The organism is Microbulbifer sp. ABF4_107 (assembly GCF_056312215.1).
Window position 1 is genome coordinate 352,501 of sequence record NZ_CM149983.1, and the last position, 115,343, is coordinate 467,843.

A 115,343-nucleotide genomic window follows, 5' to 3' on the forward strand; every position below is an offset into this window, starting at 1 on the left:
AACCTGATTTCTTGTCAAACGATAAGAGTTCAGCTTTCTGATTTTTACATCAGATGTTCTTTAACAAGGTAAAACATTTTGTAGTAATACACTGCAAGGCGAGGTTGAGTACTAACAATACTCAACATCAATAGAAATGTGTGTCTCTCAAGCACACAAATCCGGAAACCTTATTGAATACCCTTCGATAAGGTTGTGCGAAGCCAAATTGTCTTAGGCAAGGCGCGCGACGAACGAAGAAGGGAGCGTACATTAGTATGTGACCGACTGAGTAAGGAGCAGCAACGCCGCATAAGGCGATTTGGGGAAGCACAAAGTCGTTAGTAGTCGTTTGTGTTGTATGGTCAAGCGACTAAGCGTATACGGTGGATGCCTTGGCAGCTGGAGGCGATGAAGGACGTAGGAGCCTGCGAAAAGTCTAGGGGAGCTGGCACACAAGCTTTGATCCTAGGATGTCCGAATGGGGAAACCCACTCCTTTTAGGAGTATCCCTAACTGAATACATAGGTTAGGGAGGCGAACCCGGGGAACTGAAACATCTAAGTACCCGGAGGAAAAGAAATCAACCGAGATTCCCTGAGTAGCGGCGAGCGAAAGGGGATTAGCCCTTAAGGTCTTTATGTCTTAGTGGAAGGATCTGGAAAGTTCCGCGATACAGGGTGATAGCCCCGTACACGAAAAGGCACATTGATTGAAATCGAGTAGGTCGGGACACGTGTTATCTTGACTGAACATGGGGGGACCATCCTCCAAGGCTAAATACTCCCAGCTGACCGATAGTGAACCAGTACCGTGAGGGAAAGGCGAAAAGAACCCCGGAGAGGGGAGTGAAATAGAACCTGAAACCGTATACGTACAAGCAGTAGGAGCCCTTCGGGGTGACTGCGTACCTTTTGTATAATGGGTCAGCGACTTATTGTCTGTAGCAAGGTTAACCGCATAGGGGAGCCGTAGAGAAATCGAGTCTTAATAGGGCGTTCAGTTGCAGGCAATAGACCCGAAACCCGGCGATCTATCCATGGGCAGGTTGAAGATTGAGTAACATCAATTGGAGGACCGAACTCACTAATGTTGAAAAATTAGGAGATGACCTGTGGATCGGAGTGAAAGGCTAATCAAGCCGGGAGATAGCTGGTTCTCCTCGAAAGCTATTTAGGTAGCGCCTCGCGTCTCACCCACGGGGGTAGAGCACTGTTTGGGCTAGGGGGTCATCCCGACTTACCAACCCCATGCAAACTCCGAATACCGTGGAGTGCAATCGCGGGAGACACACGGCGGGTGCTAACGTCCGTCGTGAAAAGGGAAACAACCCAGACCGCCAGCTAAGGTCCCAAATATCAGTTAAGTGGGAAACGATGTGGGAAGGCCCAGACAGCTAGGAGGTTGGCTTAGAAGCAGCCATCCTTTAAAGAAAGCGTAATAGCTCACTAGTCGAGTCGGCCCGCGCGGAAGATATACCGGGGCTCAAACTGATAACCGAAGCTGCGGATGCTCTTTGAGCATGGTAGAGGAGCGTTGTGTAAGCCGCTGAAGGTGAACTGTGAGGTTTGCTGGAGGTATCACAAGTGCGAATGCTGACATGAGTAACGACAAGGGGGGTGAAAAACCTCCCCGCCGGAAGACCAAGGGTTCCTGTCCAACGCTAATCGGGACAGGGTTAGTCGGCCCCTAAGGCGAGGGCGAAAGCCGTAGTCGATGGGAAACAGGTTAATATTCCTGTACTTGCAATTGCTGCGATGGAGTGACGGAGAAGGCTAGGCCAGCATGGCGATTGGTTGTCCATGTTTAAGGTTGTAGGCTGGGGACTTAGGCAAATCCGGGTCCCTAAGGCTGAGAATTGATGACGAAGCTTACCTCGGTAAGTGAAGTGGTTGATGCCCTGCTTCCAGGAAAAACTTCTAAGCTTCAGGCAATTGCGAACCGTACTCTAAACCGACACAGGTGGTCAGGTAGAGAATACCAAGGCGCTTGAGAGAACTCTGGTGAAGGAACTAGGCAAAATGGTACCGTAACTTCGGGAGAAGGTACGCCGGTTTTGGTGATGGGACTTGCTCCCTAAGCTGAGGCCGGTCGAAGTGACCAGGTGGCTGCGACTGTTTATTAAAAACATAGCACTCTGCAAACACGTAAGTGGACGTATAGGGTGTGACGCCTGCCCGGTGCCGGAAGGTTAATTGATGGGGTTAGCTTATGCGAAGCTCTTGATCGAAGCCCCGGTAAACGGCGGCCGTAACTATAACGGTCCTAAGGTAGCGAAATTCCTTGTCGGGTAAGTTCCGACCTGCACGAATGGCGTAACGATGGCCACGCTGTCTCCACCAGAGACTCAGTGAAATTGAAATCGCTGTTAAGATGCAGTGTACCCGCGGCTAGACGGAAAGACCCCGTGAACCTTTACTACAGCTTTGCACTGAACTTTGAGCCTATTTGTGTAGGATAGGTGGGAGGCTTTGAAACTGTGACGCCAGTTGCAGTGGAGCCATCCTTGAAATACCACCCTGGTATGTTTGAGGTTCTAACTCTGGTCCATTATCTGGATCGAGGACAGTGTATGGTGGGTAGTTTGACTGGGGCGGTCTCCTCCCAAAGAGTAACGGAGGAGTACGAAGGTGCACTCAGCATGGTCGGAAATCATGCAATGAGCATAATGGTATAAGTGCGCTTGACTGCGAGTCAGACATGACGAGCAGGTACGAAAGTAGGTCATAGTGATCCGGTGGTTCTGTATGGAAGGGCCATCGCTCAACGGATAAAAGGTACTCCGGGGATAACAGGCTGATACCGCCCAAGAGTTCACATCGACGGCGGTGTTTGGCACCTCGATGTCGGCTCATCACATCCTGGGGCTGAAGCCGGTCCCAAGGGTATGGCTGTTCGCCATTTAAAGTGGTACGCGAGCTGGGTTTAGAACGTCGTGAGACAGTTCGGTCCCTATCTGCCGTGGGCGTTGGAGATTTGAGAAGAGTTGCTCCTAGTACGAGAGGACCGGAGTGAACGAACCTCTGGTGTTCGGGTTGTCACGCCAGTGGCATTGCCCGGTAGCTATGTTCGGACGGGATAACCGCTGAAAGCATCTAAGCGGGAAGCCTCCTTCAAGATGAGATCTCCCTGACTCCTTGAGAGTCCTGAAGGGCCGTGGAAGACTACCACGTTGATAGGCTGGGTGTGGAAGCGTTGTGAGGCGTTGAGCTAACCAGTACTAATTGCCCGTGCGGCTTGACCATACAACAGAGATGGTTACTAACGAACGGATTGTGTTCGATCGAGAGACGCGCAAAGCTCGAAACGTTTAAAGCGTAGAGAGTATCGACTTGCGGTGTATTACTACAGAATGTTTTACCGACTTATTTGGGGTTATCGCCGATCACGAAACTGATCGAGGCAAACAGCGATAACAGGCAGCGCAGGACTAGAAGAAAGTCCATAAGACCAAGCCAACCCAAGCCAGTTTGCCTGACGACAATAGAGTTGTGGAACCACCTGATCCCTTGCCGAACTCAGAAGTGAAACGCAACATCGCCGATGGTAGTGTGGGGATTCCCCATGTGAGAGTAGGTCATCGTCAGGTTTTAATTCAAAAGGCCGTACAGGAAACTGTACGGCCTTTTTTCTTTCTTGCAGCGCGAAATTCTGCCTGAATTTGCTGAGTAATCAGTTATTTTCGTGAAACTTTGGTGACGTTTTTTTAGACGCTTTCCGAACCCCAGTAACCACGCCACTCACACCTAATATCCCACACTTACCCACAAGTCTGTCCAAGGTTTCTGTGCGTAACCGCCCTGTGCATAAGTTTTAATTTGTTCTCTAAATCAAATGGTAAGGATATGCACAGGTAATCCCGGTTTTCCTGTGCAACTTGAGCAGGCCTGTGAATTACCTTGCGCTGGTGGACGCGTACGATATATTCGGATGTTAAATTGACCGTAATATTTCAAGGAGTCAGCCCATGTCCGATATCTTCACTATCCCGGTTCAAACCAGTGAAGGGAAAAGGGGAACACTGGATGAGTTCAAAGGGAAGGTCCTGCTCGTGGTAAATACTGCGAGTAAGTGCGGGTTTACCCCGCAGTATCAGGGGTTGGAAGACCTGTACCGAAAGTACAAGGACCAGGGGCTGGTTGTACTGGGATTCCCCTGTAACCAGTTTGGTCAGCAGGAGCCTGGCAGCGATAGCGAAATTCAGGAGTTCTGCACACTTAACTACGGAGTGAGCTTCCCAATCTATGCAAAGGTGGACGTGAACGGATCTGATGCACACCCACTATTCTCACACCTGAAGAAACTGGCGCCTGGGATTCTCGGGACTGAAGGTATCAAATGGAATTTCACCAAATTCCTGGTGGGCCGTGAGGGCGATGTGGTGAAGCGGTATGCGCCGAAAGACAAGCCAGAACAGCTTGCGGCAGATATTGAGGCCTTACTGTAGATGCCCAGCCTGCTCGAACGGGGAATCTCGCCGGGGACTGGCAGCTGACACTTGCTCCGCTAAGTTGTTTTATCCTAATTTGTTTATATTGTTTGATCTATTTTTTGCTTTGGCTGCTATTTCTAACCGGTCAAATAGGATGAGTATTGATGTGTCGGGGGTGATCGGACTATAGTTTGCGACGCCAGTGCAGGGGCTAGCGTTGGACTCTGCTACTGGCGAGCAGTGAACTAATCAATCAGAAAACGGATACAGACATGAAACCCAGTCAATCCGCCGGCAAATGGTTGCCGGGTGTGCGGCGTCGGGTCTCCTGCGTTTTCGCGGAGACGTCATTTACCACCTATTCACGCTATCCCGCTGCGAGCTTCACTGCCCTCCTACTACTAGCACGCCTGCTACGACTGCCGCGCCGCGGCATATAATTTTACTCCCATACCTCTCTACAGAATTCCGTACTTAATTCGAGCAGTGCGTAGACAGCGGCGTTACCGCTGTTTAGCCTCGGGCCAGACTAGGAGAAGAGCCCTGATGAACGCTAAAAAAGATAAATTAGTCATTTTCGATACCACCTTGCGCGACGGCGAGCAAAGCCCCGGCGCTTCCATGACCAAGGACGAAAAAATCCGTATCGCCTCCATGCTGGAGCGCATGCGGGTCGACGTCATCGAGGCCGGCTTCGCTATTGCCAGTCAGGGCGATTTTGAAGCTGTGCAGGCGGTGGCAGAAACCGTAAAAGATTCCCGTGTATGTAGCCTTGCCCGTGCCGTCGGGCCCGATATTCTGCGTGCCGGCGAAGCGCTCAAAAAGGCCAATGCTTCCCGCATTCACACCTTTATTGCCACCTCACCCATCCATATGAAGTACAAGCTTCAGATGGAGCCGGAAGATGTGTTGCGTCAGGCGGTAGAGGCGGTAAAAACTGCGCGCCAGTTTACCGATGATGTCGAGTTTTCCCTGGAGGACGGCAGCCGCTCTGAACCGGAATTTATGTACCGGATTATCGAAGCGGTCATCAAGGCCGGTGCCGGCACCATCAATATCCCCGATACCGTCGGTTACGGTGAACCGGGAGAGTATGGTGCCATGTTCAAGCGGGTCATTGAGAATGTACCCAATTCCGACCTGGCGATTTTCTCTACTCACTGTCATAACGACTTGGGCCTGGCCGTGGCCAACTCCCTTTCTGCGGTGATGAATGGTGTTCGCCAAGTAGAGTGCACCATCAATGGTCTGGGCGAGCGTGCGGGTAATGCATCGCTGGAAGAAATCGTAATGGCCGTGCGTACCCGTCAGGATCTGTATCCGGTAGAGACCGGTATCGATGCCTCGCATATCGTGCCCACTTCGCGTCTGGTTTCCTCTATTACCGGCTTCCCGGTACAGCCAAACAAAGCGATCGTGGGGGCTAATGCCTTTGCGCACGAATCTGGTATTCACCAGGATGGCGTGCTCAAGCACCGCGAGACCTATGAAATCATGCGCGCAGAGGATGTCGGCTGGGGGCAGAACCGTCTGGTCCTTGGCAAGCACTCCGGTCGCGCGGCGGTAAAGGCGCGCTACGAGGAGCTGGGAGTTACCTTTGCCGACCCAGCGGAGTTCAATGTGCTGTTCCAGCGGTTCAAGGATCTCGCGGATAAAAAGCATGAGATCTTCGATGAAGACTTGCAGTCCCTGATCTCCGGTGCGGCAGACCCGGTGGAACACTATCAGCTGGCCGATCTCGAGGTGCGCAGCAAAAGTGGCAGCAATCCACAGGCGCAGCTGGAACTGGTGATCGATGGCGAGCGGAAAACCTGCAGTGCTGAGGGCAGTGGTCCGGTGGATGCAACTTTCAAGGCCATTGAGTCTGTGGTGGGAAGCCAGGCGGACCTGCAGCTTTATTCCGTCAACGCGGTTACACAGGGTACCGACTCCCAAGGCAGCGTAACGGTCCGACTGGAGCGCGACGGAAAACTGGTCAATGGCGTTGGGGCCGATACCGATATTCTTGTAGCGTCCGCAAAAGCCTATCTGGATGCGTTAAACTTGCTCGCCAGTAAAAGCAGCAAGCCAACCGGCGTCTGAGGCAAGACGCCAGCGGGGAACAGAGTGAACGAACTACAGCGGACGGAATACCTGGCGGCACTGGGCGTGACCAGTTATATGCCGAGATTCCGTCTGCCACTCGCTGCAGAACCTACCCAGGCGCTGCTGCCCCCGCCCACTCAGTCAACGCCAGCCGAGTCTGAAACACGACCTGCTTCAGCAGCTGCATTGATGCACTCGGTGGGTGCATCAGTGCCGGAGCCCGCGAACTCACCGCCTGCGCCTGCTGAGTCCCGGCCCGATACTCCGCTTGAGGTGGAGCGTGTTGTAGGCAGCCTGACGGCGGATGCGAAGGTTTCCATACCGGCCAAAGCAGTGCCGGTGGCAGCCCCGGAAAAACCGGTGCAGCCGTTTGTACTCAGTTGCTGGTGGTTGGGAGAAGAGCTGCTGGCGGTGGATAGTCGGGAGCCTGGAGCGGCGCTGCCGGTGGAGTCGCTGTTCGGCAATATCGTGCGTGCCCTTGACTGGCATCAGTTGCCAGCCGAGCGCGACAAGCTGAAATGGCCTCTGGCTGAAAACCCTTTCGCTACCGCTGCCGGCGCCAGTGATGCCCGGGAGACCTGTGGAAGCTGGCTGGAAGCCGCCTGCGGACGCAAATCGGTGAAGTCTATCTGGCTGATGGGCTCTCAGGCCCAGGAGTACTGCTCCCCGGTACCGCTGGAGTCTGCGGTCAGTGAGTGGCAGGGGATTCCAGTGCTGGCGATGCCAAGCCTGACCGAGTTATTGAATGATCCATCGCGCAAACGGGAAGTCTGGCAACTGCTTCGCAAGCACTATCCCGAACAAACTCGCAGTAAATAGTGCTACTGGATCTCTCACTATGGCCGATCAGGGAAGTCGCCCTTGAATCCACCGTCTTCACCCCCGCCTGCTTCAAATCCAACGTCCGCACAGTCTTCGCCGGACAAGCTGCGTTTTGAACGCGCCAATCTACTGGATTGCGATGAACTGGCAGCGCTCGCCCGCAGCGCCCACAGCCATCCGTGGAATGCGGGTCAGTACCGGGACAGCCTGACCACAGGTCACCACTGCTGGGTATTGCGCAACCCTCAATCGGATACCGGTACCCAGAATACGATCGTAGCCTGCTGCGTGGTCAGCCGTCTGTTCGACGAGATCGAAGTTCTGGATGTGGCCGTGGCGCCGGACTGGCGGAACCAGGGCCTCGGGGCTCAATTACTACAGCAGATTTTTGCTCAGTTCCCCGAAGATGTGGCGCGGGTGCTGCTGGAAGTGCGCGCATCCAACCGCCCGGCGCGGGCGCTCTACCACAAGCTCGGATTTTCCGAAGATGGGCGACGCAAGAATTACTACCCAAAATCCGACGGCAGTCGAGAAGACGCGCTGCTGATGAGTCTGATATTGTAAGCGGCCAATTTGCGCCCCATATATGGCCGCGCATCATCTAAGTCCGGAATCACCATGCCATCCCATCAATCACAACCTTCGCTGTTGGAAGGGTCTGTTGCCGCGCACTTGCAGCGGCTCGCACTGCCGATGGTGTGGGGTATTCTCGCCACCATGTCGTTCAATGTTGTGGATACCTATTTTGTATCCAAACTGGGCGACGGCCCGCTGGCGGCAATGAGCTTCACCTTTCCCGTAGTGATGGTGATCAACGCCCTGGCGATTGGGCTGGGCGCTGGGACTTCCTCGGCCGTAGCGCGAGCCTATGGCGCTGGTGATATGGGGCGGGTTCGCCGCCTGGTCACCGATGCCACTTTACTGGCAACACTGTTGGCTGTGATTGTCAGTGTGCTAGGGCTTGCTACGATCGAACCGCTGTTCCGCCTGCTCGGCGCAGAAGAGCGGCTGCTGCCAATGATTACCGAGTATATGGTGACCTGGTATTACGGTGCGGTATTTGCGGTGGTACCCATGGTTTCCCTGTCTGCCTTGCGGGCTATCGGGAATAGTGCCCTGACCGGGCGTATCATGATGGCGGTTGCCTTCTTCAATCTGATCCTGGATCCCTTGCTGATTTTCGGTTTGCTCGGTTTTCCCCGTCTTGAACTGCAGGGCGCGGCGCTGGCTACCGTGATTGCCCGCGGTATCAGTTTCTTTATCGCCCTGTATGTTCTGGCGTGGCGCGAGCAGCTGCTGTCTCTTCCTACCACAGACTGGGGTGCGCTTAGAGAGTCCTGGTCGAGCCTGTTAAAAGTAGGTCTCCCCGCCATCGCAACGAATGTGATTATTCCCATGTCTGGCGGCGTGGTGGTGGCGCTGGTTGCGGCGCACGGCGCCGATGCTGTGGCCGGTCTCGGTATTGCCCTGCGCATTGAGCCACTCGCGCTGATTGTGTTCTATGCGCTGTCTTCGGTAGTGGGGCCGTTTATGGGGCAGAACGCGGGCGCGGGCAAACTGCAGCGGCTCGATGAAACCATTTCCGTGCTCGGTCGCTTTTGTATTCTGTTTGGTATTGGTCTGGCTTTGTTGCTTTGGCTGGTCGGTGGATCCATAGCGGGGTTGTTCAGTGATTCCCCGCAGGTTCTCGATGTCGCGATCGCCTATTTGTGCCTGGTGCCATTCAGCTACGCGGGCTACGGCTTTGTGATGTCCGCCAATGCGGCGTTCAATGGCCTGGGGCACCCGTTACCAGCGACGATGATTTCTTTCTTGCGGGTGCTGGGGATTTATTTGCCTCTTGCCTGGCTGGGGAATCACTTCTGGGGCATTACCGGCCTGTTTCTGGCAACGTTGGTTTCGAATCTGTTGCTGGGGCTGTTGGCCTGGTGGTGGTTGCGCAAATATTTGAAAAAATACGCGAGCAAAGTTTCCGTTGCGGCGCCCGGTTAACGGGCGCCCTGCCATTCAGAAGCTGAGCCGCTATCGAGTGATTGGCGCAGTTGCTGCTTCGAGCCACGCGCGCGTAGATTCATTCACAAGAGGGCTCAGGGTTGCACAGACTTTTTCGTGATAACTATTGAGCCACTGCAATTCGGTATCGCTGAGTAGTTCTGGGTTGATCAGCGCGCGGTCGATGGGCGCCAGTGTCAGATCCTCAAACTCAAGAAAGCCAGCAAATTCCGTGCTTTCCCTTACGAAGATCAGGTTTTCAATTCGGATGCCGTATTCGCCTGTCAGGTAAAACCCTGGCTCGTTAGATACGATCATTCCGGCTTCCAGTGCCACATTGGTATTGGCCTTGCCGATACGCTGTGGCCCCTCATGCACGCTCAAAAAGCTACCCACGCCATGGCCGGTGCCGTGGGCATAATCCAGACCTGCATCCCAGAGTGATTTGCGCGCGAAGGCGTCGATCTGCTCGCCGCAGGTACCGGTGGGAAAGCGCAGGGTGGCGATGCCGATATGGCCTTTCAGGACACGGGTGAAATGATCCCGAGCTGCTTCGGGAATTTCGCCCAGTGCTACCGTGCGGGTCACGTCGGTGGTGCCGTCCGGATACTGGCCGCCAGAGTCGATCAGGTAAATCCCTTCCGCCCCCAAGGGCAGGCTGGATTCCGGGGTAACCCGGTAGTGCACGATGGCGCCATTCCCGCGATAGCCGGAGATGGAGTCAAAGCTGTCGTCGGTAAACCCCTCGCGCTGTTCCCGTTTGCTGCGCAGCAGTTTGACCGCTTCCAGTTCGCCAAAATTGTCGCCTTGCACCGCGCCCGGTAGCTCGGCCAGGAATTCACACAGAGCGGCCCCGTCGCGGATGTGCGCGGCGCGACTGCCCTCCAGCTCGGTGGCATTTTTGCGTGCCTTGGCGCTGGTGATCGGGTCCCTTTCCAGCAGTACCTGAATATCCCGGTCGCGCAGTTGCTGCAGGCTCCAGCAGTTGCTGAGCAACGGGTCTGCCCACACGCTCTGCACGTGCCGGCGCTCGGCAGCCTGGAAGAGTTCCGCTTTGTCGTGTACCAGCTCTACCTCCGGTCCCAGATGAGTGCGCAGGGCATCACTGGCGGCGTTTTCGGCCAAATACAGAGTGGCGCTGCCATCGGAGTACAGAAAACCCATGGATAGGGCGACAGGAAGATGGGGGATGTCGCTACCGCGGATATTGAACAGCCAGGCGCAGACCTCCGGGTTTGTCAGCAACAGCGCGTCCTGTTTTTTGCCGGCAATCAGCTGCGCGATTCGTCGGCGTTTGCTGGCGGACTCTTCGCCGGTAAACGTCTGCGGGTGGGGCCGAGCCGGACCATCGGGCGCCGCGGGGCGGTCCTGCCAGATACAATCGATGGGGTTGGCGTCCAGCGGCTGGAGCCGTATTCCCTGTTCTTCAAGTCGTTTCCGGAGCGGAGCCAGGCCAGGCTCCGTGTGCAGGCGCGGGTCGTAACCCAAAGTATCCCCTTCATTCAGGGCATCACCGAGCCATTCTGCGATTTCATTGGCTGTGAGGTTTTGTTGCTCGATGGCCTGATTGCCAATCTGCTGCTTGGCCTGAATGGTGTAGCGGCCATCAACGAACAGGGCAGTGCGACTGTGGGCGAGGGCAGCGAGGCCGGCGGAGCCGTCAAAGCCGGTGAGCCAGGCGAGACGCTCGTCACATGCGGGTACATACTCGTTCTGGTACTCGTCGCAACGAGGCACCAGAAAGCCCTGTACCCGTTGTGCCTGCAGAGCCTGTTGCAGCGCTTCCAAACGTTCCTGACTCATTATCCACCTCTATAACTAAAATACTTTTTGCAGTCTAACAGCCCCCAGAGAACTGCGCCGACGTGTATAATGCGCGCCTGTTTTTTATCCACCTCGATTGTTTGCACTATGGGTCAATCCTCCTCTCTGGCGGGCATCAACGGCCGCCGCACCTTTGCCATCATTTCCCACCCGGACGCCGGTAAAACCACGGTGACCGAGAAGTTGCTGCTGTTCGGAAATGCCATTCAGCTGGCGGGTTCGGTGAAGGGTAAAAAGGGGCCGCACGCGCGCTCTGACTGGATGACCATGGAGCAGGAACGGGGTATCTCGGTAACCTCCTCGGTAATGCAGTTCCCCTACAAACAGCGGGTTGTGAACCTGCTGGATACTCCGGGGCACGAAGACTTCTCCGAAGATACCTATCGGGTACTGACCGCGGTGGATTCCGCGCTGATGGTGATCGATGGCGCCAAGGGTGTCGAGGACCGCACCATCAAGCTGATGAACGTATGTCGTCTGCGTACCACGCCGATTCTGTCGTTTATCAACAAGCTAGACCGCGACATCCGCGACCCCATCGAGGTGATGGACGAGATTGAGGAGGTACTGAATATCCAGGCGGCGCCGATCAACTGGCCGCTGGGTTCGGGCAAGCTCTTCAAAGGGGTGTACAACCTCTACACCGACACCATCCACGTATTCAAGCAGGGCCAGGGCCACACGATTCCGGAAGATATCCAGATCAAAGGCCTGGATAGCGATGAGGCAACGGCCCTGTTGGGTGAGGATGCCGAGGAAATCCGCGAGGAAATCGATCTGGTGCGCGGCGCCACCCATGAGTTTGATCTGGAAGCCTATCGCGCCGGCAAGCTGACACCGGTGTTTTTTGGCACCGCGCTGGGCAACTTTGGTGTACGCGAAATGCTGGATGGCTTCGTGGAATGGGCACCGGGTCCGCAGTCGCGGGAGACCAATGAGCGGGAAGTGCAGCCGGGTGAAGACAAGTTCTCCGGTTTCGTCTTCAAGATCCAGGCAAATATGGATCCCAAGCACCGTGACCGTATTGCGTTTATGCGCGTCTGCTCCGGCACTTACAGCCGCGGCATGAAAATGAAACACGTGCGTATCGGCAAGGACGTGAAAATTGCCGATGCAGTGACTTTTATGGCCGGCGACCGCACCCACGTGGAAGAGGCAATTGCGGGCGATATTATCGGCCTGCACAACCACGGCACCATCCAGATTGGCGACACCTTCACCGAGGGAGAGAGCCTGAAATTTACCGGTATTCCCAACTTTGCCCCGGAGCTGTTCCGCCGGATTCGCCTGAAGGACCCGCTGAAGCTGAAGCAACTGCAAAAAGGACTGCAGCAGTTGTCCGAAGAGGGCTCCACGCAGGTGTTTTTCCCACTGGATAACAACGACATTATTGTCGGCGCGGTGGGGGTGCTGCAGTTTGAGGTGGTGGCGTACCGTCTGAAAGACGAGTACAAGGTGGAAGCCATTTACGAAAATGTGAATGTGAATACCGCGCGCTGGGTGGATAGCGAAAGCAATAAAGAGCTGGAGAACTTCAAGCGCAAGGCCAGTATCAATCTTGCGCTGGATGGCTCCGGGCACCTGACCTATCTGGCGCCGACGCGGGTCAATCTGCAGCTGGCGGAAGAGCGTTACCCGGATGTACGCTTCTATGCGACCCGTGAACACTGATTTGAATATTGCATTCGCGCAAACCTGACTCCGCAGAAAATTGAAGAGATTGTTGCAGTGACAGCCGTAAAAAACACAACGATTCCCGCACAACTGCCCGAAGAAATGCCGCGGACGGGCAACTGGCTTACCCAGCGTATCGGTCTGTTGATCGTGAAAGTATTGGGCTGGCGTTTTGACGGCGAGTTTCCCGCGGAGAAAAAATTGATGGTGGCGCTGGCTCCACACACTTCCAACTGGGATTTTGTGGTGGCAATGCCGTTTATTATGGCACTGAAGCTGAAAGCATCCTGGTTGATGAAAAAGGAGGCTTTCTTTTTTCCTTTCAAGGGGCTCTTCATGTGGTTGGGGGGTATCCCTACCGACCGGCGCGCCGCGGGTGGTATGGCCAAGCAGGTAGCGAGCCAGTTCAAAAACCACGAGAAAATGTGGGTGGCCATCACCCCGGAAGGCACCCGAAAAAAAGCAGCCAAGTGGAAAAACGGCTTTCTGCGCATCGCCCACGCGGCGAATGTGCCAGTACTGCTGGTTGCCTGGGACTTCCCCACCAAGCGAATCTGTATCGACTCGGTGTATAAAACCACCGGAAATTTCGATGAAGATATGCAGGAAATCCAACGCCGGTTTAGCAAGTACCGCGGGCGTAACCCTGAAAATCAGACCGACTTTGTGGATGCGGGGTAACTGTTGACGATCGTCATAACGCTAGTTGTTTCCTTTGCGGTGTTTGCCCTCATCATCTGGGGGCTGATGCATATGCGCACGCCGCGTTTTCGGATGGAGCGCGCGCAGTTTCAGCAGGGGCTGGAAGATGTGATTGCCGGGCAGGCGGATGACAATGAATGGCGTGTGCTGATTGGCTACCCCATGCGGCACGATCCGCCGCTGGAGGCGCTGCGCCTGGAATGCCTGCAAATCGAAGAAAACGAGTACACCGGCAAGATGCCTTACCTGTTTTCTGATACCGGGCTTGAGCAGCTGCGCGCAGTGCGAGAGCGATTACTCGCCCTTCCCGCCGAGGGCTGACCGATGTTCATGCCGGCAGCGTGTGCCGTTAATACCGAATTCTGACCAATAAAATAATTTCCACGAGTTGTAACTGGAGAAGCCAATGTTGAACCGAGTGTTGAAACCTCTTACTGCCATTACCGGAGGCTTTGCCGCTGCGCTACTGGTTGCTACCGCGCAAGCCGTACCACTGAAGCAGGAGGATTTGTCCGTGGCGGAAGTGCTGCGGGATCGCGCGCTGGAATCCTCCGACGCATACAGCCTGGTGGAATCTCTCACCGTGGAGGTCGGCCCCCGTCGCGCCGGTACCAAAGGTGACGAGCGCGCGGTGGCATGGGCGCAACAGAAAATGAAAGACCTCGGTTTCGACCGTGTGTACACCGAGCAGATCGACGTGAAGCGCTGGGCGCGCGGTCATGCACATGCGGAAGTTACCGCTCCTTTCCCGCAGCCACTGGTGGTTTCCTCTCTAGGCTACGGTGCGTCAACCCCAGAGGGCGGCCTCACCGCGGAGATCGTGGAGTTCGCGGATGTGGAAGCGCTGATGAAGGCGCCGGCGCGCAAGGTGAAAGGCAAGATCGCCTTCATTAACAAGCGCATGGAGCGCGCCCGCACCGGAGAGGGCTACGGCCCGGCAGTACAGGGGCGCAGCAAGGGGATGCGCGCCGCAGCGGAAAAAGGCGCTGCAGCAATGTTGCTGCGTTCAGTGGGCACCGACTCCGACCGCTTTGCACACACCGGTATGATGTCCATCGACGGTGTTGAAAACCCGGTACCGGCGCTGGCGTTGTCCGCTCCGGATGCGAACCTGCTGGAAGCCATGCTCGAGCGTGGTAAGCCGGTGGAAGTAAAACTGGATGTACATAACGAGCCACTGGCCGATGGCCCCTCCTTCAACGTGATCGGCGAAGTCGTTGGCCGCGAGAAGCCGGAAGAAGTGGTGCTGATCGGCGCACACCTGGACAGCTGGGACGAGGGCACCGGCGCCCTGGACGATGGGGCTGGCGTAGCCATCGTAATGGAAACCGCGCGACTGATCTCGGAGCTGCCCCAGCGCCCGCGCCGTACCCTGCGTGTTGTGCTGTTCGGTGCCGAGGAGATTGGCCTCGTGGGCGCCAAGCAGTATGTGGATGCCCACCAGAACGAACTGGACAAGATCATCATGGTGTCCGAATCGGATTTCGGCGCCGGTAAGGTCTGGCGATTTGATACCCGCATTCCGGAGAGCAAGTTCGCCATCGCGGATCAGATGATGCAACTGCTGGCGCCGCTGGGTATCGAGCGTGGTAACAATAAATCTTCCGGTGGCCCGGACAGCAGTGTATTCGTTGCCCGCGGCGTGCCGGCCATGGGGCTGTACCAGGATGGTAGCGATTACTTCGATTACCACCACACGCCCAACGACACCCTGGACAAGGTAGACCCGGAAAACCTCAAGCAGAATGTGGCGGCCTGGGTCGTGATGTCATTCCTGGCGGCGGAAATGGAAGGGGATTTCGGTCGCGTGCCGACCGAGCACTGATTCTCATGCTTTCCTAGGGCTCAAAGCCTTGCAAAAGCCCCGCATTTTGTGGGGCTTTTTTGTGTCCTGAAATTACCTGCCGCTTGATTGACATTGCTATAGGGCGTCGTCATGCTGCCTCCACTTTCAACAGGCAAGTCAAGGAATACGCACATGGCCAATATCACTCTGAAAGGAAACCCCATTACCACCGTTGGCGACCTCCCGGCAGTTGGCAGCCAGGCGCCGGCTTTCACCCTGGTGCAAGGTGATCTCTCCGAAATTACCCTGCAGGACCTCGCCGGAAAGCGTGTGGTACTGAATATTTTCCCATCCGTAGACACCCCGACCTGTGCCACTTCTGTGCGCACATTCAATGAAAAGGTATCTTCCCTGGAGAACACCGTGGTTGTGTGTGTGTCTGCAGATCTGCCTTTTGCCATGACCCGCTTCTGTGGCGCCGAGGGCCTCGACGATGTGAAACTGGGCTCTGCATTCCGTTCAGGCTTTGGTAGTGATTACGGGGTGGCATTCGAGACCGGCCCGCTGAAAGGTCTGCTGTCCCGCGCGGTGGTAGTGATCGATGAGAGCGGTAAAGTGATTTACACCGAGCAGGTTGCCGAAACCGCCGACGAGCCGAGCTACGAAGGTGCCATCGGCGCCCTGTAACCGTTACTCGACAATTGTTCGATTACCGTTTGGTCTTCGTAACAAACAAAAACGCCGCGGTCGTTGCCGCGGCGTTTTTGTTTGTATTGCGTAAACTTTTCGAGTCAGTGGGGTTATCGGGCCTCTCCACGCAAATCCAGAACCGTTTCCTGCAGTGCCTCCGCTTTCACTTCCGCCGCAGCCACCGGATTCCCCGCCACCACGCTGACGCGCGACCAGAAACGTCGCGGCAGGGTGCTGAATGCGCTGCCGTCCTTGTGGCTGAAGAAGCTGCCCCACAAACCGCGCAGTGCCATGGGAATGACCGGCACCGGTGTGCGTTGCAGGATCTTTTCAATCCCGGCTTTGAAGGGTTGCAGTTCGCCATCTTTGGTCAGCTGACCTTCGGGGAAGATACACAGCAGGTCGCCGTCTTTCAGTCCCTGCTCGATATCCGCAAACGCCTGGGCATAGCCCTCCGGATCCTGCTGTTTGGAGCAGATGGGAATGGCGCGGCTGGTTTTGAAAATAAAGTGCAGCACCGGGATCTGGTAGATCGGTTTGTACATAATAAAACGGATGGGGCGCCGCACAGCGCCTGCAAGTAGCAGCGCATCCACATAGCTCACATGGTTACAGGCGATAATGGCCGGCCCCTCGGCGGGAATACGCTCCAGGCCCTCGTGTTTTACCCGGTACATGGTGTGGGACAGCAGCCAGATCAACAGGCGCATGGCGAATTCCGGCACCTTGGTGAAAACAAAGATGGCCACCGCCGCGTTCATCAGCGCAATGATCAGGAAAAACTGCGGAATACTTGCGCCCAGCACATTCAGGAATACGATCCCCATTACCGCCGCGACCACCATAAACAGCGCGTTCATCACATTGTTGACCGCAATAATCCGCGCGCGAATGGTGGCCTCGGAGCGCTCCTGCATCATGGAATACAGCGGCACGATAAAGAATCCGCCGAAAATGCCGATCAGCGTCAGGTTTACCAGAATTCCCAGCGAGCCCTCATTGGCCCAGAAAGCGGCAACCGTTGCCTCCGCCGGCGGCTGATAACTGCCGGTTGCCGAGGCCAGTAATACACCGACCACGGTCAATCCTGCCGCACCGATGGGAACCAGGCCGAGTTCCACCCGCCCTCCGGACAGGCGCCCGCACAATAGCGAGCCGATGGCGACACCGATGGTGAAACAGCACAGTAGCAGGGTAACCAGCGACTCACTGCCGCCGAGCACGTTGCGGGTCAGGCTGGGAATCTGGGTGAGATAGGCCGCGCCCAAAAGCCAGAACCAGGAAATCCCGATAATCGCGTAAAACACCGCAGGTGTTTTCGCCGCTTCTTTCAAAATACGGCCGGTCTGGGTCACCGGGTTATAGTTGATCTTCAGATCCGGCGCCGGTGGCACCGCCTGGGGAATTGCCCGGCTCACCAGATAACCGGTAATCGCTGTCACCAGGATCACCGCGGAAATCCACAGCAGCCCCGATTGTCCCTCACCGGTAAAGCCCGCCAGCAGGCCGCCAACAATGGTGCCGGTCAGGATGGAAACAAACGTGCCCATTTCCACCAGCGCATTGCCGCCCACCAGCTCTGTTTTCTGCAAATGCTGCGGCAGGATCGCATACTTCACCGGCCCGAAGAAGGTGGACTGGGCGCCCAGTAAAAACAACACCATCAGGCACAGGTAATTATTGCCGCTGTACAGAGCGCCGATACCAAATAGCACAATGCCAATTTCCGCCAGCTTGATCCGGCGTATCAGAGTGCTCTTGTCGATCTTGTCTGCCACCTGACCGGCAGTAGCTGAAAACAGAAAAAACGGCAGGATAAACAGGCCCGCGGCCAGATTGATTAGAAAGTTCGCCTCATCCGTGGCCAGGCGAAACGCGATCATCACGATCAATGCATTCTTGAATACATTGTCATTGAAGGCGCCCAGAGACTGGGTGCAAAAGAAGGGTAGAAAGCGACGGCTGCCGAGCAGCTGGAACTGGTTCTTGTGGGCCATTTTGGTCTCCCCAAAGTCCTTTGAGAACTATGGTAAGCCATTCAACCGGAGAGGGGCAGGTCGTACCTAAAGAAAAAAGCCCCGCAAAGCGGGGCTTCGAAAGAGGCGAAGGTGGTACTGATTACCAGATAACCACACGCTCTTCTTCCGGCAGATACATACCGTCGCCTTCCTTCACGTCAAACGCGGAGTAGAAAGCTTCGATATTGGGCAGTACGCCCTGTACACGGTACTCGGCAGGGGAGTGCGGGTCGGTCTTCAGGCGCTCGCTCAGAGCCTCGTCGCGCATCTTGCTGCGCCACACCTGTGCCCAGCCCAGGAATACACGCTGATCACCTGTGAAACCGTCAATCTTCGGCGCTTCCTCGCCGTTCAGAGACATCTTGTAAGCCTTGTAGGCGATACCCAGGCCGGACAGGTCGCCGATGTTCTCACCCAGGGTCAGCTCACCGTTAACGTGCTCGCCTTCCAGCGGCTCAAAACCGTTGTACTGGGCAACCAGCTTGCCGGTCAATTGCTCAAAGTTCTCCAGGTCGGAATCGGTCCACCAGTTGTTCAGGTAGCCCTTGCCGTCAAACTTGGAGCCCTTGTCGTCGAAGCCGTGACCGATTTCGTGGCCGATCACACCGCCGATACCGCCGTAGTTCACTGCGTCGTCCGCGTTCATATTAAAGAACGGCGGCTGCAAGATGGCTGCGGGGAATACGATCTCGTTCATTGCCGGGTTGTAATAGGCATTGACGGTCTGTGGGCTCATGCCCCACTCACCGCGATCCAGTGGTTTGCCCAGCTTGTCGCGCTCGTGCAGGGTTTCAAACAGGGTCGCGGCGATGGCGTTGCCCACCAGGTCGTCCGCCTTCACCTGCAGCGCGCTGTAATCGCGCCAGGAATCGGGGTAGCCGATTTTGGTGGTGAAGTTGGCCAGCTTGGTCAGGGCTTCTTTCTTGGTGTCTTCGCTCATCCAGGTCAGGGACTCGATAGACTCTTTGTAAGCGGCCTTCAGGTTGTCCACCAGTTTGACCATGCGCGCCTTGGCTTCCGGCGGGAAGTATTTTTCCACATAGCGCTGGCCAACCAGTTCACCCACGGAGCCGTTTACAAACTGCACCGCGCGCTTCCAGCGGGGTTCCATCTGTTCAACACCGCGAATGGTGGTGCTGTAGAAATCGAAGTTGGTCTGGGCGATTTCGCTGTTCAGGTAGGGCGCGGCTGCGGAAAGCACTTTCAGTTTCAGGTAGCGCTTCCAGGTTTCCAGATCGGTGTCGGCAATGATCTGGTTCGCGGCTTTCAGATACTCCGGCTGGCCAACCATAAAGCTCTCGGCTTTTTCCAGGTGTGCCTTGCTCAGGTAGCTTTCCAGATCGACGGCCGGCATTAATGCCTGTAGTTCCGCAACACTCAACTTGTTGTAGTACTTGTCCGGATCACGGTTTTCCACTCGGGAGCGGTGGTGTTCTGCCAGGCTTTTTTCCAGTTGGAAAATGGCATCAGCACTCTGCTCCGGGTTGTCCAGACCGGCGATTTTCTGCATCTTGATCAGGTATTCGCGGTAGGCCTGCTGCAGCTTCTGACCTTTTTCAGACTCATCGAAGTAATAGTCGCGGTCGGGGAGGCCGAGGCCTGCCTGCCAGATGACAGTGATGTAGTTTTCAACCTGCTTCAGATCTTGCCAAATACCGGCGCCGAACGGGGTGTTGTAGCCAACGGTGTCCGCGTAGGCGAAAAAATCGCTCAGGTCTTTGCGAGACTGAATAGCGTCAACCTTGGCCAGCTCGCCCTCGATTGCACTCAGACCTTTTTCCTCAATCAGCTCTTCATTCATATAGCTGTTGTAGAGATCGCCAATCTGCTTGGCGCCGGCACTGCTGGCATGCTCACCGGCTTCCATGATCAGGGCTTTTACTTCTTCGGTGGCCTTGTCGCGCAGGATACTGAAACCGCCCCAGCGGGATTTGTCCGCGGGAATCTCGGTGTTCTTCATCCAGTTGCCGTTTACGTAGGCATAGAAGTCGTCCTGTGGGCGCACGGTGGTGTCCATTGCGCTGAGGTCGATACCGGAGCTGAGAGCGCCGGCGGTGCCTTGTTCGGCTACGGGCTTGGCGTCGACGCCCGCGCTGGAAGTGTTGTCAGATTTGGTGCAGCCGCCAGCGGCGGTGATGGCCGTGGCAATTGCCAGAGGTAAAAGCAGCTTTTTCATAGTTGGCCTTTTGGGCTTTTATTGGATGTGGTCCGGTTGATCGGCCGGACGAAGTTTGGGTGGCTCTCATAGTATGCGTGGGCGGGAGATGTCGGCAAGCACTGCTGCGGCGAGTGGTTGCTGCCGGGCGACGGAAATGCAGGCATAAAAAAGCCCCGCGGAGCGGGGCTTCTGGGTGAATCGGCTGCAGGTCAGTCCGGGAGGCGGAAGGTGATCGGTACCGAGAAGCGGTACTCTTCCATCTTCAGCTGTGCCGGAGTGGCGGGGTAGGGGCCCGCGCGATCCACGGCTTCAAGGGCTTCGCGGTTCAGGCTGGAGTAGCGGGACTCCTGCAATGTGCTGACGTTGGTAACATTGCCCCTGTTGTCGATGGTCACGTTCAGGCGAACACTGCCTTCCTGGCCGCGCTCCTGGGCGCGTTTCGGGTAGCGAATGTGCTTGAAGGTGTGCCGCAGAAGCATTGAGTGGTAGATCTGGCGTGCCAGGATCATGTCCGCGGTCAGTGGTGCCTCTTCCTCTTCTTCCAGCTCTTCCTCTTCTTCCATCGGCGGGCTTGTCGGGCGCGTGGTGGTTGGGTTCAGAGGTTTTGGCTGGGTAGACGGGGCGGTGGCTGCTACGGCCGGTTTGGGGTCGGCGCGCGAAGGCTCTGGTTTGTCTGCTGCGGGCTGTTCAGCATTTGCCGACGGCTTCTGAATCGCGGCAGTGCCAATGGCGGCCAGGGTAGGCGGCGGAATGTCTGCGGTCAGCTTCGGCTTGGCAGTTGCTACCTGTACCGGCTTGGCCGGTTCGGGTTTGGCCGCAGCTGCGGGCTCCTGTTCCGCTTCTTGCTCGTCCGCCATGGCGGCGACCTGTGCCACACGGTCTGCCCCCGGCTGCAGGGATTCGTAGGTGGCCAGCAGGCCGGAGTCGACCTGTCCTGCGGCGAGCAGGTTGTCACGGAATTCGGTTGACGGAGGGACCGGGCCCACCCAGGCGCGCAGCAGGGTATTGAAGAACTCGCGGTCTTCGATCATACCCAGCATGATGTCATTCAGAGAGACGGAGGTGATGCCGGTATCCGCGGCGTAATCAATTCGCAGATGGTCTCCAGCCATCAGGCGGCCTTTAAACAGGTTGGCGAAAGTCACCATGTTGTCGGCCTGCCCGGCGAGGGTGTCGCCGGCATTGTTGATCGCGATACCTTCCATCCACTGGTTGCGGAAACGGCGCGCCGAGAGGCGGTCAGCAATGACGCGAACCTGCATGCTGCGCGGCATATCACTATCCAGCAGTGTGCTGGCGCTGTCGGAAAGCTGTTCCGAATAAACGGCGACGATATAGCGGTCTTTATTGAATTGCTGCTCCAGGGCCAGCCCGTTCAGGAGTGGTGCCGCTTTGGCTGTCAGGGCCGAAGCGAACAGCAGCAGGGCAATGACGAGTTTTATCGATTTCATTTTTCGTTGGTATCTTCTTGTCGCCGGATGGGCAGAAACCGGCAGGTAAAGCGCTGAGTCCCCTTCCATATACCCCTGGGGATGATCAGTTGCTTCGGTCGCACCTTCCCCCCGAAAGGCGCGGCCCGGATAAAATACGCACTGGTGAGGGGCTGGAATTCGCACCAAAGACGCTGGTTAAAAATTCCCCATCAATAGCGTGTTTTTGATCCAGGGTCTGCTCAACTCTACTGCAACTGCAATGGAGTTCAACCCTGAAATGGGTAAAATGTCTCGTTTTTTCAATTTCTCGGATTCCCGGGGCAGACACCTGTCACTTTGCACATAGAATGCGTGATTGAATGGTGCACTAGAATGCCCATTGTGCGCAGGGGCGGTGCTGGAAAGCTCCCACCGCAGCCAGTTGAACGCCGACGCAACAGTCAAGATTTACATGGATTACAAGCTGCTCAGCGATTACCCGCGTGATGCCGTGGATCGCCTACTTAATGTCATTCACCTGTTTCGCGATATCCGTGCCACCAGCGAGTGGCAGTACGATGTATTGCTGAAGCGCTCGCGCCTGGTCTCCCTGAGCCCGGGCGAGGCATTGCTGCACGCGGGGGATGTGGACCAGTGGGTGTACTTTTTATTGCGCGGGGAACTGCAGGTACATGTGGATGACACCACGGCTTCCCGGGATGAGCGCCCACTGGCGGTAATCCGTCCGGGAGAAGTCTTTGGAGATCTCTCCATGTTATTGGCAGAGCCACGCAGCGCCACTATTGTGGCGGCGGCCGGTCAGGAAATACAGGTGCTCGCGGTAGACTGCACCCTGTTTGGCGACCTGGAAGACTTCTCGTTGCTGCACCTGCCCACGAAACTGGTGTTCTACCGGAATATGGTCCACTCCCTGCGCTGGAAGCTGGAGGTGTACCGCTCCAAATACCCTACGCACGACCTGGCAAACAGCCACCGCCGGCTGAAGCTCTATACCGGTCCAAAAAACTGTAAGGAAGAGCTGGTTGCTCTCGCCGACCAGGCTCGCGATCTTGCGCGGATCCTGCTGGACTGGAATGCCGAATTCGGTGCTGGTCAGCTGGCGACGGAGGAGTCGGATATGTCCGATTTCCTGGAGTCCATCCTCTCCTGATTTTCAGTACATTCGGTACTCTTGCCTGTTCTCTGTGAACCTTATCCCCTGGCCCGGCGTATAGCGTCGGGCTGCCTCCCCGCGATAGTTCGATCGAAGCTATTTCCATCTGCTTGCTCCGTTTTTCTCGGCCGCACATGCCGTCAATTGGCCTGAATTGACGAGGTGCCACGATTATTCCCTGTGGATTTCGTAATTCGGTAGCTTTGGGCACTGCAGGTGTCATCGATTGTGCATAAAATCCACACTCATCAATCTTAAACATTGCAGGCAGGAATGCGGGTATGAATTTTCTGTTGGGCCTCTGGCGGCAACGCAACTATCGCGCGGCGACCATAGTGGGTGGACTGGCAGCGATATGGCTGTTGAGTGGTCTTTTGGTTGAAGAGGAAAAGACGGAGGCCGAGCGCGAGCGCGCGCAGAGCGTTTCCGCGATGCCGGTCGAGCGGGCCAAAATCCGCGGTCAGTATATAGAAGCGCAGCCGTACACCACGCGCGTGGTGGTCAACAGCCGTACCGAGGCCAATCGCAGTGTGCAATTGCGAGCGGAGCTCGATGGGATGGTGGCCGGTCTACCGGTGGAGGAAGGGCAGACGGTAAGCAGGGGTGACGTTATCTGCGAGCTGGCTGCCGAAGACCGGCCGGAGAAGCTGGCGCGCGCGCGCGCAGCACTGCAAAAAGCCGAGCTCGACTTTGCCGGCGCGCAGAAATTGAAAGGGCGCGGCCTGCAGTCGGATTCTGCCATGGCGCAGCAGGCCGTGGCGCTGTCCAGTGCGCGGGCAGATCTGAAGCGCGCGGAGCTGGATGTCGAGAATCTCAAAATTCGTGCACCTTTCGATGGGGTGGTCAACAGCCGCGCGGTGGAACTGGGGGATTTTGTTCGCCGCGGGGAGGAGTGTGCGACCATTCTGGACCTGGATCCCATGCTGATTGTGGGAGAAGTTTCCGAGGCACAGGTGGGTAGCCTGTTGCCGGGCGCCTCCGCCAGTGCGCAATTGCAGCGGGGGGCCGTGATCGAGGGGGAGCTTCGCTACGTGAGCCAGCAGGCGCACCCGGTAACCCGTGCCTACCGGGTCGAGGTGGCCGTTTCCAACCGTGAAGGCAAACTGCGCAGCGGAGTGAGTGCGCGTATGGCCCTGCCTACCGGGGAGCTGATGGCGCACCGGATCAATTCTTCTCTGCTGACGCTGGATGACGCCGGCTTGTTGGGGGTGAAAATCCTCGACAGCGATCAGCGCGTGGTATTTCGCAATGTTCAGTTGGTTAGCGATGAAAACGAAGGGGTGTGGATTGCCGGGTTGCCGTCGCGGACTCTCCTGATCACCGTGGGGCAGGAATATGTCAGTGTCGGAGAGCGGGTCGAAGTGGAGCTGGAAGACTCAGCCGGTGATTTGCCTGCGCCACTCTCTGCGAGTGGCGCGGAAAAGGGCGGGCCCGTCCCGGTTTCTGTACAGGGCGACCCGCAAATTGGGGCTAGCGCCGGGGAGCCACAGCAATGAGGTTGTTGGAAGGCGCGGTCGACCGCTTCCGAAGCAGCATCAGTTTGATGTTGCTCATCGTCATTATGGGAATCGCCGCCCGTGGTGCCATGACGGTGGAATCCAGCCCGGAAGTGAATCCGCCGATTGTGATTGTGCAGGTAATGCATGAGGGGATATCCCCGGAAGATGGCGTGCGTCTGCTGATCCGCCCACTCGAGCAGGAAATTCGCGCGCTCGAAGGGGTTGAAGAGGTGATGGCCACTGCCCGGGAATCACTGGTTTATCTGGTAATCGAGTTCGATTCGGCCCTGGATATTGATGCGGCGGTGGATGAGGTGCGCAATGCGGTAGACCGGGCCAAGGCCGAGTTGCCGAGGGATGCTGAAGAGCCCATCGTGGAAGAGGCGTCCGCGCAACCCTTTCCCGCGATTGTGGTAACCCTTGCGGGTAACGGGGCGAGCGAACGGGAACTGTTGCGTAGTGCACAGACGCTCAAGCGCAAGATTGAAAATGTCAGCGAGGTGTTGAGTGCCGATATCAGTGGTAATCGGGAAGAGGTGGTCGAGGCAATAATCGACCCGGTACGTCTCGAGCACTACCAGATCACCAGCGGCGAACTGATCAACGCCGTGCTCGGTAACAATCTGTTGATTCCCGCCGGTGAAATGGATGTCAGCAAGGGTCGCTTCTCGGTAAAGGTACCCGGGTTGATCGAGTCTGCCGACGATGTGTACCAAATCCCGCTCAAGCAGTCCGATCACGGTGTTGTGACCCTTGGGCAGGTGACGGATATCCGCCGCACCTTCAAAGACGCCACAAGTTATACCAGCGTGAATGGCCGCCAGGGGTTGTCCATCAATGTGGAAAAGCGCACCGGCGCCAGCGCGGTAGATCTCGCCGATAAAGTGCGTGCGGTGGTCAATGCCGAGCGCGACTATCTCCCCCGCGGAGTGGACGTGGATTTTGTGTTTGACCAGTCCGACTGGGCGCGGGATATGGTCAGCGAGATGGAGGGCAATATTCTCACCGCCATGCTGCTGGTGATGATTATTGTGGTTTCTGCCCTCGGCTTTCGCTCCGGACTGCTGGTTGGGCTGGGTATTCCATTCTCTCTGCTGTTTGGTTCCATCATCACCTGGTTTCTCGGCTACTCGTTCAACTTCATGGTGATGTTCGGCATGCTGCTGGCGCTGGGGATGCTGATTGACGGTTCCATTGTGATTACCGAGTTTGCCGACCGCAAAATGGCAGAAGGCTTGAGTGCACGAGCGGCATACTCGATCGCGGTACGGCGGATGTTCTGGCCGGTGGTCGCCTCTACCGGCACCACACTTGCGGCTTTCCTGCCCATTATTTTCTGGCCCGGGGTCGTGGGTGACTTCATGCGCTACCTGCCGGTGACCGTGTTTGCGGTACTGGCGGGGTCACTGGTTTACGCATTGTTTTTCGCCCCGGTGCTGGGTTCGGTCTTCGGCAAAAGCGATATGGATTTGCCGACACAGCAGTACCTGAAGCAACTGGAGAATGGCAACCCCACCGAGTTGCGTGGGATTACCGGGTTTTATGCCCGCGCGCTGGCGCCGGTGGTGCGGCATCCTCTGATCTCGTTTGCCAGTACCATCGGGGTGTTGATCGCAATCTTTATTGCCTTCGGCAAGTTCAATCCGGGGGTCGAGTTCTTTACCGAAACGGAGGAGCAGTACGGCAACGTGGAAGTGCGCGCGCAGGGCAACCTTTCCCTGGAAGAAAAGCGCGCGCTGGTAACCCAGGTCGAAGCTACAGTGATGAATGTGCCTGAGGTGCGGGTGGTATATACCGCAATTGGCTCCGGTGGAATTTCCGGAAACCAGGAAAAGGCGCCGGACCAGATCGCCAACCTCCTGGTGGAACTGCACTCCACGGACATGCGTGAGCGAAAAAGCCGGGAAATCTTCGCCGATATTCGCGAGCGCACCGCCCACTTCCCCGGCATCAAGACCAGCGCCAAGGCATTCGAAGGGGGGCCCCCGGTCGGGAAAGATATCGTTCTGGAATTGCGCAGCCGGGATTACGACGCACTGCTGGCTGAAACCTGGCGACTGCACCGGGCGCTGGAGAGTGAGTTCGACGGTGTGCGGGATATCGTCAATACCGCGCCCCTGCCGGGTATCGAGTGGGAGGTGAAAGTGGATCGTGCCAAGGCGGCGCTCTACGGTGCGGATCTTACCGGCGTGGGCCGGGCGGTGCAGCTGGTCACCAACGGTGTGCTGATGGCGGAGTACCGCCCGGATGACTCTGATGAAGAGGTGGATATCCGGATTCGCTACCCGGATTACGCGCGCGGCATTACCGCTCTGGATGCACTGAAGGTAAATATCGCTGGTGGCGCGGTACCGGTGAGCAGCTTTGTGTCCACAGAGGCTGGCCCCAAAGTGGACAAGATTGAACGCATCGATGGTATTACCCGGATGCAAGTAAAGGCAGATGTGGAAGACGGTGTGCTGGCTGACGACAAAGTGCGAGAGATTCGCCAGTGGCTGGATGTACACCCGCTGAATGATCAGGTGGAGCTGCTATATCGCGGTGCGGATGAAGAGCAGAGTGAGTCCCTGGTGTTTTTACAGGTGGCCTTCTCGCTTTCTCTGTTCCTGATGTTCATTCTGCTGGTGACGCAGTTCAACAGCTTTTATCAGTCTGCGCTAATTCTGTCGTCGGTCATTATGTCTACCGCGGGCGTTATGCTCGGGCTGACGGTCACTCAGAGTACCTTTAGCGTCATCATGACCGGGGTTGGCATTGTGGCTTTGGCCGGGATTGTGGTGAACAACAACATCGTTCTGATCGACACCTACAACTATGTGCGCAAGTCCGAGCCCGAACTGAGCGCCGCGACTGCAGCGGTCAAAGCGGCCGCTCAGCGGCTGCGGCCGGTATTCCTGACGACCGCCACAACCATTCTGGGGCTCTTGCCGCTGGCACTGGGGGTAAGTGTGGATATGGTGGGGCGCGATGTCGTGGTGAATGGGGTGATCGCTTCTTTCTGGGTCAAACTGGCCAGCGCTATTGTGTACGGCCTCAGTTTCTCTACATTGCTGACCCTGATCGTCACTCCGGTAATGTTGGCATTGCCCTCGGCGCTCAGGGACCTGGTCAAGGGGCTGCTGGATGCCCCTCGATTGTCCTGGCTCAAGGGGTGGCGGAGTTAATCCGAGATTCCCTTAACCAAAAATGAAAAAACCCCGGCGAGCCGGGGTTTTTTCATTCTGTCTGCCAGGATTGGCCAAATCAGGATTTGGCTTTTGGCGGACGACCGCGGCGGGCGGGTGCTTTCTTGGCAGCGGCAGACTTGGCGGGACGGCCGGGCTTTTTCTTGGCCGCAGGCTTCTTGGCTGCGCTCTTGGCCGGACGGCCTGGCTTCTTGGCTGCAGGCTTTTTCGCTGCGCTTTTCGCTGGGCGACCGGGCTTCTTCTTGGTAGCAGCCTTGGTCTTGGCTTTCGCTTTTGCAGCAGCTTTCTTGGCTGCAGCGGAAGCTTTCTTCTTGGCAGCAGCGGCCTTTTTCTTCTCAGCAGCGGCTTTCTTCTTGGCGGCAGCGGCGGCTTTCTTCTTCGCAGCAGCGGCTTTCTTCTTGGCAGCGGCAGCAGCTTTCTTGGCAGCAGCGGCGGCTTTCTTCTTGTCTGCAGCGGCTTTCTTCTTCGCAGCAGCATCGGCTTTCTTCTTGGCGGCGGCAGCGGCTTTCTTCTCAACAGCAGCCAGCTTCTTGGTGATGGCTGACTCTTCTTTGGCTACAGCCTTGGCAACCTTGGTTGCCAGCTTGTTGTCGGCGGCGATGGTTGCCAGCTTGGCTTTCGCGTCGGTAGCAACGGCTTTGGCAGCGGTTGCGGCTTTCTTGGCCGTCGCGGCAGCGGCTTGAGCGCTCTTCAGTTGCTTTTGCTGGGCTGCAGACTTCTTCTTGGCACGTACTGCTTTTACCTTGGCGGCGGCAGCTTGTGCTTTTTTGGCAGCTTTGTCAGCTTCTTTGCTGGCTTTGTCAGCTTCTTTCTTTGCGTCAGCTTCCTGGCTGCTACGCGCCTTTTCCAGCTGAGCTTTCAAAGAAGCGAGTTCTGCTTCCAGTTTTGCTACCGCGCTTACCTTGGCAGCAGGAGCTTTTTTACGTCCGGCCATAAAATATCCCTGTGTCTAAATTTAGTATTTAGGTGTTATTTTGGATGAGTGGAATTCATCGCGCTAATTGCAGCTTATTTATATACTTGAATGCAAGTGTTTTCAGGGCGTTTTTACTCCGTAATGAATAAATTTAAGGCTTTTTTTACTTTTTTCGCCTTCACATGGCTAATGGTCTGCGGATTCGGCGCTTTAATTCCATTAATAGGAAGCGCCGCAACCACAGAAAAGATTGCCTGGCTGGGGGTGATTTTGAATGCGCTGGCGTTGCCCGCGTGGATGTTTTTGCGATTTTTTCGACCGCAGAAATTTCGCGGCGACCTCCGTGAGTCCGGTGCTTTTTTGGGGGTGCTGTTCGGGCTTGCCCTTACATTGCTTGCGGATACCCAGCGTGGATTGCCAATTTACCTGGTGCTCATCAACCTGTTTGTATTTCTGGTCTATCTATATCACCTGAGTGGTGTAGCGCATCCGCTTATGCCTGCGGTACATGATGATTTCCCGGAGCTGGTCGATAATGAGGGGCAAAAATGGAGCGTTGCTGATTGCTGCGCGGCCAAACGTTTGTCCGGAGCCTATGTGATCTTCCTGCGCGGCAGCTATTGTGCGGATAGTCGCGCTCAGTTGGATCAGTTGCGGCAACTGCGACCTGAGCTCGAGCGGAGGAACATCGGGGTGTTCCTGTGGAGTGCGCAGCCAACCTCGGTATGGCCCGAACGGCTTTTACAGCCGCTGTCAGACTCCCGTGTATTTACGCCTTCGGTGTTGCAGTTGTCTTCTCGCTCGCCATTTGTCGCCGGTCAGGCGGCGCCACTGCTGATTTACCCCTGGTTTGCTGATGCTGCGCGCCCGAGTGCCTGGTTGGTGGATGAATCGGGCACAATTCTCTGGCGCGAGCTGTCCGCAAACTATCGTACGCCAGCCGGGGCGGATTTATTGCGCGCGCAATGGTTTCGGTTGCTCGACTGACAGTGGTGGCCTGCTTGTATTGACCGTGTCAAAAAACAAAAAGGGCGTATCGATGAATTCGATATGCCCTTTTTTATGGGGAAAGTTTACAGGGAAAGTTTATAGGGACCGTCTGTTGTGGGATGGATCGCTAAAGCTTCTGGCTCTTTCGAGTCTCCCCTCAGGGTTTGCTCTGTCAGAGCGGACCATAGGGTAAATAGCGGTTATCGGAGTGCTCGCGTATCCACAGCAGTTGATCCCGGTTCAGTGGTGTCTTGCGCTGGCGCAATGATTTCGCCAGGGGAATAACCGGGGATTCGGCTCCGCCGGGCCAATCCAACCGGGACTCCGCCAGGGTGAAAAAGCGGATTAATCCCCAAATCTGTTCCGGCTGCCATTGCCGGGCTTCCTCCAGCCACTGGCTGGCGGGTAAGCCTGCGAGCCAGTGCGCCGGCTTCAGCGCTGGGGGTAATTCAGTCAGGTCGACAGATACCGGGCTTGTTGTGATTTGCGGCTCTGGTAATTCACCGGTAGTTGCTGCATTTGGGGTCGTCGCGCATCCCATTACTTCGAGAATCTGCACCAGCAGTGCGCGGTCAATTTCCTGGCGGGACTGATCATTGGAAGCCTGATTGGCAGGTTCCCAGGCGCCGACACTCATATTCACTCCTATATAAAAGCAGGCCCGGTCAAACGACCTCCGGGCAATTCAGGCGCGGATTATACATTGACTCGGCACCGCGGGCTGCGGGGTATCCCGAAGAGGTGACAGCAGGAGAATGGATGCAGGGCGGGGAATTCTGCATAATTCGGGTATCTGTTGCCTGCGCCCATCTCTGGAGATGGGGTGGCAGTTTATTTTGACCACTTCCTAGCTGAGAGCCACATGAACACAATCGACAAGCCGATCGCTGCGAAAAAGCGTATTGCGCTGGTTGCCCATGACAATCGCAAGCAGGGGTTGATCGCCTGGTGTGAGAGGCACAGGGCGATACTGGAGCAGCACCAGCTGCTGGGTACCGGCACCACCGGGACCCAGATTGAGGCCTCTACTGGCATGCCGGTAGAAAAGCTGTTCAGCGGCCCAATGGGAGGCGACCAGCAGCTGGGGGCCAAGATCTGCCAGGGGGATGTGGATATCCTGATTTTCTTCTGGGACCCTTTCGAGCCCATGCCCCACGACCCGGATGTCAAAGCCCTGCTGCGTATCGCCGCGGTGTGGAATATCCCGGTGGCGTGTAACGCGAGCAGCGCGGATATGATGATCCATTCCGCCCTGATGTCGCAGAGTTTTTCCCGAGAAGTACCTGACTATCAGGGCTATCTGGCAGTCAGAACCGGTGAAATAGCTGGTTAAATTGTAATCTTATTGTGCCTGGCATGTCTGTAAGTTATTGATTTATATAAGGTATGTGCCAGCAGGATAGGTTGCACTTGCATTGATGGCCATTTCCCGGCAATCTTCCCCACCTGATTAGACCGGTGAATCCGGCGAATTCGAATCAAAAACTGTACGGTGTTTTATGAGTAGACGACGCGGTAAGGCCGTAGAAGAAGAAAAAGCGGACATCGACCTGACGCCCATGTTGGACGTCGTGTTCATCATGTTGATCTTCTTCATCGTGACGGCATCCTTCGTAAAAGAGAAGGCGCTGGACGTGAATGTTCCGGATCCGGATCAGACCGAGCAGACTCCGCCGGATCCCGACAAGCAGAATATCCTGATCAGCGTCAACTCTGCTGACGAGATCTGGATGGGCCCCACCCGTGTAGACAGCCGCGCCGTACGTGCCCGTATCGCTCAGCTCTTCGCGGAGAACCCGCAGGCCATCGTGATCATTCGTGCGCACAACAAGTCCAGTGCCGACACTTATGTGACCATTGCCGATGCGGCGAAAGAGGTGAACCCGAATATTCAGGTTTCCCTCGTACCCTACGAAGATTAATCCCTGTCGGTGGATCTTCGTTGAGAGCGAGGCTCTCACAGGATGAAAAAAAGCCAGCTTATGCTGGCTTTTTTTATGTCTGTCATTTTCTCCCGGCCCATGGCCGTGACGCTGCGGTTTAGAATTCCGCGCGGATTGCCCACAGATCAGGGAATACCGGTTTGAACAGGGTGCTCTGCAGGTAACCGACGCCGCTGGAGCCACCGGTCCCCATCTTGCTGCCAATGGTGCGCTCCACCATCTTCACATGGCGGTAGCGCCACTGCTGCAGGGATGTATCGATATCCACCAGGGCTTCACAGATGTCGCTGACCAGAGGGTCGTTGCGGTATACATCAATCAGCACCTTCTGCACCGCGGTGGAGGGGGCTGCTACCAGGCTGAAGTCCCGCTTCAGCTCATTTTCCGGAATCTCGTGGCCCTCGTGGGCGAGAAACTGCAGAAAGGCATCCCACAGGGTCGGTGCCTCCAGTCGTTTCTGAAGACGCAGATAGTGATTGGATCCCGGTGCATAGTTGTCTAGCTTGCGCGCATCCTTGGCACCGTAAAGAAATTCCAGCTCGCGGAACTGGTAGGACTGGAAACCGCTGGCGGTCGACAGGCGATCGCGAAAAGAGTTGAACTCCAGAGGTGTCAGGGTTTCCAGGATGTCTACCTGCTGGATCAGGGTGCGGTAGATGGCGTCTACCCGTTTCAGGGTGTGCAGGGCCCGGTTGCGCTCCCCCGCATTGAACAGGCGCACCAGAAAGTCCAGCTCGTGTAGCAGCTGTTTGAACCACAGTTCATAGCTCTGGTGTATCACGATAAACAGAAGTTCGTCGTGTTCCGGACCTTCCGAAAGTGGCTGCTGGCATTCCAGCAATTCGTCGACTTTGAGGTAGGAGCTGTACGTCACCGTCATATCTGAAAATTCTCTCTCACCGAATCCCGCTCTTTACCGGTTCTTGCGCAATAAAATTAACGAGGTTTGGCTTATTGTAAGTGGATTGTTGCGCAATAGCGTTACATATTGGCCGTATTATAAGGTGGTGGGGCGTAATTGTGGAAAATTCCTATAGGGGTAATCGCTCTCACGCTCTCCTAAATTCAGAATCGGAATCGGTAACCCAAACTGGTCGAATTGGACCTCGTGCGCGGGCGTTGAGTGACTAAACTAGCGCTAATTGTCCAAATTCATAATGAAACCAGAATCATCGGAGCCAACAATGCCCAGCCCGTTCCAGAGCCCCTGTGCTGAAATCGATGCCCGCTTAACCGACCGGGTGTTGGAAATCACCATCAACCGCCCGGAGCGCAAAAACGCGCTGACCCGGGCCATGTATGCCGCCATGGCTGAGCTGTTGACGGCGGCCGCGACAGCCCCTGAGGTCCGGGTGGTGATTCTTACCGGAGCTGGTGGAGCTTTTACCAGTGGCAACGATCTGGCGGACTTTCTCGGTGGTTCCGCCAGCAGCGAAGATTCTCCCGTGTTCCAGTTTATGCTGGCGCTGTACCAGTTCCCGAAGCCGGTTGTCGCTGCGGTCAGCGGTGTAGCCGTGGGCATTGGCACTACGCTGTTGCTGCACTGCGATCTGTCCATTGCCGAGGACAATGCGATTTTTCAGATGCCATTTGTGAACCTGGGCCTCTGTCCGGAGTATGCGTCCAGCTTGTTGTTGCCAAGAATCATGGGGCAGGCCAAGGCCTCTGAGCTTTTGCTGTTGGGCAACAAGTTCGATGCTCAAACCGCGGCAGACGTGAATATCTGCAATGAGGTGGTGTATTCAGGGGAAGGGCTGAGTCGGGCCAGGAAGTATGCGGCGGACCTGGCTCAAAAAGCACCAGAGGCGGTACGCTTGAGTAAAAAATTACTGCGCCAGGGTACTTATGAGTCTGGACTCGCGGCAATACGCGAAGAGGCCGGGCACTTTCAGGAACGGCTGCAATCTGATGAGTTCCGCGAGGCTGCAACCGCTTTTATGGAAAAGCGCGCAGCGGATTTCTCCCGATTTGACTGATTTCACCACCCGCTGTGGTTTCCTGATCTCGAGATAAACTCCCGTGGTCACAGGCCCGCGGGAAATTATTGCTGGATCTATTTTGCTCTTGCGGCTGCCATTGGCGGCCATTTTTCTATCATTTGAATTTATTTTGGGTGCATGTTTCTGATTGCGCTTCTCGCCATGGCTCTTTCGAGTCAGCACCGTGGGGCTTCAGGGAGGTAATACCCGCTGTTCCGTATATTGCGCCGTGGATCCCCAAGTGATTCTCGCCTCCGGAGCCGGTAAACTCCGGCCCCAGATACGGCTCATTTCCGCGATTTTCGGTGAATATCGGCTGAGCCCTAATAAAACTCCTGTCCCGGTTTTTACAATAATGCACTCCGGGCATAGTAATCAGGCGCTTCATGACAGCCTCACAATTGTTCAATGCGGTATCTGAGCTGGTCCGTACCCAGTGGTTTAGCTGGCCGTGGCGGCGAGTGTTTTTGCTCGCCCTGCTCGCGCTGCTGACTGTATTCGGGAGTGCCGTGCGCGCGACAGAGGCCGTCACCGTAGGCACCACAGAACTTGGCACCCAGCGTACGGGACAGCAAGCGGTCTGGCACGACCCCTCTGGAGACGCCGGTTTGCCGGATGCTGTGCAGGCGTTGCGGACCGGTAAATTTGTGCCATTGGCGAGTGCTGGATCCACCGGATTGCAGAAGGGGAGTTACTGGTCGTATTTTGAGCTGCACAATTCCGCGCAGCAAGCGACAGCCCTGCGTCTGGAATACGTGGATCACCAGCTGATCCGACTGCGCGCATACACCCGTACGGCATTATCCGGGCCCTCGTTTCAGGAGATCGCAAATCAGGCGATGGGAGAGCCTTTTGCTCTTCGACCGGTATTCCACAACCGCTTCGTAGTACCCGTCGAGCTGGCCGCCGGAGAAACTGCCGGTTTTCTCGTGCGCTTTGACTCGGAGGAAGCGGGCTTTGTGTTTCCCTCCATGCGCATTTGGAGCCCCGATGCGCTGAGTAAATCCCATACCGGTGAAACGGCCGTACTGGCGTTTCTGTTTGGGGGGATTGCGCTGATCTCGCTGTTTTCACTGATTGTGGGGATCACCACAGGTGACTCCAGTTTTTATGCGTACTTTGTATACGGTATCTCCAAGATTATTGCCTGGGGTACCATTCTCGGTTTTACCCACCAGTACGTGGTGCAGAATCACTTCCACTGGAGCTACATGTCTGCGGCGGGTGCCATTAGTATTTTTTGCGGTGTAGTGTTCGACCGCCTGTTTTTACAAACTCGAAAGTACACGCCACGCCTCGATTACATTCTGATTCTCATGATGTGCAACGCCGGTGTTTTGCTGGCCAGCGCGCTGTTACAAATCAAGCCTGTTGCGCTAATCAGTATCACTCTGGCACTGCTTTTCTACCCGGTCATGACTTTTGTTGCGCTGGTTCGCTGGCGGCAGGGATCGAGTGAAGCGGCGGTATTCGCCATTGGCTGGAGCTTGTTGCTCACAGGACTTTTCTATCAGGCGTTGCGTGACCTGGGACTTGTGGAACATAACCTGCTGAACTATTACCTGCCGCCACTCAGTTCGTTTGTGGAGATGGTTACCATCATGGCAGCCATGGGGATCAAGCTGCGCCGGGTGCGTTTGCAGGGACTGGAATCGGAACGACAATACCGCCGGCACCTGGAACAGTCCAAAGTGAAACTGGAAGGCCTGGTGCGCGCCCGTACCGAAGAGTTGGAAAAAGCGAAACAACAGGCAGAGCTGGAAGCCCGTACAGATCCGCTCACCGGTATCCGCAATCGTCGCAGTTTCCTCGCCGAGGCCGAGCTGTGTATCAAGCGCGCCTATCGCAAAGGTGAGCCGGTCAGTCTATTGATGTTTGATATCGACCACTTTAAAGCCATCAACGACAACCACGGTCACGGTATTGGTGATGAAGCTCTGCGCCAGTTCAGTCATACCATTCAGGCCAAAATCCGTGAAACCGATATTTTTGGACGCCTGGGCGGCGAAGAGTTCGCTTTGCTGATCACCGAGACCAAGCCGGACTCCCTGCATACTGCCGAGCGGCTGCGGGACAATATCGCGGGAATTCGCCTCCCGTGCCCAGATGGATTTGTGCAATTCACCTCCAGTATTGGTGTCGCCTGTGCGCATCAGACGCAGACACTCGAGCAACTGATGCGTGAGGCGGATGAAGCCCTGTACAGTGCGAAACAGCGCGGCAGAGACCAGGTGGTGGATTACCTGGAACCTGCAACCGGCGAGCTTGCGGATACCTCAGTCACTGCGGCCAAGGAACTGGAGCCCGCCTGAGGGGGCTACCTTTCCTCGCGGCGTTCGATACGCTGCCGTACTGCCGACACCCTATCCGGGTGGTCAGTAAATACGCCATCGACCTTCACCGTCTCCAGGTAAAACGTCAAGAATGCCTCGAAGCTGTTAAATCCTTCCGGGAGCTGATCCGGGTCTGCGCGGAAGGTGTATGGGTGTACCGCCAACCCCAGGCGGTGCGCATCTGACACCAGTGTGTTCACCTTGCCATGGGCATCCAGCAGCATCGGGTGCCAGGGGCCGATGCCTTGAGCGTATTCAGCAATTTTTTTGAGCCCCTGTGGCGTGCGCATCCATGCATAGTCGTAAGGGACCCATTTGCCCGCGTGGGGCACCAGCTTTTCTTCCCAGTCTGATTCTGCAACCAGCTGCACCAGCGGAAGATCCATCTCCAGTTCTGGCATCAATGTGGCGTGAATCCTCTGCAGCTCTTCCGCATCAAACGCTTGCAAATATATTTTGCTCGCGCGGTCGGTATAGCCGTACCGCTTGAGGGTTTCGAGTACCATGCGAGAGATATCCTTACCTTCCCGCAAATGAAACCAGGGCTTCTTGATCTCCGGGTAAATTCCAACGTCATACCCCAGTGACTGGTTCAACCCCTGAATGAGTTCCAGTTCTTCCTCAAATGTGGCCAGTTCAAAGCGCGATTTCCAGAGCGGGAAGCGGCCTTTGTACTGAGGATATTCCTGGCCAAGAACGGCAGAAAATGGCCCGGCGACCTGCAATTGTTTCAGCTCTGACAGTGTGAAATCGATCGTGTAGAAGTGTCCGTCCGCCCGCGCTCGACGGGGGAAAACATCGCGAACGTCCGTGACATTATCCAGGTAGATATCGTGCATTACGATGAGATGGTCGTCCTTGCTCAGAACCAGGTCCTGCTCGATGTAGTCCGCTCGCATGCCGTACGCCAGGGCCTTGGCTTCCAGAGTATGTTCCGGCAAATAGCCTGAGGCACCTCTGTGGGCAATGACGATGGGGGAGGAGGCCTGGCTTGCAGACAGGTCCGATGACGCGAATAGCAGTTGCGCTAATAAGAAGAAAAGGATTGATCGCATGGCAAATTCTATGACGGGAAATTTGCCTAAACATAACCGGAAATGGAGTGGGTAAAAAATTTTCTTCCGGAAAAAAGAGAAATATGACAGTGACGTTTCAGTTCAGTGTCCGGAATCTGAATGAAAAGGTACCACTAATCGTTAGTGGTACCTCCGAATGATCAGAAATTACTGAACAATCTTGATCCATTCCCCGGCCTTTGGTTCACCCCTGGGGTAATACCCGTTCAGCAAGCGAAGCTGCTCCTCTGCGTACTCGCCAATCTCCATATGCCGTGCAAGTGAAGAAAAGGTCGTCTTGTCATTCGCCTGAACATAGCGGACGCGCTTGATGTCCGGTTTCACTACATCGGTCTTACGCAGTGGGCGGAAACTGCGGATGCTGGTCATAAACAAGTCATCGTATTCTGCAGCAGACTTTTCGTCCCCGGCAGCGGTGGTAATCTTGCCTTCGAGAATGTATTGGCGGCTACCATAGAACAGCACTGCTACGCGATCTGGTGATTCCGAGTTGCGTTCTGGTAGCTTGCCCGTATGGCCTTCGAGACGGTATTGGCTCAAGGCCTCATCCTGTTCCAGGCTGCGGACATCGTATACTCCGCGCAATGCCATATCGGCTGGCTGGTTGCCGTCCCGCTTCGCCACCTTGATGGTGATTGATGCGGAGTTGTCGGGCGCCGTTCCCACAATCGCGCTGCGTTGATTTTCGACATTCCAGCCCTCGGGGAAGAGCAGCGAAAACCCGAGGCTCTGGTGATTGAAGCGGTTTTTCTCGCTTTCTTGCGCATTTTGCCCGTACACAATCCCTTCGGTTTTCTCGCGGTAATACTCCACCTTGGTAATTTTCTTGTCCTCGGGCAATTTACCGGCGGCATCAACGACTTCGCGCAAGCGGATATCATTACGTGGGTGTGATGAGAAAACACCGTGGTAGGTCTGCTGCTTCTTGCCCTCTACCCGCGCGCGCCGCCGCGCAAAGGTCTCCTGGTCTTTCAGCAGTGCTATGACGTTGATCATTGACTGAGGGTCGTATCCCGCGTTGTACATGTACTGGGCACCGAAACGGTCTGCCTCTAGCTCCATATCGCGGCCGTAGCCTTTTACCGCTGCGGTACTCCAGAGATTTGCCACGTCTCCCACCACGCCGCTACCGGTCACCAGGACTGAGAGTACCGAGGCGACACCCGCGCCCGTGGCTGCCGTCTTCTGACGCACGGCATGCCGGGCCGTAATATGCCCAACCTCATGCGCCAGTACCGCTGCCATTTCTGCTTCCGACTGTAAATAGGTCAAAAGCCCGCGGTTAATGTACACATAGCCACCGGGCAGGGCGAATGCGTTGATATCCTGACTGTCGATAATAGTGAAGTAATAGGTAAGGTCGGGACGGTCACTGGCTTTGGCAACCTTTTGACCAACGTGCTCCACATAGGCATTCAGGATAGGGTCGTTGTACACCGGCGTGCTGGCGATCAGTTTTTCATGCATTTCGCGACCGATCTTGATTTCTTTTTCTTCCGACATCAATACCAGGTCGGGCCGGTTCGTGGCTGGGTTGAAGGCGCAGCCTGCAGCGGTTACCAATAAAATGGCCGCCATGATTTTGTTGAGCGTTTGCATGAGGGGCTCCTGTTTTATTCTCTCCAGTCGGTGTGATTGCCAGTCGATAACCCTCAGCGGCTGGCGGATTGCGGGGGTAACAAAAACTCTTTCAACTGTGCAGCCATTCCTTTGCAGGCATTATTCTGGACGCGCGCAATCAGGGGAATGGGAACAACGATGGCAGGCATATATGACGTACCCTGCGCATCGGCGCTGATTTTTCCCGATAGCTCTTGATCGCGGAAATCCCACACCGAGGCTTCGTAGTCGGACTCTTTGTCCCAGGTACCAAAACCAAAGCAGCCGGCACCGGCAGTGCCAATGGAGCATCCGATGGAACCCGCGCTGGAAGTCGTCTCGGTGGAGCCATCAATCCACACGATGTACTTGACCCCATACTGTTCCATGCGGTTGCGCACATCGGGAATATCCATCAGTTTGCTCAGGGACTTGATATGCATGGGTGCCTTGCGTGGCTCGAACCATGGATAGAGCGCATCGACAAACTGTTGCTCTGGAATGACGTTTACCCCGGACTCCGGACTATGCAGGGTATCCCCGACGCAATTGATCAAATCGGGTTCGGTCTCGTATTCACTGGAATGACGGCGGCCAAGAATGACCACCGAATCCCCGACGGCCAGCTCGCCAGTGCTGCGACGGTACTCGTCGATTACCACAGTAGTGCAGCCAGCGCTGCCCAGGGCGATGGCTGCCAGAGCCAGCGTAGAAACGTATGTGCTCAGTTTTTTCACCGAACCTTCCTCCTTGATTGGCGCGCTCAGATATCGGCGTAGCCGGAATCCTTAAACTTCAAGCCAGCCCGCCGTCGGCGAGACCTCACTCGTTTTCCCCGGTCGTTTTCATCGTCAGCGCACGCTGCTTGTTGGCGATAAATGCCTGTAGTTCCGGTACCCGATCGAAACCTGTGTACAGGGTTGCACCGGCATCGCGCAGTGCGACGTTGATTGCCTGCGCGAGAGCGGCCTCCTGGGACTTGAGAAACGCAGTGGGTGTTTTTCCATAGGCTGTGATCACCCACTCCGCGACCGAATCACCCTGCTGGTTGTAGGCGTGCATGTCGTACTTGATCCACACCTCAAAAATGTTCACCCGGGTTTCCCGAGGCATGGTGAATTGCAGTTCGCGCACCTCGGGCACAATGACCAGGTCAAGCCCCTGTGGCAGGTTGCTGGGATATTGGGCGAGGCTGATGGTTTCGCGGAACATGGAGCCCAGCACCGTTTCGAACAGGTTTTTCTGGGCTCGGCCGGTATTGATATTCCACTCGTCCCGGTCATCGCGATTCTCGCTGTAGGTAAACTTTCGGAAGTCGTCGCTGAGATAGACTCCCACCGTGAGTGGATGTTGATTACCGACAGGCTTGGGAAATTCGCCATCAACGGAAACCGTATGTGCGCAGGCGGTGAGCAGGGTAACGGCCGCCAGTGCGCCCATTTTCCCCAGTGACCGAAATCCATTTTGCCAGATACTCATGTTCTGCTCCCGGGCTTTCCCTGCCCCTCATAAAATCTCAATTCAAATGTTGTTCGCGAAATTGCTTAACTTGACCGCTTAGCGGAAGTCATTCAGTCCTACAAAGGTACCGCCGTTGCGGTAAGTCAGTTCTCGCATCAATGCCGCAAAGCGCAGCCCGGTGGTTTGCAGGTGTAACGGGCGCGAGAATTGAATCGGGAAGCCAATGGCATGAATGCGCACCATTCTCTGGTCTTCCCCGCGCTGTGCGTTCACCCGGTCCACCGCCATCATTACGTTGCGGATGGACTTTCCTGTGAATTCATCACCCAGCACGTAGATGCTGATCTTCTTGTTGGGATCGTAGAAGGTACGCACGGCCTTCTGGATACCCTCTACCGGGCTGGAGTTACTGAACGGGTTCCAGGAGCGCAGGCGGTCGAGAACCGCTTTGCGACGCCCGGGTGTATCCGGGATCCAGCGGTTGCGATAGTTGGAGAACATGTAGTCCCCCATGTCATTCATGACCTGGATACCCTTTACGTTGGGGTAAAGATTGAGGGTATTTACCATTTCACCGATCATGCGGTCCCAGCCGTAATTGAACATACTGCCGGAGGTATCAATGATGAACAGGATATACTCGCTGTCGACGGGGATGCCGCCAATCACGTTGTTCTTGCGCTGGTAGTTCTCGCCGAGCAGGCGTTTCATCTCGTCGGTCATGCTCTGCAGGGCGATGGTCAACTCACCCTTGAGCTTGCCCTCTTCTGACTCGCCCTCGGTCTTACGTGCAAACATTGCCTGCAGGGTATCCAGCTCGCCCTTCAGTTTTGCGATCCGTTTGGTTTCGATATCAAGCTGTTCTTTTTTTGCGTTCAGGTCGCGGTTGAGAATGGTCGTTTCCCCGCGAATTTCCGCCAGTTGTTCCTGCAGCTCCTGTACCTGGCCATCGAGATCCAGCTCTGCTTCTTCCAGCACAATCGGTTCCACGGTTTTGGCGATCATCAGCAGTAATACGATCGCGCCAAAGCCACAGCAGATCACATCCAGAAACGAAATGCTGAACTCTTCCTGTTGCCGTTTAGTTCGCTTGCTCATGGCCAATCCTTTGATGGTGCGAGGAAAGAACCCTGGGTCTCCATAGCCAGTTTCCAGAATTCACTGGCGGCAAAGGGATCGCCTTCCATAGGAGCCAGGACCACGTTGACCGGGATACTTTTTGGCAGAGCATCCACTGCTTTGCGGAATAGCTTGATACGCTCCTTGCCGGAAACGGTATTGCCGCGAGGGGCTTTCATGCCCTGAGTGGGCAGGCCGTCGGTAATCAGAATAATGTTGTCCGGTAACGGCGACATGCTGTTTACCGCATTGAAGATGCGCTCCAGGCTGGTACCGTTTTCGGGTACCACTTTGTTGAGGGCCTTCATTGCAACATCCATCTGGTCACGGTCATCCACATTCAGCCAGCGGTCCTCGGTGCCTACAATGGCAGCCTGAAAACCCGTGTTGAACGTGTAGATCTGGTACTGACTGTCCTGGGGAAACTGCGACACCAGCCAGCTCACGGTCTGCTTGGCGCGGCGCCACTTTTCGGTGTCGCGCTTCACTGAATCGGACATGTTGCGGGTTCGGATTACCTTGATCAGCTCATCCCCCAGCATGCTGGCAGAGGAATCCAGCAAGATCAGAATGCGATCTCCGCCGAGGCGCAGGCCGGTGAGATACTGGCGGTCGCCGTCACCGACAAATTTGCGCACGTTATTACCGAGTTTTTGGTTTTCCTCTTCGAGTTTCTTCTTGGCCTGCTCGAGCTTTTTCAGCTTTTCCTGCAGGCGGGCAATATCCATTTCGTCGGTACTGCTGTCGACCTCGGCGATATTGCCTTTCACTTCCTCGATCTGCTCCATGATACGTCGCGCCAGGCCCTGGGCCGTTGCCAGATCATCGCTGGTGGTATCCAGGGTATTGCGCGCCAGCACCATGTGCTCACGTCCGAATTGAACCTCTTCCTGCAGCAGGTTGACTTCCGCTTTCAGGTCCAGGTTTTCCGCCTCTATGTCGTGATCGGAGCCGTGCTTGATGATCAGAAAGATCAGAGCCACGGCGCCGAAGCCACAGGACATGATGTCCAGGAACGACAGGCTGAAAGTGGTAAACCGCCGGTTTTTACGCGCCATATTGCTCCACACTGATCGCAGTAATTACGCCATCGAAATCTGCCACGCCGATGCGGTCACCGGCAGTCAGATTCACCGGGGCAGAAATGGATTCGCCGTTCAACATCAGTTCTGCACCCGCGTCCACACGCAGTGCCAGGCGGCCGGCGTGGTTAGTGATTGTGGCTGCAGGGTGGGTGGGGGGCGTCGGTGTGACGTCCAGCTTGCCATTCAGCCAGCTCACAAACAGCGGCTGATGTGCAGCCAGTGCCCGGTGTCCATATAGCAGGTGCGTGGCGCCGGCCTCTGCGGCCGCATTCACTTGCACCGCGACTTCAGTGGCCGGCGCCGCGCTGAGTGATGTGATCAGGCGCAGGTTTCCATTTTCGCTGTGGATTTCCTGCCAGTGCTTTTCCACTGCCTGTGCCACGGCATTGTGTGGCAGCAGATGAATACGTTCCGCCAGCTGAGCACCGCCGGGAATTTCGGCCCAGCGATGGGACACAAAGACCACGCTGTTGGTATCGCTCAGGTTTTCAATCATGGCGCGCACCCGCGAGAGAATCGGTGTGCTGGCATCCTGAAGCTGGCGCAGGCTGACCTTGGCGGTACGGTCGTCGAGCTCCGCCATTACTTCGCCCTGTCGCATAGCGCGTGCGATCCACTGGGGGAGCAGGTCGTAGAGCTGCTGTTCCGCTTCTGCGGAATGGAAAGGGTCGAACCGGCACTGCATGATGAAGGCATCGGTAAAAATTCGCGCCCAGGCTTCCTGAAAGTGCTGCAGGCCTGCATCATTTACGGTTTCGGCGATATCCAGTTCTGTTTGTTCGTGCACGGCGACACGACTGACCAGCGTCTGGTGCCTGTGCAGTTCGACATGCAGATGTACGCCGCGCGGGGCACAGCTACTGATACTGGCACTGGCTGTGTCCACCAGTGCTACCGTGTTGAACGGGCTCTCCTTGACGACTCCCAGTAACAGCGCCAGTTGCTCATGGGTGAAATTTCCCGGAACGGCGAGGGCGACTTCATCGGGCAGGTCGCACAGCCCGGCAATTTCCTTGAGCTGGCAGAAGGCCAGGTCTGCGTGGTGACGGCAGCCGGGGTTGTCGGACTTTACCGACTCCAGACTGAGGCGACGCCAGAACTGGTGATTGACTTGTGTCGGGTGGCTGCGTGCGCGCATCAGTGCGGCGGTGCCTGTCACAATTTCCCGGCTGTTGATGATCGCCACTCCGGGACTTTCAATTATCTCATTGGTGCTGTCGAATACGCGCAGGCCGCAGTCGTTGATTTCCAGTACACCTTTGCTCATGGTCTTTCCTGTTTATTTCGAGGGTAACCCAGTCCCTGATTACCCGATGTTTTCGGATTAAATAGCTGATCAGGCCTTGCTCAACTCACTTTCAGGAAACGCAGCAACTTGTTGTCGCAGTAATTTTGCGCGTCCAGTACCAGCCGTTCCTGCATCAACTGCAGCTGGTGGGTGAAAAACATGATGACGATACTGATTACCAGTGCGACGAAGGTGGAGTTGAATGCCACACCCAGGCTCACGGTCACCCCGGCGATATCGCCTTCTACCGCGCGATGCGCCTGTGCAAGGGCTTCACCAATACCGCGCACCGTGCCTATAAACCCGATGGAGGGAATGGCCCAGGTGATGTAGCGCACCATGGCCAGTTCGCTGTCCAGTCGATCGCCTTCGGTTTCACACACTTCTTTTACCGAGTTGGATACCGCTGCCACATTGCGGGTGGAGCCAAATCGCTGCAGGGCAGTAAGCAGTGCACGTGGTAACAGGAAATTGCGTTCGTCTTCCGGAAGTGCCTGAATCGGCCGAGAAAGGTCACGTGCATCTTCTGGGAGAATGGGAGTACCTTCGCTGACGTTGAGCAGGGCCTGGTCCAGCAACTTGCGCTCGCGCATGGAGCGGCGCGCTTTGAGGCCCATGATCGCCATTGCCCACAGCATCAGTACGAAACAGGCTTCCTGCTCATAGTCACGCATTACGATGTAGAGGGATCGCTGCTGCGCGTAGGTTTCACCGGCTTCTTCCCGTGCCATCTGCTCCTGAATCAGTGCGTCTGCATTGGGCCGGATGATGGCCACGTATATCGCGTGAACCAGGATGATGGCGCCGAGTAGGGCGAACAGCTGGAACATAAAATCTGAAGACTTGAATTTCATGGGTTTTCCCGCTTTTTTGTGGGGCCATTCCGTTGGCTTCCGGCCCGGTATTACTATTGCTGCGTTTGGTGTTACGCGTTGGTCTTTCTAACGCTTAAATATCTACTGGATAGGAGACAGAGAGATCTTCGGAGATTTCCTCGGTTGCCTCATAGTTGTCGGCGCTTTGTGCACTCTGCGCTTTGATGCTGGGTGGTGATTTTTTCACGGGCCTGGCTGTGTCCTTCTCGACTGAAACGGGGGCGGCGCTTGCGGCTTCGCTTTCCGATTTCGATGCGTCTGCCTGTTTGCTTTGGGCGTCTTCCACGGAAGACTGCGCCTGCGTACTCAGCGCCTGGACACAGAGTGCTGCGGCAAAACCCAGGGACAGAGTGGCGATGACAAACCGGCGACCGAACAGGGGGGCAGCCGGTAACGCCTGCGCCTTTATCTCGCGTTGTGTGGGTGAATGTTGCTTTTGCATTTTCAGTTCCTCAGTTCACCCAGCGGGCGATGCGGAAGCCGATATCATCCCGCGGCTCTGCACCGTAATCCCGATAGGAAAGGCGCAGTTCGGTGAGACCCGCATGTTTCCAGCTGGAACCACGTACCACGTGATAATCCCCTTCCTGCGGCCCAACCGGGTTTTCCTCCCGTTTCAGGGACAAGCCGGTGCCGATGGTGTACAGATCGTGAATCCACTCGGAGACGTTGCCGCCCATGTCGTACAGGCCGAGATGATTGGCAGAGAAGCTGGCGACTGGCGCTGTGGCAGCGTAGCGGTCGTTGTATGTGCGCAGCACCGCGGGAACAATCTGGCCCGCACTGGTATCGGCGTAATTACCGGAGTTTTTGCCCACCGGCAGGGAGTCGCCCCAGGGGAATTTACGCATTGCGCCGCGTTCAAAGCGCGATGCCCAAGCCCATTCCGCTTCGGTGGGCATACGATAGCCGTTCGCACTGCCATCGAACCCGACCACGCGGCCGCGCTCGGTACGGTAGACCTCTTTCAGTCCATCGCGAGCACTAAGCCAGTTGCAGAAAAGAGCTGCGTCGTTCCAGCTGATGTTCACCACGGGCAGGCTATCGTTGTCCAGGCTGACACCGTTGGTATGGCTGGAGCTGTGCATACGCTGGTAGCGGCGGTACTCGCGATTGGTAACCTCTGTACTGCCGATGTAGAAGGGGCGATCGAGTGCAATCTTTCGCAGCACTTCGTTGGCGCGGCGACCCTGTTCGCGGCGGGAAGAGCCCATCGTGAATTCTGCATCTGGGCGCATCAGTAACATCTTGCCGCCGGCGCCATGGGTGATTTCCGCAGGTACGTTGCTCCAGCGGGCCTGCTCACCGGTTAACAGCACTGCGCGTACAGACTGTTTCAGCTTGCTGGAGGGAACAATGGTGGTCTGGTAATCCTCAAAGCCAGCCTTGCGTACCACGATACTGTGGCTACGGGTAGGCAGAGTGAAGGTCTGGCCTGCAGTGCCCGCAAGTTTGCCGTCGATAAATACCTGCGCATCGGCAGGGCTGCTGGTAATGGAGACTTTGCCGAACACCGGTGTGAGTTCCACGTTCATATCCCGCAGGTCACCGGCGCGAACGTCCACTGCGCGCTCCACGGTGCTGTAGCCGTCCAGAAAGAATCGTAGCTGGTGGCGACTGTTGGATGCCAGCTCCAAATCCATCGGTGTCTGGCCGCGGTATTCACCATCCACCGTGATACTGGCGCCAGGGGGATTGCTCACGACGCGCAATGTGCCGTCGGCGGCGGAGAGGTCAACGGTTTGTAATGTTTGATCGACGCCGGCGGTTACCGGGACCGGCACCTGCACGGTTTTGTACTGGGGCAGGGATATATCCACCAGGCGATCGCCCTGTACCAGTTCCGCGGTGAGCGGGGTGGTCCCGAGCACCTTGCCTTCCACGCTGACAGTCGCACCGGCGGGAGTACTGGTGATGTGCACGTTGGCCCATGCCGGGCGCAGGCTGGCTTTGAGTGTCTGGGTATTGTCCAGTCCCTCGATTTCCACTTCCTTGCTGAATGGCAGGTAGCGCTCGGTCAATACGGTAATCCGCTTGCGACCTGCGGGAATGGCGGGCGCGAGTCCGCCGTTGCTTTCAACCTCGGCACCGTTCACAAGAATGCGTACCGGTACATTTGGTTCAGTCACGACCTGCAGGTGCCCGGGCAGGCGCTGAAGATTTACCGCGTGGCGGCTGTTGCGGTCGCTGCTGACCTCCACCTCGCCACTTTGCGGCAGGTAGCCTGTGGCGCTCACGGTGTAGCTGTAGTGGCCGGGCAGTACCAGGTGGCCGTCACCCAGAGGCAGAGCCAGCCCGCTCACAGTAACTTTTGCATCACCGGGTTGGGTTTCGAAGATCAGCGAGCGCGCAACCAGCAGATAAACCAGCATCAGCGCGCCGATCAGCAGGCAGCTGACGACGGCAATCGCCTTGGGGGAGAGCAGCAGTTTCCTACCGCCGGAGGTCACCGGAGCGGGAGTGAAGCCTATTGGCTGAATAACGGATACATCTTCGTTGGCCGGCTCGCTGTCGCGTGCGGGTACCGCTTCCTTGGCTGTCATTAGTGATTCCCTGTTACTGCGCACTTATTGATTTTTCCGTCGCGGCGATCGTCGTTATATCCGCATTCAGGTCGGCGGGGTCATCCTTGGAGGAGAGATACAGAGCCGCGCATTTCAGCTTAGTCTGCTCTCGCCATTGCGGCCTGAGTCGCCGGATGATTGGCGCAGGTTTCCCTGTTTTGGCGATACTGAGGCGACAATTTTGTCCACGGCTCCCTACCGGCGAAAGGCGTAGGAAATTACGTCCAAAGGGTCAATTTCGTAAGGCAGGAGATACCGGCGAATCGGTTGTACAACATGAAAAATCTGTACATTTTGATCCGATCGCCGGGGGAGGGTTTCCGGTTTCAGGAATTATTGGCGCTGTTGATCTTCTCGGCGCACTGAATGGTAACCACCGGGGATTCTGACTGGGGTTCCACAACAAATTCGTGGCGCACATCCCGGTATCCCTGGCGGGTACCTACCGCGGTGTAGCGCCCGGGTTTCAGTGCGATCTGGCGCTGAGAGAAGTTGCCCAGCTTGCCCACGTGGTAGATGGTGACCTGGGTGCTGGCGTCGGACTGCAAAACGACGGTAACCGGAATCAGCGATTGGGTCAGCGCTGTTTCCAGGGCTTCGACCTGTCCGTTTAACCGGGGTGTGTCGGCCTTGAGCGCGCGCGCATCGGACAGCACCTTGCGCGCGTATTGATTGCGCTTGGCCTGGCTCAGTTTGAGCGGGTCGTCCAGTAGCTCCTGGAGTTGATCATCGAGCTTGGCGCGCGCCAGACTACGCGCCTGCCCGGTAACGGCTTCCACCAGACTGCTGTCGGTTTTGAGTAGCTCTGCGTATTGTTTTGCGGCTTTGTGCCACTGCTCAGCGCGTTCGTTTTCCGAGGCGCTGGCAAACAGCCGGTCTATGCGCCCTTGTGCCACACCGTTGGTGGCCTGGCGAAGGCCTGTATCCGGGTCGGCGGCATTGGGTTTGAGTTTCTTGGCGGTGCCAAAGTGAGACTTGGCCTTGTCGAAATCAGCGTTGGCGATGGCCGCGTAACCTGCTGACATTGCTTCGCTGTAGTCTCGCTCAAGAATTGCGGCAGTCACTTCAGTTAGCAGTGCTTTGGCTGGCTCCGTTTCCGTATCCAGCGACAGCGCCTGTTCCAGCTCCGCCTTTGCTTTGTCTAGGTCGTTTTCTGAAAATGCGTCTTTACCGGCGGTAACGTGAGGCCAAACCTCTGGTAATAAATCTGCGCGGGATTTTCCCTTTACTCCGCGAGGGTGGTCTTCAGAAATTGTCAGTACGAGATCAAACGCTTTTTGCGCTGCCTGATGATCGCCCAGGTTTAAAGCCGCATGACCTGCAGCGAGGTACGTCTCGATGCGCTCGGGAATACTGTCGCGCAGGGCCTGCATACCAGACAGAGCTTCGCGGTATTGTTCGAGCGCCTGCATAAATTTGCGCTGCCGATAGATGCCATCGGCACCTTCAGCGAGCGTGCGTGCGGCAAAGTACTCTTCCGCTGCCCAGGTTTCCACCCGTCTTTCCAGTAACTCTTCCTGTAATTGCAAAATGTCCTGCAGTACCTTTTGTACATCCCGGCGCTGCTGCATGATCTCCGCTTCGGTATACGGGGATTCCTCTACGCGGGGTTTGGTATTCTGTGCGCCTGAATCGGTCGTGGCCTTGCTGGCTATTACCGGTGGTGCCGGCGGTTCTACCATTTGAGGAAGCACCCAGAACACGCCGACAAGCGCACTGAGCATTCCGGTGCCGAGAACCAGGGGCATCCATTTAACTGGGGTTTTTCCACTGCGATCGGCGGTAGGCGATACCTGGCTTTTGGTGTGCGCTTCTGTATCGCCGGCACCATTTCCGTTTCCGAAAGTAAATTCGGCAGGCTGAATGAATGATGGATCTCTGGATTCTGAATCGCGGTGTTGCATGGTATTTCCGCTTTGCTCGCTGTTATTGTCTGGAGGCCGATACGCGAAAACATTTCCGGCAGCGGCCTTCCCTCTCTACCTCGGTTACCTCAGTGATCTGGCTTGGCTTCAGATATCCTGCAACCCGCCGGTTTCTGCCTGGTAGATTTCTTTTAGCAGTTCACGCCACTGTTGGTACTGGTTTTCTACTGAGCCAGACAAGGTGACTGTGCGATCTTCCAGCTCCACGATCTGTGGTTCCACCTCAGCTTCGATTGAATCACCCAGTTCCTGCAGTGCCTCTATGTGCATTTTGGCCTCTGAGCGACGGTCGAAACCACTTTTCACCAGATAACCGCCACCGGCTACGGCGACATTGGCGGCTTGACGTGCGGCACCGCCACCAGCCCCCGCGGTTGCGATACCACCGACGATGGCGGCCACACCCATGATGGTGTTATTCCGCGCTTTGCGTTTCATCTCTCGCATCTGCTTCACTTCTTCGTAACTCATGGCTCGCCATTCCTGGTAGGGCGTTTCCATGGTCTTGACGAAGGTGTCGTAGTAACCCTGCAGGGTGTCTACAAACAGATAATCACGCTCCCGAATCTGGCGGACGCGCATCAACATGGGGTCGTTGTCCGCGGGCAGGGACGTCAGTTGATAAAGTCCTTCCTCGTCCTGAACCAGGTAGCGCTCGAATGCACTGGGGGAGAAACTCTGGGCGAACTTTATTTCGGAAATAGTGCGCAGCTCCGCGATGTACTGGTCTGACAGACGCTGGCGGTACATTAACATGTCATTGGAAACACGATTGTAGATACCCTGGAACGCATCGCCTTCTGTGGGGTGTTTTCGGTCGTACGCGTAGTGAGAGGCCTGCTCGGTATACTCTTTGGTAAACCACAGCTGGCCACGGGAGTCGCGCACGGTTACGGAAACGGTTAGCGTTTCTCCGTCGGACTGCACAATGGTGCCGGTCACCGTCACATCGATATTGGTCCGCTCACTGGGAATAACCCGTACCGCACCCCAACCCTGGCTGGATTGCAGTGCATCGGCGAGGGTCACGGCGATGTAGCGGGACTCCGCGCGGCGCAGTTCCGGAAAGACCAGCTCGTCCTCTTCCAGCTCCTCTTCCTGATCAAGGCCCGCATTGAACTGAACAATACCCACATCCAGCAAACGGTTTTCCGCGATGGTTCTGTCTTCGACCGTAAGCGGTGTGTAGGCGGTGGTGCGCACCTCGGTGGTGGTACAGCCGGCAATGATCAAAAGACCTGATGCCAGGCTGGCCAGGGCGCTGCGTGCGTGCGAGAAAAACATATCAGTACTCTCTCCCTAGTGTCCGTATATTCCGTGATGAATATTCATCGTTATTTCTGTGATTTTTTATATTTCCGGTACTCTTCCCAGAGTCTTTCACGCAATTCCGGGTCCGACTCACGTGTGGCGGCCTCGCGAATCTGCCGCGCTACGACATCGTCATCGTCACCGGAGGGCACGTTGGCGGGCACCACTGTCGCACTGCCGCTGTGATCGAACTCGCCCTGGCGTCCTTTGGTGGGCAGCCCGGGACCGGTGGCCTGGCCGCTGGAATTGCTCTGCTCTGGCCCGGGGCCACCTTCACCCTGGCCCCCCGGTGGAGGTGGCGCGGGCAGTTCGGCCTCTGCGGACTGAATCAGGTCTTCGAGAGACTCCCCTGCAGGGACTTCGTCTTCCATGGCTTCCTGCTCTTCGGCGGAAGCCGGGCGGTTGCGGACGTAATCCCGTTCCCGCAGGATCATGCCGTCGTAGCTGGCCATGGTGGATTCAAACTGGCCCTCCAGTTCCGCAACGCGCTCTGCGCTACTCATCGGCGCTTCATTCGGTGCGCTGCTACCGCCTGCGGGGCCCCCGGCACTGGCGGTGGCGCTGGATTGCTGCCCACCACTTTGTCCGCTTTGGCCGCCACTCTGTGCACTGCTTTGCCCGCCATTCTGTGCGGAAGCGGGAGAGCTGCTGGACGCACTGCTCGGTGCGCCAGAGGCACTGGCGCTGGCACTTGCAGAGCTGCTGCTAGATGCGCTCGACGATGAACTGGAGGAAGCGCTGGCGGAAGAGCTCGACGAGGAGCTACTGGAAGAGCTGCTCGCGGTTTCCTGCTCTTCAGAAAAGTCGATTTCATCCGGTGGCTCGCTCTCGCTATTTTTTGAGGACGGATCCGGCGGCATGCGGGATTCGTCCGGGTGCTGGTCTGAGTCGCTATACACCGGTGTGGATGGATTGCGACTCGCCGTCGGGTCGGAATCGCTGCTGCTACGCGAGCGGGAACGCCGCTGCGACTCTTGTCCCTGGTCCGATGCGGTGGTTGCCTGTTCACTGGAGCGGTCGCCGGACTCGATACTCGGGAGCGAGGTATTTGGCTGCGCCTGGCTGCTCGATGTCGACACGCTCGGGCTGCTGCGGCTGCTACTGGGCGAGCTCGGCGAAGGCATACTGCTCGCTGTGGATGGGCTCGACTGTGAAGACTGGCTGCTCGACGAACTGGACGACTGCGATTGGGATTGTGATTGCGAGGAGCTGGATGAGCTCGACTGGGACTGTTGCGGCTGTGCGGGCGGCTGTTGTTGCGTCTGCTGGTTTTTACAGCCGCTCACTACGGCCGCGAGCACTACCACGGAGGCGAGTGCTTTCCAGTTGACACGGTGCAATTCATCGGTGGCCGGATTAAAACGGCGCGCAAACTTCCGTAACGTCATTGGCTATCTCCTGATGCGTTCACGGGCCGCAACGAAATCGTTGTGGCCCGCTGGTTCCCTATCTGTTCGACAGTTTTCCTTTCCGGGGGTTTTGGGATTCAGGCGTTATTCGCTGCCAGTTTTCATCCCGCTGCGCCCCTCAGGTCAACTTACCTCGATACATCAGTCGAACACTGCCTTAATCATAGGTGGCTTTAATCAAATACAAATCGTTGAACGATACCGGTGGTTTCCACCGGTTCGCCGTTCTCAAAGCGCGGGCGGAATTTTGCGCGTTTGAGTACGTTGCGCACTCGCGAGCGGATGCTCACTTTGTCTTCCGGTTGCGCGCTGATAATGCGGATATTACGCGCCTTGCCGAACGCGGTAACGTCGTAGGAAACAGTGACGTAAGAATTTGCCAGCGCTTCCCGGTCTTCGTCGAGCAGTGGCAGGCTGGGCAACGCTGCCGGGTGGCCGAAGATCTCATCGATTTCCTGGTTGGTGGCGCCGTTGTCCCAGAGCGCGCGGTAGGCTTCGCCATAAGTTTCCCGCGCGGAATGCCACTTGTTGAACAGCATGTACCAGTCGCCCAGCTCCACCTTCGCTTTTGCCGAAGCGGCCGGCGGTGATGCCGGGTTTTTCTGGTAAACATCCATGATCTTTGTGATCGCGGTTTTACCCGAACTGAAGCTGTTCATCCGGTAGTGATCCAGTTGCGCGCGTCGTTCGTTGGGCAAATTGCCACCGCCAAAACTGGTATTGATGACTACCGCTTCCTGGGGTTCACCAGAGTAGGTGGCCAGGTAATAGTTGGTGGCTTTCAGGCCACGCAGGGCCTCCACCAGGCGCAGGTCGTTGGCGCCAAAATTTTGCGAAATAATATCCACCGCCAGTGCGTAAAGATTGGTGGCATTGATCAGGTGCTCAAACAGTGTCGCACCTTTTTCATCGATGTAAGCCTGCAGATGCCAGCTGCTCAGCTGATCAATGATGGGCAGCATGCGCGGGTCTTTCTCACCGTAATTTTTTGCATGCAGCCAGAATAGATATTCGTGGTTATCGTTGGCATCTTCCCAGTCGTTGAGCGCAATTTGGCTCTCGATCATACGCTCGATCATCGGTACCTGGTTGAGGGAGTAGAGCCCCTCATTCACACGGTTGATCAACATGGCGCGGCGAAACTGGGAGATTGCCTCTTCGTGTGCACCACGTCGCTGCAATGCATGCCCGAGACCCAGAAGCTGCTCATCAATGCCGGCTCCGTAGGCGCCGTGCTCGGCTTCCATATCCTCGATACGCTGGCGATATTCGTCGATCGCCACGGATGGACGAAGCCGTCGTTTTGGCTTCTCCAGTGGTTTTGAGGCAGCTTCTATATACGCCGCCGGTGGAGCCTTGGCATTGTCGAGGGCGGATATCTCTTCCGCCGCAACAGAGCCACACAGCAGAGCTGAGGCTGTAAACATCAAGCCGATAGCAATTGCGTTGCTGGTTTCTGTCTGTGTCACGATTGAACCACTTCCATTTCATGTTTTGCGTGACCTGCCAAATTTCGTGATTCACGAATTTCGACAAGCTCGATGTCCGCGCGGCTACTTGTATTTGCTGCAGTTACACGGGTAGCTGCGGCTGCGTAGTTAGCGCGGGACCTCTCTCCCTGAAGTGTGGTTCGTTCAATTTCCTGCCGGTTGCCCGGTGTGTTGTCGATATCGACACTGGACTCTGGTGTCGCCGGAAAGTCTCTGGCCTCGAAATTGGCACTTGCTTCCCTTGCAATAGGCGTTCGCCGTCCATGTATTTTGAGTATAGCCAACGATATTTCGCGCTTTGCCTCCTCGCGTAGGGAGGCGCGCCACTGACTATCGGGGTACATCTGTTCAGTGCAGCTAAGCGCGGATTCCGGTTGAGATTGACGCGCTTTTACTTGAGGTGGTAGGGGCTTGCTCCCGGCTACCTGTGGGTCGTGGTTTGTGATGACTCTGCCCGCTGGGTTGTTCGTAATCGTGGTTTGCACTTTGGTTCCAACAGTCTGGCAGCCCGTGAAGCGGTGGGGGGGAACTCTCAATTATCCCGGTGCCAAAAAATGGCCCGAGAGACGGGATTCTGACGGCTCTGTACACCTCTGCTGCCGTCGGCGGACTAGCTTGTCGAAGTGGACTATCGGTAGGAGTCCGCGGTGAACTCCTGCATTCGGCCGTGTGCCTTGGGTAGTGCAGGGAACGGTTCATCCTAATAAAATGGCGTTTGATCTTTGTCTTTTGCTTGAATTTGTCACCTGTTGTTCTGTGGGTTTGGAAAAACGTTTCATTCCAGCCATAATTCGCTGGATTGACCGCATCAGATATCAGTGGGAGAGCTCTGTGACGATAAAAATACAACCGGAAGCCATCGCCAGCCTGCGCGGATTCGAGGTTCCCGAACGGCTGGGATTTGGCACCGTCATGGCTCCGGTCATGTTTCGTGCCCGCTATCAGGACGGTCGCTGGAGCGACGGAGAGCTGATGCCATACGGCCCGCTGGCGATGGATCCCGCGGCCAAAGTGCTGCACTACGCGCAATCCTGTTTTGAAGGCATGAAGGCCTACCGCTGCGGCAGTGGTGTGGGCCTGTTCCGCCCGGAGCGAAACGCTCAGCGCATGGAGCATTCCGCCCGCCGCCTGTGTATGCCCCCGGTACCGGAATCCCTGTTTCTGGATGCGGTGCGGACCGTGGTGGCGCACTGCGCCAACCTGATTCCTGGCAGCAGTGGTGAGTCCCTGTATATCCGCCCGTTTCTTATGGGTACCCAGCCAGACCTCGCGGTAACGGCGAGCAAGGCCTATGAGTTTTATGTAATTGCCAGCCCTTCCGAGGCCTATCACGCGGGCAATATGCGCCTGTGGGTAGAGCGCGAGGACAGCCGCGCCGCGGTCGGGGGGACCGGCGATGCGAAAGTCGGCGGAAATTATGCTGCGTCGCTGCTCAGTATTGCGCAGCTCAAGGAGCGCGGGTACGACCAGTCTCTGTGGTTGAATCCCGGAAACCGCCGCACTGTGGATGAACTGTCTGGCATGAACTTCTTTGCGGTTATGGATGGGGCCCTGCATACCCCGGCTCTGAATGGCTCGATTCTCGAGGGCATTACACGAGACTCCATGCTCGCCCTGGCGCGGGATCAGGGCATTGAAGTGCATGAGCGGGAAATCGATATCGATGATTTGCTGGCCCTGGTGGCTTCAGGCACCTGTAGCGAAGCGTTTGCCTGCGGTACTGCGGCCATCGTTAGCCCGATCAGCGAGCTCGGTGACGGCGCGCAGCGTTACCGCCTCGCGAAAGCTCCTGGTCCGGTGGCCGAGAAATTGCGCGCAGCGTTACTTGATATACAGGAGGGCCGTGCGGAAGACCGGTTTGGTTGGATGCATATGGTGCAAGTTGCGAATACCTGACGGTTTTACACTCTTTTCCGGATTTTTGTTGGCGCAATTTTTTGCGGCTGCGCCTGGATAAGTGCCGAGAAAGCGCCGAAAAAGAGAGTTGGCCAATTTTCGAGTGCTTCCGTAGCACTCCTGTGAATGCGGTTGTTTCCTGGGGAAACGACCGCATTTTTATTTCCGCCAATTGATCCACCCACGTTGACTTGCATGACGAAGGTGTTACAAATCTAGGGTGTCCCACACTTTCGGGCACAGGCAATCCATCGAGAGCCTCCCCAACCGGGAAGGCGCTAGATGAGACACATAAGAAACTGGAACTTTTGGGAAAAGCCTTTGGCGGTATCCCTCACTTTGACAAGTCGTATCCAGATCAAATTGAGACAGAAGAGTCGATTTACGGCTGTGGCTCATTAAAAGGTTTTCCCCGCGGTTACAAGCCGTGTGGTTCCTCGCGAGTGAGGAGAACGGGAATGCTGAATCATCTCTACGGCCTGATGGTACAACCGCGCAGGCAGTGGCAGGAAATTGCCGGTTTGTCGGAAAAGGGCGTAAACCGTCAGATCCCCTACGTTATCATCCTGGCGCTGGTGCCGGCGCTGTGTTGGTATTTCGGCACTACAGAGATCGGTTGGAATATCGGTCGGGGAGGCCAGGTCCGCACGCTGACCAACAACAGTGCGCTCTCTCTGGTAGCGGTGTTCTATGTCACCATGATTCTCGCGGTGGTCGCGGTGGGTTACTTTATTCACTGGATGGCAAAAACCTACGGTGCGAAAACCCATCCGATGAAAGGCATCGTGATTGCCGGGTTTACCGCAACCCCCATCTTTATTGCCGGAGCTGCCGGACTTTACCCCATCTTATGGCTGGATATCCTGCTCGCGACTGTTGCAGTCGCCTACGCGGTATACCTGCTGTATGTGGGAATTCCCATAGTGATGAATGTTTCTGAGGAGCGAGGCTTTCTGTTTGCCAGTGCCGTGGTCACGGTGTGCCTGGTAATGGCTGTGGTGGTCATGGTGGGCACGGTCCTGTTCTGGAGCTTTGTCGCCGGGCCGGTTTTCCAGCACTAGACCTCACCGCTCGCTCTTGTTGTATGGTATCCCGAGCCCGCCGTGGCGCGGGATACTACTGTCCGCTTAATCTCCTGCCTCACCTGCAGCCTCGTTGTGAGGTTCGAGCCCCGCTTGCACTCTTCTTCTCTGGTCTATTTGACTCCTCGGTCGGCCCGTATCTGGTTAAATTGAGTAAAAGTTCCATCTGATGAATTGATCAGGCTCCGACGAGGGGATAGTATCCGACCACTGGCAGTCACGTATTTTGCCCGCCCTAATTGGTACATGCGTACCAGTTAAGAATGGGCGGGCAACTCTGGTCACGACCTGGGGCCTTTCGGACCGGAAGCGCTGCCGCGAAAGTGTGGATATCACCTCAAATACCAATAAGAAATTTGGAGACAAAATGAAGACATCGGCTAAATTGGGCGCGCTCCTGCTGGCAGCACTGGCCACAGCCTGTTCTCAGAAAGAAGAAGCCACTACCGCAAACAGCGCCGGTAGTGCTGAAACCGCGGAGTTCCAGAAGCAGTTACTCAAGCAGCTGATCCAGGCGCAACCGGGCGATGTCATTGAAATTCCGGAAGGCCGTTTCCAGCTCAACCGCAGTCTGTCCCTCAACGTCGATGGCGTAACCATCCGCGGTGCGGGAATGGATAAGACCATTCTCTCCTTCAAGGACCAGATTCAGGGGGCTGAAGGTTTGTTGGTAAATGCCAGCGACTTCACCATCGAAGATCTGGCCATTGAAGACACGATTGGTGACGCACTCAAAGTCAACGAAGGTAAAAACATCGTCATTCGCGATATCCGCGTTGAGTGGACTAATGGCCCGGCGACCGAGAACGGCGCCTACGGTATCTACCCGGTACAGACCGAAAACACCCTGGTGGAAGGTACTGTTGCCATCGGCGCATCCGATGCCGGTATCTATGTGGGGCAGTCGCGCAACGTCATCGTGCGCAACAACCGCGCCGAGTTTAATGTTGCCGGTATCGAAATCGAAAATACCATCGGCGCCGACGTATACGACAACGTTGCCACCAATAACACCGGCGGTATTCTGGTTTTCAATATGCCGAACCTGCCGCAGCCGGGTCACAGCACTCGCGTGTACAACAACAAGGTGTTTAAAAACAATTACGAGAACTTTGGTCACGAAGGCACCCCGGTAGCTGCAGTACCTGCAGGTTCTGGTGTGGTGATCAACTCCAACGATTTTGTCGAAATTTTCAATAACGAAATTTCCGATAACGACACCGCCAATGTCATCGTGAGCAGCTATTTCGCCGCGGGTTACTACAGTGACAAGTCCACCCAGGAGAACTTCGACCCCTACCCGGAAGGTATTTACATTTACGACAACACCTTCACTGGTGGTGGCGAGTCCCCAGACGACCTGGAACTCAAGGCACTGAAGATTGCCAAATTCGGCCTTACCGGTAGCCTGCCAGACGTACTGTGGGATGGTGCGGTCGACAAGGAAAAAATGGTTGATGGCAAGCTGCCGGAAAACCTGAAGTTGTGTATTCAGAACGAAGGTGTGGGCATCATCAATGTCGACCTTCAAGGTGGTTACAAGAACATCACTACCGATATCACGGAGCACAGCTGCAACCTGAAAAAGCTGCCGCAAGTGGTTCTCGATTTCGACAGCAAACAGGAAAAACCTCAGGAAGAGCAACACGCAATCAATGAGGTAACCGATGCGTAAGCTTGCTTCAGCCAGATGGTTCGGGGGCGCGGTACTGGCCCTGCTGCTCGCCGGGTGCGAAGCACCCCGTGAGCAGGTGACGGTACACGAGCGTAGTGCTGTCCCGGACAATCTGAGTCAATGGCACGTGGTCGAAGCCATTGACGGAAAACTGTCACTGAATGATCGGGTGGTACCGTTTGACTTGAATACCGCACTGTTCACCGACTATGCGCACAAGTTGCGCACAGTCTGGATGCCGGATGGTGCCAGTGCGGCTTACGGTGAGTCTGATTTTGAATACCCGGAGGGTACTATCATCAGCAAAACCTTCTATTACCCCCTGGGGAAAGAGGGCGCTGTGGTGCGTACCGATGATTACAGTGGAGACTTTGCCGGCTCAGGTCTCGACCTGTCCAAGGTGAAGTTGATCGAGACCCGGTTGCTGGTGAAGCGTGCCGACGGTTGGCAGGCACTGCCCTACGTGTGGAATGACGCACAGACGGACGCAGTGCTGGAAATCGCCGGAGATGCCAAGCGCCTGCAGCTGGTCAGTGCCGATGGCAGTACAGAGGCTTTCACCTATGTAGTGCCGGACTCGAATCAGTGTGCCGGCTGTCATGCGGATAACCACGCTAAGAAAGCGGTGCGCCCGATTGGTCCCCGCGCACGCCACCTGAACAAGGATTACGACTATCGCGATAGCGGTGTTCAGGATGGTACGCAAAATCAGCTGTTGTTCTGGCAGCAGGTGGGCTACCTGACCGGTGTACCGGACCTCGCGGAAGTCCCGCGCAATGTCGCCTATGAGGATGCCACCGCGTCCCTGGAAGAGCGTGCCCGTTCCTACCTGGATATCAACTGTGGCCATTGCCACAACCCCAGTGGGCCGGCGGACACTTCCGGACTGATGTTGTATGGCGCCGAACAGGATCGACGCAAGCTGGGTGTGTGCAAACCGCCCGTTGCAGCGGGCACCGGCTCTGGCGACCGGTTGTTTGCGATTGTGCCCGGAAGTCCGGATGAATCCATCCTCAACTTCCGCGTAGAGTCCACTGATCCCGGGGCTATGATGCCCGAGCTTGGGCGCAGCCTGTCCCATGATGAAGGCGCTGAGCTGTTAAAAGAATGGATTGCCTCATTGCCGGGTAACTGTTCCTGAAAACGCCGGCAGGCGGACGTCAACGACTTCCGCCTGCCGTGCTCTAATGGGAAGCGTTGACCAGCGGTGCGCCCAGGGGGCCACTTTGAGGTCTCGTTTTTGCCAGTTCTTCTGTGGTCAGGTATTGCGGATAGAGAAAGTCCAGAAGACGACCTGTCTCATTGTTTTTGCGCTCATAATCTTCAATTAACGCAACATAGGTACGGAAGCGCTCCTGAATCTTGCGCACATAATCGTACGGTTCCTGCCCGCGCGCGTAACCGTAGCGCGCTTTCTCGTAATATTTTTTATCTGAGAGAAGCAGCATTGCGTTCTCGACATTGTTGAACCAAACATTCCGGTTCCAGCCTTTTTCTTCAGCGAGATCCTGCGCGTCGTACACGTGGCCGAGCCCGGCATTGTAGGAAGCGAGAGTAAACCACATCATGTTTTCCGGGCTGATCCCCTTGTCTTCAAATTTACGGTGCAGCCACTCCAGATATTTAAGTCCTGCCCGTACGCTGCTCTCCGGGTCAAACAGGTTTTTTTCCCCGACCTGTTTCCCCGTGTCCGGCATAACCTGCATCAGCCCTCGCGCACCTACCCAGGACTTGGCCTTGGGGTTGAATGTGCTCTCCTGGAACATCTGCGCTACGACGAGTCTCCAGTCAAAGTTATACTCGTCGGCATATTTTTTTACGTACTCGTCATAGGGAGAGATGGTCCCGTTTGCATTGAGTTCATCAATCTCCGGACGGGTGCGCTTCGGAGAGTCGAAGTACTTTGTGTACAGAATACGCATTTTCTTCTGCGTACTTTTTTTGGCAAAAAACTTGTTAATTGCCTTGAGGAGTTCCGGGTTGTTTTCACGGACCATCCAACCATAAACATTGTCCTCGATTCCAAGGTCGAGCAGTACGTCGACATTGGTGCGCCAGGCGTGCTCGAGTTTTACCGACAGGCGATCTGCGATCGTGAGGTCGTACTCGCCATCGGCAACCCGGTCGATAATCTCCTGGATGTTCAGTTCTTCCGGTGCCAGTTCAATCTTGACTCCCGGTACCTTCTTCTTGAGCTGCTTGGCAACATCATAGTGATTGCTCGACTTGCGCACGTGAATTGTGCGCCCGTCGAGTGCCTCCAGTGATTCAATGGTGTCGCTGTCTTCGCCCACCAGTACTACGCGTTCATTCATGTAGGGAGTGGAGAAATCCATGCCGCTATTATCGCGTTTCTCTGTAGCCGAGAGCAGCGCGGCCGCGATGTCGGCCTTGCCATCCCGCAGCATGGTGAGCAGGTCCGCGTGCGTCGGTGCAACGATAATTTCCAGGCGCAACTTGAGCTTTTTCGCGAACGCCTGGGCCAATTCGAATTCGTAGCCCATGATTCGGCCCTTCCACATATAGTAGGTGCCGGGGTGGTTGCGTGTCAGTATGCGGATATAACCCCGCTCCCGAATTTCCTCCAGGTCACCGATGGATCGATTCACGGTTCGTGTGAGCTTGCTGTGGCGGATGAAATCATCCATGGCTTGCAACAATTCCGGGGAGTTTTTGCGAATGGCCCAACCCACCTCGTACTCGTCCGGGAAGGTGTGGTTCTCAACAATGTTGTCCTTGAACTGGGAAACCTGGTTGAAAATATGGTTTTCCGCAATGGTGAGATCGATATGGCTCTCCGCAACATCGATCACTAGCTCCACATAATTTCGCTGTGAGACTTTCAGTTTCAGGCCGGGGTGTTTTTTGATGAATTCTCGAGCGGCGGTTTCAAAAACCGTGCCCTTGGTTACTACCAGTGTTTTCCCCGAAAGGTCGGTGGATTCCGAGACTGGTTTTACATTGTCACGCGAAATCAGAACTAGCTGCGTACTCGCCGTGGGTATCGAGAAGTCGACCTTCTCTTTGCGTTCCTTGTTGATCACCATGTAATTGGCGATTATGTCGCCTTTACCTTCATTCAGAAGTGGAATCAGCTGGTCAAAGTTGTTGGCGTAAAGCACTACCGGTTCCAGGCCGAGGCGGGTAGCAAAGCGTTTCGCTTCGCTCAGTTCCAGATCCTGAATGGTCGCTTCCCGGTGCAATGAGTCACTATTGGAGATATCAACGAGGATGCGCAGCTTTCCCTGTTTTAACAGGCCGGGAAGGTCACCGGTCTCGGTGTAATTGTCGTAGGCGTGGATCGGATATTCGCCGCTGGTTTCCTGTGGCCATTCGGCCTCTCGACGCAGTTCCTCCCGGGAGGCGGGGTGCATATGAGGATCGTCATCGCCCGATTCAGGCGTCGCGCCATCGGCGGCGGAGTTGTTGTCTTCGGCGTCTTCCTGGTCATCTGTCTCCAGGTCAGCCGCGCCAGAAACGGGAGGTGGCGAGGTCTCCGGGGTGGTCCCTTCGTCCTCGCGCTGACAGGCGAAGACCGCGAGAAGGACGATGAAAAGACAGAAAAACTTACGCCCAAGCACAAACAATCCCATGGTACTTCTGCAGATACATCCGGTGTAGTTCTTAAAATTCTAGCTTGCGCAGGACGTGTGTGTAGCTCGATTCCCTTTGATGAAGTGAATCGGTGAGGTGAATAGGTGAGGTAAATCGGTGAGGAGGCAGGAAAGTCTACCAAACTGTACTGCAGCAAAGGCGCGCGCGACAATCGCATTTTCTGCTGTTGTGGAGAGGAGGGTGCCGAGAAGCGGAGTAGTGATGTAGACGCCCCGACGAGTTGCTTGTCGGGGCAGTACAATTGATTGAGTGAGCGGGTCGATCTATGCGCTGTGAGTTTCGAGGTTAATAGCCAGCGCAGGTGCGTCAGACTCAGGAATAACGCCTTTTACCATCATCGTCACGGTGCGCTCGAGCAGTGGAGAGTCCACCGAAATGGCGCCACTGAGAATCTGAAATTCCAGGTTCAGGATAGTGCCGTGCACGATCTGCGCCGCGGCCAGCGGATCAGCCAGTTGTAAAAGCTCAAAGAAATCAACAATCAGGTTCTCGGTCGATTGGTTGGCCATGCGCACGGCGCGAGTCAGCTGCGGGTTTCTCAGTGCTTCATTTTTGAATGCCAGCTCAATAATCCGGTTGTTGCGGCTATTGGCCTGAGAGCGAATGTGATTTAGCACAAAGCGGGTCAGCTGCTGAAGGAGCTGTCGGCGGCCCGTGGGCGAGTGCATCTGCTCCGGGGTAAGCTGGCGCACGGCGGAAAAGCTTGCTTCCTGGAGGTTGCGGGTATGATCGATATTTTGTTCTACAAAATAAGTGAATGCATCGCTGATGAGGTCATCGAGCTGTTTGAAGTAGTAAGTAGTGGCAGCCAGTGGAACGGCAGCCTCTTTGGCAACAGCGCGGTGACGGATACCGCGGATGCCATCTTTTACAATCAGGCGAAGTGTGGCTTCTAAAATCGCTTTGCGACGTTGACGGCTGTCGGCACGTAGCGCGCGACGACCTTGATAGACCAGTTCAGACTTTCCATTGTCTAAAGTCATGGTTGCGAGAGTTCCTTTGCGATATGGGGCAGACAGCTATCGGGTATCGGGCAGTACTTGATCCAGATGAAAATAGCGCGGTTTGTTGGCTGTAGGCGGCGTTGCCTGTTCACGTTGTTTCCGCTCCCGTGCTGTCTTGACCTTATCGTTATGCGATCAGTCTAACGAAAGTCACAGGGTCATTGCCATGAATAGATTTGACCGGCAAGACAGTTTGGGACGGCCGCGCTATTTTATCGATATGAGTCAGGTTAGCCACCGTGGAAGTGAGGTTTGTGAAGCAATTCCCATTACGTTTTATTACAGATGGGGTTAATTGAAGAATATTTCGGGAAATGGGTGAATTCACAGTCGGAATATCTGGAATTGGTATGTGTGCTGTATGTAAATTGGCTTGAACCGTTTCTTATTATTGGTCAATAAATCACGTTTAAAAAAATACCGGCGCTTGGCCGGTATTTCGGGGGCGCCGGTAATCCTCTATCGGCATTTATCGAGCCCGACTTGCTCCTGCGTACTCGATCTGAGAATAAAAGCTCGCTAGGAAATTTTTCCGGTGGTGCGCACCCGTTTGCTGCCGGTGACAACGCTGACATCGGCTTTGCGGCGGCGCTCGATTCCGGCATCAATAGCATTCTTGGCCGCGATCAGCAGCCCTGCCACCAGAAATGCGCCCGGCGGCAGTACCGCCACCAGGAAACCGGAATAATCCTGCCCCAGCACGGGGAGCGTCCAGTTGGCGGCCACGGGGCCGAGCAGCAGGTCCATATCGCTGAACAGAGTGCCGCGGCCGATCACTTCGCGTATCGCGCCGATCACGATCAATACTGCACTGAAACCCACGCCCATCATCAGCCCGTCCAGCAGTGAGGGCAGTACCGGATTTTTACTGGCGAAGGCGTCAGCGCGGCCAAGGATCGCGCAATTGGTCACGATCAGCGGGATAAAAATACCCAGCACCAGATACAGCTCGTAAGTGAACGCTTTCATCAGCAGTTCGGCACAGGTCACGAAGGTAGCAATAATCATCACCGACGCCGGCAGGCGCACGGTCTCCGGCATCTGGTGGCGCACCAGGGACACTGCGAGGTTGGAGCAGGCGAGTACCGCGGTGGTTGCGAGACCGAGACCAATGGCGTTGACCACGGAGCCGGTGACCGCCAGTAGCGGGCACAGACCGAGTAATTGCACCAGCGCGGGATTGTTCTTCCACAGGCCGTTGTGGGTAATCTCGCCATAGTTGTGCGAAGAGTCAGGTGTGGCCATCAGTTGTTCTCCCCCTGGTTGTCCTGGGGCTGTTCTATTTCTACCGCGCGCTTGGACACCGGCGCACTGAAGATTTCCTGTTGGTGCTCGGCGACAAAATCGAGCACCGTGCGCACCTGATTTACCACTGCCCGCGGGGTAATGGTGGCACCGGTGAACTGGTCGAAGGCACCGCCGTCTTTTTCCACTTTCCACTGGTCGCGGCCCGGGTCTTGAAGGGAAGTACCGTCAAAGGAAAGTATCCAGTCGCTCTTCTTCACTTCCACCTTGTCGCCGAGACCGGGAGTTTCCGCATGGCTGGTCACCCGCACGCCGGCCACGGTGCCGTCGCGGTTCACACCTACGAGCATCTGGATCGGCCCGGAGTAACCGTCCGGCGCCACGGTGGGGATGATTACGGCATCGATGGTGCCGTCACCTTCCCGCGCCAGGTTGATATTGCCCCCCTGCTTCAGCCCGAGCATGGCCCAGTACTGTTTGGGGATGGGGTAGGTGTCCACCAGCAGGTCGTTGCTGTGGCGCTCGATGGGGATGATCTCCAGCAGGGCCTTGGCGGCGGCCTCGCGAATGGCCCGCTCGATGGGCTCGCGGGTGGTGATCTGGGTAACCGCAAGGGTGCCGGCGGTCACCAGGGCGAACAGGGCCAGGATGGTCGCATTCTTACCGATGGAGCGTTTCAGCATTACTGTTCCTCCAGGTCGGTGGCCTTGCGCGCGGCCTTGTGGCCGTAGGTGCGCGGCAGTGTGTAGTTGTCGATAAAGGGCGCGGCAAAGTTCATCAGCAGTACCGCAAAGGCTACCGCATCCGGATAGGCGCCCCAGGCGCGGATCACAAACACCAGCAGGCCGACGCCGGCGCCAAAGATCAGCCGGCCCCGGTTGCTGGTGCAGCCGCTCACCGGGTCGGTGACGATAAAGAAGGCGCCGAGCATGGTGGCGCCGGAGAACAGGTGCAGCAGGGGTGAGCCTTCACTAAGGGAGCTGCCGCCATCGTAGAAGATGATGGAGAGTACCGTCAGGGTGGCGAGCATGGCCACCGGGCCGTGCCAGGTAATCAGGCCGCGAAACAGCAGAAACAGGCCGCCCAGCAGGAAGCCGAAGTTGGCCATTTCCCAGCCGAGCCCGGCAACAGAGCCTTTATTGAACACCGGCTCCATCTGGTACAGCTGGGCGAGGATGGTGGACTCGTTGTGGCGCACGATTTCCAGCGGGGTGGCGCGGGTGAAGCCGTCCACATTCATATTGCCGAAAATCAGCGATGCGGTCTCACCGAGCCCCGGCGCGCCGTGGATCAGGTCCGCGGCGCCGGCCCAGCGGGTCATTTCCACCGGGAAACTGATCAGCAGCACCACATAACCCACCATGGCGGGGTTGAACGGGTTGTAACCCATACCGCCGTAGAGCTGTTTGGCCAGCAGAATCGCGCTGACACTGCCGATCACCGGAATCCACCAGGGGCAGTAGGGCGGCAGGGCGATGCCCAGCAGCAGGGCGGTGACCAGGGCGCTGTAGTCTTTCAGATAGAAGGCAACCGGGCGATTGCGCAGTTTCATCACCGCGGCCTCGGTGGCCAGCGCGGTGGCGATACACAGGGCGATATTGATCAGGACGCCGGGGCCAAAGTAGACCACCAGCGCGAGTACACCGGGGACGGTGGCCGCGGCCACCTGCAGCATCACTTTGGAAGTGCTCTGGCCGGAGTGGGCGTGGGGGGAGGTGATTCGCATCAGGGACATGGGGTTACTCTCCGCTCCCGTTCTGGCCTTGGTTTTGATCTTGCTGTTGCGCCAGTTTTTCCTGCAGCTTGCCCTGCATTTTTTCCAGTGCGGTCTCGAAAGCGCCGGTGTTCGGGTCGTCTTCTTCTCTCGCCTTGCTCAGGCGCGCCTCGGCTTTCTCGACACGTTTTTTCAGCGCGTCGATTTCCGTGGCGAGTTTCTCTTGCGGGCTCATGCTGGCTCGGGCAGCCGCGGCGGCCTTGGCCTTTTCGATGGCTGCGCCCGCGGCAGACGAAGACGCCCCCGCTACGGTCAGCTTGTCCTGGGTAAGGGTCGGCTCCGGTTTTTCAGCGCTGGGCGTTTCTTGCGCCTGTGCTGATGCGGCCAACTTTTCCGCGTCCGCCAGCTTTTCCCGCGCTTCCTTCAGCTTCAGCTCGGCGGTTTTCAGCTGGGCTTCCAACTGCGGCTTCTGCGCCTCTTCGGCCTCGTTCAGTTTGCTCTGCATCCGCTCCACCCGGTGCTCGGCACTGGTGAGGGTGCGTTGGGCGCGGGCCAGTTGCTGTTCCGGGGTGGCCTGCTTGGCTTTCACCCGGGCGAGGGCCGCGGCCACCACGTCGGACTCTTCCTTGGCGGCCTTGGCTTCCGGAGTATCGGCGTTCTGCTCGCGCTGCTTGCGCGCCTCTTCGGCGGCTTTCTTGCGGGCCAGGCGCTTGGCTTCTTTTTCCTGCTCTGCCTTTTCCAGTCGCAGCTTGCGGTATTCGAAGCGCTCGCGGGCGCGGTCCGCCTTTTCTTTTTCCAGCCGTGCCTCGCGAATATCGCCCTTGGCGGCGCGGTAGTACTGCACCAGGGGAATGCTGGACGGGCACACATAGGAGCAGGCGCCGCACTCGATGCAGTCGAACAGGTTGTAAGCCTGCAGCTTCTCGCGGTCTTCCGCGCGCGCGTACCAGTACAGTTGCTGCGGCAGCAGGCTCGCCGGGCAGGCCTCGGCGCACAAGCCGCAGCGGATACAGGCCTGGGCCGGCGGCGGAGGCGGCAGCTCTTTATTGGTGGGGGCGAGGATGCAGTTGGTGGTTTTCACCACCGGCGCGTTTTCGTCCTCGATGGTGTAACCCATCATCGGCCCGCCAATCACGATCCGCTGCAATTGCTTGCGGTCGAGACCGTGGCTTTCCAGGATATGGCGGATGGGGGTGCCCAGCGGCACTTCGATATTGCGCTGGCGCTCGAGGGATTCGCCCACCACGGTGGTGACGCGGCTGATCAGCGGCTCGCCCAGGGTGACCGCGCGGAACACGGCGCGCGCGGTGCCCACGTTCTGGCACACAATGCCCACATTGGCCGGCAGTCCTTCGTTGGGGACTTCGCGCCCGGTGAGAATTTCGATCAGCTGTTTTTCGCCACCGGAGGGGTATTTGGTGGGGAAGACCACCACATGGAAGCGGGTGCCCTCGGCGGCCTGCTTCATGGCCTTTATGGCTTCCGGTTTGTTGTCCTCGATGCCGATCAGCACCCGCTCCGGCTGGTCCAGCAGGTGAGCAAGTATTTCGACACCGCCGATGATCTCGTCCGCGCGCTCGCGCATCAGCATATCGTCGGCGGTGATATAGGGTTCGCACTCGGTACCATTGATGATCAGGGTGTCTATCTCGGCGCCGCCGCGGGGGTTCAGCTTTACCGCGGTGGGGAAGCCGGCTCCGCCCATTCCGGAGATACCGCAGTCGCGGATCTGCTCCAGCACCTCGTCGATATCGCGGTTTGCGTAGTCTTCCAGCGGAGTGAGTGCACACCACTCGTCGCGGCCGTCGGTGCGGATCTGGATACAGTCCGCCACCATGCCGGAGGGGTGGGGCACGGAGAAAGGTTCGATGGCGACCACTTTGCCGGAAGAGGGCGCGTGTACCGGGCAGCTCACCGGGCCGTCGGCCTCGGCGATTTTCTGGCCCTTCAGTACCAGGTCACCGAGCTTCACCAGGGGAATGGCGGTGCCGCCGATATGCTGGTTCAGCGGTACGATCAGGTCTTCCGCCAGGGGAATGGTGCCGATGGGCTCGCCGGTAGACTGGTGCTTGTTCTCCGGCGGGTGGATACCGCCGTGGAAGTCGTTGATCTTCAGCTCCCGGGACAGATCCCGGGCCTTTTCGCTGGCAATCAGATGGGCCTCGCGGGCCGCGCGGCGCTCGCTGGCGCTCTGTCGTTCGTCTACCTGGCTCATGCGGCACTCCGGTCATCGGTGTGCAGATCGGGGCGGTCACTGGCGATCAATTGAATTCCGTCTTTGGGTTTATTCGGGTGCCACTGTTGCAGGCTGGTTTCCAGCGGCACCATATCGATACAGTCCACCGGGCAGGGCTCCACGCACAGGTCGCAGCCGGTGCACTCGTCCACGATCACAGTGTGCATCTGCTTGGCGGCGCCGACAATGGCATCCACCGGGCAGGCCTGGATGCACTTGGTGCAGCCGATGCATTCCGCCTCGCGGATAAACGCCACCTTTTTGACGTCTTCCACCCCGTGCTCCGCATCCAGTGGTGTGGCTTCCACATCCAGCAGGTTGGCAAGTTCGTTGATGGTGGCCTGGCCGCCGGGCGGGCATTTGTTGATGGCCTCGCCGTTGGCGATGGCCTCGGCGTAGGGGCGGCAACCGGGGTGGCCGCACTGGCCGCACTGGGTCTGTGGCAGCAGGGAGTCGATCTGATCCACAATCGGATCACCCTCGACCTTAAAGCGCACCGCGGCAAAGCCCAGCAGGGCGCCGAACACGAGGGCCATACCGCCGAGAATCAGCAGGGGCGTGGATACTTCAGACAACCATTCCATCGTCGCTCCTCCTCTTATACCAACCCGCTGAAGCCCATAAAGGCCAGGGACATCAGGCCCGCAGTCATCATGCCAATGGCCGCGCCCTTGAAAGGTTTGGGCACATCGGCCACAGCGAGGCGCTCGCGCATGGCGGAGAACAGGATCAGTACCAGGGAAAAGCCCACCGCCGCGCCAAAGCCGTACAGGGTGGACTGGATAAAGTTGTTCGCCTTGAGGGTGTTCTGCAGGGCCACACCCAGCACCGCGCAGTTGGTAGTAATAAGAGGCAGGAAGACCCCGAGCACCCGGTGCAGCAGCGGGCTGGTCTTCTCGATAAACATGCGCGCAAACTGCACCACCACCGCGATCACCAGAATGAAGGAGATGGTGCGCAGGTACTCCATACCGAAGGGTTCGAGTAAGTAGGTATTCACCAGGTAGGAGCAGATGGCCGCCAGGGTCAGCACAAAGGTGGTGGCGCCGGCCATACCGATGGCGGTCTCCAGCTTGTTGGAAACCCCCATAAATGGGCACAGGCCGAGGAACTGCACCAGCACGTAGTTGTTCACCAGGATGGTGCTGAGAAGAATGACGGTAAATTCGGTCATAGAGATTCCATTCTGCCCACTGCGCCGGGCCGCGGTTAATGCAACAGGTTCGCGCAGAAATGATGTGCAGGACGGGAGCGTGCCCGCTTCGTCAGCGGTGGCTTGTCCGCCCGGCTGGCGTCGAATTTGCTGTGCTGGCGCAATGTTTGCAGGCTATTGGTTGTGCGCTGCAGGCCAGTGCACGAGTCTGTGTTGCCTGATCAGGGGGCGGTATTATGGGCGAGAGGGTAGGGGCGTTCAACTTGCCACACCTCTATTGTCGCACCTCTATTGCCACATCTCTGCTGCCCCTTCCGCCCAGGGGAAATCAAGCGCACCAGAGTTCGGGCTTCCGCCAAAGCCGCAACCATGACGAAGTACTACAAATGAGAATAGCGATCGACGATCTCTCCGGTGCCGCCATAGCGGCCTTTCTGCAGGATCATATTGATGATATGCGCGCCACATCGCCTCCGGAGAGTGTGCACGCCCTGGATCTCGACGGCTTGCGCCAGCCGGGCATCACCTTCTGGACCCTGTGTGATGGTGACCAGCTACTTGGATGTGGCGCACTCAAAGAGCTTGCGCCGGGTCACGGTGAGATCAAATCCATGCGCACCGGCGCCTCCGCGCGGGGCCAAGGGGTTGGCAGCGCAATGTTGGCGCATATAATTGATGAATCGCGCGCCAGGGGCTACACCCGCCTCAGCCTGGAAACCGGTTCCATGGCCTTCTTCCTGCCCGCCCGGCGGCTGTACCGGCGCCACGGGTTCACAGAGTGTCCTCCCTTCGCCGCATATACAGATGACCCCAATAGCGTTTATATGAGGCTGGACCTCTGACTCGCCTTTAAAAATAACGACCCGAGCATGCAAGCGTACCTACAAGCGACCCCAATCATCGACTGGCAGCACCCGGATATCCTCGACGCTGCCGCCGACCTCAAATGCCGTTCCGGAGCCAAATTTGGCACCGCCCGCAATACTTTTGAATTTGTGCGCGATGAAATTCGCCACAGCGGCGACTTCGCCCTGAATCCGGTCACCTGCAAAGCTTCCGAAGTGCTGATCGCCGGCACTGGCTTCTGCTTTGCCAAGAGCCACTTGCTGGCGGCACTATTGCGTGCCAACGACATCCCCGCCGGATTCAGCTATCAACGCCTGTTGTTGGACCAAGCCCGTGGCCGCTACTGCCTGCATGGCTTCAACAGTCTTTACCTGGAACGCTACGGCTGGTTCCGTATCGACGCCCGCGGCAATAATCCCGACGCGGGCATCATCGCCGAATTTATTCCACCCCAGGAACGACTCGCCTACACCCCGACCGGAGAGGGCGAACGCGACCTGCCCGAGAACTACGCAGAACCGCTGCCGCAGGTTATTCAGGTATTGGAAAACTGCGACAGCTATCAGGCGGTAATCGAAAACCTGCCAGACGTTTGAAATTAACCGCCACAGGCTTACTCTTACGCATCAAATACAATGCGATAAAGGAGCCTTCATGTCGGACGCAAGCTACACCCCACCTGCCGTGTGGAAATGGGATTCCGAAAGCGGCGGCCAGTTCGCCAACATCAACCGCCCCATCGCCGGCGCCACCCACGACAAAGATCTGCCCGTGGGCAAACACCCCATGCAGCTCTACTCCCTCGCCACACCCAACGGCGTCAAGGCCACCATCATGCTCGAAGAGCTGCTGGCGCTGGGCCATGAAGGCGCCGAGTACGACGCCCACCTGATCCGCATCACCGAAGGCGACCAGTTCAGCAGCGGCTTCGTCGACATCAACCCCAACTCCAAAATCCCCGCCCTCGTCGACCACAGCACCACCCCGCCCATTCGAGTATTCGAATCCGGCTCCATACTGCTGTACCTCGCAGAAAAATTCGGCGCCTTCCTCCCGCATACCCCCGAGCAGCGCACCGAAACCCTCAACTGGCTCTTCTGGCAAATGGGCGCCGCCCCCTTCCTCGGCGGCGGCTTCGGTCACTTCTATGCCTACGCCCCGGAAAAATACGAATACCCCATCAACCGCTACACCATGGAAGTCAAACGCCAGCTCGACGTCCTCGACCGCCAATTGGCCGAGCACGAATTTATCGCCGGTAAGGAATACACCATCGCCGACATGGCCATCTGGCCCTGGTACGGCGCGGTGGTAAAAAACAAAGCCTACGATGCTGCGGAATTTCTCGAAGCCCACACCTACAAAAACGTAAACCGCTGGGTGGATGAGATCGGTGAGCGGCCGGCGGTAAAACGCGGAAGTATGGTCAACCGTACCTGGGGCGAGCCGGAAGAACAGTTGCACGAGCGGCACGATGCCAGTGACTTTGAATTGCGTACGCAAGATAAAATTGGAGATAAGAAAACCGACTAATGGCCGGTAAATTGTGAAATTTCGAATTGAAGGGCGAGTGCAGGGTGGAGCATTTCGAAACCGTCGGTGCCATGGATGGCACCGCCGGAGCGTACAGGGATGTATCTACAGCGATTTCGAAATGCTCCACCCTGTGCTCGGCCGCCACGCAGCGGCCTAACGAAGCTTGCTAGGGTTTGAGATAATTACGAAAGTAATTCCAGTGTACGCTGCAGTGTTTCCCCAATCCCCGCATTCAATTTCAGATCAATCAAATCATCGGCCCGGGTCTTCCCCAGATTCAGCGCCGCCATCGGCTTGCCCCATTCCTTCGCATAACGACAGAAACGAAACCCCGAATACACCATCAACGAAGAACCCACCACCAGCAGAGCGTCGCTCTCCCGCAACGTATCCATCGCCAACTGCACCCGTTCCCGCGGCACATTATCCCCAAAGAACACCACATCCGGCTTCAGAATCCCCGCACAGTCCGGACAATCCGCCACCTGAAAACCGGAAAAATCCACCTCCAGATCCGCATCCCCATCCGGCGCCGTTTCAGCCGTGTAATGGCGGAAGGTCGGGTTAAGCGCGTAACTCCGATCGTGCACCAGTTGTCGCATAGCCCGGTAGTCACAACCCATACAGCGAATCTCATCCGCCCGCCCGTGCAAATCCATCACCCGCTCGCTGCCAGCGCGCTGGTGCAGTCGATCCACATTCTGGGTAATCAACAGATTGATATGCCCGCGACGCTCCAGCTCCGCCAGATGAAAATGCGCCGGGTTCGGCGCCGAATTGCGGATTACCGGCCAGCCGATCAACGCCCGCCCCCAGTAACGCTGTCTCGTCGCCGCACACTTCATAAATTCGCGATGGTCCACCGGCGGCTTGCGCTTCCACTGGCCGTTGCGGTCGCGATAGTCGGGAATACCCGAATCCGTACTCACCCCGGCACCGGTCAGCACCGTCAAACGCGGATGGCGACGAATAAACGCCGCCAGCTGCTCCGCCGCCTCCGCACTCGCTAACGGCAATTCCGCAACAACGTCGCTATCGGAAAGGGAATGGGAGGAAAGTGTGCTCAAACTCATGGCGCAGGTCGCTTGGGCTCGCAAAGAATGGGATCGGAATCGCTATTGTAACGAGTCTGGCAGCAGAAGGTTGCACCGGGATTACGCTGGCGGGACTGTTCCCGCCAGCGTAGTGATTCAGGCAGAGTAAATCAGTAAGTCTTGTAGGGCAGAAACTTGCCGGACATCACCATATTCACCCGGTCGCCCTTTGGGTCTTCCTCCCGCTGGATATCCATGGAAAAGTCGATGGCACTCATGATGCCATCGCCGAACTCCTCGTGGATTAGCTCCTTGATGGTGGTGCCGTACACACTCACCAGCTCGTACAGGCGGTAAATCAGTGGGTCTGTCGGCACCGCCGTGGGCAGGGAGCCCTTGTAAGGGGCAATCTGCAGCCAGGCTACCGCCTCGTCGCTGAGGTCAAATAGTTCGCCCACTACGGCCGCCTGTTGTTTGGTAAACGTCATCTGGCCAAGACAGGCCGCGGTGGTCCACTCCTTCGATTGGCCGATGGCATCCGCCACCTGCGCCCATTTCAAATCTTTCTGTACCTTGGCCACTAAAATGAGGTTGGTAACCTGCTGGCGGTTGCTGATCATGTTTGCTCTCCATTTGCGATGGTTGGGTCGATTTGATAGTCAGGTTGCCTGGGAAATCAGGCTCAATAGGTAAAAAACAACAAGCAGCAGAACACCGCTCACCGACTGCCAGAAACGCACCGGATAGCGCTCCATCAGTGGCGGCCGAGTACTGATAACGTAATCCGGATTGGGGTGGCGCAACTCATAAATAAATTCCGACAGCGCCTCGTGGCGGCGCAATGGATTGGGCTGCAGCGCTTTTCTCAGGGTGGCGTCAATCCATGCGGGAATGGCACGGGACTCACTCAATACACTGCGAAAGCGCAACTTGTGTTGCGCCGCTACCGTATTACTGCGCGCGACCTGTGCGCCGTAGGGAAACTCGCCGGATAGAAGGTGGTAGGTGAGAACCGCCAGAGAAAAAAGATCCGAGCGCGGCGTGCCGCCGTCGCCGAGAAAATATTCCGGTGCGCTGTACAGCGCGGTGCCCAGGATCAACTGGCCATTTTCCTGCGCGGTTTCCGCAATCCCCGCCACTTTCGCCGAGCCCAGATCAATCAGCGTAACGGTACCCGCATCGCTGATCATGATATTTTCCGGGCGCAGATCCTGGTGCAGTATTTCAGCGCGGTGCAGGGCCTGCAGTCCGCGCGCGATTTGCTCGACGATGCCGCGTACGGTTTCAAGACTCGGCGCGGGGTTGTCGGTCATCCACTGGCGCAATGTCTGCCCCTCCACCACTTCCAGCGTGGTGTAGAGATAATTGCGCGGGCGATGGGTTGCCGCTGCTCGCACCACGTGGGCGCTGTCCACCCGTCGCGCCAGCCATTCCTCCATTAAAAGCCGCTCCAGATGTGCGGGATCTTCACTCTGGTCGACGGAGGGCGCCTTGAGGATTATCCGATTGCCGCTAGCCTGGTCGGTAGCCAGATAGACATGGCTGCGGTGGCTCGCATGTATATCCCGCTCGATGGTAAAGCCGTCGAAGCTGTCGCCGGATTTGAGAATCGGGGGCAATGGTAATTTACCGGCCTGATCAATCAGTGCCGGGGTTGTGTGGGGGAGTTTGTCCACCCGCACCAGTTGCACCGTAAGATTGTCGCTACTGCCGTTAGCCAGTGCCGCGGCCACCAGGGTTTTTGCTGTGCGATCGAGACACGCGCCTTTCTGTTGCAGGTGTTCGATCAGCGTGCGTTGCGACAGGGAATCGTGCACCCCATCGGTACTCAGAATAAACAGATCGCCGGCCTGCAGGGAAAGCCGGCGGTAATCAATTTCCGTTTGCGCGTCCGCGCCCAGCGCGCGACTCAAGTAGCTGTGGTGCTCCCCTTGCCACAGACGGTGGTCGTGGGTGAGTTGCTCCAGAGAGTCACCGCGCAGGCGGTAGATACGGGAGTCGCCGAGGTGAAACAGGTGCACCTCGCTACCTCTGAAAATGGCGGCGCTGAAGGTACACACATACCCCTTGTCTTTATCGAAGCGGTAGGGGCTCTGGCGGGTCTGCTCAAACAGCCAGGCGTTGGTGGCCTTGATTACCTGTTCGGCAGCGTTCTGTACACTCCAGCCATCGGACGTGCAGTAGTAATCGTCGAGGAAACTTTTCACCGCCGTTTCACTGGCCACCGCACTGACCGTACTGGAGCTGATGCCATCGGCGATGGCAAAGGCGGCGCCCTTGATGGCTAGCTGCGGTTCCGCCGGCAAAAAGGCGCCGCAACTGTCCTGGTTTTCCGGTTTGAGGCCGGCGCTCGTGTGCTGACCCGCTGCCAATAGGAGAGAACCACTGATAGAACTGGGTATAGAACTGGGTATAGAGCTGGGTATAGAGCTGGGTATAGAACTCGGCATAGAACTGGTCATAGAAATAGCCATAAAAAAATAGCCCCGCGGAGTGCGGGGCTGTATTGCGATCAGGCCAGTGCTTCTTTGCCGGCAGTGCCGTTTTCCGCTTTCAACTGACGCTTGGGTGCCGTTTTGTAGTGGGTGCTGTAGAGGGTGAGGCCGGTAAAGGCGAGGCCGCCTACCAGGTTGCCCAGCGCGGTGGGGATTTCGTTCCAGATCAGGTAATCCATCACCGAGAAGTCACCACCCATCATGATCGCGGTGGGGAACAGGAACATGTTTACCACCGAGTGCTCGAACGCCATAAAGAAGAACAACATGATCGGCATCCACATGGCGATGACCTTGCCGCTCACGTTGGTGGAAATCATCGCGCCGACAACGCCCATGGAAACCATCCAATTACACAGCATGCCGCGGATAAAAATGGTAAACCAACCCGCCGCGCCGTATTCCGCGTAGCCCAGGGTGCGCGCTTCGCCGATGGACGACAGTTTGGCGCCGACAGCGCCCGGCTCGGTGTTAAAGCCCATGGTAAACACAAACGCCATCATTGCCGCGACGGTGAGGGCGCCGGCAAAGTTGCCCACAAATACCAGGCCCCAGTTGCGCAAGATCCCGCCCCAGGTCACACCCGGGCGGCGATCCAGCCACGCCAGTGGCGCCAAGACAAATACACCGGTCAACAGGTCAAAGCCCATCAGGTAGAGCATACAGAAGCCTACCGGGAACAGGATGGAGCCGATCAGATGGGAACCAGTCATAGTGCCGACCGTCACCGCGAATACCGCAGCCAGTGCGAGAATGGCACCCGCCATATACGCCCGTACCAGCGTGTCGCGGGTGGACATGAAAATTTTTGATTCCCCCGCGTCGACCATTTTGGTCACAAATTCTGTAGGAGCGAGATAAGCCATAGTCGTTTCCTTTATTTAGTGCTGGAGGCCTTGCCACTTCTGTTGCCACCCGTGATCGATTGCAGAACCGGAGCGCGGATTTTCGGGCACAAAAAAAGGCGCCCACACAGACAGACATAAGTCGGAAAGTGGTGGACGCCTTTATCCAGAGTGTTCAGATTGGTTGGGCTGAGCCCGGTCGCGCTGCATTGCACGAGCTTGCGCTCATAATCTAAAGCAAACTCGATGCCAAAGTTTTTGCTGGGCTTTTGGTCGTTGCTCCCTGCGTGCATTCGCTCAAGCAGGTAAAAAAATGTGATGTGAATCTTGTTCTATCGTTGCAGACTGATTTCTTCTTGCACTGGGTTGGTGCGGCGGCGCCAAAAGGGGCGAAACTGGTGCAATGGCGGAAGGCGGGTCAGGTAGTTTTCCGGCCGCGATAGCGTGAACTCCGCCTGTTGTGGAATGCAAATTGCTGGGATAAGCCGTATTCATTGACTGGATTGCTCAGATGCAAGGAGTCGCGTGCGGAGACACCACCATGCAGAACCACAGTGAAGATGCTGAAAAATTTCTGCTCGCTGCCAAGCGCGCGGAAATTCAGACGTTGGATCGCCTGGCCGGCAGTTGCGAACTGGTAACTACGGTATCGGACCTGGTGCATCAACTGCAGCGGGAGCGTGGCATCTGCAATATTTATCTGGTGTCGGCGGGTTTTCGGTTTGAAGAGCAGCGCAACGCACAAATCCAGAATTGCCAGCTCAGTGAAGGCCAGTTTCGCGCATTGTTGCACAATCGATACTTACACGGTGGTCGCTGCGATGGCGCTGCCGACATGCGCCTGTTAAACAGCATTGCATACTCCCTGCACGGGCTGGATGAGCTGGCGGAGCTACGTCGGCACATCGATGCGTTTGAGGTGAGTGCTCTGGAATCTACCGATGCCTACTGCCGGCTGATTGCCGGGTTGCTGAGCGTGGTATTCGAAGCTGCGGACGTTGCCGACGACCCGGAAGTGACCCGCCTGCTGGTCGCACTGTTTAACTTTATGCAGGCCAAGGAGTTTTCCGGCCAGGAGCGGGCCTGGGGCGCTATTGGCTTTGCCAGCAGCCACTTTGATGCAAGCTTGCATGAGCGCCTGCAGCAGCTGCAGGATTGCCAGCGACGCAGCCTGGACGTGTTTGCTGAATATGCTGGCGAGAACGAGACCGCGCGCTGGAAATCGATTGAAGACAGTCAGGAATCGCGGGATTTACAGCGGCTGCGGCTGGTGATCGCCGGGCTCAAAAATGGCGAGCCGATTGCCTCGGAAATCAGCGAGGTCTGGTATCAGTTGGCAACGGCACGTATTGATGCGATGCATCGACTGGAGGATGCCATGGCCGCGCGCCTGCTGCGGGTGAGCCGCCAGCGGGTATCCGATGCGCAGTCTGAGCTCGGCCATCACTATACGCAGTTACAACAGATGAAATCTGCAGACTGGAATAACCTACCGGCACTGGCAGTGCTATTCGACCCCGAAGTTCCCGGCTTGTATGGCAGCGTAGCGGCCAGCGGTATCGGCACCTTGCACGGCCAGCCTTTGGCGCACTCCCTTTACGATCTGATCAGGTCCCAGGTGGCGCATATTCAGCGAGTAAGTACCGAGCTGGAAGAAACCCGCAAGACACTTGCAGAGCGCAAGCTGGTAGAGCGGGCGAAAGGGCTTCTGATCAAAAGTCTGCGCATGAGCGAAGACGACGCCTATCGCACCATGCAACAGAGAGCGATGGAAATGAACCTGAAGCTGGTGGAAGTTGCCGAGCGTATAATCAATGCCGGGGCCGAGCAGCGCCTGCCCCGCTGAAAACACCGGCGCGACAGGTGTTAAAACGCTCGCAGAGTCAGGTACCAGTTCACCAGGGTGTGGGTTGCGGGGCGATTAAACAATCGCTGGATAGCGAAGCCACCGGCGAAGGCGCCCAGCATCGCGAGCGGTAGCGGAACACGCTGGGCCTGGACTAGAGCATGGGCCTGCTGCTGTTGCATCAGGGTTAGCGCGCAGCGACGTTGCTTTACCATCGCCTGCCGGCGCTGTTCAATCTGCTTGTTTAAAGAGCGCAGTGACATCGTCCAGAGCCTCTTTTGCCTGCCTGCGGGATTCGTCAAATCCCAGGAAGTTCTTCAAGCGATTCATTGCCAGCAGCAGTCCGCCAACAACAACAAACTGGGACACCATGAAGATGCCGAAACCCAGGTATATGGATTGGAAATAGTAGTAGCCCATCAGGCCAAGCCCGGCACACAGGCTGACGATCAGGGATATCGCGAGAAAGAAAAGAATCAGCAGCATCACGACAATACGTGTGCCGGCTTGCAGGGTGCGTTTGAATTCGAGCTGGACCAGGCTGGTAAAGTTCTCAGCCCAGGCCGAGGCGAGGGTCATGGTTGCTTCTGCCCGCTCTCGCAGTGCATTGAATTCCTGTGACAGGCTTTCCGCCTCAGCAGAACCTGACCGAGAAGAATGTTCCGCGTGCTCCCGCGCGTAAACCGGTTCTGATGCCTGCCGGTTCGGCTGTTCCGAATCCTGAGGGTCCGCCATGAAGTTGTCCCCAATGTCTGTGTGCAACAGGAAACACCCGGCAGCATCACCGGGTATTTTTCCGAGCATTTAGCGCAGCAAAAACCTTATTTCAGAATCTTTGCGATCAACCAGCCCGCCGCAAACGCGCAACCCACGCTGACCAGAGGATGGGCTTTGATGGAATTTTCCGCCTTCTCAGCCACGTCCTGCGCGCGCTGTTTTCCTTTCTCCATACCGTCGCGGGTACGCGCCTTGACGGTGTCGGCAGTTTCTCGTGCACGCATTTTTACCTGCGACGCAGTATCGTGTGCCGCTTCACCGGCGAGGTTGTACGCCTGGTGCAGCTTGTCACGCGTACTGCCTGTGGCGGCGCCTGAATTCGGGGCTTTTGCAGTTGCCATGGTATTACCCTCCGATAGCAATCAAGGTGAGCGCGAAGGATAAGACGGAGAAGAGTGACTACGAAGGATTAACCGCGCTTTGGAAAGAATTGGTATGAGCAGCGCGGGCTAAATATCGGATTGGCCTTAAGGTCGGTCAGGTTGCGAATGTGTCGGTGATGTTACTGACCACACCGTCGAGCAAGCGCTGGCGGCTCTCGCGGCTGATCCAGGCATTGTGCGGCGTGATAATAAGGTTGGGAATGTCATCAGCAAGTAACGGATGATCCGCGGGCGGTGGTTCCACACTCAAAACATCCAGCGCAGCACCGGCAATCTCACCACCAATAAGTGCCTGCACCAGAGCGTCTTCATCCACCAGCCCGCCGCGGGCAGTATTGATAAGAAACGCCGAGTTCTTCATGGCTGCAAGAAACTCACTATTTACCAGTTGATCCGTCTGCTCCGTCAGCGGGCAGTGCAAACTGACAACATCAGATTCCGCCAGCAACTGATCCAGTGGCACACGGCCAGGCTTGGCTTCACCGGTAAACGAATCCGCCACCAGAACACGCATCCCCAGCGCCTCACCCAGCCGCGCGACTTTCTTACCCAGATCGCCGTAACCGATGATTCCCAGAGACTTTCCCTCCAGTTCCATCACCGGGTAGTCCAGGCGACAGAAAATCGGCGACTGGCTCCAGTGGCCATCGCGCACATCATCGTTGTATTGGTGCCAGCGGGTGGCCAGGGCGAGAATCAGCGCGAGAGTGTGCTGCGCGAGAGAAGTACCGGTATAACCGGCTACATTTTTTACCGGGATATTTCGAGCGGCTGCCGCATCCAGATCAATATTATTGGTGCCGGTAGCACACACACAAATCAGCTTCAGATTGGTGGCGCCCTCAATCAAACCCCGATCGAGCACCACCTTATTGGTAATCACCACATCCGCTTCAGCGATACGCTCTGCTGTCTGTTCCGGCGAAGTCGTTTCAAAAAACGCCCACTGATCCAGCGAACTTTCCAGCGCGGACGTATCCAGTTCGCCCAACTTCATCGTCAACGCATCAAGAAAAACCCCACGCATAACAAAGTCCTTTTAAACCCAATGAAGTCGAAGATAAGGCCCTCAGGGGCCATTTCCTGTGGAGCGATTGCCGATGAGGTTGCGGAGCAGGGAATGGCCCCTGAGGGCCGCCCGGGAATTAGACCCGGGACTTAAATAAGCCCCGGGAGAAAGTGGAATTACATCACCCGCATACCAGGCTGGGCGCCCTCGTGGGGTTCAAGAATCCAAAGGTCCTTGCCGCCAGGGCCCGCCGCCAGCACCATGCCTTCACTAACACCAAAACGCATCTTGCGCGGCGCCAGGTTGGCCACCATCACCGTATGCTTGCCGATCAGATCTTCCGGACTGTAAGCGCTCTTGATACCCGCAAACACATTGCGCGTCTCACCACCCAGGTCCAGAGTCAGGCGCAACAGCTTGCCAGCACCTTCCACATGTTCCGCATTGGCAATCAACGCAATACGCAGATCCACCTTGGCAAAATCATCAAATTCAATCTGCTCCGCCAGCGGATCGTCTGCGAGTGGGCCAGAGGCAGCCTTGGTCTCCGCCTGCAGTTGCGCCAGAGATTCCTTCGCCGCCTCCTGCATTGCTTCCACCTGAGTCTTCTCAACACGCTGCATCAGCGGCTTGAACTTGTTAATGGTGTGGCCCGCCAGCGGTACCGTCGCCGACTTCCAGTACAGCGTCACACCCAGGAAATCCTCGGCTTTTTTCGCGGTTTCCGGCAGTACCGGAGCCAGCCAGGTAATCAGTGCGCGGAACATATTCACGCCCTGAGAACAGATCGCCAGCACTTCGTCTTCCTTGCCATCTTCCTTCGCCAGAGACCAGGGCGCCTTTTCCGCAATCCACGCATTGGCCGCATCCGCCAGCGCCATGATCTCGCGTGTCGCGCGGCTGTATTCGCGCGCTTCAAAACATTCGGTAATACGCGGCGCCGCTTCCACAAACTGGTTCCACAGGGCCTCGTCGGCGAGCTCGCTGGCCAGTGCGCCGCCGGACTTGCTCACAAACTTGGCGGTGCGGGAAGCGATGTTCACCACCTTACCCACCAGGTCTGAATTCACCTTGGCAATAAAGTCGTCCAGGTTCAGATCCAGATCGTCCACACCTGCGGTCAGCTTGGCCGCGAAGTAGTAGCGCAGATATTCCGGGTTCAGGTTGTCCAGGTAGTTACGCGCATTGATAAACGTACCGCGGGACTTGGACATCTTCTTGCCGTTGACGGTGAGGAAGCCGTGCACGCACACCTTGGTGGGGGTGCGGAACTCCGCGGAGTCCAGCATCGCCGGCCAGAACAGCGCGTGGAAGTTGACGATATCCTTGCCGATAAAGTGATACACCTCGGCGGTACTGTCTTTCTTCCAGTACTCCAGCCATTCCTGGCTGTTTTGATCGCTCTTCTTGTCAAAATAGTTTTTCAGGCTGGCCATGTAGCCGATAGGGGCATCCAGCCATACATAGAAATACTTGCCCGGTGCATCGGGAATCTCGAAGCCAAAGTAGGGCGCATCGCGGGAGATATCCCATTCCTGCAGACCTTCGTCCAGCCACTCGGACAGCTTGTTCGCCACCTCGCTCTGCAGGGTACCTGAGCGGGTCCACTGCTTCAGAAAATCGGTGAATGCCGGCAGGGTAAAGAAGAAGTGCTCGGACTCTTTCTCGACCGGCGTTGCGCCGGAGATGGCGGAGACCGGATTGATCAGCTCGGTGGGGCTGTAGGTTGCGCCGCAGACTTCACAGTTATCACCGTACTGATCCTCGGCTTTACATTTCGGGCAGGTGCCCTTGATGTAGCGGTCTGCCAGAAACAGTTCTTTCTCCGGGTCAAACGCCTGGGTGATGGTACGTGAGGCGATATGGCCATTTTCACGCAGGCGCTTGTAAATCATCGCCGACAGTTCGCGGTTCTCGGCGGAATGGGTGGAGTGATAGTTGTCCACACCGATCAGGAAGCCGTCGAAGTCTCGCTCGTGCTCCGCCTGCATATTGGCGATGTGCTGCTCCGGAGTCAGGCCCAGCTGTTCGGCTTTCAGCATGATGGCGGTGCCGTGGGCATCGTCGGCGCACATGTACAGGCACTGGTTGCCACGGGCGCGCTGGAAGCGGGCCCAGATATCCGTCTGGATGTACTCGAGAATATGACCCAGGTGCAGGGAGCCGTTGGCGTAGGGCAGGGCACTGGTGACGAGGATGTTTCTGGGCTGACTGTCGGTGTGAGACATCATGGGTTCCAAAAGCTGCGAGATTAGTCTGTGTGGATTGTTTGAATGGTGCGGCGCCGGGGCCGGAAAAGTGCGCGGAATATAGCAGAAATGGGGGCTGTAAGGCACCCGGCAGCATCAGGGAACCGATAGGTCGGACGCTTGTCATCCGCGCACAGCTTGACCACAATGCCGCCCCAATTCCCCATTGCACATCTGTTCTAGCGAGGACACCACCGTGACCGATCACCATCAAGACCACAGCGACCTTTCTCCTGAAATCCAGGCGGGGCTCGAGCGGATCGCGGAGACCGTTGGCGCTCTGGAAGACCCGTTTACCGGCGAGGTCCTCGATGCCCTGGATGCGGACATTGAGGTGGGTTTTGACGACAGCACCGTGTATGTCGGTGTGACCCTTGGGTACCCCTGTGCCAGCCAGCAGCCCCATTGGGCACAGCGGGTGCAGGCGGCCTGCGAGCCGCTGCTACAGGGGGCACTGGCGGGCAGTGAAATTCAGTTTGATCTGTTTTCTGATATCCAGCGTACAGACGCAGGAGAGGTGCCGGACTCCCTGAGGGCGGTGAAGAACATTATCGCCGTGGCGTCAGGAAAGGGCGGAGTGGGCAAGTCCACCACTGCGGTGAACCTGGCGCTCGCGCTGGCCGCCGAGGGCGCTGCGGTGGGGTTACTGGATGCGGATATTTACGGTCCCAGCCTGCCCACCATGCTCGGCACTGAAGGGTTGCGGCCGGAGGTACAGGGCGGCAAGTTTTTTGTACCCATTCCGGCGCAGGGCCTGCAGACCATGTCGCTGGGGTACCTGCTGACTGAAGATACCCCGGCCGTGTGGCGGGGCCCCATGGCCAGCGGCGCCCTGAACCAGATGCTGACCCAGACCCTGTGGGGCGCTGGCAGCGAACATGGTGAGCTGGATTATCTGGTGGTGGATATGCCTCCCGGCACCGGTGACATCCAGTTGACCCTGTCGCAGAAGGTGGCTCTGGCCGGTGCGGTCATTGTGACTACACCCCAGGATCTGGCATTGGTCGATGCCATCAAGGGCGTAGAGATGTTCCGCAAGGTTTCTGTACCGGTGCTGGGAATTGTGGAAAACATGGCGCTGCATACCTGCTCCAAGTGTGGTCATGAGGAGCCTATTTTCGGCGCCGGTGGTGGCGACAGAATGGCGGCAGACTACGACACCCGTATGCTGGGGCAGCTGCCGCTGGCGATGTCGATCCGCCAGCAGACCGATGGTGGAAGCCCTACCGTGGCCGCGGAGCCCGAGGGCAAGGTAGCAGCGCTGTACCGTGAAATTGCTCGCGCAGCAGCGGCGCAAGTGTGGCTTGGTGCCAGCGACGATGGTATGCCGGAGATTGAACTGGATTGATCGCGTCAACAGGCGCCAGTACGAGGATCAGCCGGACCAATCCCAGCGTGGGGCTATACTCAGTGGCCGCAAATTACCGGTAGACACTGGGATACCCGACCTGAGGTCGGGGAGACGGCGGTGGAGCGTGTTTCTTCGTGAGACGCGCCTCCGCCCTGAATATATTGGCTCAGGAGAATGCAGTTGGGCTTTCAGGTTCGATTTAACGCAACGACGCGTGTGGTCAGTGCCATCTTTTTCGACCGTGTGGATGCGGCGGAAAAACGTGCGGCAGCCCGCCAGATGGCGGAAAAGTACGGGCACCTGCATCCACTGAATGTGCTGGTGGATGTGCGCCAGGCGGATATCGACATGTCCGTGGCCGAGCGCGAGGCGTTTGGCACCTACGTGGCCCATCTGCAGGGCGTGAAACACGGGCGCATCGCAGTGCTGCATGCGCCGGATTACAATGCCAATGTGGTGATTGACGGCGTAGCCCGTGCGGAAGGGTTGAACGTACTGGAATTTGTTACCGAGCAGGCGGCGCTGCAGTGGCTGGCGGAAGGCGAAAAGTCGCGCTCCACCGCGGGAGAAGTGCTGCGCTGATATCTGGGGGGATATTTCACCTGATCCCTCTGTCCCTCTCTGCGCGGACTCGTTCTCTGTATCGCCGCGAACTTAGTCCTATTCCCGGACTGGATCCTACTCCCTGAGCCAGACTTGGTACGCGCTGTGCACTAATTTTTCATACGCCGGTAGTACCTTTTGGTTATCGTTATTTCTCTCACGCATACTCCGGTGGGCGGTAGATCTCGGCAGCATTTGGACCAGTTTCACAAATATTAAGTGCAGTTTGGTTTTTTGTGCCAATTGAGAATCACTGGTCGTAATATTCGACCATGCTTGGTTCTGACATAAGAATGTTGTGGTTTTTGCTGTGGCGCTTCGCCGCGCGGGCAGATACGAGTAGTAGTTGTGAGTTTTCAGATCCGATACGACAAACAGAATCGTGTGGTTTCTCTAGTACTTTATGGAGAGGCCACCTTTGACAACCGCGTGCAGGCTGCGCGCCAACTTGTGGCGAAGTACGGGCATCTCAAACCGCTGCGGATTCTCGCGGATGCACGCAAAGTCACCAAGCTGTCCCTGACACTGAGCGAGCAGCGGCGCTACGGCAGTTTTGTTGCCAGTGTTCCGGAGCTGCGCGCGGCGCGCATCGCGGTGCTCAATAATGCTCAGCTGAATACCACGGCTGTCATGCGCAATCAGGCGCGGCAGGACGGCCTGGAGCTGTTCTCCTTTCTGACCGAGGCGGAAGCGCTGCAGTGGCTGGTCAGCACCGCCGAAGTCCCCAGTTGACTCCGGCAGTGAAGTTTATCGGGCGGTAATTCAGGCCTTGCGCGCTTGCTCTGCTTGCTGGCGGCGCAATGCCTGTTTGTGCTGGCGGCGGTTGAGTGTGGTGGCCTTGGCGTCTTCACCCAGGTGTTGCTCACCGCGAACTTTTGCCAGCTGGATCTGTTTTTCCCGCTCGCGGAATCGCGATTTGTCCGCCTCGGAAACCGTGTCGTGGCAGTGCGGGCAGCTTACCCCCTGCTCAAACAGTTCCGAAGCCATTTCCTCTTCGGTCACGGGCATGCGACAGGCGTTACACTGCGCGTAGGAGCCGCGCTCCAGATCGTGATTGACGGTTACCCGGTCGTCGAAAACGAAGCACTCCCCTTGCCACAGAGTCTCTTCCTTGGGCACTTCTTCCAGGTACTTCAGGATACCGCCCTGCAGGTGATAGACCTCGTCAAATCCCTGCTCCTTCATATACGCCGTAGACTTTTCACAGCGAATTCCGCCGGTGCAGAACATGGCCACCTTTTTATGCTTCTGCGGATCGAGGTGCTGTTTGACGTAGTCGGGAAACTCGCGGAAAGACGTCGTGTTGGGGTTTACCGCGTGCTCAAAGGTGCCGACCTGGTACTCGTAGTCATTGCGGGTGTCGATCAGCAGCACCTCCGGATCGGAAATCAGCGCGTTCCAGTCCGCGGGTTTCACATAGGTACCCACGGTGCGACGCGGGTCAATGCCCTCGACACCCATGGTCACAATCTCACGCTTCAGTTTGACCTTGCTGCGCAGGAATGGCATTTCCCGGGTATAGGACTCTTTGTAATCCAGTGTGGCGAGGCGCGGGTCGCTCCTGAGGTGGTCGAGCAGCGTGTCGATACCGGTGCGGGTGCCGGCTACGGTGCCATTGATCCCTTCGATAGCCAGCAAAAGGGTGCCGCGCACCTCGTTGTCGAGCATTACCTTGAGCAGGGGCTCGCGCAGGGATTCGAAGTCTTCGAGGCTGACAAATTTGTAAAGCGCACATACCACAACGGGCGTGCTTTCGGCGGCGGAAGCGGTCATTCTGGTGTCCTTTTGCAGGCCGGAGCGTAAATCCGGGGCATTCAGGGAAAGAGTGGTGAAAATTCGCCGCGCATTTTAACAAATTTCTCCCAGTGGGTCGTACACTTTTTCGACAGTGCAGGACGCTGCTTGACCACGGCTCGCCAGGACGGGTGCCGCGTTCAACCGGTTACTCACTTTTACTCCCCCTAGCCAGCGAGGTTACCCCCATGGCCGAAGACTTCACTTCCCAGGACTCCCCCCTGAGCCGTGCTTACAGTGACGGAAACCATACGGTCAGTATTGACATCTATGAGGATGGCGAGGGCGGCTGGCTTCTCGAAATTGTCGACGAGCACAACAACTCCACGGTGTGGGAGGATGTGTTTGAGTCGGACGACGACGCATTGCAGGAAGCGCTGGATGCACTGAAGGAAGAGGGTGTGGGCGCCTTCATTGGCCCTGCCGAAGAGAGTGGCAGCTGGGAAGCACCGTGACAGCACACTGATGGCGTGCGGCGGGGTTTAACCTGAGTGACCTCCGGTCACCAGAGCGTTTACAAATAAAAAAGCGCCGGGGCCAGCAGGAATGTGATGGCCTGCTATGGTTATACATAGAAGGGAATCGCGACAGTGTAACAGCACTACCCAATCGCGGCGCCGCCAAGGGCAGCAAGGAAAGTTGCCCTGGCGGTGCCAACTGGTCGCGGTCTGCAGATGTATTAAGTGTGGTTGCTCTGCGTGAAAATATTCCCTTACTGTCTATTACTTCCCCTGCTCTGTTTTTCATCCGCGATGCCGGCGTTTTCCGGTATCGAGCTGAAGTTGTCCGATGACCGGGTCATCGATGTGAACCTCGCGGAAGCGGAACTGATTTCAGAGCTCAAGGGCTACGCCATTATTGCCGGTCGCACGTGTGTCGACTGCGATGAGAATACGGCGATCTTTCTTGAAAAAATTGACGGCCCTGGTGATGAACGTCCGCTTCGTGATCAAGACAGTGACGATCCACCGGAGCCGGAGAAATTTTCCGCACCCGAAGATCGAAACCTTCCTCCCGCCGAGCGGCGTGATCGCTCCCAGGCGCAGCTGGAAGGCAATGAGGATGGCGTACTGAATGCCGACCTGTCGGGGGAGCGCTTTACGTATCCCGGTCAGTATCGCGATTACCTCACCAAGCGGCTGGTAGAAAAAACGCGTATGTTTTACGGCAAATGCCACGAAGATGGCCCGGCACTCCTGTGGTTGAGTGAATATCTCACGGACAAGGGCTGGGTTAAGGAGGAGTACCTTCTGGTGTTTCGCGATGAGGGTATAGAGCATCGTTACAACCAGACGTACCAGCCGAGTTCCTACTACATCAAAAACGAGGGTTGCCGCGAGGTGCCAGGTGTGGAAGTAACCACAGAGCCCTGATCGCCCCTGAAGCAACAAAAAAACCCCGCATAAGCGGGGTTCTTCTTGAACAGTGCTGGCAATGCCCTGTGTCGTTCAACGGATCGCGTTGAATTACTTCTTGTGATCCCAGATGATTTTCAGTTTTTTCTTACCCCACTTACGTGCTTTCTTGATGTCTTCTTCCATCCACACGTCGATGCGGTTTTTGTAACGCTTGTTCATCCGGTCGCGCACGGTGTAGGTACCGGGCAGGCCTTCGATTCGCACTTTGGCACCGTTCGTCAGACCGTGCTTCTCCAGGTCGCGGGACACCGCAATGATCTTGTCACCGGGGCGCAGACGGTTGTTCCAGGCCGCAGTCCAAGGGTCGTCATCGGTCTGGCCTTCAACGGAGTTGTAGGCGGTTGCGGTAACGGTCATGGATTTCTTGTTCTTCTCCGGGGATTTGATGGCGGCAAAGGCGTCGCTACCGGCCAGGGCCGCAAGGGAAGCTGCGAGTACGATGATGTACTGTTTAAGACTCTGTCGCATGTTTTCTATACCTCCGGAAGCGCTTTGGTCACAAACACTAGGTGTCCGTGTGGCTCCAAGTTGATTTCTTCATAAGTGATCAATGTTTGATCAGGGTGGGCAATATGACGGGGCTGAGGATTTGACGCAAGCGTGCCCAGAGAACCGTGAGGTCTTCGGAAAGATTCTCGTATTCCTGCGCTCGAATAGTCCAAAAGGTGTGTGGTAGGTGTAAATTTTGGGGCAATATCCCTGCCTGTGACCGCTTGATGACGAGCATCGAAACAATCGTTTGAATTTATTGGCATGTAATTCCTGACCATTAGATCAGGTTGACAGCGATGTCATCTAGGTTTGGTGAAAAAATCGACGATTTGGGCGCGGCGACCGGGAGTCCGCTGGAACAAAATTTTTTTACGCTTATTTGTGACTGATTGTCCGAAAAAGGGTGAAAAGTTTTGGTGACAGCGCTATAGAGGGGGGAATCACATGAAATTCCCCAAGTGCAGGCAAGGTCTAGCCTATTTACCTGATAGAAAACCCGGCGTTTTAGGCTGGGCAGCTCGTGGAACAGGCCGAACCACCGGGGAAAGTTGTACTATCGTCCAAGAATTTGGTTGCCATCGATGGAGTCCTATGGGGCGTGGTGCGGTCTCAAGAGGTGACTGATGATCAAATCGCAGTGCTGCCTGCTGGCTGCTGCGGATTGACCAGTTCGCGAAGTGCGGTCAGGTAGGCCTGGTCCTCTTCCAGGTCCGGAAAACCGTGTTTGCGATCCAGCGCCACGGCGCGCTCCAGCCACTGGATGGCTTCCTCCAGATTCCCCTGCCATTCGCACACCTGCCCGATGTTGAACGAAGTAATGGCGAGGTTTTGCCAGTCGCCTTCAGCGCGCAGTTCCTCGATAGCACCGGAGTACAGCTGGTAGGCGTTGCGCAGCATGACCGCGCGGTGAGTGGGGTTTTCCTGCAGTGCGGATTGCTGGTGGAAGGTGTGTGCAATGGCCGAACGCACCCGCGCTGCGGAGTGCTCAAATGGAATCCCCGGTGCGGACTCGATGTACTGGAGAACCGCTTCAAATTGACCGCGCGCCAGCGGGTACAGATCCGGCCGCTGACCGCCCAGGGCATTCAGGATGATGCCATAGCGGTAGCGCAGCTGATTCTGGCGGTGGGGCTGGGATGCCAGTTCCGAGATGGCGCGCTCATAGAGCGGGAGTGCCAGATCGTAATTGCCCTCCAGTGCGTACTCTTCCGCCTCCATGATCAATGGGGCGACTTCCCCGGGGCTGATTTCTGTCTGCGCCACTACCAGGGTCGGGAGAGGCGCGCAGAGAGCACCGAGCAGAAGGGCGAGGCGAATACATTGTGCGGGGCGGTATTGGCGCGAGCGCAGCATGGTCAGTCCATCTGAGTCGTTGCTTGCGACGCCGGGGTAGCGCCGCATGCAAGTTAGTGATTACTGACAGTAAACCCTGAATCTTCGATCTGCGCCAGTAGCGCCTGCAACGGATGGCGCAAATTTTTGTCCGCGAAACGCTTGCTCTGGCAGCGGCACGAGTATCCGGTGGCGAGTATCGCGCGGGAATCCCCTTGTAGTTTCGGGGCCCAGGACTGCTGGAAAATGGTACGGGAGGTTTCCCGGTTCGCCATTTCGTGGCCGTAGGTTCCCGCCATGCCACAACAGCCGGCGGCCTGGCTTTGGAGTTCTATACCCAGGGCGCTAAACACCTGTTGCCACTGCCGGGTGGAGCCGGCGGCGTTGGACTGCTCGGTACAGTGGGGCAGCAGGGTAAAACTACCCGACTGCAGGCGGTTCCTGTTCGTTGCCAGATGTTCGGTGTGCTGGGATAACCACTCCTGCAGCAACTGGACCTTGGGCGCCTTGTCCCCGAGCAGCTTCTGGTACTCCGCGCGGTAGGTCATGGTCATGGAGGGATCTACCCCGACCAGAGGTACACCGCTTTGTGCCAGGCTGTTGAGCATCGCGCTGTTACTGGCGGCGGTCTGGGCAAACTGGCGCAGGAAGCCGTGCACATGCAGCGGTTTGCCGTTGGCGCGAAATGGCGCCACCAGTGGATTGAAGTCCAGCAGTTTGAGCAGGCGCAGGGTGTCGGCCACCACATCCGCATCGAAGTAGCTGGTGAATGCATCCTGCACGATCACCACAGATTTGGCCCGCTGGGCGGGGCCCATGGCGCGCAGGTTCTCGCGGCTGGCGTAGGGCACGCCCAGCTCGCGCATCACCCTGTTCAGGCGAGTGCCTGAGATGCTCGGTGAGTCGGCAAGCCCGAGGCCGCGCTCCATGATCCAGCGCACCGGCTTGAGTTTCAGGGGCAGGTTGTACAGCAGCGGCACCCGCGCCAGGTGCGGCATGACAAATTCGAGGCCGCCGACAAAGTAATCCTTTACCGGGCGCAGGTAGCGGCTGTAGTAGAGTTCGAGGAACTTGGCGCGGAAGGTGGGCACATCCACCTTTATCGGGCACTGACCGGCGCAGGACTTGCACGCCAGGCAGGCCTGCATGGAGTCGTTTACCTCGTGGCTGAAGTCGTATTCGCCACGGGCGCGGGCCAGGGAGTTCTTGATACGGCTTGGCAGGCTAATAAGGAAAGACTGTTCGCGACTTTTTCGCGCTACCGCTTCCGGGTCCACGGAGCGGTCTGCCAGCAGGCGCAGCCATTCGCGTATCAGGGAGGCGCGGCCTTTGGGGGAGTGGATGCGATTGCGGGTGCCCTTGTAGGAGGGACACATGGCATCGTCCGGATTCCAGTTAAAGCAGGCGCCGTTGCCGTTGCAGTAAACCCCTTCGGAATAGCCTTCCCACACCTGCGCCGGAATCTGACGGTCGTGCTCGCCGCGGGTGGGCACCTCGTCGATCTTGAGCAGGCCGGAGGCGGCGCTGGGGGTGGCAATCTTGCCCGGATTCAGCTGATTGCGCGGGTCGAAGGCGGCCTTGATCTTCTGCAGTTCCGGATACAGTTCGCCGAAGAACTCCGGCGCGAATTCGGAGCGCACGCCCTTGCCGTGTTCCCCCCACAGCAGGCCGTTGTATTTTTTCGCCAGGCCCACCACTTTTTCCGTGATGATGCGCACCTGTTTGGCCTGCTCCGGGTCCTTCATATCGATGGCCGGGCGCACGTGCAACACACCGGCGTCCACATGGCCGAACATACCGTAGGCAAAGCCGGCCTCGTCGAGGGCAGCGCGGAACTCGGCGATAAACTCCGCGAGGTTTTCCGGCGGTACCGCGCAGTCTTCCACAAACGGAATCGGGCGCTGCTCGCCCTTGGCGTTGCCCAGCAGGCCCACGGCGCGCTTACGCATGCCCCAGATTTTGTTCACCTGGGCGTGGCCGCGGGCAATGGTGTAGCCAAAGCTCTTGCCCGGTTGGCCAATCAGGCTGTCCACGTGGGCGGTGAACTTGTTGAGCGCAGCGTCCAGCTCCTCTTCGGAATCCGCGGTGTATTCCACCAGGTTGATGCCCCGCACCGGCCTGTCATCCTGGGGGAAAAATTCGCTGACGTTCTCCCACACGATATCGCCCATGGCCAGCTGCAGCACCTTGCTGTCCACGGTCTCGATCGATGTGGGCCCGGCCGTCATCAGGTCGGTGGCGTCCTTGAGCGCATCCTGGAAGTGGTCGTAATTCAGGTTCACCAGTGCCGCGCACTTGGGGATCTTGAGCAGGTTGAGCTTGGCCTCGGCGATAAAGCCGAGGGTGCCCTCGGAGCCGCACAGGATATTGTTGAGGTTGAACTTGCCGTCCTTGCCTTTTTCCGTGTCCCTGATGTGTGCCAGGTCATAACCCGTCAGGCAGCGGTTCAGTTTGGGGAACCTGGCCTCGATCAGATCGCGCTTGTCGCGCTCCACGCTGTCGACGGTCTGGTGAACCCTGCCAGCGCGCGTGCCGCTGCTGGCGACCTCTGCCAGCTTCTCATCGTCGATCGCGTGGGAGTGCCAGAGCTCACCGCCCATCAGCACGGTTTTCAACTCCAGTACATGGTCGCGGGTCTTGCCGTACAGGCAGGAACCCTGGCCGGAGGCATCGGTATTGATCATGCCGCCGATGGTGGCGCGGTTGCTGGTGGACAGTTCCGGGGCAAAGAACAGTCCGTGAGGTTTCAGTGCCGCGTTCAGCTGGTCTTTGACCACCCCGGTCTGCACTCGCACCCAGCCTTCCTCGGCGTTGATCTCGAGGATGCGATTCATATGCCGGGAAATGTCCACCACGATGCCGTCGGTCAGGGACTGGCCATTGGTGCCGGTACCGCCGCCGCGGGGGGACAGCACCACCTTGTGGAATTCTTCCCGGTCCGCCAGTTCCATCAGCAGTTGCAGATCGTGAATATCTCGCGGGTACACCACCGCCTGGGGCAGTACCTGATAGATGGAGTTATCCGTGGAGAGCACCGTGCGGCTGGCGTAACTGGGGCTCGCATCGCCATGGAAGCCCTCCTGCTTGAGTGCTTTGAGAAACTGCAGGTAGAGCGCCTGTACATCGTTGATTTCGCGCAGTGCTGGAATCATTCCGGGCCCCGGGATCTGGTAAGACTGGTATATATAAGAAGGACTGGCATTTTAGCGGCGGTGGCGGGCCGCGCAACAATTACCGGGAATTTCGCCGGTTTGCGTTGGATTATTGCGGTGGGGCATGTGCATCGCCGGGTCATCCACTGTGCGGCCGGGGACGTAGAGTAGACTTAGAGAAGACGGAGAAAGCTGTCCGGGTGAGAAGACTGATGAAAATACAGCAGCAAGGTCGAAAAATCCCCATTGGCATCAGCCAGTGCGCCATGGGTGACCCGGTGCGCTACAACGGTGGTCACAAACACAGCAAGGTGTGTACCGAGCTGCTGAGTCAGTGTTTTGAGTATGTGCCCCTGTGCCCGGAGGTGGCCATCGGCATGGGCGTGCCGCGCAAACCCATCCACCTGCTGGTAGAGAAGGCCAGTGCGCCGGTGGATGCGGTGCGTGTTGTGGGGGTGGAAGATCCGGACGTGGATGTGACCGCGCCGCTGCGGGAGTACGCGGACTCGGTGGTACCCCAGTTGGAAAAGGTCCGCGGTTATATCTTTATGCAGAATTCTCCCAGCTGTGGCCTGCGCGGTGTGCGCCGCTACCTGGACAATGGTCACGGTATCGACAGTGAAGGGGTCGGCGTCTTTGCCCGGCGCCTACAGCAACAGTACCCCCACCTGCCTATGGAAGAGGTCGGACGGCTGAACAACAGTGAGCTGCGGGAGAATTTCCTCACCAGAGTGTTCGCATACGATGCCTGGTTCCGCTACGTCGAGCTCGATGAGAGCGACCCGCTCGAAGACACCACAAAAAACGCCTCCGGCCCTGCAACCGCGGCCTCCTACCTGGCGCGTATTATCGAATTTTATACCGCTTATAAATACCTACTATTGGCACACCATCAAGATAAAACGCGCGAATTGGGTCGACTGCTGGCGCATGCAAAGTCCATGGCAGAAGACGATCTGGCGTTCGAGGTGCGCGGGCGCATTATGGATATTCTCTCCCGTCCTGCTTCGCGTAAAGACCGTACCAACGCGCTGATGCACAGTGCCGGCCATCTGAGCGAATTCCTTGATAAGCGCGAGAAAGCAGAGCTCAGTGCGCTGATCGAGGAATACCGGTTGGGGCGCAAGCCCTTGTCGGCGGTGCTTACGCTACTTCGCCACTTTCTGCCACGCAGTCCACACAGCTTCATTCACAACCAGGTGCTGCTTGCAGCCGAGCCTGCAGAGCTGGGACTCTGCGATTTCCAGTAATCGAGCACCAGCAGAACGCATTTTATGGCTGAAAAAACGTATCAACGAGGTTTGGTGTGGTTTCGCAATGATTTGCGTGTTGCGGATAACACCGCGCTGTATCGCGCGGCGAAAGGCTGTGAACGTTTGGCCGCCATCTTCATCGCCTGCCCGGAAACCTGGCGCAGCCACGGTGATGGCGACAATGTGATTGCCATGCGATTGCGCAGCCTGGTGCAGTTGCAAGCTGCTCTCGGGAAAAAGCACATCCCGCTGTATTTCCTGGAATTGCCGGCATTCTCTGATGTGCCAGCGGCAATGGCGCAGATTGTGGAGAAGCTCGAAGTGGATGCGCTGTTTGCCAATGCAGAGTACCCCGTCAATGAAATGGCGCGCGATCAGGCGGCGCGCGCGCAATTGAAAAAGCGGCAGGTTCCGCTCGAGCTGTGTACGGATCGCACCCTGATTCCTCCGGGCAGTCTTACCACCGGCAGCGGGGATGGCTTCAAGGTATTCACACCGTTCAAGCGGGCATTTATCGCCGCCCATGACAATAGTGGGGAGGCCTTTGCCCCTCTGCCCCCACCGCGTGCGCGCACACCCGAGCAGTGGACGAGTTGGCCTGACTGGATTGCGGTCGATGGCGACAACAACCTGGTACGACGGATTCCCGACACGGTGAGGGATTACGCGGTGGCCGATGGTGGTGCGAAGCGTGTGCTGGACTGGCCGGCCGGCGAAGCCGCCGGAATGCGGGCGCTCAACGCCTTCGCGGAAATTATTGATGATTACGACCGCTGGCGAGACTTCCCCGCTCGCGACAATACGTCGCGAATCTCCCCGTACCTGAATTGTGGCGCTGTCTCCATTCGTCAATGTGTGAGTATGGCGGTAGAAGCGAACGGCGGTTGTTGGGCTGGGCGCAGTGAGGGGGCAGGTACCTGGCTGAGCGAACTGCTGTGGCGGGAGTTTTACCAGCACCTGGTGGTCAATTTTCCTCGGGTCTGCCGCAACAAACCTTTCAAGCCGGAAACAGAGCAGGTGCCCTGGTCCACCCGGGCACGGGATTTTGAGGACTGGTGCGAGGGGAAAACCGGTGTCCCCATTGTCGATGCGGCAATGAGGCAATTGAATCAAACCGGATGGATGCACAACCGGTTGCGCATGGTGGTGGCCTCCTTCCTCACCAAAAACCTGCTCACCGATTGGCGCAAAGGGGAGCAATATTTTATGCAGCAGCTGGTGGATGCGGACTTTGCGGCCAACAACGGCGGTTGGCAGTGGGCGGCGTCTACCGGAACCGATGCAGCACCATACTTTCGCGTGTTTAATCCCTACAGTCAGTCCCGGCGCTTTGATCCAGAGGGCAACTTTATCCGGACTTTTATCCCGGAGCTTGCAGAACTGTCGGATCGCGATATCCACTGCCCGCCCCGGGACCTGTTCTCCGAACACGGTTACCCACCGCCCATATGCGATGTGACTGAATCCCGCAAAACTGCAATTGAGGTCTTCGCAAACTTGAAGAAATAGCAATCCTCTGATTTATTTCCTGTATCAATCCGGAAAATTGCCGGGGATATTGCGCTCGCGGTACAGAATGCTTCTGATGAATGAGTCGCCCAATGCATTATAAAAAACTGGCCAACTTCGCCCTGTTTGTCGTCGGGTGGTGGATGGCTCTACTCTTTGGCAATGCCATGGCGTTGATTGCCCTGTTTGTGGTGTTAATGCTGCATTTTGTGGTGTGGCGGGATATCCGAGATATTTTCGTAGTCCTCGGATTTATTTTTTGTGGATTTGGGGTCGAGTGGGCCTTTATGGCCAGTGGTGTTCTGGATTACGGCACCAACCTGCCCCCTGCCTGGTCTATCTGCATCTGGGCAATGCTGTCGATCACGATTCGTCACTCGCTAGCCTGGCTGGTCAGCAATCATCTGTGTTGTTTTTTGACCGGGCTCTTGGCAGCGCCTGTGTTCTATGCAAACAGTATACATATGGGCCCAGCGAGCTGGGGGCGTCCCGAATGGCAGTGCCTGCTGATCATCTCTATGGTGTGGGGCTTGCTGGCCACGGTAATCAGCAGGCTGCTGGTGCCATTGGTCGATCAGATGGATTCTGCGGAAAGCCGCGCCTGATGATCCCCTTTCATTAAAATTTCATGCTCGTGACTGACCTATACTTGCCACAAAATTTCGCGTAGGCAAGGAGAGCCCAGTGCTGCGAGACACGCTAGGACGCAACAAAGTATCGAAAAGAGTGGCGGGATTGCCGGCGGCGATTGCGCTGGCGGTGTTGGCCGGACTGCATGTGCCTGCCGGTATGGCAGAAGAGCCCCTGTACGGCTCGCTGGTGGTGTTTGGCGATAGTCTCTCGGACAACGGCAATGCCGGTGTGTTTACTTCTTCCGACCCGGATGGCGTCTATCCCCGGCAGCCGGCGGTCTCCTTTCTGGCCGACAGCCTCGGCCTGCCGAAACTGAACTCCTGCTATGGCCTTGGGCCCGCGTTTGGCGGAGCCATTCCCTGTGCGCCCGCTGGCGGTTCGCTGGAGCAGCAGCTGCAACAGATCACCAACTCGGTTCTGACCAATGGCCCGAACTGGGCAGTGGGAGGCAACCGCACCGCAGATGTGTTGCTGGACCTGGTTGGTCCCCAGCGTTTCCGTCAGCTGTTCCCTAACACGACCGTGGCCGATCACAACACCCTGACCACCATCCTGCCGGATTCCAGCCGCTGCGGCCCTGATGGTGTCTGCGATCCAGCGATGGGGGAAAGTCCGTACCTGAGCGAGGCGGAAGTCATTGCCGCCACCAGCGCATTTAACGACCCCGAGGCCCTGCAGGCGCTGGTGGATGACCCGAACAACAATATCACTCTGACCGGCGTACCCTTTGCCACCGGGCAAGGCTACCTGCCGCAGAACAGTGTTCGCTCCAACGATCTCTTTTTTCTCAATGGCGGCGGTAACAATATTCTCGACGGAGTGCGTAGCGGTACCATCAATCGGGACTCTATGGCGCGAGCAGCAAGATTTTTGTCCACTGCCGGACAGGAATTGCGCTTTGCCGGAGCCAAATACATTGCCATGACAAACGCGCCGCGAATTGGCGCCACGCCCGCGATTTATGCGCAGGGGCAGGCGGCAATCAACTACGCCAATATGGGCACCGAGTATTTCAACAACCAGTTGCGTCGGCAGGTCAATGACATCGGCAATATCCTGCTGCTGGATATGGAAGGGCTGCTGGAGCTGGCGATAAACGACCCGGCCGCATTTGGCTTTGCTCCCATCAATCAAAGCGCAACCTGCTACATCAACTGCGCCAATCCACACCCGGTTTACGGTGCCAATGGCACCAACCCCAATGCGGACATGCTGATTTTTTACGACAGCATTCACCCCACGCTGGCCGGTCAGCAACTGCTGGCAGATTACTATTATGAAACGCTCACCGCGGCGGTGAACTTTGGTGTACTACCGGACCTCGGATATGAAAACACGCGCCAGCACCGTATCAATATCGATCATCACCTGATCTCTCAGCGGTACAGTGACCCCTATACCACCGTATTTTTTGGTGCCAGCGTGGGCCACACGGAACTGGGTGTCACACCTGCCATCAACGACGAATATCCAGCCTGGGACGGGTTCTTCGGTATGAGCTTCGCCGGCTTTGAGCATCTTGAATGGGGCCTGGGAATGTCCTACGGCGGCAGTGAATACGAGCCCACCGACATTTTTTTCAAGGCGCGTAATTTCAACCTGAGTGCCTTTGCGCGCTGGGATGATGATTTCTGGTTTCTGGATGGGGCGTTAACTTTTTCCGATATCCAGTACGACGATATTCAGCGTACCCTCTATCTCGGCGATCATTTCAGCCATCGCCTGGACGGCAGCACCGATGGTGACGGATACAGTGCTTTTATACGCGGCGGCTATGATGCTACGCCCAATCTGAGCAGCCGTATGGGACCTTTTGCCGCCATCGAATGGACACGTGTCGACGTTAACGGCTTCCACGAGAAAACGGCCGATCGCTATACCTACACAGGAGCCTGGGGCCAGCGACTTGATCCCCTGGGGCTTTGGGTACACGGGCAGGACCGGGATTACCGGCGCTGCAAGGCGGGCTTTTTCTACAACAGTCCGGAAGATGTCGAGCGCCGTTGGTTTGGTGAGTTCTGGCTTGAACACACCGCCGGGGATGACTATCAGGATCTGGGAATCGGGGTGAACTCCATCTACCTCAACTGGGCGCGCCTGCCGTCCTATCGCAGTAAGAATGCGGGTGTTTTCCAGAATGGGGTGGGCGCCATGGTCGGGGTGAACATTAACGAGAAGTTGCGGGTTGCAGCGGATGTGCTTATCCGGCCGGAGGATACGGTTGGCGGGCTAAGCCTGAATTACCGCTTCTGACGGGCGCGCCAGCCGCCGAATTTTCTGCGGTAAACCCCGCGAAATAATCGGCCTGCTGCGAAAACCTCTGGGTCTAAGCGACATGGATTGCTCCCCCGGTTGTTACCTTATGGAGAGGCAAAACACCTCCATAACAACCACCAATGACGGATCCGAAGATGTACACCCCGCGATTTAGCAAGCAGAGCCAGGCCCTCCATTCCGCCGACGCCGACGTCTGGGCCGTCAGCGACCGCGCCCATGCACTGGCGGACAAGGGCGAAGATGTCATCTTCCTGTGTGTGGGTGACCCGAACTTCGACACCCCGGAGCCTATCCTCGATTTCGCCCGCGCGCGTCTGGGTGTCGGCCGCACGCACTATTCACCGGCGGCCGGCGAGTTGATGTTGCGGCGAGCCATTGCGGATATCGAAAGCAAGGTCAGCCCGCACCCCTGTGACCCGAATGACGTGGTGGTTTTCCCCGGTGGTACCAACGCGATTTATGCGGTTCTGTCTTGCCTGCTCAATCCCGGCGAGCAGGTCGTCATTCCCGAGCCCATGTATATTGGTTATGTGCCGATTACCGACGCCTTGCAGCTGGACGTCAAGAAAGTCTCCTGCCCCGCAGATCAGGGGTTCGCGTTCGAGATTGAGTCCATCAAGCGGGCCATTTCTGACGAAACCCGGGCGGTGATGATCAACACCCCTGTGAACCCCACCGGCGCCATGGCGACGCCGGAGCAGTTGCGTGAACTTGCGGCATACTGCCGGGCACGCAACATCTGGCTGATCTCCGATGAGATGTACTCCATGATCACCTTTGCCCGCCGCCACACTTCGCTGCGGACCGCCGCGGAGCATCTCGACAATGTGATCGTCATTGATGGCTTGTCCAAGTCCCACGCCATGAGCGGTTGGCGTCTGGGGTGGGCCGTCGCGCAGGGCGAGCTGGTAGAGCGCCTGATCGAATATGCCGGCGCCACCATTTTCGGCGTGCCGCAGTTTATTCAGGAGGCCGCCGCCTTTGCCCTGGAGTTTGATACCTACTTTGTGAAGCAGATGCGCGACGCCTATGAAAAACGCCGTGACCTGATTGTCGAGCGTGTCGGGAAAATTCCCGGGCTCAATTGTTACTCCCCGGAAGCGGGGATGTTTGTGATGGTGGATGTGTCTGCGGTGGCAGAAGATGGTGAGGCCTTTGCTGGCGCACTGCTCGATGCGGAACTGGTATCGGTGCTACCCGGCAAGCCGTTCGGCCCAAGTGCCGTCAACCATGTGCGACTGACCCTCGCCGCCGACGACGTGGAGCTTACCCGCGCGCTCGATCGAATCGAACGGTTTGTGGTGGGCGGTTGCCGGAAGGCGGGGTAGAGCGGCAAGGAGATACAAATAGATCTGCGTGTTCCCGCGCGGCGGGTTTCCCGCTATGCTGTTCGAAAATTGACCCCAAAATATTATTCAGTCGATAAAAATTAGCCGTGAAAATAGATCGCCATAACCTGAAGATCCTGGAAGTCCTGCAGACGAATGCACGCATCAGCAATTTGAACCTGGCGGATCAGATTGGCCTGTCGGAAAGTGCCTGCTTGGCGCGGGTGAAAAAACTGACCAGCGAAAAGTTTATTCGCGAATATCAGGCGGAAGTGAATCTGGACAAGGTCCGACACGCGGAGTTTTACGTGAACGTGGCCCTGAAGCGACAGGACGCCCGCACCAGTGAAAGCTTTCGGCGTGCAATCAACAAGATCGAGCAGATCGTGTCCTGTGTGAAGATGTCCGGAGAGTTTGACTATATGTTGCGCTTTGTATGTCCGGATGCGGGTGATTTTAACCGCGTATCCGAGCAATTGCTGGCGGACGAAGATGCGGCGATCACCCGCATGACCTCGCACCTTGTCATCGAGAAAACCAAGCCGTTCAACGGCTATCCTCTGGAATTATTGTTTCAGGATTAGAATGAGGCCCCGGCCCAGCCGCGCAGCCCACAGTGGAGAACTTCACACTACCAGAGCGATTGTCCTGTCTACCAGCCACAGTGCGGCAACGCCGCCGACCAGGTAGGCAACCGGCAGCGCGCTGGCTACTGTCGCAGTGTGGCCGGTGCGCAGCTCCCACTGATGCACTCCGGGTAACTTTCTTAGTGCCAGCATCACCAGGCTGACCGCCGCAATAAACGCCAGTTGCCCGGCTTCTATTCCTAGGTTGAACACCGCCAGTGACAGCGGAACCTCGTGTGTGGGTGCACCCATATCTGACAGGGCACCGGCAAAGCCAAATCCGTGTAGAAGGCCAAACCCGAATGCCATCAGCCAGGGTTTGCGAATGGCCAGTGTTGAGCGGCCTTCAAGTTTGTGCAGTATTTCCACCGCGATAAACACAATACTGAGCGCAATCACGGCTTCAAGCGGACCCTGCGGTAGCTTCAAGGTACCCAGAACCGCTGCCGCCAGGGTGATGCTGTGCGCAAGGGTAAACGCGGTGATTGTTGTCACCAGCTGCCGCGTGCCGCTGGCCAGGACCATCAGGGCCAGCACAAACAGCAGGTGGTCGATCCCGAGCAGGATTTGTTCAACCCCCAAAACAAAGTACACGTTGGCAATCTCCTTTTTGCCTGCTTTGCTTTCTATCCGTACCTGCGGAAGGCTGGCTTTCCAGCGTTCCACATTATATTCGCCCGCAATCATCGAGTTCGGTTCGGATAGTGACCGGGCGCTCTCTTCCGGGAAGAGGGCCGCGGGGCGCTGTTCATTTGCCTGTGCGACACAGGAAAGAAGCAGGGCAAGTACCAGCAACAGCCGTTTCACGGGCGGACGACCTCCTGTGACACTGCCGGTGATCCGTCTGCTACTCTGGTCACTGGTTTGACGCTGTCGGCAAGTGGTAGTTCAACGATTGAGATATCGTATTTGCGGCGCAAGGTCTCGTATTGGGTCTGTAAAGCGTTGCGGCGCTCTTCCTCCTGCCAGTCACGCAATACTTCCGCACGCACTTCAGCAAACTCCGGCTGCAGTTGCGGATCCCGCTGGCGGATACGCACCAGGTGCTCGCCATACGCCGAGGTCAATGGGCCGGTCCATTCATTGATGGGAATGTCGGTTAGCTGCAGGGAGAAGTCGCTGCCAAATACGCGGTCAATGCGGGCCGGTGTGATGGACTCGAATTGGTAATCAAGCAGTGAGCGGTCGCCCAGATCCCGTGGATCTCTGCCAGCGGTCAAGCGGGTCAATACTATGCGGGCATCTTCCGCGACTTCCGCGCGTTTATTGCTGTCGAGAAATATCTGCGAAAAGCTGTAGCGGGCGGGGCGGGTGTATCTGTTCAGGTTGTTCTGGTGGTACTGTTTGAGCACTGGCTCGGCGGGCTCAATGGCGTCAGCCAGGTCTTCCGCCAAACGTTCAACTTTTGTGCGCAGGCGCTGGCGAATCACCGCATCGTCCTGATCGAGCCCCATGTTCAGTGCCGCCCGGTACAACACCTCTTCCCGCACATAGTCGCCGATGAGACTTCGCAGCTCCTCGGTAGTGGGTGGGCGCTGCCAGTTCCGCTCAAAGATTGCAGAGATGTGCTGAACCCGGGCTTCAGAAACGAAGATGTCGTCGGAGCTGGCGGATTGTCTATCCTGAAAAAGACTATTGATGCCAAAGAGTAGTGCTCCGATCAGGGCAAACTGGACACTGGGGTCTTTGATCCAATGCTGCTTCATCTGTGCGCTCCGGCTTATGGGTGTTATTGCTGGGAACAGTCAAAGCGTATGAGAAGACCTTCTCATGCTAGTGAGGATAGTTCATGTTCAGGGAGTCGGCTGGCATTGCGGAAACCCGGCCTGCCCGACAGCCAATATAGTTGGGCTGTCAAAGTGCCGTGCGCCAGTTCGGGTAACGAATGTAGTAATTCGCGGCAAGTTGAAACTACACTTCCCCGTGGATTTTTAGATGGCAGGGAATCGATAAACCAATTGGGTGTGTACTATGAAAACGTCAATGATTTGCATGGTTGGCATTGCCAGTTTCCTGGCATGCAGTGTCGCACTGGCTGACGCCGTAGAAGAAAAGTACCAGAAATCCTGTCATATCTGCCACGACACCGGCGTAGCCAACGCGCCCAAGGTGCACGATGTGGAGGCCTGGAAGCCGCATCTCGACAAGGGAATGGATACATTGCTGAGTTCTGTGAAAAATGGACTCAACGCCATGCCGCCCGGGGGTATGTGTTCTGACTGTAGTGATGAGGACTACAAGGCGCTGATCAAATATATGTCTTCGCCCAAGCCATAGAGCACTGACGATGGTGCGCGATGATTTGTGTGCGGAGATCAGGTTTGCAGGAGCCTGAACTACAGGCGAGGTGGTGACTGGGCTAATTGCCTGCAGAGCAGGTCCTGCAAGAATTATTGTGGCCTACAAGGCGCCAATTGGCTCGCGGCTTTACAATAATTATGTCGGTGTTTTCCACCCGTAATACCATTGAATTTTTGTGCAGTGCACACTACGGCATGGATGGGTGTCGAGCGCTCTCTTTTTCGGGGTGCTCGTTTGTATCGCTGAACTTCCCATCAACAGCCTGTCTGAACACGTCTTTGTAGTTCGAAAATTCTGTGCCCATCCAGCGATCCCACCAGGTAAAGTAAAACCCGTAGTTCCCCTGAAAACGCTGATGGTGCAGGTCGTGGTGGGTAGTTGTGGTCAGCATATCTAGCGGCCCGTCAACCCATCCCCTGGGATGGAATTCACACCCGGCGTGCAGCATGGTATTGCGAAAGATCATAATAAAAATAAAGGCCAGCCAGACCAGCGCATGCAGCGGAATCAGCATCAGAATCAACGGGGAGAAAACTGCCATAAGTAGCCCTTCACCCACCGAGAAGCTGTAGGCCGCCCAGGGCGTCGGGGTTCGGGAAAGGTGGTGCACCCGATGGAAATGCTTGAACAGCCGGGGGTGGTGCATGGTGCGATGGGTCCAATAAAAGTAGGCATCATGAATCAGGATCAGCACGGGTAAACTGGCCAGATTCCACCACAGAGGATAGGCCTGCCACTGCCAGTAAATGTGGATCAAATCCCAGCTGCGCAGGACACTGGTAACAAATCCGACAGTGGCGAAAATGCCCAGAGTGAGCATGGAAAAGCGGATCTCCCGGCGAATATCCTTCCAGCTCGCACGCCGCCGCTGCAGCCGGCGTCGATTCATCCAGCCACGAAAAAGAAAGCTGACGGATAGACTCATCAGGGTGGCTGCCAGTAGGTAGCGGAACAGATCCTGCTGAAAGTGCCGGCCCCAATTTTGCACAACTTCCCACGAATATGCCCCCAGTAACTCCATGTCGAGCTCCTCATTGTCATTTGTTATGGTTATTGTTTCGCGCCAACCCCATATGGGCGAGGTGCGTGTAGTGTGCAGTATTTGCGGGTACGGGGCTTGCGGGAATCGAACAAAAGCTGACGGATTCCGCAGGAAATCCCATTCAGGCGGGCAAGAACTCTTTGCGGAATTCGGTCGGTGTGCAATTGTGCCGGCGTTTGAATGCGGCGTTGAACGGGCTGAGTGAGCGGTAGCCAATATCCAGTGCAATGCTCAGCACCGGCAGGTGCGCTTCATTCGGGTCCACCAGGCGGCGGCTCGCTTCATCGATACGGTACTGGTTCAGGTACTCGTTAAAATTGCGAAACCCCAGGTGTTTGTTGATGAGTGCGCGAAGTATGTGTTCCCGCGTGTCCAGCTGCTCGGCCAGCTCGCGAATGGTCAGACCGGTATGTCGGTAGCCGCCGCTTTCCATGTGACCCTGTAATTTTTCCAAGAGGGCTCTCTGGTTCGGGTCCAGAGGTCCACTGGCCGGTGCCTCTGGATTTTCCGGGTCCGCAGATTGTTCGGAGGAGGGCGTATCCTGCTTGAGAGGCAGGGACTCCGCCAGCGCCTTTGGCGACAGCGCAAGGAGCCACAGGCAGGCGCCGAATGCCAGCAGCGCAGCCATGATGGCGTGCAGGGTGGGAATACCCACCGGGGTGGGGAGGTACGAAAACAGAAATTCCGCACACACCACGATTACCATGTAGCCACCTATGGCGATGAGCAGAGCGACGCGCAGTTGCCGGCGCTCAGCTACCAGGTCGGACTGGAATTGCTGAAACAAGGTGACAATGCCGGCGACAATCAGCGCGAGTTTGAGTGGCTGTGCCAGCCAGTAGAAAAGCGGGTGGATAGCGAACTGGCTGGCTAAATCAATGGCAAGTTCCAGCGCGATTAGCCCCCATCCCCAGTGAGGAAATGCCTCGCTCTCGGCGCACAGCTGGTGGGCAAACAGCCAGAATGCCGCGGGAATGACGATGGTGGGTAAGTCAATCAGCAAGTTGATGGCCGGATCCTGATGCTCCAGAATCGGCCTGAGCAGGTACACAAGAATACCGGTGAGAAGCACCAGTAACCAGCGGCTGTCGCGGCGTCTGTGGCCAAACGCGATCCGCGCCGTTGCAAGCAGCAGCAGGCTACAGGCGGCGCCGGTAAAAAATACGTATGTCACCGAAACCCTCTCTGGTTGCCGCTATTTTTTATTGCTGGCTAGCGCCAGCGCTCCACCCAGGCGTCCAGCACTTTGCGGCTATAGGTGTGCCGCCCGTAGCTACCGTTGTAGTAGGCCAGTGCATTCGGCATATTGCCCTTGGCCTTTTTGATGTAGTGCTTGAGGATGGTACAGCCGTAACGGAGGTTGGTTTCCATATCGATGAGATTGTCCTCCGGGCGGCCAATTTCATTTTTCCAGAACGGCATCACCTGCATCATGCCCTGGGCGCCCACGCGGGAAACGGCGTAGGGGTCAAATGCACTTTCAATCTGAATCACCGCCAGCACAATTTCCGGCTGCAATCCGGCGCGGGTCGCTTCGCGGTGGATCGCCTTGAGCACGGTCATGCGTTCCTCAGGATCTTTGATGTAGCGTGCCAGTGGTTGGGATTTGGCCATCAACCACACTTCCGCATCAAAGCGATCCGCAAAGGAATCCGCCTCGGTGACGGCGCCCTTCAATGCCAGCAACAGCTGTGGATCCACCTCTTTGACCTGGGCGGATACCGCACTGCTGAGTAGCGTCAGCAGAAATGTGGCAATGGCTGCACGGATCAATGTGGGATTTTCTCGAGCAGGATGTCGAGGATCTGGTCCGCGGAGAACTCCTGGTTCTGGGAATCCCGGCGCCCTTTGTACTCGATGTTGCCTTTTTCCAGGCCGCGGTCACCCACCACGATACGGTGCGGAATCCCCATCAGCTCGGTATCCGCCAGCATGCCGCCCAGGCGTGCCTTGGGCTCGTCCATCAGCAGGACATCGATGCCTTTTGCAGTAAGGGCCTCGTAGATGTGCTCGCATTTCTGCTGCACCGCTTCACTCTTCTGCATGTTGATTGGCACGATGGCCAGCTGGAAAGGCGCGATCGCTTCCGGCCAGATGATGCCTGCGTCATCGTGATTCTGTTCAATCGCCGCTGCTACCACGCGGGAAACACCGATGCCGTAGCAGCCCATGGTCATGACCTGCTCTTTGCCGTTTTCGTCCAGTACAGTGGCCTTCATCGCCTCACTGTACTTGGTGCCCAGCTGGAAAATGTGGCCGACTTCGATGCCGCGCTTGATTTCCAGCGTGCCCTGGCCGTCGGGGCTGGCATCACCGGGCACTACATTGCGCAGGTCTTCGATGCGGGAAATGGCCGCATCGCGCTCCCAGTTCACGCCGGTGAGGTGGTAGTCGTCTTTGTTGGCGCCGCACACGAAGTCCGCCAGGTGCGCGGCGGCGCGATCGACGATTACATCGATCTTCATGCCCACCGGGCCGAGGGAGCCGATACCGCAACCGAGTTCTTCGGCGATGCGTGCTTCCGGGGCAAACTGCAGCGGGCTGGCTACGCCGGCCAGCTTCTCGGCTTTCAGTTCGTTCAGGTCGTGATCGCCGCGCAGCACCAGTGCCACCAGCGGCGCGGTCTCGCCCTCTTCTTCGGTCTCGCCCAGCACGATCAGGGTTTTCACCGAAGTGTTTGCGGCGATGCCGAAAGTCTCTTCAAGAGCAGCAATGGTCTTCTGGCCGGGAGTGTGCAGCTCGGCCATTTCTTTGGCCGGGGCTGGGCGCTCGCCTGCCGGAGCGACTGCTTCTGCCAGCTCCACGTTTGCCGCGTAACGGCTCTCGGTAGAGAAGGCGATATCATCCTCTCCACTCTGGGCCAGTACGTGGAATTCGTGGGAGTGGGAGCCGCCGATGGAGCCGGTGTCCGCCAGTACCGGGCGGTAGTCCAGGCCGATGCGGTCGAAGATGCGACAGTAGGCGCCGTGCATGACGTCGTAGGTTTCCTGCAGGGAGTCTGCGCCCAGGTGAAAGGAGTAGGCGTCCTTCATGGTGAACTCGCGCGCGCGCATCACGCCGAAGCGCGGGCGAATCTCATCGCGGAATTTGGTCTGGATCTGGTAGAAGTTCGCCGGCAGCTGCTTATAGCTGTTGACCTCGGTGCGAATCAGATCTGTGATCACTTCCTCGTGGGTCGGGCCCAGGCAGAAAGGATTGTCGTGGCGATCCTGGATACGCAGCAGCTCCGGACCGTACTGTTGCCAGCGGCCAGATTCTTCCCACAGGTCCGCCGGTTGCACTACCGGCATCAGCACTTCCAGGGCGCCGGCGCTGTTCATTTCCTCGCGCACAATGCGCTCCACCTTGCGCAGTACGCGCAGGCCGGTGGGCAGCCAAGTGTAGAGTCCGGAGGACAGGCGGCGGATCATGCCCGCGCGCAGCATCAGCTGATGGCTGATGACCACTGCGTCATTGGGGGTTTCTTTCTGGGTGGCAATCAGGTAGCGGGATGCGCGCATAGTGGTTTCTTAGCTTTTTCCGGGAAAATTTCAGGACGGCCATTTTACGCTGCCGGAGGCCTGTTTTGGTAGAGCAGCTGATTGGCGTTGATAGTGGCTGAGAGAAGAGACAGGCAGGAGAGGCCCTGTAACGAGGCGCCCATAAACAGAAAACCCCGCAAAAGCGGGGTTTTCGGGACTAAAGGCGGCGAGACTCAGGACTCGGCCATTTCCTTCAGCTTCTTCAGCGGGCGGATTTTCACCTGGATGCTCGCAGGCTTGGCCTTGAACATGGTCTCTTCGCCGGTGAAGGGGTTGATGCCTTTGCGGGCTTTTTTGGCCGGCTTCTTCACGGTGGTGATCTTCAGCAGGCCCGGCAGGGCGAATTCGCCCACGCCGCGCTTCTTCACGTGACCTTCGATCACATCGGTCAGCTCGTCCAGGACAGACTGAACCTGTTTGCGGGACAGTTCGGTCTTCTCGGCGATCTGGTTCAGGATCTGGGTTTTGGTGTACTTCTCTTTGATTGCAGTCACTTTCTTGGCCGGAGCGGCCTTGGCTGCTGCTTTCTTGGCTGGAGCCTTTTTGGCTGCAGTCTTCTTGGCGGGGGCTTTCTTAGCTGCGACTTTCTTCTTTGCGGCCATGTTAGCTTCCTTCCTTATGTAAGTGTTTTTTCCAGTGAAAGTGGGCGTACATCAAGGTTTGCCCAGTGGCGTACCCAAGTACTGAGCTGAAGTATATCCAGTTTTTTTCCGCGCGCACGGGCTTAAATCAGAAAAAAAGTGCTTTTTTTTAGGGTTTTGGCCGAAAAATGGCCCGTGAAACGCTGGCCCGAGGCTACCTGCGAGCACCGGGTTGCTCCAGTGAACAGGCTCCTTCTTCCCTCGCAAGTGCTCATGTATAATCTGCGCCCCTTTATATTCCGGGTATTAGCCATGCCTATTTACGAATACCAATGCAAGGCCTGTGGGCACCAGATGGAAGCCCTGCAGCGTATGAGCGACGCTCCGCTGACCGACTGCCCCGCGTGCAACCAGGCGGAATTGAGCAAAAAAATCAGTGCCGCCGGATTCCGCCTCAAGGGTGGCGGTTGGTATGAAACCGACTTCAAAACCGGCAGTAAGAAGAATCTTGCCGGTGATACTGCCAAGCCCGCCGGCAAATCCGGTGGCTCGGAAGCGAAAGCCAGCTAAGCTGCAAAACTGAGCACCTGAAGCTAAGAAAGCTGAACAAAGACGATACTACTAAGGGAATAAGACTCCATGCGCACCGACTACTGTGGCGCCCTGCGATCCGCCGATATTGACCGCGAAGTAACCCTGTGTGGCTGGGTAGACCGCCGCCGCGATCACGGTGGGGTGATCTTTATCGACCTGCGCGACCGCGATGGTATTGCCCAGGTGGTCTTCGATCCGGATGCCGCAGAGCACTTTGAACTCGCCGATCGCGTGCGCAGTGAATATGTCCTGAAGGTTACCGGCCGTGTGCGCGCCCGCGCCCCGGAAGCGGTAAACCCGAACATGGTCACCGGTGAAATCGAGGTTTACGGCCTGCGGCTGGAAATTCTCAACAGCGCGGAAACCCCGCCCTTCCAGCTGGACGAGCACACCGCCGTCGGCGAAGACGTGCGTCTGAAGTACCGCTACCTGGACCTGCGCCGCACCGAAATGCAGCGCAACCTGCGTTTCCGCTCCCAGATCACCAACGCCATCCGCAACTACCTGGACGGCGAAGGTTTCCTGGATATCGAAACCCCGATCCTGACCCGCGCTACCCCGGAAGGCGCCCGTGATTACCTGGTGCCGAGCCGCACCCACGCTGGCAAGTTCTTCGCGCTGCCTCAGTCCCCGCAGCTGTTCAAGCAGCTGCTGATGGTGTCCGGCTTCGATCGCTACTACCAGATCGCCAAGTGTTTCCGCGACGAAGACCTGCGCGCAGACCGTCAGCCGGAATTCACCCAGATCGACATTGAGACTGCATTCCTCGATGAGAACGCGATCATGTCCATCACCGAGGACATGATTCGCAAGCTGTTCAAGGAACTGAAGGGTGTCGAGCTGGGTGAATTCCCACGCATGCCGTTCAGTGAGGCGATGGCGAAATTCGGTTCCGACAAGCCGGACCTGCGCATCCCGCTGGAGCTGGTGGATATCAAGGACCTGATGACACAAGTGGACTTCAAGGTGTTTTCCGGCCCGGCCAACGACCCGAAAGGTCGCGTGACCGCGCTGAAAGTCCCCGGCGGCAACGACAAGCTGACCCGCAAGCAGATCGACGACTACACCAAGTACGTGTCCATCTACGGCGCCAAGGGCCTGGCCTACATCAAGGTCAACGACAAGTCCGACCTGGAAGGCGGCCTGCAGTCCCCGATCGTCAAATTCCTGCCCACCGACGTGCGTGCGGCCATTCTTGACCGCGTACAGGCTGAGAACGGCGACCTGATCTTCTTCGGTTCCGACAAGGCCAAGGTGGTTTCCGAAGCGCTCGGCGCACTGCGCTGCAAGCTGGGTGAAGACCTGGATCTGTACGTGTCCGAGTGGGCGCCGCTGTGGGTGGTGGACTTCCCGATGTTCGAAGAGAACGACGACGGCAGCGTTACCGCACTGCACCACCCGTTCACCGCGCCGTCCTGTTCCGCAGAAGAGCTGGAAGAAAATCCGCTGGAAGCCCTGTCCCGCGCCTACGACATGGTGCTGAACGGCACCGAGCTGGGTGGTGGTTCCATCCGTATCCACAACCAGGATATGCAGCAGACCGTATTCCGCGCCCTCGGCATCGAGGCCGAGGAGCAGCGCGAGAAGTTTGGCTTCCTGCTGGACGCATTGAAGTACGGCGCACCGCCCCACGGCGGCCTGGCCTTTGGCCTCGACCGCCTGGTGATGCTGATGACCGACAGCGACTCCATCCGCGACGTCATTGCTTTCCCGAAAACCCAGAGCGCGGCCTGTGTAATGACCGACGCCCCGGGAGCGGTAGATGCCAAGCAGCTGCGCGAACTGAGTATCCGCCTGCGCCAGAAAGAAGAGCAGGTAGGTTAAAGGCAGCATTTTAATCGTCATTCCGGCGCAGGCCGGAATCCAGATAGCTGGACCCCGGCCTGCGCCGGGGAGACGAAAAGCATGAGTGCGCCAGACCCAGATTTAGATATAGAACAAAGACCGGAGATTTATCGATGGCAGGACACAGTAAATGGGCCAATATCAAACACCGCAAGGCCGCCCAGGACGCCAAGCGGGGTAAGGTTTTCACCAAGATCATTCGCGAGCTCACCGTAGCCGCGAAAGGCGGTGCCAACCCGGATGACAACCCCACACTGCGCGCCACCATCGATAAAGCCCTCGGCGCGAACATGAAGCGCGACACCATCGACAAGGCCATCGCCCGCGGCGCCGGCAATGCCGATGGAGAAAACTACGAAGCGGTTACCTATGAAGGATACGGCGTTGGTGGTGTAGCGGTACTGGTGGAATGCCTCACCGACAACCGCAATCGCACCGTAGCCGAAATCCGCCACGCGTTTACCAAGCGGGGTGGCAACCTGGGTACCGACGGCTCCGTTGCCTACCTGTTCGCCCGCAAGGGCCAGATGTATTTCGAACCCGGCGTTGATGAAGATGCGCTGATGGAAGCGGCTCTGGAAGCCGGCGCCGAAGATATCGAAACCAACGATGACGGCAGCATCGAAGTCACCACCGAGTTCACCGATTACATGTCGGTAAAAGATGCGCTCACCGAAGCGGGCTTCAAGCCGGACAATGCCGAAATCGCCATGATCCCATCCACCACCGTCCCCATGGATAAAGACGGGGCGGAAAAGGTAATGGCGCTGGTGGATATGCTGGAAGACCTGGACGATGTGCAGAATGTCTACTCCAACGCCGATATCCCCGAAGAAGTGATGGCGGAACTAGGTTGATCCTTGTCCGCTACACGGCTTCGAAAATGCCCCGCAATCGCGGGGCATTTTTGTAACTGACCGTGCAGATCTGCTTCCCGCCTTGACGCCCAGTCCTCACCTTGGGAAACTTCCCGTCAACAATTGTATAAATGTACAGGGGGCAGCCTGCCGTGACCCGAATTCTGGGCATCGACCCCGGCTCACGCAAAACCGGTTACGGCCTGATTGACGTCGAGCGCTCCAATGCCCGCTACGTCGCCAGCGGTGTGATCAAGCTCCCCGACGGCCCGCTGCCCGAGCGCCTGAAGCTCATATTTGACGCCGTCAGCCAGATTGCCCAGCAGTACCAGCCGCAGCAGATGGCGATCGAAAACGTGTTTATGTCGAAAAGCGCCGGCTCTGCGCTAAAGCTCGGCCAGGCCAGAGGCGCCGCCATCGTCGCCGCCACCCACGCGGATCTGCCGGTCTCGGAATACGAAGCGCGCAAGGTGAAACAGGCCGTGGTAGGCAACGGTGGTGCGGACAAGCTGCAGGTGCAGCACATGGTCAAAACCCTTTTGAAGCTGCCGGCTTCCCCGCAGGAAGATGCGGCGGATGCTTTGGCCGTTGCCCTGTGTCATATGCATACGATGCAGACGTTGATTCAAACCTCTGCCGGGAGTCGCACTCGGTTTCGTCGTGGCCGGCTTAGTGTTACTTGAGTTTGGCTTCGGGGGTGCGATGGGTTTCGTGGTACGCAGTCGGGACGTTGGGTGGCGGCTCCGCTACCGGTGACACCTTCGCGGGACACGGGCTAGGCGCCCCCCCGTAAACCCATCCCTGGGGGCTCGGCTGCGGCCATCCAGGCCGCAGACGGTCCCGCGAAGGTGTCCCCGGTATCGAAGCCTTAGCGTCTTGGCTCGAAATACTTGGGTTGCACCGGGTATACCCCGTGGTTGGATAAACAACTTCGGTGAGAATTTAAGGCGCTGCTGCCGGTAAAGGTTTGCCAGACCTTCTGCGAGAGGGACCTCGCGGAAGAGCCCCCATGGATGGGTTTACGGCGTGTCTGGCAAACCTTTACCGGCAGTAGCGGCGCCACTGAACTAGAAAAATACGGACCACCGGACTTAAAGGTTCGGAGGAAAAAGAGAACAACATGATCGGAAGACTCACCGGCAAACTGGCCGCCGTGCAGCCCCCGCAATTACTGGTAGACGTGCAGGGTGTGGGCTACGAAGTGCTGGCCCCCATGACCACCATCTTTGAACTGCCCCAGCTGGGCGGTAGTGTGCAGTTGCATACCCATCTGGCGGTATCGGAAACCTCCCAACAGCTGTTTGGTTTTATCCGCGAAACCGATCGTCAGCTGTTCCGTACCCTGATCAAGGTCAACGGCGTCGGCCCCAAAATGGCCCTGGCCATCCTGTCCGGCCTCGACGGCGCCGCACTGGCCCGTTGTGTGGCGGATGACAATGTGAGCGCATTGGTGAAGGTACCCGGCGTGGGCAAGAAAACCGCCGAGCGTCTGATTATCGAACTGCGCGGCAAACTCACCCCGCAGACCGGCGACCTCGGCGATATCCCGCTGATGTCCACCAACGCCGAACCCAAAGTCGATCACAGTGGCGAGGCCGAAAGCGCCCTCGCTGCCCTGGGCTACAAGCCCACCGACGCCACCAAAATGGTTGCCCGCGCCGCCAAAGAGCAGCCCGAAGCCGACAGCGCCACTCTTATCCGCCTGGCACTGAAAAGCATGGCTCCGGCCTGATACCGTATCCATTTGAGAATTCCCCGTGATTGAAGCCGACCGCCTGATCGCCCCCGAACCCCAGGGTCCAACTGGCCAGGAAGAGCAGTACGACCGCGCCGTGCGCCCCAAAACCCTGTCCGACTACGTGGGTCAGCCGGTGGTGCGCGAGCAGATGGAAATCTTTATCCAGGCTGCCAAGCTGCGCAAAGAAGCGCTCGACCACACCCTGGTATTCGGCCCCCCGGGCCTTGGCAAAACCACCCTCGCGAACATCATCGCTGCGGAAATGGGTGTGGCAATCAAGACCACTTCCGGCCCGGTGCTGGAGAAGGCCGGCGATCTCGCCGCCATCATGACCAACCTCGAGCCCGGGGATGTGCTGTTTATCGACGAGATTCACCGCCTCAGCCCCCACGTGGAAGAGGTGCTGTACCCCGCGATGGAAGACTATCAGCTGGACATCATGATCGGGGAAGGGCCGGCCGCGCGTTCCATCAAGCTGGATCTGCCGCCATTTACCCTGGTGGGCGCTACCACGCGTGCCGGGTTGCTGACCTCGCCGCTGCGGGATCGCTTCGGTATTGTGCAGCGCCTCGAATTTTATTCGGTGGAAGATCTCACCAGTATTGTCGCCCGCTCCGCCGGATTGATGGGCGTGGCGATGGATGAGGGCGGTGCCCACGAAGTGGCGCGCCGCGCCCGCGGTACCCCGCGTATCGCCAACCGCCTGCTGCGCCGGGTGCGGGATTACGCCGAAGTGAAAAGCGACGGTCATGTGTGTGCGGAAACCGCGGACCTGGCGCTGAATATGCTGAATGTGGATGTCCGTGGCTTCGATCAGCTCGACCGCCGCATGCTGCTCACCATGATCGAGAAGTTTGACGGCGGTCCGGTGGGGGTCGACAGCCTGGCGGCGGCAGTCAGCGAGGAACGCGATACCATCGAGGACGTGCTGGAGCCCTACCTGATCCAGCAGGGCTACCTGACCCGCACCCCCCGCGGACGGGTGGTGACTGCGCTGGCCTACGAGCATTTCGGCATTCCCAAGCCGGACCGAAGCTGACGCGCAATTGTCATTGACCACACCTGACGAAGCGGTCTAGTTGCTGTAGCATGTCCTGTTAGCGCTGGTAGAGGGCTTCAACTGCGGTTGAAATCCTCCCGACGTGCCCCAAACCGCTATCAACAAGAAAAAGTCAGTTCGCGGTCGGCGAGTTAAGGACGGTGCGTGTCAGAACCCTTCAATATTCCCATTCGCGTCTATATCGAGGATACGGACGCTGGCGGAATTGTTTATTACGTCAATTATTTAAAGTATATGGAGCGCGCGCGCACAGAATTGGTCCGTGCGCTCGGCTATGATAAACCCGCGATGCCGCAGCAGGGTTTGTTGCTCGTGGTGCATTCAGCGGCGGTTCAGTACCGCCGGTCTGCAATACTCGACGACGAACTCAGAGCCAGCGCCGAGGTCGGTAAAGTTGGTCGTGCCGGCGTCACCTTTGAGCAGAAAATCTGGCGCGGTAATGAAATTATTTGTGAGGGCGTGGTCAAAGTGGCCTGCGTGGACGACGCAAGCCGCAAACCCTGCGCGCTCCCCGAATCCATCCATCAAGCATTGAAGGCAGCGAGTCAACATTCATGAATGCCGGTGAACAACTTTCCCTGTGGGGCCTGATTTCCAGCGCCAGTCTGCTGGTGCAACTGGTTATGCTGATGCTGCTACTGGCCTCGGTCATATCCTGGGTCATGATTATCCAGCGCGGCACCTACCTGTCCCGCGCACGCAAGTCCATGATCAACTTCGAGCGCAAGTTCTGGTCCGGTTCCGACCTGAATCAGCTGTTCCGCGATGGAAACGCCGCGGCCGAAAGGGGCAGGATCGACGGCGTGGAATCCCTGTTCCGCGCGGGCTTTACCGAATTCACCCGCCTGCGCCAGCAGGGCAAGAGCAGCCCGGCGGCAGTCATGGAGGGCACCGAGCGTGCCATGCGCGTGGCCATGTCCCGTGAGCAGGAAAAGGTGGAAATGAATCTGCCGTTCCTCGCCACAGTCGGCTCCGTCAGCCCTTATATCGGCCTGTTCGGCACCGTGTGGGGGATCATGAATTCCTTCCGCGGCCTCGCCACCATGCATCAGGCCACCATCGCCACTGTTGCGCCCGGTATTTCCGAGGCCCTGGTGGCAACCGCCATGGGTCTGTTTGCCGCGATTCCCGCGGTAATGGCGTACAACCGTTACTCCGCCAAGGCGGAATGGCTGCTGTCCAGCTACGAGACCTTTGCCGAAGAGTTCTCCTCCATCCTGCACCGCAAAGTGCATGCCGCCGGCTAAGGCGCTGACCGCAACGCTGTGCAAAGAGCTGAATCATGAGCAATTTTCGCAAAGCCCCGAAGCGCAAGCTGGTCTCCGAGATCAACGTGGTGCCGTACATCGATGTGATGCTGGTGCTGCTGATCGTATTTATGGTGACCGCACCCCTGCTGATGCAGGGCGTAAAAGTGGATCTTCCGGACGCGCCATCGGCGCCCATAGACGATACCGATGATGAGCCGCTGATCGTGTCGGTGAAGGCCGATGGCACCTACTATCTGAATCTTGGTGACGAAGAAAAAGTGGCCAAGCCGCTGAAAGAGATCAAGGATACCGTGGCGAAAGTCTTGCGCCAGAAGCCCAAGACGCCAGTACTGGTGTGGGGTGATACCGACGCCAAGTACGGCCTGATCGTGGGCGCCATGACGCACCTTCAGCAGGCCGGCGCCCCCAGTGTGGGGCTGGTCACCGAGCCACCGTCGGAATGATCTGGAGCCATAAGCAAGTATGAACCGCTCCTATGGTCCGGCCATTGTTATCAGTGTTGCACTGCACGCGTTGTTGGTCGCGGTGTTGACCTTTGGCTGGGCGGCGGAACACAAGCGCGAGCTGAAGCCGATGCCAAAGTTTGTGCAGGCCAAGCTGGTGCAGCTGGAGTCCAAGTCCGATAAGCCCAAGGCGCCGCCCAAGGTCGACCTGCGCGAGAAGCGTCGCCAGCAGGAGCTCGAGCGTCAGCGCAAGGCGGAGGCCGAAAAGAAACGTAAGGCTGCTGCCGAGCGCAAGAAAAAAGAAGAGGCCGAGAAAAAGCGCAAAGCCGAAGAGGCACGCAAGGAAAAAGAGCGTAAAGAGGCCGAGCGCAAAGAGCAGTTGAAGCAGGAGCGCAAGAGCGCGTTTGAAGACGCGCTTGAGGACGAAGAAGCGCTTCAGGATGCCAGTGACGATTCCGCCGCAGTTATGTCGGTTGCCCAGGCGATCCGCCAGCGTATTGTGCAGGTGTGGAGCCGCCCACCCAGCGCCCGCAATGGCATGGTTGTCGAGGTGCAGATCAACTTCGTGCCCACCGGCCGTGTCGTGGCCTCTACCATTACTAAAGGTAGTGGCAATGCGGCAGTGGATAGATCCGTGCTGACCGCGGTCAAGAAGGTAGAAGTTTTCCCTGAAGTGGAAAAGGTGGCGCGAGAGGAGCCGTCACTGTTCGAGCGCCAGATTAGAACCACCAAACTGATATTCAGAGTCGAAGGCCTGCGCCAATGATGAAAAAAACAGTCTCTCTTCTCTTTGCCACTTTGCTTGGCTGCGTGCTGGCGGTTTCCGCCCACGCCCAGCTGGTGGTGGAAATTGATGATGGCAATGACAACCCCACCCCGGTGGCGGT

General features: G+C 57.2%; 98 protein-coding genes, 2 rRNA genes and 1 pseudogene (1 of these 101 running past the window's edge). 51 read left to right on the forward strand and 50 right to left on the reverse strand.

Features of this window, described 5'->3' with window-relative positions; genetic code table 11:
- The first annotated feature begins 342 nt into the window (after window positions 1–342).
- From ACYX4K_RS01305 to ACYX4K_RS01335, 7 genes are all read left to right on the forward strand, one after another.
- Window positions 343–3,224, forward strand: a 23S ribosomal RNA gene (locus tag ACYX4K_RS01305).
- A 228-nt stretch (window positions 3,225–3,452) separates the two neighbouring features.
- Window positions 3,453–3,568: ribosomal RNA gene (rrf, locus tag ACYX4K_RS01310) — 5S ribosomal RNA — on the forward strand.
- 378 nt (window positions 3,569–3,946) lie between these two features.
- Complete coding sequence (locus tag ACYX4K_RS01315) at window positions 3,947–4,426, forward strand: glutathione peroxidase (RefSeq protein ID WP_475093891.1); 480 nt, start codon at window positions 3,947–3,949, stop codon at window positions 4,424–4,426.
- Window positions 4,427–4,957: 531 nt separating this feature from the next.
- Complete coding sequence (locus tag ACYX4K_RS01320) at window positions 4,958–6,493, forward strand: 2-isopropylmalate synthase (protein ID WP_475093890.1); 1,536 nt, start codon at window positions 4,958–4,960, stop codon at window positions 6,491–6,493.
- A 24-nt stretch (window positions 6,494–6,517) separates the two neighbouring features.
- A complete protein-coding gene (locus ACYX4K_RS01325; protein ID WP_475093889.1) occupies window positions 6,518–7,315 on the forward strand; it encodes a hypothetical protein in 798 nt (265 codons plus the stop codon).
- Between the two features lie 42 nt (window positions 7,316–7,357).
- Complete coding sequence (gene rimI, locus ACYX4K_RS01330; protein WP_475093888.1) at window positions 7,358–7,882, forward strand: ribosomal protein S18-alanine N-acetyltransferase; 525 nt, start codon at window positions 7,358–7,360, stop codon at window positions 7,880–7,882.
- A 54-nt stretch (window positions 7,883–7,936) separates the two neighbouring features.
- Window positions 7,937–9,310, forward strand: coding sequence for an MATE family efflux transporter (locus ACYX4K_RS01335; protein ID WP_475093887.1), 1,374 nt, complete (start codon window positions 7,937–7,939; stop codon window positions 9,308–9,310).
- A 30-nt stretch (window positions 9,311–9,340) separates the two neighbouring features.
- Here the strand turns inward: ACYX4K_RS01335 and ACYX4K_RS01340 are convergent, their stop codons facing one another.
- Window positions 9,341–11,113, reverse strand: coding sequence for an aminopeptidase P family protein (locus tag ACYX4K_RS01340; RefSeq protein WP_475093886.1), 1,773 nt, complete (start codon window positions 11,111–11,113; stop codon window positions 9,341–9,343).
- Window positions 11,114–11,221: 108 nt separating this feature from the next.
- Here ACYX4K_RS01340 and prfC point away from each other — a divergent pair, with 108 nt between their 5' ends.
- The 5 genes from prfC to tpx all read left to right on the forward strand — a co-directional run bounded on the left by prfC (window position 11,222) and on the right by tpx (window position 15,983).
- Window positions 11,222–12,805 carry a peptide chain release factor 3 gene (gene prfC / locus ACYX4K_RS01345; protein WP_475093885.1) on the forward strand — a complete coding sequence of 528 codons (1,584 nt, stop codon included), beginning with the start codon at window positions 11,222–11,224 and terminating at the stop codon, window positions 12,803–12,805.
- Between the two features lie 57 nt (window positions 12,806–12,862).
- The gene (locus tag ACYX4K_RS01350; RefSeq protein ID WP_475093884.1) at window positions 12,863–13,489 is read left to right on the forward strand and encodes a lysophospholipid acyltransferase family protein; all 627 of its coding nucleotides are present in this window, start codon (window positions 12,863–12,865) and stop codon (window positions 13,487–13,489) included.
- A gap of 3 nt (window positions 13,490–13,492) precedes the next feature.
- On the forward strand, window positions 13,493–13,831 hold the full coding sequence (locus tag ACYX4K_RS01355; protein WP_475093883.1) for a hypothetical protein: 339 nt from the start codon (window positions 13,493–13,495) through the stop codon (window positions 13,829–13,831).
- Window positions 13,832–13,916: 85 nt separating this feature from the next.
- Window positions 13,917–15,335: a M20/M25/M40 family metallo-hydrolase gene (locus ACYX4K_RS01360; protein WP_475093882.1), complete on the forward strand. Its 1,419-nt coding sequence runs from the start codon at window positions 13,917–13,919 to the stop codon at window positions 15,333–15,335.
- A gap of 153 nt (window positions 15,336–15,488) precedes the next feature.
- On the forward strand, window positions 15,489–15,983 hold the full coding sequence (tpx, locus tag ACYX4K_RS01365; RefSeq protein ID WP_475093881.1) for a thiol peroxidase: 495 nt from the start codon (window positions 15,489–15,491) through the stop codon (window positions 15,981–15,983).
- A gap of 113 nt (window positions 15,984–16,096) precedes the next feature.
- On the opposite strand, the gene ACYX4K_RS01370 is transcribed toward tpx, so the two are convergent.
- The 3 genes from ACYX4K_RS01370 to ACYX4K_RS01380 form a co-directional block, all read right to left on the reverse strand.
- Entirely contained in the window at window positions 16,097–17,983 is a 1,887-nt protein-coding gene (locus ACYX4K_RS01370; protein ID WP_475093880.1) for an MFS transporter, read from the reverse strand.
- 121 nt (window positions 17,984–18,104) lie between these two features.
- On the reverse strand, window positions 18,105–20,180 hold the full coding sequence (locus ACYX4K_RS01375) for a M13 family metallopeptidase (protein WP_475093879.1): 2,076 nt from the start codon (window positions 20,178–20,180) through the stop codon (window positions 18,105–18,107).
- Between the two features lie 191 nt (window positions 20,181–20,371).
- Window positions 20,372–21,613, reverse strand: coding sequence for a TonB family protein (locus tag ACYX4K_RS01380; RefSeq protein ID WP_475093878.1), 1,242 nt, complete (start codon window positions 21,611–21,613; stop codon window positions 20,372–20,374).
- A gap of 376 nt (window positions 21,614–21,989) precedes the next feature.
- On the opposite strand from ACYX4K_RS01380, the gene ACYX4K_RS01385 reads away from it, so the two are divergent.
- The 3 genes from ACYX4K_RS01385 to ACYX4K_RS01395 all read left to right on the forward strand — a co-directional run bounded on the left by ACYX4K_RS01385 (window position 21,990) and on the right by ACYX4K_RS01395 (window position 27,411).
- Window positions 21,990–22,745, forward strand: a complete 756-nt coding sequence (locus ACYX4K_RS01385; protein ID WP_475093877.1) for a cyclic nucleotide-binding domain-containing protein — start codon at window positions 21,990–21,992, stop codon at window positions 22,743–22,745.
- Window positions 22,746–23,029: 284 nt separating this feature from the next.
- Window positions 23,030–24,244, forward strand: a complete 1,215-nt coding sequence (locus ACYX4K_RS01390; RefSeq protein ID WP_475093876.1) for an efflux RND transporter periplasmic adaptor subunit — start codon at window positions 23,030–23,032, stop codon at window positions 24,242–24,244.
- Window positions 24,241–27,411: an efflux RND transporter permease subunit gene (locus tag ACYX4K_RS01395; protein ID WP_475093875.1), complete on the forward strand. Its 3,171-nt coding sequence runs from the start codon at window positions 24,241–24,243 to the stop codon at window positions 27,409–27,411. Before ACYX4K_RS01390 ends, ACYX4K_RS01395 begins: the two co-directional genes overlap by 4 nt.
- A gap of 79 nt (window positions 27,412–27,490) precedes the next feature.
- On the opposite strand, the gene ACYX4K_RS01400 is transcribed toward ACYX4K_RS01395, so the two are convergent.
- Entirely contained in the window at window positions 27,491–28,366 is an 876-nt protein-coding gene (locus ACYX4K_RS01400; RefSeq protein WP_475093874.1) for a hypothetical protein, read from the reverse strand.
- A gap of 123 nt (window positions 28,367–28,489) precedes the next feature.
- On the opposite strand from ACYX4K_RS01400, the gene ACYX4K_RS01405 reads away from it, so the two are divergent.
- Window positions 28,490–29,335, forward strand: a complete 846-nt coding sequence (locus ACYX4K_RS01405; RefSeq protein ID WP_475093873.1) for a hypothetical protein — start codon at window positions 28,490–28,492, stop codon at window positions 29,333–29,335.
- Between the two features lie 175 nt (window positions 29,336–29,510).
- Here the strand turns inward: ACYX4K_RS01405 and ACYX4K_RS01410 are convergent, their stop codons facing one another.
- On the reverse strand, window positions 29,511–29,975 hold the full coding sequence (locus ACYX4K_RS01410) for a hypothetical protein (protein ID WP_475093872.1): 465 nt from the start codon (window positions 29,973–29,975) through the stop codon (window positions 29,511–29,513).
- A 225-nt stretch (window positions 29,976–30,200) separates the two neighbouring features.
- On the opposite strand from ACYX4K_RS01410, the gene ACYX4K_RS01415 reads away from it, so the two are divergent.
- Together ACYX4K_RS01415 and ACYX4K_RS01420 are read left to right on the forward strand one after the other, a co-directional pair.
- Window positions 30,201–30,671, forward strand: a complete 471-nt coding sequence (locus ACYX4K_RS01415; protein WP_475093871.1) for a methylglyoxal synthase — start codon at window positions 30,201–30,203, stop codon at window positions 30,669–30,671.
- 166 nt (window positions 30,672–30,837) lie between these two features.
- Window positions 30,838–31,260, forward strand: a complete 423-nt coding sequence (locus tag ACYX4K_RS01420; protein WP_043317707.1) for an ExbD/TolR family protein — start codon at window positions 30,838–30,840, stop codon at window positions 31,258–31,260.
- A gap of 118 nt (window positions 31,261–31,378) precedes the next feature.
- Here the strand turns inward: ACYX4K_RS01420 and ACYX4K_RS01425 are convergent, their stop codons facing one another.
- Entirely contained in the window at window positions 31,379–31,750 is a 372-nt protein-coding gene (locus ACYX4K_RS01425) for a tryptophan 2,3-dioxygenase family protein (protein ID WP_475119488.1), read from the reverse strand.
- 39 nt (window positions 31,751–31,789) lie between these two features.
- A pseudogene (locus tag ACYX4K_RS01430) lies at window positions 31,790–32,170 on the reverse strand (tryptophan 2,3-dioxygenase family protein); the annotation flags it as partial.
- Between the two features lie 295 nt (window positions 32,171–32,465).
- Here ACYX4K_RS01430 and ACYX4K_RS01435 point away from each other — a divergent pair.
- A complete protein-coding gene (locus ACYX4K_RS01435) occupies window positions 32,466–33,257 on the forward strand; it encodes an enoyl-CoA hydratase (RefSeq protein ID WP_475093870.1) in 792 nt (263 codons plus the stop codon).
- Between the two features lie 389 nt (window positions 33,258–33,646).
- The gene (locus tag ACYX4K_RS01440) at window positions 33,647–35,572 is read left to right on the forward strand and encodes a sensor domain-containing diguanylate cyclase (RefSeq protein WP_475093869.1); all 1,926 of its coding nucleotides are present in this window, start codon (window positions 33,647–33,649) and stop codon (window positions 35,570–35,572) included.
- Window positions 35,573–35,577: 5 nt separating this feature from the next.
- On the opposite strand, the gene glpQ is transcribed toward ACYX4K_RS01440, so the two are convergent.
- The 14 genes from glpQ to ACYX4K_RS01510 all read right to left on the reverse strand — a co-directional run bounded on the left by glpQ (window position 35,578) and on the right by ACYX4K_RS01510 (window position 52,774).
- Window positions 35,578–36,648 (reverse strand): glycerophosphodiester phosphodiesterase, encoded by a 1,071-nt coding sequence (gene glpQ / locus ACYX4K_RS01445; protein ID WP_475093868.1) that lies wholly within the window; start codon window positions 36,646–36,648, stop codon window positions 35,578–35,580.
- A gap of 168 nt (window positions 36,649–36,816) precedes the next feature.
- A complete protein-coding gene (locus ACYX4K_RS01450; protein WP_475093867.1) occupies window positions 36,817–38,268 on the reverse strand; it encodes a M48 family metalloprotease in 1,452 nt (483 codons plus the stop codon).
- A gap of 53 nt (window positions 38,269–38,321) precedes the next feature.
- Window positions 38,322–39,005, reverse strand: coding sequence for a hypothetical protein (locus tag ACYX4K_RS01455; protein ID WP_475093866.1), 684 nt, complete (start codon window positions 39,003–39,005; stop codon window positions 38,322–38,324).
- Window positions 39,006–39,090: 85 nt separating this feature from the next.
- On the reverse strand, window positions 39,091–39,747 hold the full coding sequence (locus ACYX4K_RS01460) for a hypothetical protein (RefSeq protein WP_475093865.1): 657 nt from the start codon (window positions 39,745–39,747) through the stop codon (window positions 39,091–39,093).
- A 78-nt stretch (window positions 39,748–39,825) separates the two neighbouring features.
- A complete protein-coding gene (locus ACYX4K_RS01465; protein WP_475093864.1) occupies window positions 39,826–40,827 on the reverse strand; it encodes a VWA domain-containing protein in 1,002 nt (333 codons plus the stop codon).
- Complete coding sequence (locus tag ACYX4K_RS01470) at window positions 40,824–41,906, reverse strand: VWA domain-containing protein (protein WP_475093863.1); 1,083 nt, start codon at window positions 41,904–41,906, stop codon at window positions 40,824–40,826. Before ACYX4K_RS01470 ends, ACYX4K_RS01465 begins: the two co-directional genes overlap by 4 nt.
- Window positions 41,896–43,200 (reverse strand): hypothetical protein, encoded by a 1,305-nt coding sequence (locus tag ACYX4K_RS01475; RefSeq protein ID WP_475093862.1) that lies wholly within the window; start codon window positions 43,198–43,200, stop codon window positions 41,896–41,898. Before ACYX4K_RS01475 ends, ACYX4K_RS01470 begins: the two co-directional genes overlap by 11 nt.
- Window positions 43,201–43,280: 80 nt before the next feature.
- Entirely contained in the window at window positions 43,281–44,075 is a 795-nt protein-coding gene (locus tag ACYX4K_RS01480) for a MotA/TolQ/ExbB proton channel family protein (RefSeq protein WP_475093861.1), read from the reverse strand.
- Window positions 44,076–44,169: 94 nt separating this feature from the next.
- The gene (locus ACYX4K_RS01485; RefSeq protein WP_475093860.1) at window positions 44,170–44,538 is read right to left on the reverse strand and encodes a hypothetical protein; all 369 of its coding nucleotides are present in this window, start codon (window positions 44,536–44,538) and stop codon (window positions 44,170–44,172) included.
- A 10-nt stretch (window positions 44,539–44,548) separates the two neighbouring features.
- The gene (locus ACYX4K_RS01490) at window positions 44,549–46,639 is read right to left on the reverse strand and encodes a PEGA domain-containing protein (protein WP_475093859.1); all 2,091 of its coding nucleotides are present in this window, start codon (window positions 46,637–46,639) and stop codon (window positions 44,549–44,551) included.
- 347 nt (window positions 46,640–46,986) lie between these two features.
- The gene (locus ACYX4K_RS01495) at window positions 46,987–48,564 is read right to left on the reverse strand and encodes a tetratricopeptide repeat protein (RefSeq protein ID WP_475093858.1); all 1,578 of its coding nucleotides are present in this window, start codon (window positions 48,562–48,564) and stop codon (window positions 46,987–46,989) included.
- A gap of 108 nt (window positions 48,565–48,672) precedes the next feature.
- Window positions 48,673–49,869 carry a hypothetical protein gene (locus ACYX4K_RS01500; RefSeq protein WP_475093857.1) on the reverse strand — a complete coding sequence of 399 codons (1,197 nt, stop codon included), beginning with the start codon at window positions 49,867–49,869 and terminating at the stop codon, window positions 48,673–48,675.
- 50 nt (window positions 49,870–49,919) lie between these two features.
- Window positions 49,920–51,284 (reverse strand): hypothetical protein, encoded by a 1,365-nt coding sequence (locus ACYX4K_RS01505; protein ID WP_475093856.1) that lies wholly within the window; start codon window positions 51,282–51,284, stop codon window positions 49,920–49,922.
- 194 nt (window positions 51,285–51,478) lie between these two features.
- A complete protein-coding gene (locus tag ACYX4K_RS01510; protein WP_475093855.1) occupies window positions 51,479–52,774 on the reverse strand; it encodes a hypothetical protein in 1,296 nt (431 codons plus the stop codon).
- 852 nt (window positions 52,775–53,626) lie between these two features.
- Between ACYX4K_RS01510 and ACYX4K_RS01515 the strand changes: the two genes are divergently transcribed.
- From ACYX4K_RS01515 to ACYX4K_RS01530, 4 genes are all read left to right on the forward strand, one after another.
- The gene (locus tag ACYX4K_RS01515; RefSeq protein ID WP_475093854.1) at window positions 53,627–54,691 is read left to right on the forward strand and encodes a branched-chain amino acid aminotransferase; all 1,065 of its coding nucleotides are present in this window, start codon (window positions 53,627–53,629) and stop codon (window positions 54,689–54,691) included.
- 458 nt (window positions 54,692–55,149) lie between these two features.
- Window positions 55,150–55,752 carry a Yip1 family protein gene (locus ACYX4K_RS01520; RefSeq protein ID WP_475093853.1) on the forward strand — a complete coding sequence of 201 codons (603 nt, stop codon included), beginning with the start codon at window positions 55,150–55,152 and terminating at the stop codon, window positions 55,750–55,752.
- A 388-nt stretch (window positions 55,753–56,140) separates the two neighbouring features.
- The gene (locus tag ACYX4K_RS01525) at window positions 56,141–57,448 is read left to right on the forward strand and encodes a parallel beta-helix domain-containing protein (RefSeq protein ID WP_475093852.1); all 1,308 of its coding nucleotides are present in this window, start codon (window positions 56,141–56,143) and stop codon (window positions 57,446–57,448) included.
- Window positions 57,441–58,589 (forward strand): SO2930 family diheme c-type cytochrome, encoded by a 1,149-nt coding sequence (locus tag ACYX4K_RS01530; RefSeq protein WP_475093851.1) that lies wholly within the window; start codon window positions 57,441–57,443, stop codon window positions 58,587–58,589. The genes ACYX4K_RS01525 and ACYX4K_RS01530 overlap by 8 nt, the downstream gene beginning before the upstream one ends.
- A 43-nt stretch (window positions 58,590–58,632) precedes the next feature.
- On the opposite strand, the gene ACYX4K_RS01535 is transcribed toward ACYX4K_RS01530, so the two are convergent.
- The 8 genes from ACYX4K_RS01535 to rsxA all read right to left on the reverse strand — a co-directional run bounded on the left by ACYX4K_RS01535 (window position 58,633) and on the right by rsxA (window position 68,436).
- Window positions 58,633–61,041 (reverse strand): MltF family protein, encoded by a 2,409-nt coding sequence (locus tag ACYX4K_RS01535; protein WP_475093850.1) that lies wholly within the window; start codon window positions 61,039–61,041, stop codon window positions 58,633–58,635.
- Between the two features lie 285 nt (window positions 61,042–61,326).
- Window positions 61,327–62,046, reverse strand: coding sequence for a TetR/AcrR family transcriptional regulator (locus ACYX4K_RS01540; protein ID WP_475093849.1), 720 nt, complete (start codon window positions 62,044–62,046; stop codon window positions 61,327–61,329).
- A gap of 540 nt (window positions 62,047–62,586) precedes the next feature.
- The gene (locus ACYX4K_RS01545) at window positions 62,587–63,312 is read right to left on the reverse strand and encodes an electron transport complex subunit E (RefSeq protein ID WP_475093848.1); all 726 of its coding nucleotides are present in this window, start codon (window positions 63,310–63,312) and stop codon (window positions 62,587–62,589) included.
- Complete coding sequence (gene rsxG, locus ACYX4K_RS01550; RefSeq protein WP_475093847.1) at window positions 63,312–63,995, reverse strand: electron transport complex subunit RsxG; 684 nt, start codon at window positions 63,993–63,995, stop codon at window positions 63,312–63,314. Before rsxG ends, ACYX4K_RS01545 begins: the two co-directional genes overlap by 1 nt.
- Window positions 63,995–65,047 (reverse strand): electron transport complex subunit RsxD, encoded by a 1,053-nt coding sequence (gene rsxD, locus ACYX4K_RS01555; protein ID WP_475093846.1) that lies wholly within the window; start codon window positions 65,045–65,047, stop codon window positions 63,995–63,997. Before rsxD ends, rsxG begins: the two co-directional genes overlap by 1 nt.
- A gap of 4 nt (window positions 65,048–65,051) precedes the next feature.
- Window positions 65,052–67,241 carry an electron transport complex subunit RsxC gene (rsxC, locus tag ACYX4K_RS01560; RefSeq protein ID WP_475093845.1) on the reverse strand — a complete coding sequence of 730 codons (2,190 nt, stop codon included), beginning with the start codon at window positions 67,239–67,241 and terminating at the stop codon, window positions 65,052–65,054.
- Window positions 67,238–67,846 carry an electron transport complex subunit RsxB gene (gene rsxB / locus ACYX4K_RS01565; RefSeq protein WP_475093844.1) on the reverse strand — a complete coding sequence of 203 codons (609 nt, stop codon included), beginning with the start codon at window positions 67,844–67,846 and terminating at the stop codon, window positions 67,238–67,240. The genes rsxC and rsxB overlap by 4 nt, the downstream gene beginning before the upstream one ends.
- A 14-nt stretch (window positions 67,847–67,860) precedes the next feature.
- Window positions 67,861–68,436: an electron transport complex subunit RsxA gene (rsxA, locus tag ACYX4K_RS01570; protein ID WP_226704869.1), complete on the reverse strand. Its 576-nt coding sequence runs from the start codon at window positions 68,434–68,436 to the stop codon at window positions 67,861–67,863.
- A gap of 365 nt (window positions 68,437–68,801) precedes the next feature.
- Here rsxA and ACYX4K_RS01575 point away from each other — a divergent pair, with 365 nt between their 5' ends.
- From ACYX4K_RS01575 to yghU, 3 genes are read left to right on the forward strand one after another with little or no spacing between them, the layout of a single operon-like run.
- The gene (locus ACYX4K_RS01575) at window positions 68,802–69,257 is read left to right on the forward strand and encodes a GNAT family N-acetyltransferase (protein WP_475093843.1); all 456 of its coding nucleotides are present in this window, start codon (window positions 68,802–68,804) and stop codon (window positions 69,255–69,257) included.
- Between the two features lie 27 nt (window positions 69,258–69,284).
- Window positions 69,285–69,857, forward strand: coding sequence for a transglutaminase-like domain-containing protein (locus ACYX4K_RS01580; protein WP_475093842.1), 573 nt, complete (start codon window positions 69,285–69,287; stop codon window positions 69,855–69,857).
- 58 nt (window positions 69,858–69,915) lie between these two features.
- On the forward strand, window positions 69,916–70,794 hold the full coding sequence (gene yghU / locus ACYX4K_RS01585) for a glutathione-dependent disulfide-bond oxidoreductase (RefSeq protein WP_475093841.1): 879 nt from the start codon (window positions 69,916–69,918) through the stop codon (window positions 70,792–70,794).
- 185 nt (window positions 70,795–70,979) lie between these two features.
- Here the strand turns inward: yghU and ACYX4K_RS01590 are convergent, their stop codons facing one another.
- The 4 genes from ACYX4K_RS01590 to ACYX4K_RS01605 form a co-directional block, all read right to left on the reverse strand.
- Window positions 70,980–71,870 carry an NAD-dependent protein deacetylase gene (locus ACYX4K_RS01590; protein ID WP_475093840.1) on the reverse strand — a complete coding sequence of 297 codons (891 nt, stop codon included), beginning with the start codon at window positions 71,868–71,870 and terminating at the stop codon, window positions 70,980–70,982.
- Window positions 71,871–72,001: 131 nt separating this feature from the next.
- On the reverse strand, window positions 72,002–72,451 hold the full coding sequence (cynS, locus tag ACYX4K_RS01595; RefSeq protein ID WP_475093839.1) for a cyanase: 450 nt from the start codon (window positions 72,449–72,451) through the stop codon (window positions 72,002–72,004).
- A gap of 39 nt (window positions 72,452–72,490) precedes the next feature.
- A complete protein-coding gene (locus ACYX4K_RS01600; RefSeq protein ID WP_475093838.1) occupies window positions 72,491–74,203 on the reverse strand; it encodes a bifunctional protein-serine/threonine kinase/phosphatase in 1,713 nt (570 codons plus the stop codon).
- 140 nt (window positions 74,204–74,343) lie between these two features.
- Complete coding sequence (locus ACYX4K_RS01605) at window positions 74,344–75,192, reverse strand: formate/nitrite transporter family protein (protein WP_475093837.1); 849 nt, start codon at window positions 75,190–75,192, stop codon at window positions 74,344–74,346.
- A 520-nt stretch (window positions 75,193–75,712) separates the two neighbouring features.
- On the opposite strand from ACYX4K_RS01605, the gene ACYX4K_RS01610 reads away from it, so the two are divergent.
- Window positions 75,713–77,017 carry a nitrate- and nitrite sensing domain-containing protein gene (locus tag ACYX4K_RS01610; RefSeq protein WP_475119378.1) on the forward strand — a complete coding sequence of 435 codons (1,305 nt, stop codon included), beginning with the start codon at window positions 75,713–75,715 and terminating at the stop codon, window positions 77,015–77,017.
- A gap of 20 nt (window positions 77,018–77,037) precedes the next feature.
- Here the strand turns inward: ACYX4K_RS01610 and ACYX4K_RS01615 are convergent, their stop codons facing one another.
- The 5 genes from ACYX4K_RS01615 to metG all read right to left on the reverse strand — a co-directional run bounded on the left by ACYX4K_RS01615 (window position 77,038) and on the right by metG (window position 81,414).
- On the reverse strand, window positions 77,038–77,280 hold the full coding sequence (locus tag ACYX4K_RS01615; protein WP_475093835.1) for a hypothetical protein: 243 nt from the start codon (window positions 77,278–77,280) through the stop codon (window positions 77,038–77,040).
- The gene (locus ACYX4K_RS01620; RefSeq protein ID WP_475093834.1) at window positions 77,249–77,752 is read right to left on the reverse strand and encodes a hypothetical protein; all 504 of its coding nucleotides are present in this window, start codon (window positions 77,750–77,752) and stop codon (window positions 77,249–77,251) included. Before ACYX4K_RS01620 ends, ACYX4K_RS01615 begins: the two co-directional genes overlap by 32 nt.
- Window positions 77,753–77,838: 86 nt before the next feature.
- A complete protein-coding gene (locus ACYX4K_RS01625) occupies window positions 77,839–78,135 on the reverse strand; it encodes an ElaB/YgaM/YqjD family protein (RefSeq protein WP_475093833.1) in 297 nt (98 codons plus the stop codon).
- 136 nt (window positions 78,136–78,271) lie between these two features.
- Window positions 78,272–79,204 carry a D-2-hydroxyacid dehydrogenase gene (locus ACYX4K_RS01630; protein WP_475093832.1) on the reverse strand — a complete coding sequence of 311 codons (933 nt, stop codon included), beginning with the start codon at window positions 79,202–79,204 and terminating at the stop codon, window positions 78,272–78,274.
- Window positions 79,205–79,362: 158 nt separating this feature from the next.
- On the reverse strand, window positions 79,363–81,414 hold the full coding sequence (gene metG / locus ACYX4K_RS01635; protein ID WP_475093831.1) for a methionine--tRNA ligase: 2,052 nt from the start codon (window positions 81,412–81,414) through the stop codon (window positions 79,363–79,365).
- A 217-nt stretch (window positions 81,415–81,631) separates the two neighbouring features.
- Here metG and apbC point away from each other — a divergent pair, with 217 nt between their 5' ends.
- From apbC to ACYX4K_RS01650, 3 genes are all read left to right on the forward strand, one after another.
- Entirely contained in the window at window positions 81,632–82,783 is a 1,152-nt protein-coding gene (apbC, locus tag ACYX4K_RS01640; protein WP_476178748.1) for an iron-sulfur cluster carrier protein ApbC, read from the forward strand.
- A 177-nt stretch (window positions 82,784–82,960) separates the two neighbouring features.
- Window positions 82,961–83,368 (forward strand): hypothetical protein, encoded by a 408-nt coding sequence (locus ACYX4K_RS01645; RefSeq protein ID WP_475093829.1) that lies wholly within the window; start codon window positions 82,961–82,963, stop codon window positions 83,366–83,368.
- Between the two features lie 369 nt (window positions 83,369–83,737).
- Window positions 83,738–84,121, forward strand: a complete 384-nt coding sequence (locus ACYX4K_RS01650) for a hypothetical protein (RefSeq protein WP_475093828.1) — start codon at window positions 83,738–83,740, stop codon at window positions 84,119–84,121.
- Between the two features lie 30 nt (window positions 84,122–84,151).
- Here ACYX4K_RS01650 and trhO read toward each other — a convergent pair whose 3' ends face one another.
- Complete coding sequence (gene trhO / locus ACYX4K_RS01655; protein WP_475093827.1) at window positions 84,152–85,162, reverse strand: oxygen-dependent tRNA uridine(34) hydroxylase TrhO; 1,011 nt, start codon at window positions 85,160–85,162, stop codon at window positions 84,152–84,154.
- Window positions 85,163–85,371: 209 nt separating this feature from the next.
- On the opposite strand from trhO, the gene ACYX4K_RS01660 reads away from it, so the two are divergent.
- Together ACYX4K_RS01660 and ACYX4K_RS01665 are read left to right on the forward strand one after the other, a co-directional pair.
- A complete protein-coding gene (locus tag ACYX4K_RS01660; RefSeq protein ID WP_475093826.1) occupies window positions 85,372–85,638 on the forward strand; it encodes an RNA-binding protein in 267 nt (88 codons plus the stop codon).
- A 297-nt stretch (window positions 85,639–85,935) separates the two neighbouring features.
- Entirely contained in the window at window positions 85,936–86,556 is a 621-nt protein-coding gene (locus ACYX4K_RS01665; RefSeq protein WP_475093825.1) for a hypothetical protein, read from the forward strand.
- Between the two features lie 93 nt (window positions 86,557–86,649).
- Here the strand turns inward: ACYX4K_RS01665 and ACYX4K_RS01670 are convergent, their stop codons facing one another.
- The 3 genes from ACYX4K_RS01670 to ydiJ form a co-directional block, all read right to left on the reverse strand.
- Window positions 86,650–87,069 carry a 3D domain-containing protein gene (locus ACYX4K_RS01670; protein ID WP_475093824.1) on the reverse strand — a complete coding sequence of 140 codons (420 nt, stop codon included), beginning with the start codon at window positions 87,067–87,069 and terminating at the stop codon, window positions 86,650–86,652.
- A 651-nt stretch (window positions 87,070–87,720) separates the two neighbouring features.
- A complete protein-coding gene (locus tag ACYX4K_RS01675) occupies window positions 87,721–88,446 on the reverse strand; it encodes a tetratricopeptide repeat protein (protein WP_476178749.1) in 726 nt (241 codons plus the stop codon).
- Between the two features lie 53 nt (window positions 88,447–88,499).
- The gene (ydiJ, locus tag ACYX4K_RS01680; RefSeq protein WP_475093822.1) at window positions 88,500–91,577 is read right to left on the reverse strand and encodes a D-2-hydroxyglutarate dehydrogenase YdiJ; all 3,078 of its coding nucleotides are present in this window, start codon (window positions 91,575–91,577) and stop codon (window positions 88,500–88,502) included.
- A gap of 212 nt (window positions 91,578–91,789) precedes the next feature.
- Between ydiJ and ACYX4K_RS01685 the strand changes: the two genes are divergently transcribed.
- The 6 genes from ACYX4K_RS01685 (at window position 91,790) to ACYX4K_RS01710 (ending at window position 99,161) form a co-directional block, all read left to right on the forward strand.
- The gene (locus tag ACYX4K_RS01685) at window positions 91,790–92,827 is read left to right on the forward strand and encodes a YbgA family protein (protein WP_475093821.1); all 1,038 of its coding nucleotides are present in this window, start codon (window positions 91,790–91,792) and stop codon (window positions 92,825–92,827) included.
- Window positions 92,828–92,851: 24 nt separating this feature from the next.
- Window positions 92,852–94,339, forward strand: a complete 1,488-nt coding sequence (locus ACYX4K_RS01690) for a cryptochrome/photolyase family protein (protein WP_475093820.1) — start codon at window positions 92,852–92,854, stop codon at window positions 94,337–94,339.
- A gap of 92 nt (window positions 94,340–94,431) precedes the next feature.
- Window positions 94,432–94,944: a DUF2878 domain-containing protein gene (locus ACYX4K_RS01695; RefSeq protein WP_475093819.1), complete on the forward strand. Its 513-nt coding sequence runs from the start codon at window positions 94,432–94,434 to the stop codon at window positions 94,942–94,944.
- 79 nt (window positions 94,945–95,023) lie between these two features.
- Window positions 95,024–97,225 carry an autotransporter outer membrane beta-barrel domain-containing protein gene (locus ACYX4K_RS01700; protein WP_476178750.1) on the forward strand — a complete coding sequence of 734 codons (2,202 nt, stop codon included), beginning with the start codon at window positions 95,024–95,026 and terminating at the stop codon, window positions 97,223–97,225.
- A gap of 143 nt (window positions 97,226–97,368) precedes the next feature.
- Window positions 97,369–98,577 carry a pyridoxal phosphate-dependent aminotransferase gene (locus ACYX4K_RS01705; protein WP_475093817.1) on the forward strand — a complete coding sequence of 403 codons (1,209 nt, stop codon included), beginning with the start codon at window positions 97,369–97,371 and terminating at the stop codon, window positions 98,575–98,577.
- A gap of 107 nt (window positions 98,578–98,684) precedes the next feature.
- Entirely contained in the window at window positions 98,685–99,161 is a 477-nt protein-coding gene (locus ACYX4K_RS01710) for an Lrp/AsnC family transcriptional regulator (protein WP_043317624.1), read from the forward strand.
- A gap of 42 nt (window positions 99,162–99,203) precedes the next feature.
- Here the strand turns inward: ACYX4K_RS01710 and ACYX4K_RS01715 are convergent, their stop codons facing one another.
- Window positions 99,204–100,010, reverse strand: coding sequence for a HupE/UreJ family protein (locus tag ACYX4K_RS01715; protein WP_475093816.1), 807 nt, complete (start codon window positions 100,008–100,010; stop codon window positions 99,204–99,206).
- Entirely contained in the window at window positions 100,007–100,909 is a 903-nt protein-coding gene (locus ACYX4K_RS01720; RefSeq protein WP_475093815.1) for a peptidyl-prolyl cis-trans isomerase, read from the reverse strand. Before ACYX4K_RS01720 ends, ACYX4K_RS01715 begins: the two co-directional genes overlap by 4 nt.
- Window positions 100,910–101,174: 265 nt before the next feature.
- On the opposite strand from ACYX4K_RS01720, the gene ACYX4K_RS01725 reads away from it, so the two are divergent.
- A complete protein-coding gene (locus ACYX4K_RS01725) occupies window positions 101,175–101,480 on the forward strand; it encodes a c-type cytochrome (protein WP_475093814.1) in 306 nt (101 codons plus the stop codon).
- A gap of 211 nt (window positions 101,481–101,691) precedes the next feature.
- Here the strand turns inward: ACYX4K_RS01725 and ACYX4K_RS01730 are convergent, their stop codons facing one another.
- From ACYX4K_RS01730 to ACYX4K_RS01750, 5 genes are all read right to left on the reverse strand, one after another.
- Entirely contained in the window at window positions 101,692–102,525 is an 834-nt protein-coding gene (locus tag ACYX4K_RS01730) for a sterol desaturase family protein (RefSeq protein WP_475093813.1), read from the reverse strand.
- Between the two features lie 142 nt (window positions 102,526–102,667).
- Window positions 102,668–103,720, reverse strand: coding sequence for a helix-turn-helix transcriptional regulator (locus tag ACYX4K_RS01735; RefSeq protein WP_475093812.1), 1,053 nt, complete (start codon window positions 103,718–103,720; stop codon window positions 102,668–102,670).
- Window positions 103,721–103,758: 38 nt separating this feature from the next.
- On the reverse strand, window positions 103,759–104,316 hold the full coding sequence (locus tag ACYX4K_RS01740; RefSeq protein ID WP_475093965.1) for a lytic transglycosylase domain-containing protein: 558 nt from the start codon (window positions 104,314–104,316) through the stop codon (window positions 103,759–103,761).
- Complete coding sequence (locus ACYX4K_RS01745; RefSeq protein WP_475093811.1) at window positions 104,316–106,046, reverse strand: proline--tRNA ligase; 1,731 nt, start codon at window positions 106,044–106,046, stop codon at window positions 104,316–104,318. The genes ACYX4K_RS01740 and ACYX4K_RS01745 overlap by 1 nt, the downstream gene beginning before the upstream one ends.
- Window positions 106,047–106,240: 194 nt before the next feature.
- A complete protein-coding gene (locus tag ACYX4K_RS01750; RefSeq protein WP_475093810.1) occupies window positions 106,241–106,669 on the reverse strand; it encodes an HU family DNA-binding protein in 429 nt (142 codons plus the stop codon).
- Between the two features lie 291 nt (window positions 106,670–106,960).
- On the opposite strand from ACYX4K_RS01750, the gene ACYX4K_RS01755 reads away from it, so the two are divergent.
- The 11 genes from ACYX4K_RS01755 to tolB all read left to right on the forward strand — a co-directional run.
- The gene (locus ACYX4K_RS01755) at window positions 106,961–107,218 is read left to right on the forward strand and encodes an FmdB family zinc ribbon protein (RefSeq protein WP_475093809.1); all 258 of its coding nucleotides are present in this window, start codon (window positions 106,961–106,963) and stop codon (window positions 107,216–107,218) included.
- Between the two features lie 69 nt (window positions 107,219–107,287).
- Window positions 107,288–109,066, forward strand: coding sequence for an aspartate--tRNA ligase (gene aspS / locus ACYX4K_RS01760; RefSeq protein WP_475093808.1), 1,779 nt, complete (start codon window positions 107,288–107,290; stop codon window positions 109,064–109,066).
- A gap of 134 nt (window positions 109,067–109,200) precedes the next feature.
- A complete protein-coding gene (locus tag ACYX4K_RS01765; RefSeq protein ID WP_475093807.1) occupies window positions 109,201–109,944 on the forward strand; it encodes a YebC/PmpR family DNA-binding transcriptional regulator in 744 nt (247 codons plus the stop codon).
- A 152-nt stretch (window positions 109,945–110,096) separates the two neighbouring features.
- Complete coding sequence (gene ruvC, locus ACYX4K_RS01770) at window positions 110,097–110,627, forward strand: crossover junction endodeoxyribonuclease RuvC (protein WP_156035173.1); 531 nt, start codon at window positions 110,097–110,099, stop codon at window positions 110,625–110,627.
- A gap of 437 nt (window positions 110,628–111,064) precedes the next feature.
- Window positions 111,065–111,676, forward strand: a complete 612-nt coding sequence (ruvA, locus tag ACYX4K_RS01775; RefSeq protein WP_475093806.1) for a Holliday junction branch migration protein RuvA — start codon at window positions 111,065–111,067, stop codon at window positions 111,674–111,676.
- Between the two features lie 25 nt (window positions 111,677–111,701).
- On the forward strand, window positions 111,702–112,721 hold the full coding sequence (gene ruvB / locus ACYX4K_RS01780; protein WP_475093805.1) for a Holliday junction branch migration DNA helicase RuvB: 1,020 nt from the start codon (window positions 111,702–111,704) through the stop codon (window positions 112,719–112,721).
- A gap of 165 nt (window positions 112,722–112,886) precedes the next feature.
- A complete protein-coding gene (gene ybgC, locus ACYX4K_RS01785) occupies window positions 112,887–113,300 on the forward strand; it encodes a tol-pal system-associated acyl-CoA thioesterase (RefSeq protein ID WP_475093804.1) in 414 nt (137 codons plus the stop codon).
- Window positions 113,297–113,989 (forward strand): protein TolQ, encoded by a 693-nt coding sequence (gene tolQ / locus ACYX4K_RS01790; protein ID WP_475093803.1) that lies wholly within the window; start codon window positions 113,297–113,299, stop codon window positions 113,987–113,989. The genes ybgC and tolQ overlap by 4 nt, the downstream gene beginning before the upstream one ends.
- 35 nt (window positions 113,990–114,024) lie before the next feature.
- Window positions 114,025–114,456 (forward strand): protein TolR, encoded by a 432-nt coding sequence (gene tolR, locus ACYX4K_RS01795; protein ID WP_475093802.1) that lies wholly within the window; start codon window positions 114,025–114,027, stop codon window positions 114,454–114,456.
- Window positions 114,457–114,475: 19 nt separating this feature from the next.
- The gene (tolA, locus tag ACYX4K_RS01800) at window positions 114,476–115,222 is read left to right on the forward strand and encodes a cell envelope integrity protein TolA (RefSeq protein ID WP_475093801.1); all 747 of its coding nucleotides are present in this window, start codon (window positions 114,476–114,478) and stop codon (window positions 115,220–115,222) included.
- On the forward strand, window positions 115,222–115,343 hold the start of the coding sequence (tolB, locus tag ACYX4K_RS01805; protein ID WP_475093964.1) for a Tol-Pal system beta propeller repeat protein TolB. The gene runs 1,174 nt beyond the window's last position; 122 of the gene's 1,296 nt are visible here — the first part of the coding sequence; it begins with the start codon at window positions 115,222–115,224; its stop codon lies off the right edge, out of view. Before tolA ends, tolB begins: the two co-directional genes overlap by 1 nt.

Excerpts from the sequence above, each read along its gene's own strand:
- ydiJ (WP_475093822.1), bottom strand. The coding sequence starts at position 91,577 with ATGATTCCAGCACTGCGCGAAATCAACGATGTACAGGCGCTCTACCTG.
- ACYX4K_RS01725 (WP_475093814.1), top strand. The coding sequence starts at position 101,175 with ATGAAAACGTCAATGATTTGCATGGTTGGCATTGCCAGTTTCCTGGCA.
- ACYX4K_RS01645 (WP_475093829.1), top strand. The coding sequence starts at position 82,961 with ATGCAGTTGGGCTTTCAGGTTCGATTTAACGCAACGACGCGTGTGGTC.
- ACYX4K_RS01750 (WP_475093810.1), bottom strand. The coding sequence starts at position 106,669 with ATGGCCGCAAAGAAGAAAGTCGCAGCTAAGAAAGCCCCCGCCAAGAAG.
- ACYX4K_RS01475 (WP_475093862.1), bottom strand. The coding sequence starts at position 43,200 with ATGAGCAAAGGTGTACTGGAAATCAACGACTGCGGCCTGCGCGTATTC.
- ACYX4K_RS01670 (WP_475093824.1), bottom strand. The coding sequence starts at position 87,069 with ATGCGACAGAGTCTTAAACAGTACATCATCGTACTCGCAGCTTCCCTT.
- rsxD (WP_475093846.1), bottom strand. The coding sequence starts at position 65,047 with ATGTCCCTGATGCGAATCACCTCCCCCCACGCCCACTCCGGCCAGAGC.
- ACYX4K_RS01505 (WP_475093856.1), bottom strand. The coding sequence starts at position 51,284 with ATGACGTTACGGAAGTTTGCGCGCCGTTTTAATCCGGCCACCGATGAA.
- ACYX4K_RS01415 (WP_475093871.1), top strand. The coding sequence starts at position 30,201 with ATGAACACAATCGACAAGCCGATCGCTGCGAAAAAGCGTATTGCGCTG.
- ACYX4K_RS01320 (WP_475093890.1), top strand. The coding sequence starts at position 4,958 with ATGAACGCTAAAAAAGATAAATTAGTCATTTTCGATACCACCTTGCGC.
- ACYX4K_RS01465 (WP_475093864.1), bottom strand. The coding sequence starts at position 40,827 with ATGAGCAAGCGAACTAAACGGCAACAGGAAGAGTTCAGCATTTCGTTT.
- ACYX4K_RS01615 (WP_475093835.1), bottom strand. The coding sequence starts at position 77,280 with ATGTCACTGCGCTCTTTAAACAAGCAGATTGAACAGCGCCGGCAGGCG.
- cynS (WP_475093839.1), bottom strand. The coding sequence starts at position 72,451 with ATGATCAGCAACCGCCAGCAGGTTACCAACCTCATTTTAGTGGCCAAG.
- ACYX4K_RS01620 (WP_475093834.1), bottom strand. The coding sequence starts at position 77,752 with ATGGCGGACCCTCAGGATTCGGAACAGCCGAACCGGCAGGCATCAGAA.
- ACYX4K_RS01390 (WP_475093876.1), top strand. The coding sequence starts at position 23,030 with ATGAATTTTCTGTTGGGCCTCTGGCGGCAACGCAACTATCGCGCGGCG.
- ACYX4K_RS01460 (WP_475093865.1), bottom strand. The coding sequence starts at position 39,747 with ATGAGTATCTGGCAAAATGGATTTCGGTCACTGGGGAAAATGGGCGCA.
- ACYX4K_RS01395 (WP_475093875.1), top strand. The coding sequence starts at position 24,241 with ATGAGGTTGTTGGAAGGCGCGGTCGACCGCTTCCGAAGCAGCATCAGT.
- ACYX4K_RS01540 (WP_475093849.1), bottom strand. The coding sequence starts at position 62,046 with ATGACTTTAGACAATGGAAAGTCTGAACTGGTCTATCAAGGTCGTCGC.
- ACYX4K_RS01625 (WP_475093833.1), bottom strand. The coding sequence starts at position 78,135 with ATGGCAACTGCAAAAGCCCCGAATTCAGGCGCCGCCACAGGCAGTACG.
- ACYX4K_RS01410 (WP_475093872.1), bottom strand. The coding sequence starts at position 29,975 with ATGAGTGTCGGCGCCTGGGAACCTGCCAATCAGGCTTCCAATGATCAG.
- ACYX4K_RS01730 (WP_475093813.1), bottom strand. The coding sequence starts at position 102,525 with ATGGAGTTACTGGGGGCATATTCGTGGGAAGTTGTGCAAAATTGGGGC.
- ACYX4K_RS01765 (WP_475093807.1), top strand. The coding sequence starts at position 109,201 with ATGGCAGGACACAGTAAATGGGCCAATATCAAACACCGCAAGGCCGCC.
- ACYX4K_RS01755 (WP_475093809.1), top strand. The coding sequence starts at position 106,961 with ATGCCTATTTACGAATACCAATGCAAGGCCTGTGGGCACCAGATGGAA.
- metG (WP_475093831.1), bottom strand. The coding sequence starts at position 81,414 with ATGTCTCACACCGACAGTCAGCCCAGAAACATCCTCGTCACCAGTGCC.
- ACYX4K_RS01500 (WP_475093857.1), bottom strand. The coding sequence starts at position 49,869 with ATGTTTTTCTCGCACGCACGCAGCGCCCTGGCCAGCCTGGCATCAGGT.
- ACYX4K_RS01495 (WP_475093858.1), bottom strand. The coding sequence starts at position 48,564 with ATGCAACACCGCGATTCAGAATCCAGAGATCCATCATTCATTCAGCCT.
- ACYX4K_RS01435 (WP_475093870.1), top strand. The coding sequence starts at position 32,466 with ATGCCCAGCCCGTTCCAGAGCCCCTGTGCTGAAATCGATGCCCGCTTA.
- tolQ (WP_475093803.1), top strand. The coding sequence starts at position 113,297 with ATGAATGCCGGTGAACAACTTTCCCTGTGGGGCCTGATTTCCAGCGCC.
- ACYX4K_RS01590 (WP_475093840.1), bottom strand. The coding sequence starts at position 71,870 with ATGAGTTTGAGCACACTTTCCTCCCATTCCCTTTCCGATAGCGACGTT.
- ACYX4K_RS01315 (WP_475093891.1), top strand. The coding sequence starts at position 3,947 with ATGTCCGATATCTTCACTATCCCGGTTCAAACCAGTGAAGGGAAAAGG.
- ACYX4K_RS01675 (WP_476178749.1), bottom strand. The coding sequence starts at position 88,446 with ATGCTGCGCTCGCGCCAATACCGCCCCGCACAATGTATTCGCCTCGCC.
- ACYX4K_RS01695 (WP_475093819.1), top strand. The coding sequence starts at position 94,432 with ATGCATTATAAAAAACTGGCCAACTTCGCCCTGTTTGTCGTCGGGTGG.
- yghU (WP_475093841.1), top strand. The coding sequence starts at position 69,916 with ATGTCGGACGCAAGCTACACCCCACCTGCCGTGTGGAAATGGGATTCC.
- ACYX4K_RS01370 (WP_475093880.1), bottom strand. The coding sequence starts at position 17,983 with ATGGCCCACAAGAACCAGTTCCAGCTGCTCGGCAGCCGTCGCTTTCTA.
- ACYX4K_RS01470 (WP_475093863.1), bottom strand. The coding sequence starts at position 41,906 with ATGGCGCGTAAAAACCGGCGGTTTACCACTTTCAGCCTGTCGTTCCTG.
- ACYX4K_RS01720 (WP_475093815.1), bottom strand. The coding sequence starts at position 100,909 with ATGAAGCAGCATTGGATCAAAGACCCCAGTGTCCAGTTTGCCCTGATC.
- aspS (WP_475093808.1), top strand. The coding sequence starts at position 107,288 with ATGCGCACCGACTACTGTGGCGCCCTGCGATCCGCCGATATTGACCGC.
- ACYX4K_RS01665 (WP_475093825.1), top strand. The coding sequence starts at position 85,936 with ATGCCGGCGTTTTCCGGTATCGAGCTGAAGTTGTCCGATGACCGGGTC.
- ruvA (WP_475093806.1), top strand. The coding sequence starts at position 111,065 with ATGATCGGAAGACTCACCGGCAAACTGGCCGCCGTGCAGCCCCCGCAA.
- ACYX4K_RS01480 (WP_475093861.1), bottom strand. The coding sequence starts at position 44,075 with ATGAAATTCAAGTCTTCAGATTTTATGTTCCAGCTGTTCGCCCTACTC.
- tolA (WP_475093801.1), top strand. The coding sequence starts at position 114,476 with ATGAACCGCTCCTATGGTCCGGCCATTGTTATCAGTGTTGCACTGCAC.
- ACYX4K_RS01530 (WP_475093851.1), top strand. The coding sequence starts at position 57,441 with ATGCGTAAGCTTGCTTCAGCCAGATGGTTCGGGGGCGCGGTACTGGCC.
- ACYX4K_RS01485 (WP_475093860.1), bottom strand. The coding sequence starts at position 44,538 with ATGCAAAAGCAACATTCACCCACACAACGCGAGATAAAGGCGCAGGCG.
- ACYX4K_RS01745 (WP_475093811.1), bottom strand. The coding sequence starts at position 106,046 with ATGCGCGCATCCCGCTACCTGATTGCCACCCAGAAAGAAACCCCCAAT.
- tolR (WP_475093802.1), top strand. The coding sequence starts at position 114,025 with ATGAGCAATTTTCGCAAAGCCCCGAAGCGCAAGCTGGTCTCCGAGATC.
- tpx (WP_475093881.1), top strand. The coding sequence starts at position 15,489 with ATGGCCAATATCACTCTGAAAGGAAACCCCATTACCACCGTTGGCGAC.
- trhO (WP_475093827.1), bottom strand. The coding sequence starts at position 85,162 with ATGACCGCTTCCGCCGCCGAAAGCACGCCCGTTGTGGTATGTGCGCTT.
- rsxB (WP_475093844.1), bottom strand. The coding sequence starts at position 67,846 with ATGGAATGGTTGTCTGAAGTATCCACGCCCCTGCTGATTCTCGGCGGT.
- ACYX4K_RS01520 (WP_475093853.1), top strand. The coding sequence starts at position 55,150 with ATGCTGAATCATCTCTACGGCCTGATGGTACAACCGCGCAGGCAGTGG.
- ACYX4K_RS01450 (WP_475093867.1), bottom strand. The coding sequence starts at position 38,268 with ATGCAAACGCTCAACAAAATCATGGCGGCCATTTTATTGGTAACCGCT.
- ACYX4K_RS01490 (WP_475093859.1), bottom strand. The coding sequence starts at position 46,639 with ATGACAGCCAAGGAAGCGGTACCCGCACGCGACAGCGAGCCGGCCAAC.
- ACYX4K_RS01705 (WP_475093817.1), top strand. The coding sequence starts at position 97,369 with ATGACGGATCCGAAGATGTACACCCCGCGATTTAGCAAGCAGAGCCAG.
- ACYX4K_RS01525 (WP_475093852.1), top strand. The coding sequence starts at position 56,141 with ATGAAGACATCGGCTAAATTGGGCGCGCTCCTGCTGGCAGCACTGGCC.
- ACYX4K_RS01630 (WP_475093832.1), bottom strand. The coding sequence starts at position 79,204 with ATGCGTGGGGTTTTTCTTGATGCGTTGACGATGAAGTTGGGCGAACTG.
- ACYX4K_RS01685 (WP_475093821.1), top strand. The coding sequence starts at position 91,790 with ATGAAAATACAGCAGCAAGGTCGAAAAATCCCCATTGGCATCAGCCAG.
- ACYX4K_RS01340 (WP_475093886.1), bottom strand. The coding sequence starts at position 11,113 with ATGAGTCAGGAACGTTTGGAAGCGCTGCAACAGGCTCTGCAGGCACAA.
- ACYX4K_RS01690 (WP_475093820.1), top strand. The coding sequence starts at position 92,852 with ATGGCTGAAAAAACGTATCAACGAGGTTTGGTGTGGTTTCGCAATGAT.
- ACYX4K_RS01580 (WP_475093842.1), top strand. The coding sequence starts at position 69,285 with ATGCAAGCGTACCTACAAGCGACCCCAATCATCGACTGGCAGCACCCG.
- ACYX4K_RS01335 (WP_475093887.1), top strand. The coding sequence starts at position 7,937 with ATGCCATCCCATCAATCACAACCTTCGCTGTTGGAAGGGTCTGTTGCC.
- ACYX4K_RS01380 (WP_475093878.1), bottom strand. The coding sequence starts at position 21,613 with ATGAAATCGATAAAACTCGTCATTGCCCTGCTGCTGTTCGCTTCGGCC.
- ACYX4K_RS01360 (WP_475093882.1), top strand. The coding sequence starts at position 13,917 with ATGTTGAACCGAGTGTTGAAACCTCTTACTGCCATTACCGGAGGCTTT.
- ACYX4K_RS01400 (WP_475093874.1), bottom strand. The coding sequence starts at position 28,366 with ATGGCCGGACGTAAAAAAGCTCCTGCTGCCAAGGTAAGCGCGGTAGCA.
- rsxA (WP_226704869.1), bottom strand. The coding sequence starts at position 68,436 with ATGACCGAATTTACCGTCATTCTTCTCAGCACCATCCTGGTGAACAAC.
- prfC (WP_475093885.1), top strand. The coding sequence starts at position 11,222 with ATGGGTCAATCCTCCTCTCTGGCGGGCATCAACGGCCGCCGCACCTTT.
- ACYX4K_RS01440 (WP_475093869.1), top strand. The coding sequence starts at position 33,647 with ATGACAGCCTCACAATTGTTCAATGCGGTATCTGAGCTGGTCCGTACC.
- ACYX4K_RS01610 (WP_475119378.1), top strand. The coding sequence starts at position 75,713 with ATGCAGAACCACAGTGAAGATGCTGAAAAATTTCTGCTCGCTGCCAAG.
- rsxC (WP_475093845.1), bottom strand. The coding sequence starts at position 67,241 with ATGAGCCAGGTAGACGAACGACAGAGCGCCAGCGAGCGCCGCGCGGCC.
- ACYX4K_RS01420 (WP_043317707.1), top strand. The coding sequence starts at position 30,838 with ATGAGTAGACGACGCGGTAAGGCCGTAGAAGAAGAAAAAGCGGACATC.
- ACYX4K_RS01535 (WP_475093850.1), bottom strand. The coding sequence starts at position 61,041 with ATGGGATTGTTTGTGCTTGGGCGTAAGTTTTTCTGTCTTTTCATCGTC.
- ACYX4K_RS01605 (WP_475093837.1), bottom strand. The coding sequence starts at position 75,192 with ATGGCTTATCTCGCTCCTACAGAATTTGTGACCAAAATGGTCGACGCG.
- glpQ (WP_475093868.1), bottom strand. The coding sequence starts at position 36,648 with ATGCGATCAATCCTTTTCTTCTTATTAGCGCAACTGCTATTCGCGTCA.
- ACYX4K_RS01545 (WP_475093848.1), bottom strand. The coding sequence starts at position 63,312 with ATGGCCACACCTGACTCTTCGCACAACTATGGCGAGATTACCCACAAC.
- rsxG (WP_475093847.1), bottom strand. The coding sequence starts at position 63,995 with ATGCTGAAACGCTCCATCGGTAAGAATGCGACCATCCTGGCCCTGTTC.
- ACYX4K_RS01575 (WP_475093843.1), top strand. The coding sequence starts at position 68,802 with ATGAGAATAGCGATCGACGATCTCTCCGGTGCCGCCATAGCGGCCTTT.
- ACYX4K_RS01660 (WP_475093826.1), top strand. The coding sequence starts at position 85,372 with ATGGCCGAAGACTTCACTTCCCAGGACTCCCCCCTGAGCCGTGCTTAC.
- ACYX4K_RS01405 (WP_475093873.1), top strand. The coding sequence starts at position 28,490 with ATGAATAAATTTAAGGCTTTTTTTACTTTTTTCGCCTTCACATGGCTA.
- ACYX4K_RS01375 (WP_475093879.1), bottom strand. The coding sequence starts at position 20,180 with ATGAAAAAGCTGCTTTTACCTCTGGCAATTGCCACGGCCATCACCGCC.